Source organism: Ruegeria atlantica (assembly GCF_013032455.1).
Taxonomy (GTDB): domain Bacteria; phylum Pseudomonadota; class Alphaproteobacteria; order Rhodobacterales; family Rhodobacteraceae; genus Ruegeria; species Ruegeria atlantica_B.
In genome coordinates this window covers 57,672-173,014 of sequence record NZ_WQCF01000002.1, presented here as the reverse complement: position 1 = coordinate 173,014, position 115,343 = coordinate 57,672, and the positions used below count along the sequence as shown (strand labels likewise).

Below are 115,343 nucleotides of genomic sequence, written 5' to 3'. Positions count from 1 at the left end.
ACGCGGTGATCATCATGATGCAAAACTGGATTTCGTTCATGCCGATATTGTCGGCCAGCGGTTTCAGGATCGGCGCAAGGATCACGATGTTCGGCGTCGTTTCCATGACGCAGCCCGCAGCGATCAGAATTCCGATCATCAGCAATATCAGTAGGTACGGATCATCTGTCAGCGAGGTCACCGAGGTAACAAAGCCCTGCGGCACGCCCATGATCGCCAGCGCCTCGGCCAGAGGGGCCGAGAAAGCAATGATCGGAAGGATCACACCATTCACCTTGGCCGAGCTAACCAGCATCGAGGGGAAGTCAGCCAGTGTCAGCGTGCGCAGGATAAAGCCCATGATGATGGTGACAACCACGGCTGTTGCACCGGCCTCGGTCGGCGTCAGGCGGCCCGAGAAGATGCCGTAGAAGATGATGCCGGGTACGATGAAGGCATACCAGCCAGATTTCAGTGCCTTGCCCAGATTGGCCAGCCATTCGCCCATGGTCATCATGCCGCCGCCCTCATAGGCGTAGATGCGGTTCATGATGATGTTTGTGATCAGGATCGAGATCAGAATGGCCAGACCAGGGATCAGCGCCGCCAGGAACAGGGTCGAGGCGGATATGCCCAGCACCAAACCGATGATGATATAGGCAATCGAGGGCGGGATCAGGATGCCTGTACAGGCCCCGGCCGCCACCAGCGCGCAGGCATAGGGGCGCGGATAGCCGCTTTCGACCAGTCGGTTGATCGTCATGCGGCCCACCGCTGCGGCTCCTGCCGCGTCCGAGCCCGAAATGGCCGCGAACATACCGCAGACAAGCACCGTGGCTGATCCGAAACCACCTTTGGCGAAACAGGTCAAAGCCTCGGCCACATCCAGAAACTTGCGCGACAGACCGGTGCGCACCAACACGTCTCCGGTCAGGATAAACAGTGGGACGGCAGTCAGGGCAAAGGCGTCGATGCCAGTGAACAGGCTCTCACCTACAAGGCTCAGTGGCAGGTCACCGGACATGATCAACATAACAATCGCAGCAGAACCGATGGCGGCCCATACCGGAACGGCCACAGCGATCAGAGCAACGAACAGAATGACCGGGATATAGAAATCCCAACCCAGTTCAACGGTTTGATTGAGGGTATTCCAAAGCATCCGGTCTCTCCTCAGTCAAACAGCTTGTCGCCTTCGAAGACGGGCGTGCCGTCGCGAAGGGATTTCAAATCACGCAGGAAAGACTGGAGCAGCCGCCATATCATCAGCGCAAACCCAGTGGGTACAGCCATCAGGAACCAGACTTTGGAAACCCGAAGACCATCCGTCACCGACCCAAACTTGGCCGAGACGTGAACCGCCTCGAACGACCAGTACAACGCGATGATCGCTACGGCGAACATCACCAGATCGCCAAAGATATACAGCAGCGCCTTGGGACGTTGCGGTAAATAATGCATGATCACGTCGATGCGGATATGGGCACGTTCCTTGACTGCCGCCGCCGCCCCGATCCACGCGAGATAGATAAAGGAATAACGGACGATCTCTTCGCCCCAGATCGAGGAAAACGCGAAAATCTCACGCCGCAAAACCTCGATGGCCATGGTTATGACCAGCATCACGTAAAAAACCAGCAGCAGCCAGCGTTCGGCGTTGCGATCTATGTTTTGAAGAACGGTCATCCGTATCCCTCGGCGATGGAACAGCCAGGCGCAGGCCTTCTGTCTCGGGCCATTCAGGCCTGACTGTCAGTGGTAAAACCGGGCACCCTGCATGGGTGCCCAAAATGGCATCACGCGTCGTGGACGTAGTATTTGCCCTGCGTTCCGGCGGCCTCGACCAGTTTCTCGAAGTTGTCCATCGAGCCAGCCAGTTCGGTCTTGAACGGATCCCATTCGGACCGTTGATAACCGCCAGCGTCTTGCCATTCGGCCAACTGATCACCGGTCAGCGACTGGAATTGTACGCCTGCCTTATTCAGCTCGGCCATGGCATAAGCACGCGCCGAGGGCACTTTGGACAGGTTCTGGTGGCTGGTCATTTCCGAACCCCACATGATGCCTTCCTGCACATCGGCGGGCATCGAGTTGAACCACTCAAGATTACAGGAATAGACCTGACTGTCCGGCACCGCCTGCGTAAAGGTCACGTGGCTTAGGATATCCTTGAAGCCAAAGACATACAGCGCGCCAACGGACGGATCGAGCGCATCGGCCACGCCCTGTTTGATCGCCGAAGGTGTCTCGCCCCATGCCACTGGCGTCGGGTTCGCACCGACCATACGGTAATATTGCTGCAGCATTTTTGATCCCGGCACGCGGAACTTGATACCGCTCATATCACCCGGTGTGACGACCGGATTACCACCTTGACGCACCGCAACAACGCGCGGGTCGATCACCACGTAGAACAGCGCCTTGAACCCCGCGGCCTCGACCTTGGGATGAACTTCATTCTTCCAGGTGTCGGAGTGCACAAGGTTGGTGAAGCGCTGGTTCGAACCACAAAGATATGGCATGTTGATCAGGTCAACTGTCGATGCAAACGGGGCGAAGTTCGACAGCGAATGCTGTGCCGCCTGAATGGTGCCGCCCTGCACCTTTTGAACCAGCGAACCACCCGCGCCCAGTTGCCCGCCCGGAGCAAGCTTTACGTAGACCTTACCATTCGTGGCGTTCTGGATGTTTTCTTTCAGGTCCAACTGCATGATCGGATAGCTGCGTGATGCGCCCAGCACATAGGCTGTGGCGATGGTCATCACATGCTCAGCGGCCTTCTCGCGCTCACTCTCTTCTTTGGCGGTTTGCGCAGCGGCCTCGGACGACCAAAGCACGCCAGCGGCGCCAGCGACCATTGCAGCGGTAAAGGCGCCAGTTGCGCTGAGTTTCAGGAAATTGCGGCGCTCTTCCGATGCCAGTTCGTTCTTGTCGTTGTTCATCAATTGCCCTCCCAAGCAAAAAAGTCAGCTGTCGCTTTCAGCGTCACGATCAGCTTCCTTTTTCAAAATTGCGACAACGAACAGGATCGACGCCGCGAACAGGACCAACATTTCTCCTACGTCCCCAAGAAACGCACTGCCCGCAAAAGCCCCCATTGCGACGTTCGCAAAGTAGATGACGAACACGATGACGGATGCGATCAGAAACATTCTCCGGACTCCCTATAGATTCGGCCCGACGCTATTTGTAAGCGCTTACATGAAAAATGCAAGCGCTTACACAATCGCTTTTCTTGCACCATTCTTAAGTTTAGAGTTATTGGCAAAAGCAAATTACGGGTTTGAAAATGTCGAAACTTGGATCAGCGCCAACATTGGATGATGTCGCCAAACTGGCCGGGGTGTCGACGGCCACCGTTTCGCGCTGTCTGAACAACCCGGATCGCGTGGTCGAGGCAACGCGCCAGCGGGTGCTGTCCGCAGTGGATACGTTGGGCTATATGCCGAACTTTGCCGCGCGGGTGATGGCAGCCAAGCGGAGTTCGACGATCGGCGCGATCATTCCCACCATGGAAAATGCTATCTTTGCCCGCGGCCTACAGGCGTTTCAGGAAGAGTTGCACAAACACGGCTATACCCTGCTGGTCTCAAGCTCGGCCTATGAACCCGATATCGAAGAAGAGCAGATCCGCACTCTGGTCGCGCGTGGCGCAGATGGGTTGCTGCTAATCGGGCACGATCGCAATCCGCGAATTTACAATGACCTTGAGCGCAGGAACATCCCCGCCCTGGTAGCCTGGTCCTATCTGCCCCACGCGCAGGTTACCTCAATCGGATTTGACAACCGAATGGCGATGGCCGAGCTGGCAACCCGTGTAATCGAACTGGGACACAGAAAGATCGGCGTGATTTCCGGCATCAGCGCGGGCAATGATCGCGCACGGCTGAGGATCGAAGGCGTCAAAAACGCATTAAAGCAGCATGATATGCCTTCATCTGATCTGGCCATCATCGAAACACCATATGAGATTGAAAATGGTGCCGAGGCATTTTCCCAGATGATGTCCCGGCCCAACCCGCCCACCGCAATTTTGTGCGGCAACGACGTTCTGGCCGTGGGTGCCTTGCACAGGGCAAGAGAAATGGGGCTGCAGGTGCCCAGGGACGTTTCAATCACTGGATTTGACGATATCGAGCTGGCTCGGATCGCCACGCCGGCCCTGACAACCGTGCATGTGCCCCATCGGGAAATGGGCCGCCGCGCAGCGCTGGAGTTGGTCGGGATGCTTGAAAATCGCAGGGCTGGCACAGGCGTACGGCTGTCCACTCGCATAGTAGAACGTCAATCACTTGGGCCACCAGCTTAGGCGGCCTCAGCCTCCATCGTTCGGAAATCGTCCTTCAACCAGCTATGATTTTCGCACATCGGTTCGGTGAAATGCTGCCGGATCAGATTGGCCATCGCCTTCTGAATCAGTTTCGAGGTCGTTTCCGGGTATACCTCGGTTGTAAACAAAGACACCGTGCGAACGAAATTTCGACCGGGAAACGGAATGGCTCGGACACTGTCATGAAACCTCTGACCGCGGTGGAAACAGGCGGCGGTCGTTATCGCCCAGCCGCTGCCCTCGGCCACCAGACCAATGATTGAATGGTTGCATTCCATCTCAAACCGATTGGGCAGGTTGTACTTGCTCCGGGTCAACTGAATCTCGATCTGCTTGCCGATCATAAGATCCCGAGAATAGCGCAGCAGCGGCAAATCCGCGTCTGGCTTCAACAAATCTTCAGGCGCGCCCTGATAGGCATTTGGCAGGATAACGATAAACGGATCGCGCATTAGCGGATATTCAATCAACCCCTCAGTCCGCTCAGACGGCCGGGTGGCCACCCCTGCATCCAGCTTGTGTTCCTGCAGATTGGCAATGATTTCATGACTAGGGCGCGTGTAGTGGCGGAAACTGCATCGTGGCAGGGCCTGAGCGAGAAAGCGGAACAAATCCGGCGCGATCTGATTGTCAAAATCGTCGATCAAAGCTAGCCGCAGGTCAGTCGCGTGCCGCCAGTTTCCGGAACGGATTTCGGCCTCGCCCCGTTTCAGCACCGTCAGCCCATCACGGACATAGCGCGCAAACACCTCTCCGGCAGGTGTCAGGCCCATTGGACGTCGCCCGTGATCAACCAGATCTACACCCAGTGCTCCCTCAAGGCTGCGCAGGTGGTTCGAAACAGTGCTGATCGACAGCCCCGTCTCGGAGGCGACCTGCTGGATCGACCCCGATCTGGCAACCAAACGGAAGACTTCCAGCCATCGAAGGCTCAGAGTTTTCGACACCGCACACACCCATTGTTTCGATTTCTTCGAAAAGAACCCAAGCAAAGTTTAGCGCCATCGGCAATGGGGAAGTTGTTCAAAGAGCCTCGATCACGCCTTCATTCGCTCAAACCCCGGATCGTACGGCGAAGGCGGTATAACTGTGGCCCGCACGCGTTGACCGCAGGAATCCAGCTCCATATCGGCTCCTACCTCGGACTGTTCTGGATCAACAAACGCATGCGCAAGGTTCAGGCCGGTGCGATGCCCCCAATCGCCAGAGGTAACCGTACCCACAACCTGATCCCCCCGCAGCAGCGACGCGCCCGGATGGGCGGGCCGTTGTGTTTCGTGGATTTGCATCACAACGAGTTTCTTTTGCGGCCCCACCGCTTGGCGCGCCAGCAAGGCGTCACGCCCGATGAAAGCGCCCTTATCCAGCTTTACAAATCGATCCAGCCCGGTTTCGAACGGATCGAATTCTGTGATCAGATCGGCTTTCCAATGCATAAAGCTTTTCTCCATGCGCATGGATTCAACCGCCCGCGCACCGAACAGCTTCAACCCATGCGTCTCGCCAGCCTGCCGCAACGCAAGATAAGCCGCATAAAGCGAGGCGTTGGGAACATGAATTTCATAAGCCAACTCGCCCGAGAAACTGACACCCATGACCGTGGCCGGAGCGATCCCGACAAAACATTCTCGGACGCTGAGCCACGGGAAAGCCGTAGCAGACCAGTCGCCGCGAGCGCAGGCGGACAAGACATCGCGCGCCTTGGGGCCCGCAAGCACCAAGATGGTCTGTTCATTGGTCAAGCTGCGCAGGTGCACGTCTTCGCCAACGCGCATGTGTTGGGTGAGCCAGTCCATGTCATGAAACTCGCTCGCGGCGGCGGACCCATACCACAGGCGGTCTGGCCCTCGATCGCTGGCAGGCAGGTTGGCGACAGTCGCTTCGGCCTTGACCATGCCATGATGGTTCAGCAGATAACCCAGCCCTACCCGACCGTCGCGCCGCGTGACGGTGCCGCAGAACATCCGATCCAGAAAGCTGTGCCGGTCTGTGCCCGTGACTTCAATCCGGTTGAAACCGTTTACCTCGGCCAGCCCAACGCCTGTCTGGACATTGGCCACCTCATCCGCGATCAGGTCGAATGTTTCGTCAAAATCGAAACTGAGTGTTGGGGAGAAATCCGGGGAAGGTTTTATATACTCCACTCTCTCCCATCCATTGATTACCGTGAACGCGGCACCTTCGGCGGCCAGAACAGGTGTCAGAGGCGTTGTTTTCGCCGGTCTGCCTGCGGGGCGGTGTTCATGCGGGAAATGAAAGCGGAACTCGTTCTGATAGTCCTCGATCGCCTTCAATGCCGTCAACTCCACGTTCGCATGGCCTGTGAACCGACGTGGATCCAGGCACCACGTGTCATAACTCGCCTCACCATGGACGATCTGTTGGGCCAGCAACCAACCATGGCCGCCCCCCTCACCCAGCCCAGCGCGCAGCCCGATGATGCAGAACGCATTACGTTTGCCAGGGGTCGGCCCGACCAGTGGCGCGCCGTCGATCGTATAGGTGATTGGTCCATTGACGACCGTGTGCACCCCGACCTCCATCAACGCAGGCATACGGGCAAAGGCACCCTCCAGCACATCGGTCACCCGGTCCAGATCGTCCGGGCACAGAGCGTTGACGAAGTTCGGATCGATCCCGTCCATGCCCCAGGTCTTGCAATCCTGCTCATAGAAACCCAGCAGCAGTCCGTTCTTTTCCTGTCGGCAGTAATAGTCGCCGATCGGACAGCGCAGCAGCGGCATCCGGTGTCCCGCGTCCCGAATGGCCGGGATTTCTTCAGTCAGGAAATATTGATGCTCCATCGACGCGACCGGATGATGTACCCCCATCATCGCGCCAACCTCATTGACCCTGTAGCCGCAGGCATTCACCACGATATCGCACTCGATGTCGCCATGTTCGGTATGCACGGTCCAAGTGTCGTCGCTGTGCTGGGTCAAGGCCGTGACGGGTGTGTTCCGATAAACCTCGGCGCCTGCTTTGCGCGCCCTCCGCGCCAACGCCTGACACAGTTGCGCCGGGTCGATATCGCCGTCCATCGGATCCCACAACCCGCCGATCAGGTTCTCGGTCGAGATCAAGGGATGCCGACGGGCGCATTCCTCGGCATCGATCACCTCGAAATGCACATCCATCCCGCGCGCCATCGAGGTGAAATGACGGTACCCCTGCATCTGCGCCTCGGTATTGGCCAAGCGAATTCCGCCATCGCCATGGTGGTAGTTGATTGGATAGTCCGGATCCTCGGCCAGTTCCTTGTACAGCTGAATTGAGTGCGTTTTCAGGCCCACCATCGTCTGGTTCATGCCGAAATTCGTCACCTGCGCCGCAGAATGCCAAGTGGTGCCCGAGGTCAATTCGTTCCGTTCAACCAGAACCACATCCGTCCACCCCTCTTGCGTCAGGTGATACAGCGTTGAACATCCGGCGATCCCGCCGCCTATCACAACAACCTTGGTGCGCGACTTCATTGGCTCTGCTCCCTCTGGCTTGAGGTAAGTTTTGCGAAACAAAAGGTTCAAACAACAAAGGTGTCGGTTCTATTGAAAAAACGAAACTGCGATTGAGGATTCTGAAATTCGCAGTTCCCCTTTGCAGCGGACGCAGATTGCCGATTACCCTTCGCGAAAGACAATCGGGAAAGGAACTGGATGCCCTCGAAAGGAGCCAAAAGAAGCGGTCGCCGCGCCCGGCATGCGCAGCGTGCGGCAAAACCTGTTGTCGATCCCTGCCCTCCTGGCCAAAGCGGCGGCATGTTCAAACCGTTGACACAACCCGAAATCCAGCAAATCTATGACACCGCTTTACGCTTGTTGGAAACGCTCGGCATGGGCGATGTCCCTGACCGATTGGCCGCCGAACTGAGGGCAGCGGGCGCACAACCCGGAGAGCCGGGCAGGCTGATCTTCCCGCGCAATATGGTGGAACGCGCGATTGCGACCGCCGCCAAGACGTTCACCTTCCATGGCCGGGATCAGGCGCGCTCAATCGAAGTCGGCGGCGACCGCGTGTTCTTTGGAACCGGAGGCGCGGCTGTGCAAACACTAGACATGGAAAGCGGCCTTTACCGCCCCTCGACGCTGGCTGATCTACACGACTTTACGCGGCTACAAGATACATTGGCCAATGTCAGTTGGTTCACTCGCTGTTGCGTCGCGACCGATCTGCCCGACGTCCTCGATCTGGACGTCAACACGGTTTACGCGCTGGTGCGCAACACGACCAAACCGGTGGCAACCTCGTTCACATTGGCCGAACACGTCGCACCCATTGTCGAGATGCTGGACATCGTAGCCGGAGGACCCGGAGAGTTCGCCAAGCGCCCCTTTTTGAAAGCACATATCAGCCCGGTGATCTCTCCGCTGCGATATGGCGAGGATGCGGTGGACGTGGTCTATGAATGTGTGGCCCACAATATCCCCATGTCTTGCATCACCGCCGCGCAGGCGGGTGCGACCGCCCCTGCGACTTTCGCTGGCTTTCTAGCGCAATCTCTGGCGGAAACGCTGGCCAGTCTGGTCATGGTCAACACGATCCAACCTGGCTTTCCAATGGTGTTTTCCAACTGGCCCTTCATCGTGGACTTGCGCACAGGATCCTTCGCCGGAGGCAGTGGTGAAACTGCCATTTTGAACGCCGCATCGGCGCAAATCACTAACTGGATGGGCCTGCCCTCGGGTGTTGCGGCCTCAATGACCGACGCCAAGGCCATTGATGCGCAATATGGGGCCGAGAAAGGAATAACGTCCCTTGCCGCAGCGCTGGCCGGGGGCAACCTGATCTATGAAAGCTCGGGCATGACAGCCTCGCTTTTGGGTGCCAGTTTCGAAGCCTTCGTGTTGGACAACGAGATGCACTCTCATACCTACCGCGCCTTGCGCGGGATCGAAGTGACCGAAGAAAACCTGGGCTTTGATGCGATCTGTCAATCGGTTTTGGGCGACGGGCATTTCCTTGGCAGTGCCCACACTTACGCAGCGATGGAGCGGGACTATTTCTACCCCGCCCTCGCCGACCGGAACGAGCCGCGCACGTGGCAGGAGGAAGGCGCGACCGACGCCTGGTCAGCTGCGCGCGAAAAGGCCAAAGAAGTGTTGGCTACGCATCATCCAGAATATCTGACGCCCGAGCAGGATGCCAAGATTCGCAATCGCTTTCGCATCCTGATCTGAACGCGCATTTCCAAGCCACAATTCTGCGGCTAGGCTCACCTCAAGTAACACAGAAGACGGGGACCTCATGACCAGTTCATTTTTTCAGCCGGTTTCAGCGATGGAGCTAGCCCGGTTCGCCGGCATTCCAACCTTTATGCGCCTGCCCAGCCTGACGCTGGACCACGACCGTATTGCCGAGGTTGAGTTGGGCCTGGTCGGCATCCCGTGGGATGGAGGCACCACCAACCGCCCCGGCGCTCGGCACGGGCCGCGCCAACTGAGGGATTATTCGACAATGATCCGGGCGATGAACCCGGTAACAGGCGTCGCGCCGTTTTCACTGGTCAATTGTGCCGATCTGGGCGACGTCGCGCCAAACCCCGTGGATATCGGAGATACGCTGGATCGGGTGACTGCATTCTACTCGAACCTTCACGACCGGGGCATTGCGCCCCTGACCGCCGGAGGGGACCACCTGACCACCTTGCCCGTTCTGCGTGCGCTGGCGAAATCCGGCCCGCTTGGTCTGATCCAATTCGACAGCCATACCGACCTGTTCGACAGTTATTTCGGCGGCCACAAATTCACCCACGGCACCCCGTTCCGTCGTGCGGTCGAGGAAGGGCTGGTTGACCCGAAACGCTTTGTTCAGGTAGGCATCCGCGGCACCGCCTATAACACGGAAGACATAGAATGGGGTGAAGCGCAGGGCATCCGCATCATCCGCATCGAGGAGCTGTTCGATCGGGGTATCGACGACGTCATGGCCGAGGTGCGCAGCATTGTCGGAACGGCGCCGACCTATTGCACCTATGATATCGACTTTGTCGACCCGACCTATGCGCCCGGCACCGGCACGCCGGAAATAGGCGGGCCGAACAGTTTTCAAGCGCAACAGGTCATTCGCAAGTTGGCTGGCGTCAATCTGGTCGGCGCCGATCTGGTCGAGGTCGCGCCACCCTTCGATCCCGAGGGCGGCACGGCCTGGCTTGGTATTTCGCTGATGTTCGAACTGCTCTGCGTTCTGGCGCAGGCAGTGGACGCGCGGCGGCCTTAAGCCCCGCTTACGTTTTCAGCGATCATCGAGATCATCTCGAACATCACCGCTGCAGCTGTCAGGGCGGTGATGTTGTTGGGGCTGTCCTTGGTGGGCATCATGCAGACGACGTCTCCGCCTACGATATTCAATCCGCGTGCGGCGCGCAGGATGCCGACGGCTTCGTCAATGTCGAACCCCTTTTCACCGGGTTCCAGATTGGATACCGCCGGTGCAACCGTCGGGTCGAGGCAATCCAGATCGAAGGTGATATAGACCGGACGGTCGCCCAGAACCTCGCGCGTCTGTGCCACTACATCCTCAAGCCCGCGCTGCCGGAATTCGCGCATAGTGACGATGTTATATCCATAGTCGTATGAGGGTTGCAGCCAGTCCAGACTGCGGGGATGGCCCCGCAGGCCAATCTGCATGGACCGTGTCGGATCGACCTGTCCCTGATCGGCCAGATACGCCCCCCAATGCGCCGCCGACTTCTTGGCGCCCAGAAAATGATCAACCTTGGTGAACACGTCAGTATGCGCGTCCAGATGCAGAAAGCTGATCGGTTCACCACCTGCCAGCTTGCCCCGGCCCAGCGCCTGTACGATCCCGCCGGTGATCGAATGATCGCCTCCGACAGAAACAGGCCGCGCGCCTGCTGCGTCGATTTCTTTGTAGAATTCAGTGATGCGTTCGATGCAGTCTTCGTTGTCATTGGCCTTGGGGAACGGCACGTCCCCCACATCGGCAATTCGCGCACTGTTCCAGGGGTCGATCCCGAACAGTGAATGCACCCGACGCTGCACGGCCGACACGTGACGCAGAGCACGTGGACCCAGATGCTGATCCCGTTCAGTCGTGCCGTTGCCGGTGGAATGGGGCACGCCTGCAAGCGCGATATCCTGCCCTTCAGGCCCTACATTCGGGCAGCGGAACAAGGTGGGCACTCCCCACCAGTAAAGGTTTTCCATCATGGATTGTTCATAACGGTCGGTCATTGTCTTCCCCGGTAACAGAAAAACGCCCCCGGCGAAAACCGGGGGCGGGTTTGTTTAGATTTTCTCGTCTTCTCGCCGGAACGCCCCTTGCACGATCCGATCCATGACCATGGCCAGGAACAGGATTGCGAAGCCGCCCAGCAGGCCCGGTCCCTTGGCGGCGTATTGCAGCGCCTCAAGGATTTCCTTGCCCAGACCACCACCACCGATCAGCGAGATGATCACCACCATCGACAGGCACATCAGGATGGTCTGATTGACCCCAGTCATGATCGACGGCAAGGCCAGCGGGATTTCGACGTCCTTCAGCAGCTGCCATTTCGAGGCACCAAAGGCAACGGCGGCCTCTTTGATGCTGTCCGGAACCCCGCGCATCCCCAATGCCGTCAGACGAATGACAGGCGGCATGCCAAAGATGATCGTAGCCAGAATACCCGGCGGGTTACCGGTGCCGAAAAAGGCGATAATCGGGATCAGATAGACGAAGGCTGGAAGCGTCTGCATCAGGTCCAGCACCGGCTCGGCCGCGCGATAGGCGCGTTTGGACTTGCCGAACCAGATACCCAACGGAATACCGAAAACGACGCACAGCAACACAGCAGCACCAACCAGTGCCACCGTCTCCATTGCCACATCCCAGTAGCCCAGCAGGGCGATATAGGCCAACGAGGCTGCAGTGAAGATCGCCACCCGCGGCCCCGCCGCACGCCATGCGGTCACGCAGATGACCAGCATCACAACCGGCCACGGAGACCCTATCAACGCAATGGTCAACGCATCAAGAACCGACCTGACACCAGCCACAATCCCGTCAAAGACATCGCCCCCGGCAGCAGCCGCAGCGTCGATCTGCGCCTCCATCCAACTGGCGAGGTTTGAGAACAATGTTCCCTGCCCTTCCCCCAAAATCATGGCCGAGACCTGTTGTTCAGGGAAGGCATCCAGCATCGCCAATGAGGCGTTCACCGTGAACTTGTAGATGATTAGCGGTGCAATTGCAGCCACCAGTACGGCACCCAGTACCGTGTTGCGCGTCGACCGGCCACTTTCCGTACTGGCCGGGTCAATCCGCCATTTCGAGTACTGCTTTTCATAGACACGGTCCGCGTAGAAACCCTGAGCCAGCTTGAAAACCAGCAACATCAGCAGGCCAGTGATCATGATCCCCGTCGCCTCGGACTGTGCGGCCTGCGCCTGCGCAAAGCTGTTATCCGCAGCCTTCTGGATGTTCTCGGCCAGTTTGGTGAACCGGTCTATGTCGGCTTTTTCCGTGGCATCGGCTGCCCTTCCCAGCAACTCGTCTGCGCGGGCTTGCTGGCGTTCGGCCCGTTCGGCCAGATCAGCACCGGGGTTGCCCCATGCACCACGACCAATCTGCACCCACGCAATGATTTCCAGGATCAGGAAGGTCCAGAACATGCCCCAGATTGCGCGCGACGCCGACCAGAAAGGCCCCAGCACTGCCGCCCATTTGTTAAACGTATTGGGCACCGGGCTGGTCGCATCGTGGATTTTGTGGAAGGCGTTGACATAGTAGTCGCCATTTGGTCCGGCAAAGTCGTGAATAGACTGGTCCAGCGCCTCGCGGTCGACCTCGATATCAGAGGCGGCCGTGACTTTCACTTCCATTGCTGCATCAGTCATTTTTACCCCCCTGAATTCCACGCAGCAGGCGCGGCTTGGTTACAACGCCTACATCTGCGCCCGCATCGGTGATGACGACCGGCATTTCAGTATTCACGGCCAGATCAATCAACTGATCCAAATCTGATCCCTCATCCGCGCGTGGCGCACCGTCGAGCGGCCCGGAATAGCTGTCCATCGGCTCCATGATCGAATGCGCCTTGACCAGTTTGAGCTTTGAAATGCCCTGTACGAACTCGCGCACATAATCATCCGCCGGATTCATGACGATGTCTTCCGGCGTGCCGATTTGCACGATCACACCATCTTTCATGATGGCAATCCGGTGGCCGATGCGGATGGCCTCATCCAGATCGTGGGTAATGAACAACGTTGTTTTCTGAAGCTGCGCCACCAGCGCCTTGAACTGATCCTGCAATTGCAGTCGGATCAGCGGGTCAAGGGCCGAGAATGGCTCATCCATCAGCAGGATTTCCGGGTCCGACGCCAGCGCGCGGGCAATCCCCACCCGTTGCTGCATCCCGCCTGACAATTCCTTTGGCAGACGATCTTCGTACCCGGTCAGATCAACCAATCCCAGCGCGTGATCGGAGACCGCCCAGCGCTTGGATTTCGATACCTTCCGGATTTCCAACGGATAGGCCACGTTATCCCGCACCGAGCGGTGCGGCATCAGCGCCATATGCTGGAACACCATCCCAATCTGCTGTGCCCGGATACGGCGCAACTCGGACTCGGAAATTTTGGACACGTCATGGCCCAGAATCTCGATCTTGCCCGAAGTTGGCTCGATCAGGCGGTTCACGTGCCGCACCAGGGTAGATTTGCCCGAGCCCGACAGGCCCATGATGCAGAAAATCTCACCCCGAGGCACTTCGAAGGTGGCGCCTTGCACACCCACGACGCAATTGAATCTCTCAAGAACTTCAGGCTTTCCGATGCCCTCGTTCCGCACGGCGGTCATGGCTTCTTCGGCCCGTGCGCCAAAGATCTTCCAGACATCCGTCAGCTTTACGACTGTTTCGGTCATTTTTGTCCCTTTGATGCAGAACAGGCCACCGAACGAATCCGGCAGCCTGTCTGAGTTTCAGCTTGGATCAGCGTCAATCACTGAGACATCCAGTCCAGAACGGCATCCTCGTTCGTGGCGACCCATTCTTCGGCATAGGCCAACGGCTCTTTGCCTTCGATTACCAGCGCGTAGGTCATGGCGGATACCGCATCGGTGTCCAACTTCATGTTGGCCAGCATCTGGGCGACCTCGGGATACTCCTCTTCAAGAGACTTTGCATAATGCAGGTGCAGATACGCCAGATCCCACGCTACCCCTGCTTCGGATTTCTCAAGCCATTCAGGATCGTCAGTGGGCTGGAGAACATTCCACTTGGAGGCGTCATAAGCTGGTTCTTCCAAAATCTGCATGTCATGCAGCGCAAACACGTAATGAGGCGTGTAGCAGAATCCGACCCACGGCTCGCCTGCCTTGATCGCGTTATCCAGATTCGCGTACGCCACAGTTTCGTCGATCTCGGTCAGCTCCATGACCTGATCATAACCATATGATTTGGCGCGGATTTTCTCGACATTGGTCGAGGCCCAACCCGGCGCGCCGATCCAGACCTCGCCCTGACCGTCGCCATTGCTATCAAATAGCGCGGCAATGTCGGGGTTTGTCAAATCGTCGATTGAGCGGATATCGTTTGCATCCGCTGTTGCCTTGTCGACGCACATGCCTTGGAAGGCTTCAACACCATTGGCGTTGAACGCAACGGTGCCTTTATCGGTGACGTATGTATCGTGTAGGTTTTGCTGGTTCGGCATCCAAACCTCAGGGTGGACATGCATCGCACCGGAATCCATTGCCTCGAAAACGATCGGGTTGGTACCGTTCTGCAATTCAACTTCCAGCCCTAGGTTCTGTTCAATCGCCACCTTCAGGATATGCGCGGTAGCGTTCACCGAAGGCCAGTTCGGCACACCTATTACGATATCCGCTGCCATCGCCGGTCCGGCGACCGCCATTGATACGCCTCCCAGTAGCGTTGCAAATTTTTTCATCTGATATCTCCATGTTGGTAGTCTGTCGTTTTTTGTCTCGGTCCGGACGGGGCGCGCCTTTTAGACAATTGTCGGCAGGCAAAGCCTCCGGATCATTTTGGCCAACGGCATGATTGCACCGTTTTGACCGGAAAAGTGAAACATGCCAGCATGCTACCCATCAAGAGGCAGACGTGACAAACACACATATGCGATATTATCGTAAATTAGTTTTTGTTTTTTGCAAATCATGACATGGACTGTAAAACCAGCCCGCCTTATCTGTCGGCAGTATGGGGACACCCAGAATGCGGCGACTAGGGCAATAACATCCAGATCGCTCAGCCTATGCAGAACTCTCGCGCACTGTTCGCGTCCCTCTGTCTCCATTGTCTAGGGCTGGCGAGCGGGTATCCCAGCTAACTCGTAGTCGAGTAAGTTTTTTGCATGGAACGTATTGTTCTTTTGAAAAAAAATGCAGTCAGGAAGTCAAAGTAAGCTCGTTTGGCCCGCCTCAATCCGCAGGTACAAACAGTCAGTCTCAAAAAAACTTGTTTTGTTCCCTTATTTCCTTTGAACTGCAAACGGGATGGGAAACCAAGGAAGAATGCTTCGCCGACATACTGGTTTCGCCCGTGGGAGAGCATTTTCATGAACCGATCCGGTGATCATCCAGAGCCTGAACTCAATAAAAAATCGCAAATACTTGCGGAAATAGAAACTCTGATCGCGGATAGCCTGGAACAAGATGGTGTACTTTTTGAGATCACACGTCGGTTGAGGGGCGCTTTTGATTTCGATGAATGCACGTTGGCAGTGCTAAGTGCAGATGGAAATACGTATCAAGAAGGGTCGCTGCTGGATACCCAGAACCCGCGACCCGTATTGTCACAAACGCATATCCCTGTATCACAGGGCCACGCTGGCAAGGTGATAAAGAGCGGGCAAATGCAGCTGCTTCGTGGCCAGGCACGAGAACAGAATACGGATGGAATTGCCAGTAAAACTGCCGCCCCTACAGAACCGATCATGACGATGGTGCTGCCGATGAAAGCCTTTGGCAAGGTTGTCGGAGCCATCACATTCAGCACCAATCTTGCCTCGGGCTACTCTCGAGAAGATATTGAAATCGCCCAAAGTGTCATGACCCAATGCGCTCTGATCGTGGATTCCGGCCATCTGGGGCAATCATCGCCAAGACAGGCCCTGAACAGAATTATTGATGCAATTGACGTGATACCCGAGGGCTTTGCGCTTTACGATGCGGATGATCGCTTGGTTTTAGCGAACGAGATGTATCGTAAGATGCTGTATCCGGGGCAGGAAAACCTGGTCAAACCGGGGATGAAATTTGAACAAGTTGTTCGAAAAGCGCTGTCGCTCAATGTGATCGCAGATGCAGTCGGGCGCGAAGAGGAATGGCTGACGCAACGGCTGGAAAGACACAAAAATCCCCAAGGTTCCCAAATGCAAGGTCGGGCATCTGGGGAGTGGATCAAGATAAGCGAACGTAAAACTGCCGATAATGGCATCGCCGCGATCTACAGCGATGTCACCGAGCTGAAAAAGGTCGTGGCGCGGAATGCCGAACTGGCACAAATCCCGGAAGAAAACCCCAACCCGGTGATGTGCATCAGCAACGATGGAAAACTGATCTTTGCGAATAGAGCCTGCGCACAGTTGCTGGATGCGCTGAACCTCAAGGTCGGGGCCGAAGTCTGCGAGGACTGGCTGGTACGCGTTGAGAAAGGGTTGCGCGAAAACGAACGCCAGGACTTTGAATGTCACGCCGGGGGTATGGTTTATACATTTCTGCTCTGGCCAGTTCCGGATGCCAAGCATGTCAACCTGTATGGGCGGGATGTCACGCAGTTAAAGCAGGCCGAAAACAGGATGCGCGAGCTGGCGCGCATCCCAGAGGAGAACCCAAACCCGGTCTTGCGGATCACCAGTCAGGGCAAACTGATCTACGCCAACCGGGCAAGCGCCCCACTTATCACTGCCTTACAGTTAAAGGTCGGTGACCGGGTGGGAACAGGGTGGCGCAAGCGTGTCGCTAAAGGGTTGCTTGAGGATCAGCGGCAGGATTTCGAATACGAAGCAGGAGGTCTGATTTATGCCCTGTTGCTGTGGCCGGTTCCCGAAGGCGGATATGCAAATATCTATGGCCGCGACATCACCACCCAGAAACAGGTGGAAAGCGAATTGCGCGTGGCAAGGGATATCGCCGAAGCCGCCAACAAAACCAAAAGCACATTCCTTGCGAATATGAGTCACGAACTTCGCACGCCGCTGAATGCGATTATCGGATACAGCGAGTTGATGCTGGAAGAAGCCACTGACCAGAATGACCAGGCGAATCTAAGCGATCTTCGTAAAATCCAATCGGCCGGGAAACACTTGCTGGCACTGATCAATGATATTTTGGATTTATCCAAAATCGAAGCCGGCAAGATGGAGTTTAATCTGGAATCCTTTGACGTATTCCAGATGGTTAAAGACGTCAGAACCACGGTGCAACCGTTGGCCGATAAGAACAACAACACCTTAGAGATAATATGCCCTGTTGATGTCGGGCAGATGGTCTGCGACCTGACCAAGGTACGTCAGGCATTGCTAAACCTGCTTTCGAATGCCTGCAAATTCACTGAAAATGCGACGATCACGCTGACGGTTGCAAGGTCGTCGACACCGGATGAGTTGGAGTTTTCTGTTGCTGACCAGGGCATCGGCATGTCCCCAGAACAAGTCGACAAGGTATTTGACGCATTCACTCAGGCGGATTCATCCACGACACGTCACTATGGTGGTACCGGTCTGGGACTGTCCATCACCAAAGTCTTCTGCGAACAATTGGGGGGTAGTATTCAGTGTACCAGCACCCTTGGTGAAGGATCCAACTTCATCATCCGCTTACCGGCCGTCTGCCAAGATCCTTCGGTCGGTTGGCTGAAGAAAGCAGATTATTCAGAGAACGATCTGCACAGCGATCCTAACGCGCCGCTGGTTCTATTGGTGGATGATGACCCCACGGTACATGATCTTTTGGGACGGCGATTGCGCAAGGAGGGATACCGTATTCTTGCTTCGACCAAGGGTGAAGATGCGCTGGCGCTGGCCCGTGCAACCAAACCAGACGCAATAACGCTGGATGTGTTCATGCCCGAGATAGACGGCTGGGCCGTTTTGTCGAAGCTGAAAGAAGATCCTGAGCTGTCGGAAATTCCGGTTATCATGCTGACCTTTGCAGAAGACCGAACCAAAGGGCTGTCACTGGGGGCCAGCGAATACCTCGGCAAACCCATTGACACTGTTGAACTGCTAAATGCCTTGAAACAGCACTGCCCTGTTGTCCCGGCACCTCGGGTTCTGGTCGTGGAGGACGAAACCGCAACACGGGAGCTCATCTGCAGAGTTCTGAGCAAAGACGGCTGGCAAATAGAGGAAGCGGTAAACGGCATGGATGCACTCAGATGTCTTTCAGAATCCGTGCCGGATGTGATTTTACTGGATCTTCTGATGCCCGAGATGAACGGTTTCGAGTTTCTGGCAAACATGAGAAAAAACACTGACTGGAAAGAAATACCGGTTATCGTCGTGACGGCGAAAACAGTATCGAACGAAGATCGGGCTCGGTTGAATGGCTCGATCAAGACGTTGATTGAAAAAGATGGGGATCAAATCGAAACGATCCTCAGGCAATTGAACGAAATCCTGCCCGGTTCTAGCCCCGCTGCTGATAGGGACAGTGATCGTGAATGACGATCAGGAAAACGCAACACGGTATGCAGGGAAGGCGTGGCTGGCGAATTTGCGCCAAAACCTGATCTCGCCTGTCAGTGCGATCGTCGGCATTTGCGATCTTCTACGAACTGATGCGGCCCGTCTGGCACTGCAGGATGTTGCCTCTGATCTCGACAAGATTTCAAATGCCGCAGCAGAGTTAAATGCTTTGGTGGACGAGCTTTTACATCGAGACGTGGCGCTCAATCTTACGAACAACGGCGATGAGGGCCTGAAAAGGTTGCGCCACGACCTGCGTACGCCCATGAATGCGATCAAAGGTTACAGCGAGATGTTGCTGGAGGACCTGGAGGATTTGCAGGCCGGTCATCTTGAACCGGATTTGCTTGGACTTCTCGAACATACAGATGCCCTGCTCCGTCACGTAGACTCGGCTGCAACCCTGCCTGAAACCCCTCCAAGCGACGACTTTGAAGGGGCCGGCACGCCGCCAACAACAGCCGCAATGTTTGCCAATCTGGTCAAAAGTATGCAGCCAGTTGACCGGTCCAAGCTCACTCAGCCTGAAAAAGGCAAGATTCTGGTAGTGGATGATGTCGAGGCCAACCGAAGCCTTCTTGCCCGCCGTCTGGAACGCGATGGCCACCAGGTCTGGACTGCTGCGGGTGGGCACGCCGCGTTGGAAATGGTGTCTCAACAGCAGTTCGATCTGGTGCTTCTTGATCTTATGATGCCCGACATTAACGGCTTTGACGTATTGGCAAAATTGAAGGAAGACGACGCCCATCGCAATTTGCCTGTCATAATGATTTCAGCCCTGGACGAGATCGAAAATGTAGCGCGATGCATCGAGGCGGGCGCCGAAGATTATTTACCCAAACCATTTGACCCCATCCTGTTGCAGGCCCGGATCAATGCGGCACTGGAGAAAAAACGCTGGCACGAACGAGAGCGTCACTATCTGAAGCAGATGAACGCTGAGAAGCAGAAATACGAAACCCTTTTACATAGTATTTTACCGCAGCCAATCGTTACTCGGTTGCACGATGGGGAAACCACAATTGCTGACCGCTACGAAGATGTGACTGTCCTGTTTTCCGATATCGTAGGTTTCACCGAGATGTCGGCAAGCTTGCCCCCAGCGCAGGTGGTTCGCGATCTGAACCGGGTGTTCTCGGGGTTCGACCGGGCAGCGATGGAGCTTGGCGTAGAAAAAATCAAGACAATCGGTGACGCGTATATGGTCGCCGCTGGCGTTCCTGATGGCCGCTCTGATCATGCCGAGGTTATAGTGGAGATGGCTCTTCGCATGCTCGAGCAAGTCGAGGCACTAAACCTGCAAATCAATACCCCGATGCACATCAGAATAGGTGTCCATAGCGGGCCTGTCGTTGCGGGAATAGTTGGCTCACACCGTTTTCTGTACGATGTCTGGGGCGATACCGTGAATTTTGCCAGCCGACTGGAAACAACCGGTGCGCCGGGTCGGATACAGATTTCCGAGGCAACCGCAAACCGTGTTAAACATCGTTTTGACCTAACCAATCCGGTTTGGACCCGAATAAAAGGCAAGGGGCAGGTCAGAACTCATTATGTCACTGCGCGTAAATCTGTGTCTGGTTAGCCTTTTGCCTGTCAAAGCGCAGGCAACAGTCTTTCCATTTTTTCCAGCAGGCGACTAAGTTCGACAGGCTTGGTATCGAAATCATCGCAACCCGCAGCTAGTGCTTTCTCCCGATCACTGGCCATTGCGTGCGCTGTCAGCGCAATCACCGGAATCGAGGCTGTTTCGGGCGCGCGTTTTATTCGTCGCGTAGCTTCCCATCCATCAATCTCAGGCAAGCTCATGTCCATCAGAATAATATCCGGAGCTTCGCTTCCAGCCATGGAAACACCGTCCAGCCCATCCTTCGCAACAACGACGAGATAACCTTTGCGTGTCAACCGACGCGACAGCATATCTCGATTCATTTCGTTGTCTTCAACTAATAGAACTTTGGCCAACTCACCCCCTGCAAACCGCACCAATAACTTCGAACGGTCGAGACCGGATGAAGTACTGGCCAAACATGACCCAATGATCAGGACGCACATCCTGCTTCAGGTTACATTCTCTCAATAATGGGGTTTCATGCAACGGATTACTGGTTAGCCACGCCAATCAAATTCATCCTGGCACGAAATCGATCTATAGCCTTCGCTCAACTTATGTCTGTCACCAACACCTGTGATGTTAATCAGATAAGCCGGAAAAAGGTGGGCCTCCTCAAGTGCAACGGCCACCGTTCGTCAGCCAAAGCACAAGCTTACCAGTGTATTTGAAAACACCTTGGCTCCTGCGGCATTAAGATGGTCAGAATCGCGAAAATAGTGCTGATTGGGAACAATTGTTCGTGCGTCAACATAGCGAACACCTGTTCTTTGAGCTTCATTTTTGAAGAATCGAATATGGTCCCGAGACGAGCTCCCCACGGCCGCCATATAGGCTTGGGAAACTGGATAGCTAACCAAGCAAACCTCTGCCCCCTTCTCCACAAGTGCATCTAGCATCTGCGCGTATTCGACTTGTGCACGCTTCACCAACACGCTCGCACCTGTTTGGTGAATTATTGCCCGCTTTCTGGCTTGCAACATCTGTGCTCGAGGATCCAGCGCGGCAAAATCTCCGGGAGATAGCAGGGCACCGTCCCCAGTCTGCATAATTTTACTGTTCAGAATGAACCCGTTTTCAATAAATCGCACCCAATAGCCAGGCAACCGTACCCGGTGACGAGGCTCTGCCATATGAAAAGCTTTGGGTGATGCAAATTCAGCAGATAACTCGGGATAGGGCTCGAACCTTCGGTTCAAGCGATATGGGGCAAAAAAGTGTGGATCAGCCTGGAGTATCACACGTCCGGGTTGCAGCTCGGCGAAATGAGTTTCTGCTTTCCAGGCCATATGAGATATGCCCTCGGACGGAAAAGCAAGATTGACAAATCCGTCGCCTGCCACAAAGCCACGAGCAGTGCGACTATCCCCAAACGCAACGTCAGGACGATCAGTAGCCATTAAGATCGACACATGATTTGCGTAGTTGTCCTGTGGAAGGACCTGTAATCTTACAAGAGCTTCACTGGCCAGAATCGCAATCGCCAGTGTAGCCGCGAAGAACGACACTATGCGCAACAGCGCCTTGTTTGCCATATCAGAACTGGAAGTAGATGAACGCATGGCTTCCGCTTGAATAAATATGAGTGAGGGACAGCGCAGCTATGCACCCTGCAATGGCATACCAAAGTGGAGAAAATATTCCGATGGGCCGCTTCTCCAATCTCTTTGAGATCTCGATTGAATTCGGGGCAAAAAACGCAAGAAGCATAGCCAGCAAGAGCGTGACCAAGATCGAGTTCAATTCTACAAAGATGGCCGAGGACAGATAGTTCACAGCCGTAAAACCAAACATTGCCTGCAGAACTGCATAAGCTTGGCCAAATGTCTCTGCTCGGAAAAACACCCAGGCTATTACGACAGCGGCAAAGGTCAATGCAAACCCGATAGTCGGCGAGAGCCTGGGCATATTATTTGCCCGCCAGAAATGGGCTGTGGTCAAATATGCCCCATGTAACCCGCCCCAGACAACAAACTGCCATCCAGCACCGTGCCACAGGCCACCAAGAAGCATGACAAGCCAAAGATTGGCATATCGTCGAAAAGGCCCGTGACGATTACCGCCAAGAGGGATGTAGAGATAGTCCCGCAGGAACTTGGACAGCGTGATATGCCACCGGCGCCAGAACTCGATAATGTCAGTAGCTTTATACGGAGAGTTGAAGTTGACTGGCAATTTCAGGCCAAACAGCAGCCCCAGACCCAATGCCATGTCTGCATAGCCCGAAAAATCGAAGTATATCTGGAACGTGTAACACAGCATACCTAACCATGCTTCGGTTGCACTCAGTTCTATTCCCAATGCCTGCGCTTCGAACATGGCATCAGCACCGGGCGCCAACCCGTCAGCAATAAGAACTTTCTTTGCAAGACCTATGCAAAAAAGAACTAACCCTGACGCAATGTCCTCTGCCTTGAACATGGCAAAACGAGGTTGCGACAACTGGGGGATCATTTCGCTATGGTGAACAATTGGTCCGGCGATAAGTTGCGGAAAAAAGGCAACAAAAAACAGGTATTCCAAAGCATCGCCCGGTTTTGCTTTGCCTTGGTAGATATCCACCAAATAAGCGATCTGCTGGAAGGTGAAGAATGAAATGCCCAAAGGCAACAGAACATCAGGGATGCCGAACCCGTTTCCGGATAAAGCACGCGCGATATCGTCAAAAAAGCCTGCGTATTTGTACCAGCCAAGAAGCGCTAGATTGAACGCCACGCCCATTCCTGTGAGCAGCCTGGACAGGCTCGCCGAAATCTTCTGAGCGAGAACATAGTTAACAGCCACAGAACCCAGCAGCAGCAGCAGGAACGGCGGATGGTACCAACCATAGAAAACAAGAGAACCAATCACCAATGTTGCCAAAGCTCCGCGCAGCCCAAACCAACGTCGCATGGCGAAGGTCGTGATCAGTACCGCCGGTAGGAATCCAACCAGAAATGGGATTGATGCGAAGAGCACGGCTTCAAAGTCCTTTGCCGGTTATTCAGGTGCGATCTGGCTTCGGTCCTCTTTTTTTCGCAGATACCGCCAGATTTTTACCAAAGGCGTAATGTACACCCCCGAAAGCGAACGGAACTGATCCATGTCGCCTTCATCAATACCAAATTCCACACGCTCGTCGCTCTTGGGCAGGTAAAGCGTCCCGAACAGCGCGTCCCAGAACGAAAAGATGTGACCGAAATTTGTGTCGAAATGCTCCGGAGAGTTACTGTGATGAACCTGATGCTGAGCTGGAGAAATAAAAATCCGGTTCCAGAAATCGCCATAGCTGATCCAGACATGCGTGTGCCTCAGATTGTAACCTGCCATACGCCACACCCAAATACCTGCGAGCGTACCAAAAATCGTGAATGGCATCGGACTTTGACCGAATGCGAATACCCAAACGGCAACACCTGTCCCGAGGACTAAAGCACTCACCATTGAGCCGAAAACGGCCTCGATCGGGTGGCGGCGCATTGCGGTTACCGGGGTCATCACTTCGGCTGAATGATGAACCTTGTGCAGTTCCCAGAGAATTGGAACTCTGTGCTTGAGATAGTGAGCCCAAGATGCGCCAAAATCCCAGAGCAGAACCAGCATCACCGAATACAAGATCCGTCCGGCAAGGCCAGTTTCGACGTTTCCGCCCTCAAAGCCAACCCAATTCGCCAAGCCTAGAAACAACTCTGATACCAGCGCAGGGCTGAAAACAACGGTAGCCGTCATCCAAAAAAGAAAACCTTGGTTGATCAGGAAAACCCAATAGTCGATCCTGGCAGATCCGTGAAAAAAAACTTTTCGCGGAAACAACATCGACAAAACCCGCCGTAATGCTGGTAGATCGCCAGTCCGTTTGCGAATTCGTACCGCGATAACAACAAAGGCAAGCAAAAACGCGATCAGAAGCGGAGCAATGCTCAGAAAGTGACCTGCATTGAACAGAACGCCGCCGGTGTTCTGCCACATGGTCGTGATCATGCTTTCTATGAATTCCATGCCTGTTTCTTTCTGATCTGAGAATATAGTGGCACAACCTTCTCCAATATTTGCGGCATCAATGAGGCAATTTTGACTCCATTGCCTGCCGATTTGGAAACTATCGTCAATTCGCGGGAGGCATCCCTCTTCAAAATACATGCGCGACAACTAAGACTTTGTAACCCGCGCGAATGGAGCTGTCATCGGCGAATGACATTCACGACCGTTCAAGGTGTTTCTTTGGCCCGAAAGGCAGGGCTACGTGAACCTACGCCCAATACAATCATGTATTACCGGCAATATAGACTTTATTCTCTATTGTTTGATCCTGGGTTTTATGAGGCGATCTATTTGATGGGATGGCAGGGGTACCCTATGGCCTGCGCAACATGTGATGAATGCGCGGTCACTATGTCGACCGAAATCTCATCTGAATCACCTTGCGCACGTAGCGTCGAGCGACTACACGGTCAGTCGGTATCGCCGCATTAGCTCAGCTGGTAGAGCAATCGCTTCGTAAGTAGCGGGTCCATCCGCAATTGACGTTCGAGGCCAGTGGGTTAGAGATGGCGCGCAGTAACTAGTAGGGCCATAGTAGGGCCGCGGAAAAGAAGGATGCCGCTGTAGCTCAGCTGGTAGAGCACGTCATTCGTAATGATGGGGTCGTAGGTTCGAGTCCTATCAGCGGCACCACCCTTCTTCGACAGCACACCGATTTTAGCACTGGAATCAACATCTTCGGCAAACCCGCAAGGTGACGTTTGCGCTTTCGATTTTAAGACATCCGGGCTAGGCTGCGTTCAGGACTGGCAGTTAGAGCCAGTCTCGGGGCGTAGTAACCCCTCTACGGCAAAGTTTCCCGGTCGATATGGGCGAGGCACTGGGCATATTGGCAACTGCGTTTATAGGATCATTGGGAACTTCGACGCCCAGAATGGGTTTGGGGCAATGTTGCGAGGCAGTTTCACTGGCACGATAGAACACTATCCAGAAAGTAGAAGTTGGCGGACGTTGACCCTGGATGTGCAAGGATAAGCCTATGGCAAAAAAATGGGCCGCCACGCGTCCTATTACGTCCGTTGGCTAGTGGTAAATGGCTGGGTTAGGGGCACACCTTCTGGTTCCCTATTTCGCCCAGTAGAAGGGCTAAAAACACAGCCTCAGCACACTTCCCTTGGATGTTACTTGTAACTGTAACTTTGGTCGAACAGCAAAAAAGGGGGGGGGTGCCCCCCCCTGCTTACGCTGCGCTAATGTTTGTGGTTTAGGTGCAGGTAACAAGTAACGTCGCCTGCACCATTCGCATCAAAAAGGTATATCCGGTGGCCCCTTCCGATATTCAACCACAACCGCTCCGCCCTGATTCTGGGTCACGTATATCTCTTGGGAACGCTCATCTGGTGTGCCACGTGCGAACCCCTTTCTGGGCCGATGGTTCTTGCCAGCGAGATCGTGCAGGCGATGGGTGCCAAATTCCCAACCGAGACGTTCCATAGCCGCGTTAATCCGGCGGGCATTGTCAGGCGACATCCGAGAAGTGTCGAGATTCAGCAAAAGCTTGATGCTGTCCATCGAAACCTTGCCAGTACGGCCGTCAAAGTTGTCGATCAAAACCTCGGCAAATTCATCTTCCACCATGCGGAAGCCTTGGACACGCCTAGCCTCTTCCCACAGGTGTTTGGATAGAACGATAGAACCACCTTGGCGTTCCCTAACAACCGCCTCTGCCCAAAGTTGGTCTACGTCCGCAAAAAAGCCTTTCATGTCGATCTCGCCAGCTGCGACAGGCCAAATCCGACGATTACCTGTCAGGTCGCGCAGGTATCTGAAATCGTTTGTGGTACCCAGGATTATGCAATGGCGGCGAAACTCCGTGGCGTTGCGCGCATAGGCTGCGCGGAATAGATCGATCGCGGTGCTGAGAAACTTCTTAAGGCTCTGGCTGGTGGTCTTGTTCAGACCGTCCAGTTCCTGACATTCCACAATCCAGGCGCGAGACAACAACTCGGCCTTTGTTTTGTCATCGCTCTTGAGATCCAGACTGCCACAGAACCATTCATCCCGGATGGCTAACTTCACTGCCAACTGGGACTTACCCGCACCTTGCGCACCTTCAAGCACGAGCATCGTATCGAACTTAACACCCGGCTGTTTGATCCGACGGACGCCTGCGATCAGGAACTTGCTGCCAAACTCGGCGTTCAGTTCGTTATCGTTCGCCCCACAATAGGTGGCCAACCAACGGTCAATGCGCGGTACGCCATCCCATACCAGATCATCAAGATATTCAATTACAGGATGGAACCGGTTTTCGTGGGCGACAGAAATCAGTTCGCGCTTGATAGCTGCAGGGCTGGCGACGAAGTTGAGATCACGGCTAAATGCGCTGCACAAAATCTCACCGATATCATTGAGATCGCGCCCGCCGAGTTGAAAACCAGAAACTTCATCCGTTTGGGTAAACAAGTTCCGTTGTGCATGAATCCCCAATTGCGCGAAAGCGTAACGAATATTCTTCGGATTGTGAGCATAAGGGAAACCGTCCTTATTGACGGCAGGCCAGCCACCAATCTTGGTTTCCAGAACAGTCAGCGCGCGCTGAACCTGACGTATCCCGTATTTCAGCGGATTCGGGTTGTCGAGAACGTGGGCACTGATGCCGAAATCGGGGTCGGTAATGATGGAGACCACGTGGCCCGGTTTCATTCCCTTGCCGAGCATCCAAAGTGTCGCCGCGAATACCAACTCGGAGCGAGATCCATAAGGCTTATTCGGAGGGTTCTTCCCAGTCATGATCACTTTCGCCCATTTCTCGTCTGGGGGAACAATCTCGCTCAAGTCATCCGGCAGAGGCTCGGCACGGATTTCAAGCTGAGCGCCCGAATTGGCTGCGGGAACCAACGGAAGCTTCGGTTCGCGTTCGGCACGAGGCAGATCGAAATCATTCACCGAATAAGAAACGGGCGGTTCGTCAAAATGCGCCGGGTGCAAATGAACAGCCACCTTCGGAGCGCGTCCGGACGCGCGTTTCTTGTCGTTCAGCCAGTTCATAGTCCAAGGCAGACGCAGCAAGCGCCCCGCGTCGTGAGTACCTGCCCCGCCCTGCAGCGCGAACAAAAGGGCGCGGTTCAGTTCTTCGGCCTCCGCAATCGAAATCGGTTCAGCCAAACGCCACACGGCTTGGTATCCACCTCCCGTAAACCAAATGGCAGTGGGATGCGGAATGCCCTTCGGACGATGTTCTACTTCGAACAGGAGGTTCAAAATCCGTTCGTCTTGTTCCTTCTCTCCTCCTGGATAGTCCTTGTGATCCAGGTCGACATGCAAAAAGCGAACTGCGGTCAGGTTTTCCTTCTTACGAGGTCCGGCAAGAAACTCGGCGTCCGCGACGAAGTACAGATTGCGCTGCCATTGATCGTTGTTATTGCTCGCCACGAACTGGATTGCGGCTGTATCGTCTCCTTGCAGATAAGTCTTACCCTTGGGGCGGGATGCCCCTTGGCTGTTCATGTTTTCCAGATAGAGCTTTGCTCCAATGGTCAGCCACCGCAAGAATGCGATGGCCTTGTTGGGATCGGGGCGAAGGTTACTGGACATCCGCGCCTCCCTGCGGCTCACAGGTCAGATCAGACAGCCAGTTTTCAACGTCTACCCGGCGGTAGAGAATTTTACCCGAGCGGCCCCCGGAATTGACCCGAATGAAACGGGGGCCGTAGCCGAGACCGCGGCCTTTCTCGAAGTAGCTCGCGCTGAGGCCGGTGATTTCCGGCAACTGCTTGGTTGTCAGAAGTTCAGATTGTTTGGACATTTTGTCCTCCTTTGTCATCGTATGATGACGAGGACATTGCCAACCACCTGACGATCGGTGTTGCGAAACAATTCCCATTTAATTCGCAACACGAGTGTTTTGACTAGCGACTCGTTTTTACCCCATTTTCCCGCAGTTCTTTGCAAATTAAATCAAGACTTTGTGCTTCCAATGTTTCCGCGACGTAGTCGTGCTCAACGGCCTGATAAACAAAATACTCGCGGAAATTGATCCCTTCACCTTTACCCCGCTTCCGATAATAGCTGCCGCTGAACTTCTCACGAAGACGGTCGTAGATCGCTTTCCTCGCCTGTTCGTTAGGTGGATTGAAGAATTTGTCGGTTGCCTCCTTAGCGAGAGCCAAATCTTTGCGAATTTTGGGTGGCTTGGGCGGGTTCTTCTCTCTGCGGTGCTTCATGACCCAAAGGAATTTATTTCCTTTGTCGACATGATGTTCATGACCCATAAACAACAGCGCAGGCAAATCTCCGTCCTGAGCAACAACTCTTGCCTTTGAATTCTCTCCCGTAAGGGCGCGCATTGCATTTCTGAGACGGGATTCTGGTGTATCTTCTCCAATTGGATGGGCTTTAATGATTGCCAAGAGCAGCTTTTCCAGAAACGAGCGGCCAAATAATGTGCCGACTGAATAACTTTCATAGTCTTCTTCGGTCTGGTTGAAATCTTCGTCGGACATCCCAAGTCTCCCCATCATTTAGAATGGTTGTGCATCGGCTTGATACATCGCGCGCGCACGCGCGAGGGTGCAACCGAATGATCACCCGTAAAACACATGCTTTTCGCAAATTGTGTGGTCAAGGACGCTCACGGATTCCGTCGGAGCGGGACACGCCGTCCCGCTGGGTATCCTGACAGCCGTCGATGGGGCGGGGTCACCGCACGATCAGTCGCGCGGCTCTTTCAGCTCCAAGATGCGCTGCGCCACCAGTTCGACCGGTTCCCGCAGACGCTCAACGTTCACCACGATATAGCCTCCGGTCACATCGCCATTGGTCCGGTGATTAAGCAAGCGCTTGAGCGCATAGTAGGGCACGTCAAGGCTCTCAGCGATGGTGATGAAGGTGCGTCGCAGGTCGTGCAGGGTGAAACTGACACCAGACCCTGCGGTGACTCGCTGGAGGAACTTCTTCGTTTCGACAAGATGACCGGTCTTACCCGGTCCGGGGAATACCCAAGGGGAGCCTTTGTTCAATTCACGCCGTTGGGCCAATAGGTCCACCAGAAACTCTGACAAAGGCAGGGTCAAGGGGTCGCCGTTCTTGGTCGTCGGCAGGTGAAGCGTCTTTGCAGACAGGTCCACGTTGTCCCAGCGCAGTTTCAACACCTCGCTGCGGCGCATTCCTGTGAACAGGGTTGTAAGCAGGAAGTCCCGGGAGTAGTCCGGCTCCGCCATCACGGCTTTCCACCAAGCAGGCAAATCAGCCGAAGTCACGACAGTCTGACGGCGCTGATCCTTAAACCATGCCCGCGCTTGGGTCAGGATTTGCACCGGATTAGGCGGATAATCATCCTGAGTTGCAGACGTGAAATTGTAGAGAGAGCGAAAGTGCCGCATCACGTTGTTGGCGGTGGTTTTCCCATGTTTCTTGCCGATATCCTGATGCTTCTTAAGCACCATCTGACGGGTAATTTCCTTCATCTCCAGTTTGCGCCACGCTTTGAGATACAGTTGTACGGTCCGCCTGTAGTGTTCCACTGTACTGGGTGACAAAGTGTTGCGCGTCTCGAAGAACCGATCCTTGGCCAATTCCAAGGTGACCCGCTCCTGTTTTTCCTTACGTTTTTCGGCGTTAGGATCACGCCCTTCGGCCATTTCACCGAGAATGACCAACGCCTTCTTGCGGGCGATCTCGGGTGCGAATACATCCGCCCGGCCTATTGTGACGCGGCGTGTGCGTCGGTTCACCTGCCCCTCGGCAAAGAACACCTTGGAATTGGCGCCGACCCGTAGGCCAAAACCTGAAAGCATAGTGTCGCGGTAGAAAACCTGACCGCTGTGCGGAAATGGGATATCATCAACGGCACGACGTGTAAGACGTAGATTTGGCATTGTGACCCTCCTTATGGCCACATGTCATTATAAGCATACTCAGATAAAAAGCTCGACTTTTCATCGAGTTATGAAATCTGGTGCAGTGCGCTCAGTAACAATGAAAGCGACTGCTACGAAAGCGGGTCAAATTTTATCTATGACGTCAAATCAGATTGACACTATTCGAAGGAGTTCCACATGTCTTCAAAATGAATGGAGTACTCACCAGAAGTCATATTGTAGGGGATAGGTGTCAGGATAGGTGATGAACGGGTTTCACTTCGGATGCGCTTGAATAATTCTGCTACTGTGTTCTGTACGTGCCCCATTTCCAAGCGCAATCGGACAAATTGATTCATTGTGGCCGGTGCAGTATTTGAATTTCTTTGAGGGAAGCCAAATGACGAAAAGCGCGCCGCCTGTTGACCGATGGCAAACAAGTAGACATTGTTGGGGGTCGTATTAACAACCGGAAACTGTAGACTCTTCAGTAGACGCTCGGTTCCCTCTAATACTATCCATTCCTGAACCTTACTTGACCAAGTATCAACCTGATCCACGAAGTTTCGGGACCTACTAATTTGCTGCCTATTATTGGCTCCGTTAAATTCTTGCCACTTTAGTTGAAAGAGGCCAATTTCACCCGTCATAACATCTAAAACAGCTGCATCAATATCCGTTATAGTCTTTCCGTTTCGTTTCAAGCGGGCACGACTTTGTAACCGACGATATCTGTTCCCTTCAAACAGGTTGTGAATTTCTTCAGCCATCTGGGCTTCTCGATGAATGCGAACTGAATTCTTTGTAGGAGCGTCGTTGTTCAACTTCTTGAAGGTATCAAGTGGATTAGAAAATAAAAATGACATGGGTTCCAAAAGGTATTCTTTGGAGATCTTAATGAACGGGGGACAGACTGGTGTTACATCGGATGACAGATCGACGTTTGGAGCAACACCATATGTCGACCGATCAACAATTGTTGAAACAATAAATGGATCAAGATTTGCGAAGTTGGCCAATGAAGATACAATCTCTGACTTTGGCTTCCATACAGTATTAGCTAGCCAGTAGTTGACTTCATCAAATTTCTTTTTCCCAACCGCTACAAGTTGACTGTGGCTCAGACGAGAGCTCATGCATAGACCAAGAATAGAGGCGATATCTGCCCCCTTTAGCCCTCGGATACGAGCCTGGGGAAAGAGGCCACTTTGACGTTGCCATTCTGAAACTTGGGGTAATACCAAACTTGCGAAATGCTCATCGATCTCTGGTGTCGTGGCGTACCCTACGATAGTACCATGAGGCATTTTAAATGGATGAACTACTTGTGACATCTCCTCCTGAATGTCCTCTTGTTGCCATACAGTGAGGAGCTTTCTCTCAATCTCTAGCTTCTTCTTTCGTTGTTCTAGATCGCGCCATTTAAAGTCATCAATCCTATCTGAAAACAGATCGTTTTCTGTGGAGAGCAACATTCTAACGCGTATCTCTTGGCCAGAATGCTCAGCAGAAAAGTTGCCGTGCCTAACGAGCTCAGCTGTTTTCTTTAGGATTACGCTGCGCCCAAGTTGGTGGAGAAGCGTTGTGCTGGCCTGGAATTGTTTCGAGCCCACTGATGATACTGGGACACCAGTTTGCTTGCCCACTCGTCCTTGCAAGAGTTTTAGCAGCGGATTCCAACCTCGGGATACAAGGCTCATATCAGGCACAGAAAGCGAAGACTTGGCGTCCTCAAGAAAGTTGTCGACCAACAACCAGTAGTCGAGTGCTTGGCATGCCCCAATCAGGATAGAGGTGGCGGAAATGTTGGAAGTACGGGAAAGCTCATGCTCTACTGAAGAATACTCTTGAAGGGCAAGCCTTTCTAATGTTTCAGCTACGTTGCTTGAGTTCATTGCTTTGTAGTTTCAGCTGGATCTGCATGTATAAAACTTCTAAATCTAGCGGTGTCGCCGAATGTTTGCGGCCTATTTTACTCTTGCGATCAAATGGGTAATCCCTCTCCAAAAACTTGTTCGAAAAACACTCCGACACACCGGTAACGTTCAAAAGTGATCAACGTCTATATTTGGTTGGCCTGTTCTACTCATAAATGCACCAAATCTCTGTACCAAGTTGCTTAGAAAGGCAGGGGCGAGCGAAGCCTTGCGATTAGCAAGCAGATTGCTGAGTTCTTCGTATGAGGTTGTTTTGAGCTTTTGAAAGTCCACTAAGCAAGCTTCGTTTTCGCCAGGAATAGGTGGAAGAAAGTGGCGTGACTGAGGGATGTTCTGATTCACTAAATCACGAAAATATTTTGAATGCTTTTCTTTTTGCGCATGGTTTTGGGCATCACGCACGCGGGCTTTTTTTTCACCCCAATTGTCAACCCCGACTTTGCATGAGGCCAAGAGGACATTCGTCGCCTTACCGTTAGCCATATCGCATTGTGGCGTTAAAATAATCCATCGGCCGTCCTCGAAGTCAAAGATGTCTCCTGTGTGGGCGCGTTTCGACAAATATGAGGGAACAATATAGCTTTCATAAGGATGCCAAGTTGAATCGTCATCGGCGCCTAAGAACTCCGCTGTGTGGCTGGCATATTGCCGAGAGACCGCAGTAACCAAAGCGTCTGTTTCACCTTGGAACGCATCCTTCATTGTCTCCCAGTTCGGCCATATCCGCCTAGCAAACACTTCGCTTGTAGATTGTTCCAGCTTCTCACGGACAGCCTTCAGAGTATCCATGAGGTCCCAATGGTTTGTTATCCAAGAAATGGCTTCGTCGTAGGCATGTTGTGCTTTTGTGAACGTCCGAATGATACCGGTTTGACGGAGTTCTGGCTCCACTTCCGCTGAATAACCGGAAACGATAGCTACTGGTATCCCGCATTTAAACAGCAGATCACTTGTTAATTGGTTTCCGCGGTCGGCAGAGGTGCCGGGTGTATCTGGATCTTCTGGCAATCGAAGATCGACAAGTGCACAGTCTATCTTTCGCTGCCGAATAATGTTGTAAGCAGATGCTAGGTCATTAGCGATTAAAGGCTCGAGAACTATGTTCTGATCGTGGTTTGCTTCATTCCAATCAGCAACCGCATCTTCAAGTAATTCAACCATGCGTGCTTCGTCTTCAACTGCAAGCAATGTCTTTTTATTCAATTTTCGATCTCCGCTGGAAAGACAATCTCAAAGAGCGTGCCGGAACGATGTTCCGAATGGAATTTTAGGCTTGCACCTGATCGTGCCAAAGCCTCGCGTGCTATGTTCAAACCAAGTCCGGTGCCACCGTCTTTTAATGTGAAACGAACCTCAAATATTCGCTCTGCAAATTCCTGCGGGACACCGTGGCCATTGTCTTCGAAAAATATATGCCCACCCTCTTCTGTACGCGTCACAATCACGCTAATTTTGGGATCCGCGATCTTCTTGTCTTCCAGCCAGTGAATAGAATTTCCAGTGAGATTCACAATTGCGGTTGTCAAGTCTTCTGGATGGCCGAACAATTTTAGACCAGGAGCTTCAGTTTCAAACGATGTTTCAATGTGATGTCCATCAAAAAGCTCAACTGCATCACGAATGACTTCCATCGGATAGAAATGCGAAGGTTGTTGCCGCCGTCCCCCAGCTAGAGGGCTCAATCGGTTAAAAAGCATAGCGAGCTTGTCACCAGAAGCCTTCAAGTTTGGAATTTTTTTCTGATAAAACCTATGGGCATCATCTTTGGCGGTACCAGAAGCAGACAACAGCGCTTTCAATCGCAGTTGTAGTTTCTCCGAAGTGTTTTGAACGTAAGCTGCTTCGGGGCGCCCTTCATGCAATACCTCAGCAAGAATAGCCCCTAACGAGGATTTTGCTTCAAGCACTCGCTGCCGCTCACGCATTCCTTCGATGCGCGCGGAAAGTCTCTCACTTTCAGCATCTATGATACGCTCGGCTTTTTCTTGTTCGTTGGGGTCAAGTAACTTTAAAAATTTTCGCACGCGTTTAAGTTCGGAAAGCTCTTTCAGCTCATCAAATGTGCCGTTGCGCGATCGAGCAATCCCCGCTTTATCTCGAAAGTCGAAGCGGCGCGGCTCCAACTCCGCTGCAAGAAGTCTCTTGACGGAATTTGTCAAATTCATGAAGGCTTCGTTGTCTTCAAACCCTTCGCGGCTACTGCGCTCAAAGAGATTAGATTCTTCTTCGCTGCCAACCTTGAGATAGCCTGCAATTTGGTTGTGCCCAATTCGCAGAGATGGGTTTTGAACGCGCCGCGTATCCAGTGCGAGCCAGTCGTTCGCTTCGTCACCGTAAGGTCTGATTCTGAAACCTTGTCTATAGATGCTGACCCCGGAAATGCGGTTCAGAACCTGTTTGGCTTCGTTGGCTGACATGTCCCCAAGGCCTGCGTTTCTCATGTTACTTTTTACGGCGTCTGACTCACGATCAAACACATAAAGCTGAACCCCTACCTGTCCTGGAGAACTTTTCTGCGCAATTCCGGTTCCAGGCAGCACAATTTCTTGTGCCCCCTGTCCAGCACGATGATTAATAAACTCACCTTTGAATGACCCGTCGGCTTCCAGTGTGCCGGTCAGCTGATAGTCGCAAGCCGTCAGTAGCGCAAAGGGGTGAATTCTCTTTCCGGGCCCAGTATATACAACACCCTCGCTTCCGGGTTCGGCATCGCCAAGGATTTCGTTACCGTCGAAGCCACATGTTTTAGGCGTACACTCGGACAAGTCCATGTATACTTTAAAGTCTTCTTGGTCTTCACTTCGGACCAAAAAGGGAGACAATAAACGCCGTAGTTCTTGGTGGAGTTTGGCTAGCCTTTCTTTGGTCCAATCCTCGTGCAACCGGTTAATTTCTATGGTTGTTCCAGTAGGACCATCGGTCGATTGCTCTAGATAGTCGATCTCAATATCAGACAGGTATACATCGTCATTAAATATGTTCCAATCTAGCTCAGGAATCAGTATCGAAACGCCTTGATCGTTCAATGACGTAGTTGAAACAAGCGACATCGTTTGGCCAAGCTTCGCCGCGGCAAATCTGCCGATACCCTTCGACCCCATCATTATTCTTTTCTTCTTAGGTGAATGCCTAGACTTAAGTTTGGACGATGTTGCCGGTTCCATCCACTTTGTCTGAATGTCAGAAAGCGCCATACCGTGACCATCATCTGAAATCGAGATCCTACCATCACCCTTCTCCAGCGGTGGAGCAAACTTGATCGCAACATAGGTGGCATCCGCATCATATGCGTTTTTCACCAACTCAATGACCGCAGCTTCCGGTCCGCTGATGAGTTGATCACCAATTGTCCGGATAATCCTTGCCTTGGGGTGAAAGCGTAGAACGTTCTTTTCAGTTTCTTCCAAGTTTGCCTCCGCAACTTCCAAATTTTTGCCCAAAGACCTTCATCCCTTGCCGTTTCGTCAAAACCAATTCGAAGTATAGTGCATAAGAAAAATTGACACTTGTTCTTGAATAGTAGGTAGTGGTCGAAGTGTTTTTCGGGGTCGGCGGCAAATTAGTGATCACATTTTAGTTGAATTTTTATCCGATCGATCGTTCGGTCAAGATCATCATTAATACTGCATTCCCATATCGTTATGGTTTTCCAACCCAGGCTCTCTAGGAGTTGAACCTGTTTTTTGTCCCGCGCGATAGTGTCGCGAAACTTCAGTTCCCAAAACTCTGTATTAGTTTTTGGTGTCGTAGCGAAGCGGCAATCTCGATGCCGATGCCAGAAACACCCATGCACAAATATGACAGTCTTGTATTTGGGTAGAACGATGTCGGGCGTTCCCGGTAAGCCCTTCACATTCTTGCGGAAGCGAAACCCCTCTTTGTGCAACCGAGAGCGTAGAGCCGTTTCCGGTTTGGTGTCTTGCCCCCTTATTCGGGACATATTGAACGCACGCTGCTTACGTGAATGCACATCAACCATCTGCATTCTCTGGATCAAATAGCTCAGAAACTATGCTGGCAAGTTGCAGGGCTAGAAATGGTGGCACTGCATTGCCGACTTGCTGATACTGTTGTGTGCGGTTGCCAACAAAATAGTAGTTATCTGGAAACGTTTGAAGGCGCGCTGCTTCCCGAACAGTAAGGCTTCGACATTGCTCAGGGTCAGGATGGATATAGTAGTGCCCGTCCTTGGAAATATGGGACGTTATCGTCGTTGATGGTAGCTGCATCGCTTGCACGCGAAACCGATCACCGAACCCCCTTACTTTGACTTTGTTTGTTTTGGCGTCCCTTATATTGCGGTGGGAAGGGAGAAATCCTTCGGGCCAATGTTGCAGTTTCGGTGTACTACCGAGTTTCTCAGTTGCCAACGCCGCAAAAAGATAGCGTCTCAGATCGGAGGCCATGTGAGTTCGAGTTTCATGCTGAATAATGCCCTCCAGTCGTTCGTCTGCCAGCCATCGCGTTAGCTCTGAACTGGCTTTTGCTTTCGTCACATGGGGCAAAAAGGCATCACCACGTTCTAAGTCCGTTTTGGTTCGCTGCGAGATGCTTTCATACTTCTCGAGGATGCCCAGCGCGTTTAGTGTGTCCCTGTCGCATTGATCCAGCTCAAATCTTAATGCACCCAGCCAATTTTGAGCGTTGTCAGAAACTCGAGAGACACCACTTCGCAAACGAGGCAATCCGCCCAAAACACTCCGAAGGTCAACAGAGTTGAGTGGGGTTAGACTCGCAGGTGTGCCCTCAATGTCCTCTCTGAGGCCTAGGATAATCACACGGTGGCGGGCTTGCGGGATACCAAAGTTTTCGCACCGTATTAGAAAATCTCTATCACGAAGTTCAACGTCGTCTTCACGAGGAAGAACAAAGGAAAAAAGCTTGTATCGGTACCTCTTTCCCTGACGAAACCCATCCAACTCGTCAAAAAGCTCGTCGTTTTCGAGCGCAGTCCACGGGTTCGAAAGGTCTTCTCTCATCTGTTTGAACACGGGAATGAATTCGTCAGCGCGCTCTGGGTCTGGTATCCGAGAAGATAACAACCCCTTCACATTCTCCATCACGAAAACAGATGGCTGGTGGACTGCAACTATTCTGAGGTATTCTCGATACAGCCTATGCCTGTGATCGTTATAGAACTTATTCAGACGATCAGTTTCGATCCGCTTGATACTATCTTCGTCTAGGTCGTCGTGAGAAAGGACTGCACCCAATCCAGTCATACGGGACCGACCTACAAGGGAATAGGCTTGGCAAGGAGGACCGCCAAGCAATACCCATTGCTTGGCGCCACTCAGAGCCTCTCTGATACGCAGATGAAGAGAAGCTTCCGCTACCCTGCCGAGTTCTGCATTCCATACGCGGCCTTGCGCCGCTTCCCACTGGTCATACTTACGCAGCTCATACAATTCGGCCTGACCACGAATGACCCTGTAGTATTCTTCGGGGAGATCAGAGCCCTCAAATTGATGCACAAATGCACGAAGAGATAACGTTTTCGAGGCGACTGCGTCTTTCTCGATTGATAAACGCGATTGAAAGTGAACGTCCCTGCCACGGAAGGATCCAAATCGCGAAAACCCTTCTCCTAAGCCGCCAGGGCCAGCAAAGATGTCAATAAATGGTATGTGCATGTATCGGGTGCAGTCTTTTTGCGCAGTAGATCATGTAATGAGCTGTTCTGCCAGGTCAGAAACGCGGGGCATGTAAATTTTTGAGAACCGGTCAATAGATTGGGGGCGGGATACCGCCATCACAGAAATGCTCCGGTTTGCTGTTTGCGGTCAACACAGCCGATTTTCTTCGATTTCGAGCCAGACGTTTGATGCAAAACTGTCAAATAAAACCGTTCGCGCTTCCACCAAGTGGACTTAGGTTCAATGCGCTGCCCCATTTGGGCGTGCACAACTAAGCTTCGAACCTTGCGCGGGTTCTCTCGATGAACGATCCGATCTGATCCAGCGGATCATCTCCTCTTTCGGCTTTAAGAGCCAACTCCTTTAATAGCTCCCTACCCACTCTAACGGTGGGATTTCCCTTTCGTACCAATTCGGGATCGAACTCGACCGAATGAGACCACATGCAGTTTCTCAGAACCCATTTCTGGATGCCACTTGGTGCACCTCCCTTTCGATTGCAGAAATCTACAGTCATGCCAGCTAGTAGGTCTGCCAACTGGATAGTCGGATGTTCTTCTGAAGATCCAAACTCGATTGGAGCAACGAGGTTCCCCCGGAGTTCGATAGACGTTCGACCATTAGTTACCGGAACCGATTGATCTTGACCGACCCAAGCATTGAAATGGTCCGCCATCTGAGTAAGCGGTTTTGAGTCGTCGCACAGGACCTGAAGTCTTGGATGGCGATGCCCCCACCACTGAAACAGCAAACTGAATAGAGACGTCGAAGTTAGGTCCAGCGCCCATTTCCCCGTTTCATCATTCCCCGGGCGTAGATGTTCCGTTTCAGCAGCAATTCGATCCGCATATCCCACGCAAAAACTCTGAATCCTTTCCATCACGATATGATGTTGGCCGTTTGCGCCGAACAAATCTGGTGCGTCAGCCGGCCTAAATGAGCGCATAAATGCCTGCATTTGGGTGCTTAGCCCAGAATAGTCTGTGCCACTGTCTCGCATCAGGAAGAGGATTGCATTCATCATGTAGCGGTGAAAATCGATACGATAGAAAGCAAGGTTGTTCTCGGACAATACAGGTTCGAAGAAGTACTCAAAGAACTTTCCAGCCAACGCCGCGCGCTTTTCGAAAAAAATTACTCTCGATCTTCGATCTGTAATCTCGCAAATCCGATCTGATAGCTCGTCCCAGTCGCGGCGTCTCTTGAGGCGAGTGGCTTTTAGTTCACCGCCCTGAAGGCGGAAATCTGTTTTTAACGACTCTAAGAACTCACTTGCTTCCGGTGGCGAGAGATCGTGTGAAGCGTAGACAAAGTAAGGCTGATCTTCGTTAAGTAGATCGGGGCCTGTGAAGCCAGACTCGTCAAACGAAATCAACGTCCCGGATTCTTCATCAACCGGCATGTGCAGTACCTCATTAATGGCACGGGCTCTGCCAGAAACTCAGTAGCGGCCGCGGGCAAGAATTGGAACTCACACTACCGAAAGAGGTAGCTCTGGGCTAGTAACAAGGAACTAACTGGATGGAATTTTTGAAATGACTACGATGGTTTGCTGGAAATCTGTCGATCAAAATAAGCGACAGACTCTAAATCTTTGTTCTGACAGTCGGTTCGGGGATGATGCGGGAAATGTCTGGGACTGCGGAAAGAAGTTGTTCTTCTCTAAAGTTTTTCCGGATGTGTTCGGATTTGTCGGAGAGGCGCTGCCGCCGCAAACGGCGCTTGCGCAGCTAATAGATGCAATAGACACCAAATCGTTAGGTGCGCGCTCACCAGATCCGGCTCTGCGTGTGTCAAAATACAAGTCATACCTTGATGCTACCATTGGGAGCTTTCCTAAAACTCGATCCGTCGAGATAGTTTACGCGACGCGCGACGACCGACAGAATTCTCTACCACTTCAAATCTTTTCCATTTTCTTCGCGCCTGGAAAGGGGGCGGGAAAGACTACAGCGATTCAAACGGGCGGTGCGCAGTCAATGCTCATCCGAGCTTTTGGTACTGACGAGAATGACTTCATGAAGATGTACGCTGCTGTGCATGCCAAACAGCAAGGATACATGAGCCGAGCTGTTTATTGGGCATTTATTGACCATTTGGCCTCCGGCGCAGATAAGTTTACCGGCGGTTCACCCCAAATAGTCCGGCTAGGAAGTGCCGGACCGGCATCTGCTGTCGGGATTTCACACAATGGAAATCGATACTTGCTTGGTTTCGAACTTGATGCTTCTCAACTCGGAGAGACCGAAGTTAAGGATTGGCACGACGAACTGTATCAATATGTCGACCCTGTATCGGCACAACCTCGGTCAAAAGCACAGCGAATAGCCAGACCCCGATGACCTGTCGGATATTCCAATCCGCTCAACAAAATGGACATTAAGTGACTGTCTGCTTTCCTCGCTATGTTAGCCGCGTTGTGGGCCTCAGCAGCCATCTATATCGGCGATTTGAGTGCACCACATCTTCCTGATGGGTCTCTTTGCGAGTTCGCTTATGTCGATCAAATTTCGTACTTCATCTACCACGTGGTACTTGACTGGATGGCCGACACATGCCACCTACCACGAAGTAGGTGAAGGAGGCTGATTATGAATTTGATTTCTGATGCTCAACAAGCGCTGGACAATATTGACCGGTTGCAAACCGAGTTGGCTCAATCCCCAGAGTTGGTTGAGAGGCTTGGCCTTGTTCACGCTTGGTATGTCGATACGCGTGACAAAGACCATCCTCGCTTCGGCTTTTCAAAGTTCGTCGGTTACAAGAAACTAGATTCTAAGATTTATCTTGATAATTACAAAGACTTAGATGGTCGCAATACTGAGTGGATCCTTAAGGATTTTTTTGATGAACTCCAGCCGGGGACCACGGACTATCAGCATTATCATGAAGAACTAACGGACTGGCTTGGCGGCATGGGGCGTTCGCCTAGGAAGAAAGTTCGAATAATGGTGTTGAAGCCCCAGTTTTTTGATCAAGAAATGGACGAAGACCGTCGGCTACTGGAACTCCTAAAGGCGGTTGTGGCGATGTTACCGCTCCAGCAGAGGCTTGAGCTTCGCGGCTATCTCTAGTGATCTATCGCTGCTCCTTACCGCCCAGTGCAACCCTTCGAGGACTGGGCGGTTTCTGTCCACCAATCACATAGCCGCTTTGTTGTTTAGATTGCTTTATCGATTGCTCCCAATTGATCAGCAAAAACGACCCTAACACATCAATGTATGATGTTGGCAAACCGATGCTGAGTGTCCCACGCGGTGATTTGTGAAGTGAGATATGCGAGAGCGTTCGTTGTTGAGGTGCCTACAGACTCGTCGAATGGGTAGGGTCAATTAGTAGGGTCCTACAAATTGGGTTAGTAGGGCATTAGTAGGGCGTGGTCGTCAAAAGCTCTGAAACGCTGTGCGATGATGTCCAAGGGCGAATCCTAAATTAGTCAAGCAATTGTAGAGCCTTATGAGACTTCCTGTGGCGCTGTCTACCACCGTGCAATAACTCGACGTTAAAATTCGTAAGCGATGGGTCGGGGGTTCAAGTCCCTCATGCGGCACCACTCTTACTTTTGACACCCATAAAATTTAGAAATGGAACCAAAACTTTCGATAAGTTCGCAAGGTGAAGTTTGCACTTTGTTGAAGTATAACGTCGGATTGATGCCGCCAGTTTGACTTTGTAGGGCTCCAAGCTTGTTTTTGACGAAGGTACTGATCTGCGAGACACATTACTATGCGTCAGCCCCCCTGCCCAAGAATCCAGCCGAAAAATCGAAGTATGAAACTTTTGTAAAAGTTCGCAATGTTGATTGACGCCACAAATCTATTTCCATATTTCATGAAATATGATAGAAGAGACTGCAAGCCAACTAGCCATCCTCGGCCATCCGCAACGCATTTCGGTGTTTCGCATGTTAATGCGACGTTTTCCTGACACTGTTTCCGCAGGCGAGCTGGCGACAGAACTGGACATCAAGCCCAGCACCCTGTCGAATTACCTGAACGCCCTGCAGCGCTCAGGTCTGGTGACGCAAGAGCGGTCGGGAACCTCTCTGCTCTATTCAGTTGAAATGAAAAATGTGCAGCACATGCTCGGCTTTTTGCTGAATGATTGCTGCCGTGGTCGCCCTGATATCTGCATGCCCTTGGAGCAAGGAAACAGCAAAATGACGGATCGGAAATTTAATGTATTATTCATATGTGTCGGCAACTCGGCGCGCTCCATTTTTGCCGAGTCACTACTGCGAGATATTGCCGGCGATCGGTTCAATGTCTTTTCTGCTGGAACCAAACCTAGTTCCGAACTGAACCCATTCGCGATGCAAGTTCTGAAAGACAAGGGGCACAACACCGATATTCTGCGGGCAAAGAACATATCCGAATTTTCAGGCCCGAATGCGCCAAAATTGGATTTTGTGTTCACCGTATGCAACAAGGCCGCAATCGAAGAATGCCCCGCCTGGGAAGGCCAGCCGATCAGTGGCCATTGGGGCATGACTGACCCGGTCAACACCGAAGGCACCGACGCCGAGAAAAGCCTGGCCTTCCAAAACGCCTACGGTGCTCTCAAGCGCCGGATTCAGGCCTTTAGCTCTTTGCCCGTCGAGAGCCTCGACCGGATCGCATTGCAATCTGCGGTCGATGACATCGGCAGAACATCTGTTGAGGAAGAATAATGACGACCTACGCACTGAACGGCCTGGGCCGGATGGGAAAGCTGGCCCTGAAACCGTTGTTGGAAAAGGGCGCCCGGATCGCATGGATCAACGATGCGGTTGGCGGCCCCGAAATGCACGCTCACCTGCTGGAATTTGACACGGTGCATGGCCGCTGGGACGCGACGTTTGAACATGACACCGACAGCATCACCATCAATGGCACCCACCTGCCTTTTATCGGCACCAAAGATTTAACCGCTCTGCCGCTGGACGGTGTAGACGTGGTGATTGATTGTACCGGCATCTTCAAAACCGAGGCCAAGCTGACCCCGTATTTCGAGGCTGGTGTGAAGAAGGTTGTAGTTTCCGCCCCGGTCAAAGATGGTCCGACCGCCAATATCGTCGTTGGCGTCAATGACGAGACCTACGACCCGGCAATCCATCAGATCGTGACAGCCGCATCCTGCACCACCAATTGTCTGGCTCCGGTTGTCAAAGTGATCCACGAGAATCTAAGCATTCGCCACGGCTCAATGACCACAATCCATGACGTGACTAATACGCAGACTATCGTGGACCGCCCCGCCAAGGACCTGCGCCGCGCGCGGTCGGCGCTGAACTCGCTGATCCCGACAACCACCGGTTCGGCCACGGCGATCACGCTGATCTATCCGGAACTCAAGGGGCGTTTGAACGGTCACGCCGTGCGGGTGCCGCTGCTGAACGCCTCACTGACCGACTGCGTGTTCGAGGTGGAACGCGAAACCACCGCTGAGGAGGTCAACGCCATCGTCAAAGCCGCAGCCGAGGGCGAGTTGAAGGGCATTTTGGGTTACGAGACCCGCCCACTGGTCTCGACCGATTACACCAATGACGAACGGTCTTCGATCGTCGATGCGCCCTCGACCATGGTAGTGAACGGGACGCAGGTGAAGATCTATGCGTGGTACGACAACGAGATGGGCTATGCCCACCGTCTGGTCGACGTGGCACTGATGGTTGGAGCTTCGCTGTGACACAGCGGCCCAAAGGTTTGTCGGCCTATATCGCGGTTACGGCGGCCTATTGGGCCTTTATGCTGACCGACGGAGCCCTACGAATGCTGGTGCTTCTGCACTTTCATACGATGGGATTCTCTCCGGTACAGCTGGCTTATCTGTTTGTCCTGTATGAGATTGCGGGCATCGTCACCAACTTGACTGCAGGCTGGATTGCCGCCCGGTTCGGGCTGACCTCCACCCTCTATGCCGGGCTGGGACTGCAGGTTTTGGCGCTGCTGGCGATGACACAGATTGATCCGAACTGGACCATCGGGGCTTCGGTGGCATTCGTAATGATGGTGCAGGGAGCCAGCGGTGTAGCCAAAGATCTTGCGAAAATGTCCTCGAAATCTTCTGTGAAGTTGCTCGCCCCCACCGAAGGCGGAGGGCTGTTTCGCTGGGTTGCGATTCTAACCGGATCAAAAAACGCCGTAAAAGGGCTGGGCTTCCTGCTGGGCGCTGCAATGCTTGCGACGCTGGGATTTATGATGGCGATCCTCGTTATGGCGGCTGTTCTGGCAATCATCCTGATTGCGATAATTGTCTTTATGCCACCAGGGCTGCCCAAAGGGCGCAAGGGTACAAAGTTCTCCGAGGTCTTTTCGAAATCGGCCAACGTAAACTGGTTATCGGCTGCGCGTGTCTTTCTGTTCGGCGCGCGGGACGTGTGGTTCGTGGTCGGCATTCCGATCTATTTCTACGCCGTGCTGTCCGATGGCACAGAAGAAGGCAACCGCGCCGCGTTCTTTATGATCGGTACCTTCATGGCGGTCTGGGTCATCCTCTACGGAGCCGTTCAGGCCAGCGCACCCAAAATTCTGCGCGCGAGTGAACGTACAGAAGGCGACCTGATCCGCGCCGCCCGCAGCTGGGCCGCGACGCTGTTTTGCGTACCCGCCGCGCTCACCCTCGCCGCCCTGCTGTCCTCGGGGCCGCAGGCTTGGCTGACCGTTGCACTGGTTCTGGGCCTGTTGGTGTTCGGAGTCATATTCGCGGTGAATTCTGCGCTGCATTCTTATCTGATCCTAGCATTCACCAAGTCTGAACGGGTGACGATGGATGTGGGCTTTTACTACATGGCCAACGCAACGGGCCGCCTTGTGGGCACCGTCCTATCCGGCTTCACCTATCAGGTCGCAGGGTTGCCCCTGGTCTTGGGCACTGCCGCTTTGATGGTCGCGCTGGCAGCGCTGACCTCGGGCAAGCTCACCGATCAAACAACTGAGGCGTACACATGAGCATCTTTGAGCGTTATCTGACCGTCTGGGTTGCCCTTGCAATGGTTGGTGGAGTTCTGATCGGCCTGGCCGCACCAAATCTTGTCGCTCTTGTGGCTTCTGCCGAAGTCGCCAGTGTCAATCTGGTGGTAGCTGTTCTGATCTGGGCTATGGTTTACCCCATGATGGTCGGTGTCGATTTCGGCGCAGTCGTTGGTGTCGCGCGCCAACCAAGAGGGCTGATCGTGACGCTGGTGGTCAATTGGCTGATCAAACCATTTACCATGGCTCTGCTAGCGGTACTTTTCTTTGACTATTTCTTCGCCCCCTGGGTTCAGCCTGAAGATGCAGCACAATACACTGCGGGCCTGATCCTGTTGGGCGCGGCCCCCTGCACCGCGATGGTGTTTGTTTGGTCCCAACTGACCAAGGGCGACGCGACCTATACGTTGGTTCAGGTGTCTGTGAACGACTTGATAATGGTTGTGGCCTTTGCCCCTATCGTGGCGTTCCTGTTGGGGGTCACCGACATCTCGGTCCCGTGGCAAACACTGGTATTGGCCACAGTGCTCTATGTAGTTCTACCCCTGATCGCTGGCCTAATCACACGCAGAAAGCTGGGCTCTCAAGCGGCCATCGACGCTTTCTCAACTAAGGTGAAGCCTTGGTCGATCATGGGCCTGATCGTCACAGTCGTCATCCTGTTCGGCCTGCAAAGTCAAACCATTCTGGCAAAACCTTTCGTTATCGTTCTGATCGCGGTGCCTATTCTGATCCAAAGCTATGGAATCTTTGCGTTGGCCTACGGTGCAGCTTACGCGCTGAAGGTTCCTCACCGCATAGCTGCCCCCTGCGCCATGATCGGCACGTCGAACTTTTTCGAGCTGGCCGTTGCCGTCGCCATCAGCCTATTCGGCCTGAACTCTGGTGCAGCCCTGGCAACAGTTGTGGGCGTTCTGGTCGAAGTGCCGGTGATGCTTTCTCTGGTGGCATTTGCCAACCGCACCCGTGCCCGATTCCCGGATCCACTGGATACGCTCGGAGGCAAAGAGCTTCAGTCTTAAGGTCGGACAAATTCACTGAGCATGATGAGGGTAGCCAATTTTATTGGGCGTTACAGTACTTTAAGAATAAGATGATATTGGCTCTGATCGGCTAATTGGATGAGTCTTCTGCTCAGGCTTTGCCTACTTACCGCAAGTTCTAAACGATCTCTTGTGTAGGTGCCGTGATGTTTCGACAAAAACGCACAGAGTCATCACCACAACCGTCGCTAGAAAGCTCGTCACTATCCTGCATAGCTTACCTAACTGGCCCCGAACCAGAGAAAGCACCATTAGATAGGGCAAGAACGGCCCTAACACGCCATTCACAGCGTCGGCTCGACGCTGCGACGCGGCCCGTTTGACTGGGTGCGCGCAGCAATTTCTATCCACAAATCCAAGCCAATTTGCGCATCGCGGACATAAAGATCAAAGCGACATGAGCCATTTCTTGAAAATTCTTACCGTAACCCGTTCCTGGTCGCCGCGTCGGCACACAAAGTAGAGCCCGCGATCCAGTGGAATACGGCTTTCATCGAGACGGATCAGTCGTCCAAGCTCCAAGTCCCTGGCCGCCAGAAGACGTCTGGCCAATGCCACACCCTGTCCGTCAATTGCAGCCTCCAGCAGAACAGCGCTATCTACGTATTTGATGCTCTGCGAATTGATCCGATCAGCGCTCAGCCCAACTTGCGCTGCCCAGCTTTCCCATCCGACGTTGAAGGCATCGTGCAATAACGGCAGGTCAGCCACGTCCTCGGCGCGCATCGGTAGGCGAGTTTTGCCAACAAGGGACGGCGCGGCCACGACTACCAGTTCCTCTTGTCTTATCTGCTCATGATACAACCCGTCCCAGCTAGGTTGCCCAAACCGCAGGGCAACATCCACCTCGGACGTATCGAATTCCGCAAAGGCATCATTTGTGTCCAGCAACAATGCGATACCCGGATGTTCTTGCTGAAACGAACTCAGTAGCGGCACAAGCCATTTGAGCGCCAACGACGTCGACAAAGACACCGTAATAGACTGGCGGTGATGTAATCGCTTCACCTCCGAAACACCGAGTTGCAAGGCCGAAAACGCCCCCCGCGTTGACTGATACAGGCGTTCCCCGGCTTGGGTCAGTTCCACGCCATTTGGGCGGCGGTGAAAAAGCGTCACGCCAAGATGCAGTTCCAGCAACTTGATTTGCCGGCTGATCGCCCCGTGGGTGACGTTCAGAACATCCGCTGCCTTGGTCAGGCTGGAATGGGTTGCGGTTTCGTCAAATGCCTGAAGGGCACGAAGGTGTCTGAGGTTTTCCGCCATATGAGAAAATCTAACAGCAATGTTCAAAAAACTCGATAGGAACTGCCGGTTTACTAGGGCTACCCTGAATTCAACCCAGAAAACCTCACATCATCTGCCCAAAGAAAGGACATACCATGCCCGATACCAAAGTCGCGCTGATGACAGGGACCGGACAAGGCATTGGCCGGGGCTGCGCCATTGAAATGGCAAAGGCAGGCTACAAGGTCTCACTGATGTCCCCATCCAATCGCTCGGTTGAATTGGCAGAGGAGCTTGGGGGCATTGGCCGCCGAGGCTCGGTGCTGGATGTCGATGATTTGCAAGCGATGATCGACGACACCATGAGCAAGTACGGACGTATTGATGCAATCGTCAGCAATATGGGGCATGGGGGTACAGTACCGGAAGCCATTAAAACTGTCGGTTTCGATCCTGACTTTGATGGCCCGCTTTTGGAACTCAGCGATGAGTTGTGGCACGAAAGTCTGGACATGTATGTGCTTAACGTTGTGAAGATTGCACGCATCGTCACGCCTATTCTGATCGAACAAGGCGGCGGTGCGTTCGTAAATATCTCGTCCATGAATACAATCGAACCGCGAGCACCCTATCCCATGAGCATGTTGCGCGGTGCTCTGCACAGTTTCTCAAAACTTTATGGTGATCGCTATGCACGGCATAACATTCGCATGAACAACCTGCTGCCCGGATTCTGTGAGAACGTTAACCTGTCAGAACAGGCCCGCCGGGAAATCCCCGCTCAGCGACCCGCAACCTTCGAAGAAATTGGGCAAGCCTGCGTGTTCCTCGCCAGCGATGGAGCCAGGTATATCAATGGTCAGAGTATACTGTCCGACGGCGGGATGAACCGCGCGGTAAGGTAGCAAAGAGCCAAAGAAAGATGATCGTGACGACGTTCAAAGATAATCTTGATATAGATGGGAACGTTTCCGGGCCTGGCTGGAACAGCAGAAGATTATTGCTGGCGTCTGGCCGCCACCGTTAGGATCAATTTGCCCAGGGTAAGTCCTATTGGAAACACCACTGATAAAGGCAAAGCGGGCGTTCGCACAAAATGCCGTGAATGGCGGCTTCCTGGCCACCCATTCAGTCATACGAAATAGCTTCCGCGCCCCCGCTGTCGTAGTGCGGCCCTAACAGTCCGAAATCACAAGCTCCTGGCATTGGACGATTGGAATGCCGCCACTCAAGCAGCTTCAGATACGAGTATCAGCATTTCTTGAAGCGCCGGAAGATAACGTAAAGACACTTACCCTCAAATCCGACTTCTTCGCAGACCCGGTCGCTGAGGTCGTCGGCGCCAAGCGACAAAATTCAGTGGGGAGATTGTACGTTCATCAAGCATATGTCACGAGCTGATTTCACCCGTATTAGGCAGAAACCAACAAAATGCTGCAGTAAATTGCGAAACTAAAATCTTTAAGATGAATCACCTTCATGCCTCTTCGAATTTTTAGAATGTTGAAAAACAATCGCTCCCTGTCAGTTTAGCGTGCGCAATCAGGCCTTTCTCAGGATGGAAAAGAGAACCCCAATGGCACAAGATCTCCTCGCTCAATTGGATGACAAACTGCGCGCCAAGCGTGAATCCTTTGACAGACTACCGGTGATCGACATCGCGCCGCTGCTAGACGGCAGCGACAAACAGCAAGTGGCGAAGGAAATCCGCTGGGCGCTGTCGAATGCTGGCTTCATGTATGTAAAAAACCACGGCATCACGCAGAGCTTCGTTGATCAAGTTTTTGACGTGACCCGCCGCTTCTTTGATCTGCCGATGGAAGACAAGATGAAGCTGCATGTGAGCAACTCGGACGTGGCTTTGCGCGGCTATATCGAGCCCTTTGGAGAGAACACCGACCCGACTAAAACCAAGGACCTGAAAGAGTGCTTTGACATCGGCACCGAGCGCAACGCAATAGAAGGGCCGTTTTTCGGCCCGAACCAGTGGCCCTCTGTGTTGCCGGAGTTCAAAGAGTTGGTCTACGGCTATCATCAGAAGATGGTCACACTATCCAAACAGCTGCTTGGCGGCATCGCACTGAGCCTGAACCTGCCGGAACACCATTTCCAAAGTCTGATGCAGAACCCGATCAGCATCCAACGCCTGCTGCACTATCCGTCACAAAAAGGAGTGGTGGACGAAAAGATCATCGGCATCGGCGCGCACACTGATTACGGCAACCTGACCATTCTGGCTCAGGATGATGTCGGTGGCCTTCAGGTCATGAATCGCGAAGGTGACTGGGTAGAAGGGTCGCCAATCCCAGGAACGTTCGTAATCAATATCGGGGATCTGATCCAGCGTCTGACGAATGACGTTTACCTGGCCAACATGCACCGTGTCATCAACACGTCGGGTCGTGAGCGCTACTCGATTCCGTTTTTCATTGATGCCGACTATGATGCCGTTTTCGAGCCTCTTTCTTCGTGCATCTCAGAGGACAACCCGCGCCGCTATGGCAGTGTCACATGTGGCGCTCACAAGTTTGGTCGCTTCGCAGCCAGCTACGCCCATCTGAAAGAAGCAGTGTAAAGGATAGGTTGCGCATAATGCCGATCGAACACATGGCCGGGGTCCAACTAACGGGCCACGGCGGGATTGAGAAACTGGAATACCGCACCGACATTCCGGTACCGATCCCCGGCGAGGGCGAGGTTCTCATCCGCGTGACCGTCGCCGCGATCAAAAACACCGATATCAACACTCGGATCGGTTGGTACTCCAAAGCGGTCACTGCCGATCCTGAAGCCGGCGGGGCCGATGGGTTCGAAATGGTAGACAATGACGATGCCAGTTGGTCAGGTATCCCGCTGACCTTCCCGCGCATTCAGGGTGCCGATGCCTGTGGCTACATCGAGGCCGTTGGCAAAGGCCTCGACCCTACCCGCATCGGTGAGCGGGTGCTGGTTCAGACCATCCAGCCCCACCGCGAGGCCGAGCCGTTCTCGTGCATCACATTCGGGTCGGAATACGACGGTAGTTTCGCGCAATACACTGTGGCCAAGTCCGAGTTCACCCATGCGATCAATTGCGACTGGACAGATGCGGAGCTTGCATCTGTCCCCTGCCGCCTATTTGACGGCGGAAAACATGCTGCATCGCGCGTCTGTTAGGGCCGAGCGCGTGCTGGTGACCGGTGCCTAGGGCGGCGTCGGTTCAGCCGCGGTTTATTTTGTAAGCGGCGCGGGGCCTATGTGATCGCTATATCGTCAGCCTCAAAGGCTGATGAAGTGCGCGCCCTTGGCGCGGACGAGGTGATCGACCGCAATGCCGATCTGGTTGCGACGCTGGGCAAGATGTCGGTGGACGTGGTGATCGACCTGGTGACAGGCCCGCAGTGGCCCAGCATGCTGGAATTTTACGCATTGAAACCGATACGGGCATCGAGGGTTAGGGGAAAGCACTCCATTTGGCTCGACTTACATCGCCTCCCACTCTCGCGGTGTACGTGCGGGGATTGAAGAGATCGTGCCATATTTGATTGGCCGCAACCCGCGTCAGGTGGACTGGATCAATGACGCGGTGGACGAAGCTCTGGTTGGGCACAATCACGCCAAAACCGCGCTCGATATCGCTTGTTGGGACATCTTCGGCAAATCGGTGAACTTGCCGGTTTGCGAATTGCTCGGTGGTGCAACCGGCAATCGCCTTCCAACCATATCGTCCATCTATGCCAAAGACCCCGAGGACATGCGCCGCCGCGTGGCGGAGCACCGTGCGATGGGTTGCTGGGGACATTCAGTCAAAGTCAGCGTGCTGGATTCCGAAGGCGGACCCGCGCTGGACGCAGAACGGATCGCGGCCTCGTTGGCAGATCGCCAGCCGGTCTGGACTTTGTGCTAGAGGCCCCCTGCTCTTCCTGGCGCGAAACACTGTCATTGCGGCAACGTTGCGATGTCCCAATAATCATCGACGAACTGGCCCAGCAGGATCAGGATATCACGCAAATTGTATCTCAGGACATTGCGGATGGGATCGGTCTGAAAATCTCGATGGCAAGCGGTCTAACTCGGGGGCGCCGTCACCGGGACATTTGCCGCTCGGCAGGTCTGACGATCAGCGTGCAGGATACGGTCGGCTCGGCCATCGCTTTTGCCTGGACAGTCCATCTGGGGGCGACAGTTCCCGAACGCTACCTTCGCTGCATTCTGGATTGCCGGGATATGGTAACGCTGAAAACAGCAGAGTTAGATGCCCCCGTGGAACACGGTGGCGTCCTGCCGCCAAAAGCTCCAGGGCTTGGTATTACCGTCGACGGGTCGGTTCTAGGAGAGCCAACCGTATCGTGGCAAATTTGAACTCCACTCCAAAGAAACTTTGCTATTCGGAGGCTTGGTAGCACTCAAGGTTGCAACGACAATTTCTGCACCATGATTTTTAGTACGCGTGCCTTATCCAGATTTGGACCACCGCCTTAACGCAGACGTCAAGTTCAGGTAATGTATGCGCGCATCTGTCATTTGCTGATTTAAGCCGTGCAGCTAATTTCTAAGATACGCGTTTGAGGCACGAAACGAAATCCTCAACTCGAAAAGCGGTCTGGACTGAAAGCCTGAGTGTCGGTCTGGAGAGGCCGACCCACAATTTCATCCGCCACCAGCCGGGCCGTTGTTGCGCCCAACGTCAAGCCCAATTGCCCATGGCCGGTTGCAAAGCTGACGTTTGCCAGCCTTCCGCTGCGGCCAATGATCGGTCGGGTATCAGGTGTCAGAGGCCGCCGGCCGAACCGGCGTTCGGCCTTGCCCGTCTGCAACCCTGGCAGAACCCGCCGTGCCTTTTCCACCAATATGTCCGCGCGGCTCCAGTTTGGACGCGCCTCGACCCCGGCAAACTCAATTGTCCCCGCGACAGCAAGCGCGCCGTCGTATGGTGTAATGCCGAACCCGCCTTTCGCGTAGAACACGGTGTGGGACAAATCGACTCCGCTGTTCTTTAGAGCCGTGGAATAGCCGATGACGCCTTCAATCTTCAGCGGAACGCCCAGCTCTGCCGCCAGATCACGGGACCGCGTCCCCGCAGCCAAGACAAACTCGTCAGCGACAAAGGACCGACCATCTTGCAGCTTCACGGCCGTTACCTGACGGCCGTCCCGTTCAAAGCCCGCTGCACTGCCAGAGACGACCACGCCCCCACGATTTAAGAAAGTTTCGTGCAGCGCTTCGACCAGTCGCTTGGGCTCGGTCACAAAGCTCCAGTCCCGCAACAGGGCGGCGAATTTGAAATCCGGCGCAATGGCCGGGTCGATGTCATGCGCATCCCCGCCGCTGACTTCTTCGATCGAGCACCCCAGCTCGCGCGCCAGATCAAAGGCCGCAGCCATGCCGGCGCGATCATCATCACCATCAAACAGCTTGATGACAGGACGTTCTACCAACAGCTCAGGTCGCCCGACATCGGCCAGTTGAGCCTTGAAATCCTCAGTTGCCATAAAGGTCAGCCGCGCCAGATCCGCTGCAATGGCCCGCATTTTCGAAGGGCGCGCATTGGCGACAAATCGGGTGAACCACGGCGTCAGTCGCAGGGCCGAGCTTGGGCGCAACGTCAAAGGTGCCTTGGGGTGCATCAATAACCCGGGAACTTTCAGCAGCATTCCGGGCTGAGACAGCGGTACGATCTCACCCACGGCGATACACCCGCACGAGGCCCAGCTGGCCCCCTCACCCACCGGACCCGGCTCGATGACGGTGACACGGAACCCCTCGGCCTGCAAAGCCAGCGCGCAGGAGATACCCACGACGCCGCCGCCGATCACCACCAGGTTAGGCATGTTGTGTGACCTTTCCTACAACGCCTGCAATTGCGCCAGCAGGTCCGGCGCAACCGAAACTCCGTTCACTTGGGTCGCCGCGCGGTTTTTCAGCCGCCCATCACCGGGCACGCGCGCGGCTCCGTTGCCCTCGATCTCGGCACAGATGCGGGCGATGTAATCGTTGAATGCAGGGTTGCCGAACCGGCTTGGGTCAATAGCGATAAGGGTTGTCCCGCCTTTGATGTTGAGGGCTTCAAAGGACTCGCGTTCCTGATTGTCGACCGACAAGGTGCCGCCTGCCAGCGCCGCACCCAGCACCTCGATCAGGAAGGCAATGGCGGCACCTTTGTGTTCGCCAAAGGGCAGCAGGCTGCGGGTTTCCAGAATGGCGTTCGGATCGGTGCTGGGTTGGCCATCGGTATCCAGCCCCCCGGCGCGCGGCAGGTCATGGCCCTCGGCCGCGGCCATCTTGATATCCATCAGAGCCACCATCGAGGATGCCTGATCCCAGACAATCGGCTCGCTCCCCGGACGCGGGCACGCAAAGGACATCGGGTTTGTGCCAAAGACCGGGCGCACCCCACCCTGCGGCACGACCATGGACAAAGAGTTCACGACCCCCAACGCCACAAGCCCCGCCTCAGCCAGCGGCCCGGTGTCAAAGCGCAGCGCGCCCAGATGGTGACAATTGGCGCATGTAAAGGCCGCAATCCCGTTCTCGCGCGCCATCTCAATCAGCTCTGCCCGTGCCGCCAATGCAGCTACCTGATAGAACCCGTTGTCGCCATCGCCACGTAACACACCGGGCGCTATTCGCCGGATTGACGGCGCCGCCTTCGGGTTGGCGTAACCCGATGACAGATATTGCGCATATACCGGCAGCAAGCGCAGCCCATGGCTGCGGGGGCCATCACGTTCGGACATTCGCACAAGATCAGCTATGACTTCACTGCTGTGTGCATCAAGGCCCGCGGACACAAGGACGGATTTGGCCAATGCCTTCACCTCTTCGAGTGAGAGCGTTTTCGTCGGGGCGTCAGTCATATTCCTCATCCTGTCCTTGTGTCTGGCTGGCGGGCGCTTGCACGCCCGTGTTTTCAGTTACGAGTTTTGATATTCCAGCTTCTTCTTGGCAACAAATTCGTCAAGTGCCCCGCGCTGATCATCCGGCATCGGCGGCTTGACGTAATTGTCCAACATGCGTTGCGCCTCTTCGTTGCCGACGGTTTCGGCGGTCTTCGACCCCTCTGCTTCCCACTGTTCGAAACTGTCATTGTTCTGCAGCGGGTTCATGTGCAGTGGGTTTTCCCGGGTATGGTCCGTCCCCAAGAAGTGACCACCGGGACCGATCTCGGCAATATCATCCAGGATTGCGTCCAGGTTTTCCTCCTCAAGACCGCTGAAGAACCGGTGGAAGCTCTCAAGCTGCCGGGTGTCCTGTACCCATTTCGAGTAGCTGACCCCAAGCGCGCCTTCCAGAAATCCGGCCGAATGCACGATGTAGTTGGCACCGCCCAACAGCACCGGCCACATGGTGTTGGCCGTATCGAACGCCGCTTGCATGTCCGGAGTTTTTGAACCCGTCCACATTGTGCAAGTCCGCCACGGGACACCATAGAAACGGGCCATCTGACCCACCAGAAGGTTCATCAATCCCGGCTCGGGCGAGCCCATCATCGGCGCACCGGTCTTCATCGACACACCCATGATCGCCACGCCCAGAACCATCGGAGCTCCTCGCCGGATGATCTGGCTATAGGCCATCCCGGCCAGAGACTCGGCGATAAGCAACGCCACGCCGCCTTGCGGGCTAGCCGGTGTCGAAGCACCCGCCAGAACGAAGGGTGACAACAGGCAAGGCTGATTGGCGCTGGCGTAGACACGCAAGCTTTGCAGCATGGTCTCGTCCCAGACCAAAGGCGTGTTGCAGTTCAGCAGCGCCGCCATCACCACATTGTTGTCCACGAATTCTTCGCCGAACACGATGCGGGTCATCTCAACCGAGTCGCGCGCGGCCTGTTCCGAAAGCACCGACCCCTTGATCGGCTTGTCCGTCAGCGTCAACGCGGCATGAACAAGCTCGAGGTGGCGTTGTGGTACGGGCACGTCCTGCGGTTCGACCGGCAGAACACCCGGCACCATCATCGACTGGCTCATCTGGCTGAGCTTAAAAAAGTTGTGCGCGTCTTCCAACATCGACGGGCGCCGCACACCATCCAACCCATAGACAAACGGGGCGCCATAGGCATTGGCGAATACCGAGTTCCGGTTCCCAACGCGGAGCGAACGATCGGGGTTCCGCGCCGCATAAGCCCATTCCGACGGAACTGCCGAGATCAGGTCCATCAACATCTCTCGGCCAATGCGGACCCGCTCACCCTGAACATCAGCACCGAACTTCTTCCAGTCGGCCAAGGCCACCGGGTCACGGAATTCGATACCGGTGGTTTCCAGGATCGTCATGGCGGCATTGTGAATCTTCTCGACCCCTTCGGGTCCAAGCAGATCAATCGGTCCGATTTTGCGGTTCAACGTCGGCAGGTAAACCGGCGGCGGATTGGTGCGGGCCTGCACCCGCGCCGCGCGGCCACCCCGGCCCGAACGTGCTCTTGCTTGTGTCATTGCAACCCCTCCAGATCAGGCGCGTGCGCGGGCACTTGTTGGGTCTACGGCGCAGGTGTCGATCACCTCGGCGTCACGCATTTCATTGTGCACCAGTACCTGCATCTTTGTGCCCGGTGCGGTCATGTCCTGCGGCACCAGCGCCATGGCGATGTCATGGTTGCAGTAATACGAGAACCCGCCCGAGGTGACGCGACCAACCAGTTTGCCGTCCGCATAAACGCCTTCGTCAAACATCACGGATGTATCGCAGAACGGCAGCTTTAAGGTGACCAGAGTGTTGTAGCCCCCAGCTTCCAGCTGTTCCTGTAGCACCGCTTTGCCGATGAAGTCGCGCTCAACAACCTGGCCGCCAACCTTCTCGGTCATGGCAACGAAGCGGCCCAGATCAGCCTCGTATGGAGTTAGGTCCTTGCAAATCTCGCGGTTGATCGCGCGATAGGATTTCTCAAGACGCATCGACTCCAAGGCTTCGAGGCCGAAGGGTTTTACACCCGCTTTCAGCAACAGATCGACGAGGTGTCGATTGTAGCCGACCGGATGGTGCAACTCCCATCCCAGCTCACCAGTGTAAGAGACACGCAGAAGGTGGACGCCTTTGGCATAGCCAACCTCACCCATCTGGGCTGACAGCCAAGGGAAGGCTTCATTGGACAGGTCATTGTCTGTCAGTGGTTGCAGGATGTCGCGCGCCTTCGGCCCTGCCAAAGCAATGACACCCATTTGTTCCGAAATGTCTTCCAGCACGACCGACCCATCCTTGGGCAACAGACGTTGCAACTGGTCCCAGTTATAGGCACGCCAATTCGGGGTCGAGATCAGATAGAAGTCATCCTCGGCATAGCGCACGATGGTGTATTCCGCATCCATGCCGCCATTGTCGTTCAACATCAGCGACAGGGTCATACGGCCCACCTTGGGCAGTTTGTTCGCCATCAGGCCGTCCAGCCATTTGACCGCGCCCGGTCCGCGCACCGTGAACTTGGTCATCGGCGACATTTCGATGAAGCCAGCCTCTTCGCGGGTGCGGCGCACCTCTTCCTGCACCTGTTCCATGTGGTCGGTGCGGCGGAAAGAGTGCTCGGGAATGGCCTCTTCCGGTGACTTGGCAAACCAGCGGGGAAATTCGTAGCCGTTGAAGCTGGTCCAGACCGCGCCTTGGGCTGTCAGCAGATCGTAAGAGCCCATTGTTTTCATCGGGCGCGCATCGGGGAAGTCTTCACCCGGAACATGCGCGTTCATATGGGTGCCCCAGGTCTCGCGCACCTTGTCCATGGTCCAGCGCTTGGATGCGTAGTCCGAGAACCGGCGCGGGTCGAGTTCCGACATATCCATGCCCGGATCTCCATTCACGATCCATTTCGCCAGTCGATGGCCCACGGTGCCACCCCAGAGGATGCCGCCCGGCATCCCTTCGGCCAGCCACAGGTTGTCATGCCCCGGTGCGGGACCAGCCAGAGGCAGCTCGTCCGGTGTCATCTGGAACGGGCCGCGGGTGTTGGCCTTGATACCGACCTCACCCAGAGTCGGGACGCGTTCGATGGCGCGCTCCCACTGAGTTTCCACGGCATCGAAATCTTCGGGCAGCAGGTCCGCCCCGAAATCCGGTGGCACGCGGTCTTCGGCAAACAGCTTGAGGTCTTTGGTGAACTCATAGGGGCCGAACTGGATGCCGCCCACGTCCTCGCGCAGATAGGCGCCGTAATCCTCGTCACGCAGGATCGGGAATTCCTGCAGGCCTTGCGCGCGGCGCTCTTTCAGCAGAGGCACGGTTTCGGTGGTCCAGTATTGGTGAACGATCGGGATACAGGGCAAATCCAGACCCACCCGGCGCGCGTTTTCGCGGGCATAGTTGCCGGTGGCAAAAATCAGGTGTTCACAGGTGATTTCGCCCTGGTTGGTGGTCACCTTCCAATGACCATTGTCCAGCTTTTCGTAAGATTGCGCTTCAGTGTTCTGATAGACTTTCGCGCCCGCATCCCGCGCCAGCTTGGCGAGGGCCATGGTGATATCGGCCGGGTTCACATAGCCGTCTTCGGTGTGCAGGATACCGCCACGAATGTCGGGGCTCTGGTTTAGCAGCGGATGAATCTCAGCGATCTCTTCCGGCGTCACCAGCTTGCAAGGCACGCCTGCGGCTTCGGCGATCGAGATATAGGACTGGAACTCATCCCAGCGCTTTTCGGTATTGGCGACACGCAGCTGACCCACTTTACGCAGCCCGACCGAGGTGCCCATCTTTTCTTCGACCTCGGTATAGATGCGGATGGTTTCCATCGTCATCTTCGACACATTGTGCGACCGCACAAAAGTCACCAACAGACCTGCAGCGTGCCAGGTCGATCCCGAGGTCAGCGTCGTACGCTCCAGCATGACCGCGTCTGAACACCCATGTTCGGTCAGGCCATATAGGATCGATGCCCCAACGCATCCGCCACCTACAACCACCACTTTTGCGTGCGACTTCATTCTATCGACTCCCTAATTTGCGCCGAAAATCGGCCAAAAACCCGGACATTCTGGCAAATCGTTGATGCCGGGATTTTCCGAGAATGTAGGCAAGTACGTCACCATGATCACTGCCATGCTGCCCGAGACAGGCACACCCCCGAATGCTGGTAACCAACATCGCGGGCAGCGGCCCACCGGGCAATTGCAAAAAAATTCACATTGCATTAGTTGAAGTAACTCAAAATTGGCTTTTTGTGCTTAAAAGTCGGAAACTCAAGGATCAAAGGTCAAACCATCTTGCCCAAAGGCCCCTATGAACTCCCTCCGGTCAGTTCGTTGATCAGCTTCGAGGCCGCTGCGCGCCATGTCAGCTTCAAAAACGCCGCGACAGAGCTGAACGTTACCCCGGCGGCCATCAGCCACCAGGTCAAGTCCCTGGAAAACGAAGTCAATTGCGCGCTGTTTCGCCGACACCATCGCGGAGTCGAGTTGACGGAAAGTGGGGCTTACCTGCTGGTCGCATTACAACGTGGGCTCGAAGGAATCAGCGAGGCGGTGCAACAGTTGCGTCTGCAATATGACCGGTCCGGTGTTACGATCCGGTCCAGCACGGCCGTAAGTTCGCTGTGGTTAACGCCCCGTCTTGCACAATTCTGGAAAAGCTACGGACATATTTCGGTGACACAGGTAGTCACGGACCTGGGGTTCGATTCATCGAAATGCGATATCAGCATTCGCTACGGTGACGCCTCCGAGGAAAAGGCCCGCTGCCATATCCTGTTTCGCGACCGCATCATGGCGCTCGGCAGCCCGCGATTCTTGGAGCAGAATGAGATCGAGCGCATCGAAGACCTCGCCCGCATTCCCCTGATTCATCTTGACGCGCCAGGAACAGGGTGGACCGGTTGGCGCGAATGGGCAAGCCAACTGGGTTACGACGGACCTTTAAATTCTGCACATCGCGTCAACAACTATACCATTGCGCTGCAGGCAGCTCGGGACGACATGGGGGCTGTATTGGGTTGGGAGGGTCTGACCTCGGAACTCGTATCGTCCGGAAAGCTGGTCAGTCTTCTGCCGCAAACACTGTCCTCTCCACTTGATTTTTACGTGGTACTGCACAACAGCGCATCTGATAGTGCCGAACTAATATATCGCTGGTTGGCAGAAAACTCTTGAGCTTACTAATGGCCTATTGGTTTTGAAGGTGAGGATGTCCCTACTTACCTCGATTTGCCATTGTGACGAAAACCTCTGCGGATTCTGTCATTCTGGCAATCCTGCGCAAAGACCTGTTCCGATATCCGACAACGCCCTCGCAGCCTTCGTCATTTACTGGCTATGTGTCCTGACCCTGGCACCGGCCTCAGCAAGCCCGGCTTCACTGCCCCCTCAATCGGGAGCCCCACACAAAACCAATGGGTCAAAGCGCGGGAAAGGGAATTACACCAAAGACATTAGATCTTTAGCCAAGGACTCTGTCGCATTGCGATAGGTGTTGACCACAGAATTTATTTTAGCGACCTTGCCATCAAGGTCCCCTTGCAGGCTGGCCAAAATCTCTTCCGCCGAGTGCACCTTGATTGCGGCGCCGGCAGCATCCAGCCTTTCGAAGTCTGCGTCAAAATTCCCAGTGCAAGGGCCATGCAAAATTGCATTGCCAAGGTTCGCGGCTTCCCAAGGGGAATGGCCTTCCGTTTCATCGTTGGTACCGCCTATCAAGGCAGCCTGCGCGAGGCGATAAAGTAGGCCCAAATCTCCGAACGTATCTGACAAGTACACTTGATGGGATAGAGTTGGGATTTCACCCCTGGAACGGACTGCATGTGGAAGTGAAATATTGAATGCCCGCTTTGGGTAGCGTGGCGCGATGATCAGGAGGGCATCTGGGTACTCAGCAAGTAGCCGTCGGTGGGCGGAAAGCGCCAATTCTTCGTCTGCCTGGTGCGAGGGCGCCGTGATCCATACAAACCGCCGCCCGAGAATAGCCCGCAATTTTTCAAGTTCCGCGGAGTCACAGCTAAGTGGAGGTGCTGTGGGCTTGATCGGCCCCGTGACTGGCGCATCCGTGATCCCGAAGGTTCGCAGACGATCCTGAGTCAACTTATCATTGGCTGTTACAAGTGCCATTTGGTTGTATATATAGCTATAGGCCGCCACAAACCGAGATTTCTTACGCCAGCTTTCCCTGTGCATTCGGCAGACGACATGCGCTTGCGGGATTTTGCGCCGGGTGAGTTCCAACACGAAACCCGGCCAGACGTCTTGCTCAGCCCAGATGCACAGATCTGGCCGCCAATGGTCAAGAAAGGCGTTTCGATAGCGAGGCGCGTCAATCGGTAAAAATTGGTGGCGAGTGCGTGGCGGCAAATTATGCAACAACGCCTGACCCGCCGCCTTGGTACCCGACGTGACGAGGAAATGCGCATCCGACAGGTCTGCCATGATATGCACCAAACCCCGAATAGAAAGAACCTCACCCAGCCCCAATCCATGAAACCAGATTAACATCCCGTCGGGTCGGGTGGCTGAGGGGTAGCCAAGGCGCTCGCGCCAGCGTTTGGGGTCTTCTTTGTCGATTTTGATCCGTTTTTGCAGATGACGCCTTGCAACCATCGGGCGCAAGTGGGTCGCCCAATCATAGGCGCGTAACATGAGGGGTACGTTTGACATGATCACGAAGGCGCTTTTCAATTCACTCTGCCATATGGTCTCAGGCTGGAGGACTGACACTAAGCGACTTGTGGAAGCCCCCGCCGAGCCAAAACCATCATCGAGAACATAGCGCTACATCTAAATATGTCTATAAAACTCACCAAATAACTGTCCTGTCAGGTTGTGTCGCGTCAGCGAAAGCCCTCTTGTGTTTGTCTGTATTGCGCCCTTCAGCCAGAGCGACTGAAAGCGTGCACCAAAATTCAAACATCGAGTGCACGGTCCCGCGTTTGAGTGCTGCATAGGTTCGCAATCACTCGAAAGGCGGTAACCCATTCTTCTCCCCTGGCTTTCCCCAAAAGGGATTCCTACGACAAAATTATTGAAATGTTGGGAAACGCGGCAGTTTTGCCTCGCAAAGTCGACCGCAGCTCCCATCCTCAGAAGATGCTTGCCCGGTAAGTCAACGTCTTGGATGCGTAGGTGATACCAATGTTCATCCAGTTGCTGAGCAGTTCGTTGCGCTCGGGAATTTGCGACCACTGCCGTTCACGTCCGCAGCGAGAAGATATTTTTCTGGTGGTATAGTGGTGATCGAGGTCCTTCGGGACCCGTCGTGTGAAGTAGAAGACCCCTGCTTTCACAAATGAGAAGGGAACGGTTTTGTTCTCCAGCATGTACTACGCCCTTGGTCAGCTCCAGTTAAAACTGAAGGGAAACAGTAGCTTACCTGCTGAGAATGGTGCCCGGGGGCGGAGTACAAAAACCGCCAAAACTCCGATACTTAGTGAAAAGTGGGACACTCCAACCTCCCACGTAATCATTATGTTTTTCAGGATTTTTGTCCCACCAATTTCGGAAATTTCGCGCTCGGGAATCCAACCCGTGCAGGTTGAATAACTAGCGCCGCCCCTCAGCGACAAGGGACGGAGCCAAACGGGCTTCGCCCGGCGCAAAGAGAAGGAACCTCTATGCAGGAGAAACATATTAGGATTGAGAATGCAAAGCAATCGCATAATCGACGTGTTGCCCTTGACGTGGCAGCCACCGGTAATCGCGTGTTCCCAGTGCGAGTGCGGCGCATGAGCGACGGCAAGAAACACGCTCGACCTTTGATCCAGTGGGGGACCGGCGCAACAACCGACCCGGACGAGATCCACGCTCTTTGGGATAAGTATCCAGACGCCGTGCCGGGTATGGCGACGGGCAATATCTTTGTTGTCGATCTGGACGACCGCGACGGGAAAGATGGCCTGTCCGCATACAAAGGTATGAACCTCGATCCCGATGACGCCCTGTTCGTCGTTCGCACACCGTCCGGGGGCCTCCACTTGTATTTTCGCGGCGTTGACGACCTGACTATCTCACAAAGCGATATAGCCCCGGGCATCGACACGCGAGGCCACGGCGGCTTCGTGTTCGCCCCCGGCGCGCGAACCGTGTTCGGCGAATACAAGATTGAACGCGGCGACCTGTGGGACCTCGATGAATTGCTTTTAGGCAAGCTGCCTGAGCGAATTCGAACGGCACTCATCCGCAAGAACGAAGTCTCAGAGGAGGATCAAAGCGAACCCGGGGAATACGCCGCTGCCGAACTCATGAGGCCTCTGTCGTTCATCCCCAGCGACCTACCCTACGGCAAATGGGTAGACATTCTAATGGCAATCCACCACGCCACCGGAGGCTCTGAAGCCGGGCTGGCTTCGGCGCAGACGTGGAGTTCGGATTACCCCGGCTATAACCCGAAAGAAGTGCGCGACAAGTGGCGTAGCTTTGTCAAAAGGTCCGGTTCCAAGATCACCGCCGACACGCTTTTCGCCGAGGCCCGCAAACATGGTTGGCACTCTGTCGCTGCCGCCAATTTCGAAGATGTAGACGACCCGGAAGACGACTTTTCGGACCTGTTGGGACCCGAGCCCTTGCCCACCAAAGTAGGAGGGCTGACCTTTCAGACTCCCGGCCAACTGCGCGACCTGCCGCCCCGGCACTATGTGATTAAGAACTTCATAGCGCCCCACCAGATCGGCTGCATTTTCGGGGAACCGGGCGCGGGTAAATCCGTTCTAGCCCCCTATCTGGCCTACATGGTCGCAACGGGGGCTGGGTTTTTCGGCCTAAAAACTCGCCAAGGTGGCGCCTTCTATGTCGCCGCAGAAGACGAAACCGGAATGGCTTCGCGGGTCGCTGCCCTTGCAGACGAACTCGGGGCACCAGATCAGTTCAAATTGGTTTTGGGTTGTAGTGACCTTTTTTCCGGGCAAGTCGAAGGCAAGGGCAGCCCGGATTTCCAAGCCCTGCTGGAAGCAATCACACTATCTCGCCCCAGACTCGTGGTCATAGACACTCTGGCGATGGCGATGCCCGGACTGGAAGAGAACACCCCCGAAGGTATGGGGTGTGTCGTCGCAATCGGGAAGGCCCTCGCCCGGCATGGCGCGGCAGTGATTTTTGTTCACCACGGTACAAAGGCAGATGGCAACACACCGAGGGGCAGTAGCGTCTTCAACGGGGCGTTGGACGTTTCAATACTGGTGAAGAAAGCCGATCCAAAATCGGGGATCATCAAAAACCACCTCAAGAAAAACAGAAACGGGCCGACTGACCTCGATATAGCATTCAGGATCGGAACGCGGAACGTCGGCGTTGACATTGACGGCGACACAGTTTCCGCACCGATCTGCGAACCATGCTCTGCGGAACCCGACAATGAATACAAACTCAAAAATCCGCCGCGCGCGGTGTTGAACCATTTGCGGACGCTCTTCGAAACCGATGGTTCACCCGTGACCGAAGACACCTGGCGCAAGGAATGCGTCGCCGACGACCAGGTCTCAAAAGCCAAGGCGGACGGTCGACGAAGGGCATTCCGCAGGGCGCGTGATGAACTGCTCGAACTGGGCTTGGTGGTATTCGAGGATGGCCTTTACCGCCCAGTCGGCAAAGTGGAGGGCGCATTCGATGAGTGCGATTAAGGGTTTTCACTATTCTTGTGAAGGGAATTGTCTTGTTTTGTCTCGCTTGTCTTGTTTCTTGTCTTGTCGGCAAATCGGCGGCGCGACACACGACAGAACAAGACACACCCCTTTAGGGGTGTCTTGTATGTCTTGTCGCCCGATGCCCGGGATTTGTCGATTAGAGAAATCGGTGGAGAACCCACCACGCGACAAACGCAGTGATGATGCCACCCCACGAGAACGTGGCAAGTCCACCGACTGCGCAGAACACCGCGAACAGGAGGCGCGCGTTCATTGTTTGTCAACTTCGGCTGCCATGCCCTCAATATGGATATGCAAACAGTCGGTTTTCAACTTCGTTGAGAATTCCTCGGAATACCTGCGCCGCGAGCGGCTTGACCGTGTACACCTCCTTTCCCTTCCCAAATACTCAAAATTGGAGAAGTAGAGTGTGCAGGTGTAACACGCTCCATGAAAGCAGTTATTAGATCGAAAATGCGGTTAACCTCTTCGGCGGCAGAGTGAACCGCTGACCGTGGCTGTCTCGACCCGAAAAGACCACCCAAATTTTTCGGGAACCACAAATTCAGACACCCAGCAATTCACATTCACCTTAAAAAGAAGCTGATCAGCTCATTTCCCGTGGCTGCGCCATGGGTACTTTCCAGAATCGTCGAGAACCGCGCTCCGCGCGCCTCGCGGCGGAGCAATTCACCCAGGAAGGTCCCAAAGCGGTTTCCATCTCCCAAAAGAAATCGGGAAAACACGATTTCTAAATAGCTTGGAAAACAGGAGACCATCTTTTCCATTGCCTGAATGATCCGGCAACTTTTCCTTTAGGATGTGGTATTCCACTTAAAAGTCCCTGAGGGGTGCAATACGGCCCACAGCGGCCGTTTGCGTCAGCCGCATCGAAGGCCTGGTTCGAGCCCAGTATGACCGACGCTGAACGATACCCCAAAGAACGCGGAGCGCAGTTAAGCAGACTTTGAATGACTTTCTGCAACTGCCTATTCTTGCATTTTATGATAGCTTCACACTCTCCAAGGCGCAGCCTCCTAAACCAACCATTCGAACTCGGTTTGGCATTGTTGCTTTGAGTAAAACGTCGATCCTAAAAACTTGAAATCGTGCGTAAGAAATCAAGGAAACTCGTTTCCTTAGTATCTCGTCAGTGTATCAAGTATCGCTTTCTGCGTTTTGCCGTCGCTGTGAAAAATCCTGTTGGCAAGATACTCAGACGGGAAATCGGGCCATGTCCTGCGCATTTCAGTAACGAGTAGTTGTGCTTCTTCTGAATTCCCCAACTGATCGTGCGCAACGGCTTGGAATAAGAGCGAAGGAGCACTGACAGGCGCTCCGGCAGCTGGTGCGCCCTGAAAGGCTTCAACAACGTTTTCGTAGTTCCCGAGCATAAGTTGCGAAACACCCCAGATGTTTCTTGCACCAAACCTACCAGATCCTGACCTGGCTCTCTCCGGATCACTAACCTCGGCTGCAAGTTCCGGGGCGTTAGCCATGATTGCAGTGATACCTGCAAGGTCGAGAATATGGCCATCCTTCGGTGCCAGTTCGACGGACATTCTTGCATATTTCAATGCCTCGTTTGGCTGGTTTTTGACAGCCAGCACCCAACCATTTGCGCCGTTTGCCCATGCATCAGCAGGGGACAATTCAAGCGCTGTTCCAGACATTTCTGAGGCTCGACTGAAGAGATCGTTCCTTTGCGCTTCGTCCGGGGACAGCAATGCCAGAGTCGCCAAAACCTGCGCTGTTCCGGCAAAGCCGTCAGACAGAGCCGGGTCGAGTTCCACAGCGTGCTGGAACATTCCCAGTGCTATTTGCTGACGTTTGACATCAAAAACGGGAAAAAACATGCCTCGGGCTTGATCCGCAAGGTTGGCCGCCTGAAGTCTTGTCAAAGATTGCTCACCGAGTGCTGCACGTTCAGCTTGTTCGATGGATTGAGTCGTTGGCAAAACCTTCCTGTTTTTCTGGCTCATCCAGATGCCAAGCACAGCGGCCACTGCAAGGATCCCTAGTCCAGCTGCCAGCAGTTGCAGCGAAGGCCGATGCTCATCAGGCTCCTCGCTCTTCCATGCACTTGATGTGCGGTCTTCAATTGCGGGTTCGTATGAAAACCGCGGCTTGTATCCGCCGGGATCAACAAAAATGCGAACTCCCTCACCGTCCCATTGATCTTCGTAAAACTCGCGTAGCAGTCGACGCAGCCGCCTTGCTTCGACGCGAACGAGGTTTTGACCGCCAGAGCCATCAATGCGTCGCCCATAGACCTCCACAGCGATCGCCTTGCCTCGAATCTGGGGACCGCGACCCGCGATAGCTTCCTCGACTACGTATGTAAGAAACTGCTGGAGACGGGGCGAAGCTTGAAACTCGTCGCTCGATACAACGCGCTCGAGTGCTTCCCGGACAAGATCCGGCGACGGTTGCCCAACATGTTGATCTATCGGCAAATCATTGGCTTTGTTCACGGCAAACTCACCCCCAACTCACGGTGACTCACTTGGCTGGCGCGGTCAACCACACTCATTTCGATGTGAGAATAGATAGTGGGAGCCAGGATTTATCCAGTGACGGTGGACCTGATTGAAGAGATTCCAGAACTTTCCGATGCGCTGTCAGGGCGTATCGAAACGGATGCGTTACTCAAAGAAGTTATCGAAGACCTGAAGAAAGTTTCCGAGCTGTTGGATGACGTATCAATCACAGCCTCAGAGCGCGCGGAATGGGCCCACATCAGATCTGAACTCGTGAACGAGCTTCGCCGGATGGTGAAGCGCAATCCTCGCAGCATTTCCAATTGAGGGCATAGCCATGACAAAAGAAGACAACGGCAAAGATCTTAAGAACGAACCGAACCAGCAATCTGACGAAATCGAAAACCCTTCCCGGCGCCACGTTATGCAAGGACTTGCAGCGGGCGCGGTCGCAACGGGTGCCGTTAGTTACGGCACAGGCGCAGCGCAAGCGCACCAGAGCGATGGACCACTGGGCGAAAGCCTAAAGAACCCTTACGGCGGCAGGCCCGCGGGCGGTATCACGCTACCGGAGTATTTCCGGCCCACAAAATACATGACAGGTTCGAATGCGAACTACTTCCCCCTGTCCGAGGACCTCGGGCCCGACGAAATGCGGATTTCATTCTGTGGTTCAACCCCATTTCCACCCCGTGAAGATCAGGCTGGCACCTGTATTATGGTCGAACTGGGTAACGGAAAGAGGTTTTTCTTCGACTTCGGATCGGGCTGCGTCCGCAATATCATCGGGATGCAGGTTCCGGGTCAGTTAATCAACGACATCTTCATCACGCACCTACATGTCGATCACTACGCCGACATCCCTTACATCTATCCATTCCGGGCTTGGTCAGGAGGGTACACTCCGCTGCGCATTCACGGCCCCTCTGGTCGGACCCCCGAGCTTGGCACAGCTGGAATGGTCAAAGGGATGCAACAGATGCTCAAATGGCATTTAGAGGCCTTTGATGTGTTCCCGATTGGGGACGGCTACGAGATCGAAGTCAATGAATTCGATTTCCGTCAGGAAGGCGGCATTGTTTATGATGAAGATGGCGTCACAGTGCGCTCCTGGCCACGCAGTCATGCCAAGGACGGTGCCGTCGGATATCGGCTGGATTGGAATGGACTGAGCTTTGTGTGGACCGGTGACGGTCGTCCCGATGAGCTGAGCCTTGAATACGGCAAAGGCGTCGACGTGTTTGTGACCGAAATGTCCGGACAGGATATCGGTCAGTTGATGACCTACAAATACGGTCTGCCGCAAGAGCTGTTCAACTACACAATCGATACGCACCATACATCGCACTATGCGGTAGGGAAGATGATGGCTGAGGCGCGCCCACGGCTTGCAATGGTGACCCACTATACGCAAGACGAAGATATCGATGCCGAAATGCTTGCAGGCATTCGAGCCCACTATGATGGGCTGTTCGCCTGGGGCTTAGACGTCGCCGTCGTCAACGTTACCAAGGATGCAATCTGGTATCGAAAGGCTACGCTTCCAGGCAAATCCGGCTCGGTCGCACCTTTCCGCGAATTGGGCAAGATGGAAGCAGAAGGCAAGATCACGTTGCCGGATGAAATCAAGCCGCCAGCACCACGGTCATCACGTGCCGAACAGCAAGACCAGAAATACCGGGACATGGAGATCGATCCGAAAGAATACTACCCAGCTGATGTATTCCGGGCTCCCGATCCAGAATGGCCCAGCGATTTCGTTATCAAGGTCGATGACGTCATCCCGAACCGAAAAAAGAAAGCGGAGTAACGACATGATCGAATTTGGTTCGACATCCGCAATCCCTGTCACGATCCTTACCGGTTTTCTCGGAGCCGGTAAGACAACACTTTTGAACCGCATCCTGACAGGCAATCACGGGTTGCGGGTTGCGGTTCTGGTGAATGACTTTGGATCAATAAACGTTGACGCCGACTTGGTAGTCGGTCTCGAAGATGATGTGATGAGTTTGGCAAATGGCTGCGTCTGCTGCTCGATCCGAGATGACCTGATCGAAACGGTAGAAGCCGTTCTCGCCCGGCCTGAGAAACCGGAATACATCGTCCTTGAAGCAAGCGGAGTGTCGGACCCGTCATCAATTGCAATGACATTCACCGATCAGAAGTTTCGGGACATGATCCGCTTGGACAGCCTAATGTGCCTGGTCGATGCGGAACAGCTATTTTCTGCGCCGGAACAAATGGAGCTGAAGCTCCGTCAAATCGCGTTCTCGGACATGGTTATTTTGAACAAGGTCGATCTCGTCGACAGGGCGGCTGTTCAAAGGGTGCACGATTGGCTCGGGTCTCGCTTCCGTCGATATCGCCTGGTCGAAGCTGTCAACGCAGACGTCCCACTGGATATACTTCTTTCAGTTGGTCGCTTTGCCGCCGAACAGCTCGAAACAGAAATACCCGATCATCACGAACATGGACCGGATTGTGGTTGCCACCACTCTGATCACTCGGACAGCTTTTCTACAACTATGATGAAAGCTGAACGCCCGATAAGCTTGTCTTCTCTTCGGAGTGCAATTCGAAAGCTTCCAGGCGACGTTTATCGCCTCAAGGGCTTTGTTTTTAGCGAGGAGGATCCGGATCATCGCATTCTTGTACAGGTAGTCGGAAAACGCATGGACATCGCAAGGGATGGCGCATGGGGTCACCGAAAGCCCGAAACAAGGCTTGTTGCAATAGGTGCACCAGGGGCCCTTTCGGAATACGAGCTTTCCGATGCATTGTTGGCGACCGCGTAGCGGCGAGTTCGACAAAATTTGTTTGCGTGTGTTTGTGAAACTCCAACACGTAACAGCTCGAAAGCCCGCAGCGCTGAGGACCAAATGTGGAAAAATACCCTATTGCTGAAGCAGTTTAGGAAATGGAGCCAAGCGATCAGATTGCTCGCACCTGCCACTGCGTTTGTCTTGTCGGGAACGGCTTTATGCGCGCAGGACGTTTCAAGTCGAGAACTTGAAGATACAACCCCAAACCTCGGATTGCCGAGTTCAGCTGGAAAACAAGATGCCGAGTTGCTTTCTGCTTTCCACGGGCTCGAGGCGTTGCCCCGAGTAGCAAATCTCATTTGCAGAGGTTCCAGGGGCAAACACGGGATGCCTGTCATTTTTTCTACCGAGGTAGATCTGGAAACTTTGCAGGCTGGTGACTTCAGAGTCGTAACAAAGTCAGGCCAGTTCGGAACAATGCACTGCGCGTCAGTGTTGCCTGCTACCGATCCCGGGGAATTACGCACGGTGCTTCTCATCGGAGACTTTGGGAATGCTTCCGAGGATCCACCGGTTGAAGTCGAGGTTATTGGGCACCTGCATTCCATCGAAGGGACGCTTGACTACCGAGGCGCCGCTGTAGCCGTAACTCCGTTGGAAGACGGGCCGTCATTGATCTTTGCCGAGGTTGTTGAAGATTGGACTTTGGTCGGAAACTTGGGGCCACGCCGAACCAGAGGAAGCCTTTGTCCAAGTGACAACATCGTACAGGCCATTCGGGTAACTTGGGCGGGTGGCGTTACGCTGGCTAACGGCAAGGAACCTGGCGATGCGGAACGTGATCTGTACAGTATTACTGTAGTGGCCGAAGATGGATCTCAACGCACTGTTACTCCTGCGGCGCTTGCCGATCTGGGTGACGGGGACAATAACCACATGCTCTGCCTTGATACTAAGGATCAACCTATCTCGGTTTCTTTCCCGGCTGGTATTCTGACGGATCCGAATGACGATCTGAACCCTGCAACCAGCATATTTCTCACAAAACCCACTTAAGAAACTGAACAATAATTTGTTCGAATGAACTCGTAACCGAAAAGGTTCGGACGGGCCGGTTACGGGCTGCGAATATCAGCCTTTGGCCATCGCAAGGACAGCTCAAACCGGACATACATTGCGCCCATGCGAGCACCCCAGCATACTCAGGATCGCCTTACCGAAGAAGGCTTGCGGGGATTGGGGGCAGGTATCACCAAGGGGGTAAACCCATCGGCATGAGAGCGCTCGCCTGCGTAGCTCAGATATCCCTACTGTTATCGAAGGCTTGATCAATCGCAACCTGCGTTTCCTTAGAGAACTCGAGCGGGCACGGATATTGCGACCCGGTCGTCGCCGAATCCCCGAATGCCTCGACCTGTAATTTATACTGATCAATGATCGGGAAACGCCTACGCGAGACATCTCGACCATCTTTGTGCAACTCGACACTGGCTTCGCCATAGATCCTTGGGTTGAAGGGCGCCGTTACACGGATCAATCCTCCTTCACCGTGGAAAGTCATTTCCTGAAACAGGTTGAGACGTGTGGTCACGTAGGCCGAATAGGTGAAGCCAGGGAAGCTCGCCTGGATGTCGGTGAAGGCGTCCACGTCATTTTCCCATCGGATGCGGGACGAGATATCCTGCGGTTCTTCACCCGTTACAAAGCGGGTCGATCCCAGCACATAAACGCCAATATCGCGCAGCGCTCCTCCGCCGGTTTCAGGGCGATGCCGGATGTTCTCGACATCTTCTCGACTGTCGAAGGCAAAGATGCCGCTGACATGTACCAGCCGCCCAATCTCTCCGGATTGGATCAACTCGCGTACATAATGCCATTGCGGATGGTGCACGATCATAAAGGCCTCGGCAGCAAGCAAACCAGTTTGGTCGCGGGCGTCTATCAGAGTATCAAACTCGCCCGCCTGCAACGTCATCGGTTTCTCACAGAGGACATGTTTTCCGGCCTCCAGAGCCTTCAAAGACCACTCGACATGTAGGTGATTTGGCAACGGGATATAGACTGCGTCGATGTCCGGATCAGCCAACAATGCGTCATAGCTGTCATGGATCTTCAGATCAGGACACAAGGCTTGAAATGGCGCGTCCTTGTGCTTGGAGCCTGTGGCCAAGGCCACCAGTTTGGCATTGTTTGCCGCGTGAATTGCTGGGCCCATATGATTCAGCGCAAAGTTCGCGGCACCGAGAATGCCCCAATTGACCGTGTTCGACATGTTATCCCCATTAGTAGTTTGCCTCATCACCTCATAAGTGACGGCATTGTTCGTTTGTGTGGATCCTATCGGATCAGGTTTTCCAGAAGTGATTTTAGTTCTGTAGCCATTTGGAAGCTGTTGCTCTGATGTTGCTTTCGGCAGAACAACTCCGGGCTCCACCAACCCACATATCCCGTCGACTTCACAGCGTCGCACCATTCGCGCAGATCAAGAGCACCACTGCCGGTGGGCAAATCTCGCAGGACCCTTTCATCCGGAATCCCCCCCAGGAATGGCAGTGAATCGCACACATGCACGCCATAGATACGATCTTTGTCAATCCGAGCCACAGTTTCGGGCGTGTCACCCGACACATAGCAGTGCCAGAAATCCACCACCATTTTCAGGTTGTCCCGATCCGCCCTGTCGAGCAGTTCACATTGGTCTGCGATCGTGTTGACCGGTGCCCAACCCAGCGCCTCCAGATAAAGCACAAGCCCCCGTCCGGCAGCCATATCCGCGAGAACCTTCAGGTTCTTGGCTGACAGCTTGATCTGCTCAGCGCGTGGATAGGAAAGCAATCCGGCATAGCCTTGGATTGGTAGGTGGCTCGCGTGATTGCGAACTGACTGGATATCCACCGGCCCCGTCAGGATCTGAACACCCTTGGCCCCAACAGCAGCCGCGAGATCGAATAACTCTTCTGCCTCTTTCAAAAGGCGCTCTGCATCGTCACCTTGACGCTCGATATCCAGAAGAAATCCAATGCCCGGGATCCAGATGTCTCCAATCTGAGACTTCAGTTCATCGCGACAGAACCCTGCCGCAAGAAAGGCGCGCATCTTGGCTACTGACAGCTCGATACCGTCAAACCCCAAAGACGATGCGATCTCCAGATCCATCATCATCGTCGCATGCTTCGAAACAAGCGAATGATAGACGATTTTCTGGCGCGTATGCTCGGCGTCACTCACGCCCACCCCTCCTGCTGGTCTTGTTGACCAAGCATTGCAGGGAGATGCGCACCTAACAATTTCGCAAACCCACTCCTACATGCGCAGTCTGACGCAATTTCAGCGTCATCCTGCGTCGAAAAATGCGTGTTGCGAAATTGCGTGCTCGTCGTCGCACCGGGAAGATCCTTGTGCGTGATGAAGGAGGCAGAAGCGTGGATACTGCAGATATAGTAATTGTTGGTGGCGGCTCCACCGGGTGCGTTCTGGCCTCTCGTTTGTCAGAGGATCCGGAGTGCAACGTAGTCTTGCTGGAAGAAGGCCCGCGTGACTGGAGCCCCTATATCCACATTCCGGGCGCCTACTATAAAACAGCGCAAGGTCGGTTGCTCAAACGTATCCCGTGGGTTGCGACACAAGAGCGTAACGACGCCCAGCCAACCATGGTACAACCCAGTGTGCTGGGCGGTGGAAGCTCGGTCAATGCGATGATCTATATTCGCGGCAATCCAGACGATTATGAACGGTGGGAAGCGGAGGGCGCGACCGGATGGGGGTATCAAGATGTGCTGCCCTATTTCAAAAAGGCCGAGGACAACAACCGGTTCTGTAATGACGCACATGGCATCGGCGGTCCGCTTGGCGTTTCAGACGTTGACCACATTCATCCCCTGACGCGAGCATGGCTGCAGGCATGTCAGCAATCTGGGATGCCGTATAACCCGGACTTCAATTCTGGCGATCCGGCAGGATGTGGGCTGTATCAGATCACCGCACGAAACAAACGTCGCAGCAGCGCGGCAACCGCGTATCTGAATCCGGCACGCAAGCGAAAGAACCTCTCGATCGTGACCCGCGCACAGGTCACGCGGATTATCGTAGAAAATGGGCGGGCCGTGGGCGTTGAGTACACCCTACGAGGCAAGTCCAAAAAAATCAGAGCATCGCAAGACGTGATCTCGTCGGCAGGGGCGATCAACTCGCCAAAGCTTCTGATGCTGTCGGGGATTGGGCCGGCTGATGAACTACGCAGGCATGGCATTGAGGTACAACAAGACCTTCCGGGCGTCGGGCAGAATCTTCAGGATCACATCGAGATCTCTCTCGTCTATCAACTCAACGGACCGCACAGTTACGACAAGTACAAGAAGCCCTTCTGGAAGCTGATGGCGGGGTTGGAGTACGCGCTTTTCAAAGGAGGGCCCGCGTCCTCGAACTTGATCGAGGGCGGAGGGTTCTGGTGGGCCGATAGGTCCGAAAGGATGCCGGACCTACAGTACTTCATGGTTGTCGGAGCGGGCGTCGAAGAAGGTGTCGAAACCGTGCCAGGCGGCAATGGTTGTACGATCAATTTGGGACAAATCCGCCCCCGATCGCGCGGGGATATACGGCTTGCAAGCTCGGATCCGAGTGATTTTCCGAAAGTGAGGCCCAACTACTTCTCGGACCCCTATGATCTGGAGATAATCGCGCAGGGGACAAAACACGCGATGGAGATCATGCAGCAATCAGCCATCAGCAAATATGTTGAACAACGCCACGAACCAGCTCCTGGTCGCATGAGCATGGATGAGATTAAGGCATTCTGCGCCGCGCACGCCCATGCCGCCCTGCATCCCTCCGGAACCTGTCGCACGGGGACCGATCCAATGTCAGTGGTAGATCCGAAGCTGCGCGTGCACGGAGTGGATGGTTTGCGTGTGGCAGATGCCTCGATCATGCCCAGCCTGATTTCGGGCAACCCAAATGCAGTGTGCATTATGATCGGAGAAAAGCTCTCAGCCATGATGCGGAGCGCCTGACGAGATCAGGAGGTTACGTGGCGACCGGGACACTTACCTCGGCCACGGACAAATTCCGCGCAACCTGATACACCAACTGAACAGACCTCAACAGGCGAGGTCGGTTCGAGCCGATCGCCACTAACGACCAGTGGCGTCCTGCCCCATCAAGCAGAGTGATGCGCCAGCAGGGATCTTGCGTGGTGGCAGTTTCGTCCAGATGCACGACAAGCCGCGCGCCTTCCGACAGCAGTATCCGCGCCTTCTTTACGTTGCAGACCGGCAGCTCATTAAGCCAGGCTTCACCTGCCTTTGCCTGCCGCATTGATGCCTCATCCCTCATGTCGGCTGGCCCCGGCGCGATTGAAAATAATCAGCACTAAGCCCGCGCCAATAATGAAAGCCGCACCCACCAGTGTTCGCGGGGTCGGGACATTCGAGAAGAGGAAATACCCGATCAAACTCGCCCATGCGATTTGCATGTAGTTCACGGGCTGCAACAACGACGCGCGCGCAAATGAAAGCGCCATGACGATGCTGTATTGACCCACGATGTTGAATACACAGAGCAAGACAATGGGCCAAAGATGGTCGGGGTTTATTGCTTTGAACTGATCAAAGAAAAACAGAACGGGCACGATCGTTCCAACGGTGCAAACATAGAAAAGCGACGTCTGGGGGCCATCGTTGGTAGCAGTTAGCCGCGTAAGCACGATGTAGCTGGCATAGCAAACAGCAGCCCCCAAAGCGAAAACCACTCCCGTTGTATCGAGCTGATTGCTGGGCGCCACCGCGACAAGCAAGCCGATAAACCCGAGAACCAAAGCGATGATCGTAGAGCGAGACACTCTTTCCTTAAGCAGAACGACCGCCAACACGACACCGATCAGCGGGAAGAGGTGGAATATGGTCATGGACTCGGCCAAGCCCAGATATCTGTAAGACAAGCCGATCAGAACGATCTCACCGATCAGGATTCCACCGCGAGTCACGTTTAGCCAAACCCGCGACGTCCGCGCCATCGCGCCCAGCCCGCTTGTGAAGTGGGACACCGTCGAGACAACGACCAGCAACACGCTGAAGCGAATGAAAACCAGTTGCCAGATGGAATAGTGCTGGATCAGCTTTTTAGTCATCGCATCATGGAAGGAGAAAGCAATGGTTGCAGCGATCATCAGAAAAATGCCGCGAACAGCATTTCGATCCGATGATTGATGCCGGCTGGCCCGGTGTTCCTCTGCATGGACCAATAGCTTCGCCATCACGCTTGCTTTGACTTCACAAGGTGATCACCGACGCGCAATGCTTGGGCAGCAATGGTCAAAGACGGATTCACGGCCGCCGAACTGGGAAGAAAGCTCGCGTCTACCACCCAGAGATTGTCGTGATCGTAGGCCTTACAGAACGGATCAAGGGGGGCGGTTTTCGGGTCTGAACCCATACGAACCGTGCCACATTGATGTGACGGGGATTTGCTGCCGAACGGTTTGGTCAGGATAAGCTGATAGCCCGCCTTCCGGAACACCTGACGCATGCGTTGCACCAGCAGCTTATGGCCCTTCACGTTTGATGGCCGCCAGTCGAGAACAATCTTGTCTCCCTCAGGATAGACTCTGCTGTCAGGAGATGGAAAATCCTCGCTCATCACGTACCAATCGACCGCCCTATCGCAGAACCACTGAAGCAGGCGTTTGGGCATCCAGACCGGGATATTCGCCGCAAGGACCGGCGCAGAGATCTTGCCCAGTTGCTGCACATTTCCAAGCGGCAGACCTGTTTCTTCGTCATTGAGATAGAAGTCGTTCAATCCGAATACTTTGGAATGAATGGTCTTCCACGCCTTGCGGAGGTCATACGTGATCATCGCCGTAGTGTTGTGGTTCATGAAGTAACGACCAACCGCACCGGAAGAATTTGCAAGCCCTCCTGAACGCGTTGGGTGTTCTGATCTTTGAAGCAGGATTGCGGAGTTGACCGCACCTGCGGCGAGCACAACGCGATCTGCCACCATAGACTTTGCCTCACCGTCTTGCACGTAATGCACAGCCTCAATTCGACGGCCTGTTGGGTCTGCTTCAAGACGCGTGACTTGGCATCCTGTGATCAGGCTGACATTCGGGTAGGCAAGCGTTTGGTCAAGGGGACCAGTTTCCGCATCGATCTTTCCAGTATGTGTGTCCGGCACACCATCCCAAGGGCACTTTGAACGGCTTAACCATTTCTCGACATCGACAGACAGGGGCAAGGGCGACGGGTGCAGGCCCAGTGCCTCCAATCTTGCGGCCGCATCCCGGAGTTGCGGCTCATACGGAACTGCAGGGCGAGGTAGCGGGGCCGAGCTGGGAGGATCGGTCGGATCGACACCATGCGTCCCTCGCACCTGAAACAGTTGCTCTGCCTTAACGTACCATGGCTCCAGCTCGTCATAGCCGAAGGGCCATGCCACTGTTTCTCCTTCCGGCAATGCGCGGGCAGTGAAGTCGCTTTCGCGATATCGATACATCACGCAACCAAAGAACTTCGAATTGCCCCCGACATTGTAGAAGTTGCCCGGAGAGAAGGACTGACCTTGTGCGTCAAACCACCTTTCATCCGAACGGAAGAATCCCTTCTTGAAGATCGCCGTCAGATCGCGCGCCTCTGGGCAATCTTTCAGGTGCTCACCTCGTTCAAGGATCACAATGTTCGCCCCAGAGGGCGCAAGGGCATAGGCAAGGGTCGCCCCACCTATGCCGGAACCGACAATGATATAGTCGAACGAGCTCATCTTGGATTCTCCAGCAAGCCAGGCTTAGCAGTCCAGCCTTGCACCGCTCTCGGGATCAAACACGCAAGCGGCGCCAACCTCAAAATGTAGTTCTACCTGATCGCCTGTATCAGCTCTTGACCCAGGCTTGAGTTTACAGATCGCCTCGAGCCCGCTCAGATCAATCGCGCCAAACGTATCCGCACCAGTTGGTTCAGTCAGGTCAAGCGTGCAGGTCGTCGTGTAATAGGCGTCCTCCGCGGCATCACGCGGGTACTCTTCGACAATCTGCTCAGGCCGCATGCCCAACGTCACGACCCTGTTGTCATAGCTGTCGGGCAAATTGCGGGGATACGGCAGAGTGATGGATTCCAACCCATGGCTGATCGTCAGCCCCCACCCCTCAGCACTTTTGCGCGCCCGTGCCTTCATAAGGTTCATGGGAGGGGATCCCATGAAGCCCGCGACAAACGCATTTGCCGGATTGTTATAGATCTCGTCTGGGGTGCCCTGCTGCTGGATGTCGCCGCCTTCCAAGACACAGATACGCGTCGCCATGGTCATGGCTTCGATCTGGTCGTGGGTCACGTAAACGATTGTCTTGCCGGTCTTCTTGTGCAGCTTTTTGATTTCGGTCCTCATCTCGACCCGCAGCTTGGCGTCGAGGTTGGATAACGGTTCGTCAAAGAGGAACAGTTTCGGATCACGAACCAGCGCTCGACCCATCGCAACCCGCTGGCGCTGACCGCCGGAAAGTTGGCTTGGCTTGCGGTCCAGAAGGTGGCCGATCTGCAGAAGATCAGCGACTTTGGCAACGGCAGCGTCCCGCTCGGCTTTGGGAACACGACGAATTTCCAAGCCGAAGCTGATGTTTCCCGCGACGGTCATCGTCGGGTAAAGCGCGTAGGACTGGAACACCATCGCGATGTCACGCTCGGACGGTTCAAGATCGTTGACCACATTACCTGCGATCGAAATCTCACCTTCTGAGATTTCCTCGAGCCCCGCGATCATGTTCAGCAGGGTGGATTTACCGCAGCCTGAGGGGCCGACAAGGACAAGGAACTCGCCCTCGTCAATGTCGATATTGATATCTTGAAGGACGCGGACACTTCCATAAAGCTTGCCCGCCTTTTTGATAGAAAGACCAGTCATGATTTATCCTTTCACGGAGCCGCCCATAAGTCCGCGAACAAAGTAGCGGCCGGCGAAGATGTAGATGAGAAGTGTCGGAACAGCGGCGATGAATGCCCCTGCGAAGTGAACGTTGTATTCCTTCACCCCGGTCGACGAGTTTACGAGGTTGTTCAGCGCAACGGTCATCGGGAAGCTGTCATAGTCAGCGAAAGACACACCGAACAGGAAGTCATTCCAGATGTTGGTGAACTGCCAGATGACGGTCACGATAATGATCGGCGTCGACGCTGGCAGCATGATCCAGAAGAAGATCCGGAAAAGACCCGCGCCATCCACTTTTGCGGCCTTCATCAGATCCGACGGAAAGGCGACATAGTAGTTGCGGAAGAACAGCGTGGTGAAGCCGATGCCATAAAGCGTATGGACGACAACCAGCCCCGGAATGGTTCCAGCAAGCCCGAAGAAGCCAAGCATGCGCGCCATCGGGATCAAGATGATCTGGTGCGGGATGAACACAGCGCCAAGCATCATCAGGAAGATGATCTTGTGCCCGCGAAAGACCCATTGGGTCAGCACATAGCCATTCACAGCGCCCAGCAGGGTGGACACGGTCACCGCAGGCACAACCATCAGGATCGAGTTCCAGAAGTAGGGCCGAAGACCCGTCGGCTCGACGCCGATCTGTGCTGTCGACCATGCTTTGAACCAAGGTTCAAAGGTCCATGTTTGCGGCAGGAACATCATTCCGCCTGATTGGATCTCTTCCAGCGGTTTGACCGAGTTCACCAGCATGACGTACATCGGCATGAGGAACAGGAAGGCGAACAGAAGCAGGCTTGTATACAGGACAATCTTGGGAAGCGCTGCCGAGAAGGTTTTCTTTTTCCGGGTCATTTCTGTTTCCCCTGACTTTTGAGCTCCCACCAGAAATACGGGATCACGAAGACTGCAATCAGGGCGAGCATCATGATCGCGCTTGCCGCACCGATCCCCATCTGGTTTCGGGTGAACGTGTATTGGTACATGAAGACAGACGGCAGCCAGGTCGCACGGCCAGGACCGCCGTTAGTCATGACGACAATCAGGTCGTAGGTCCGGATCGCGTTGAACACGAGGATGACCATCACGCTGACAAAGGTGTAACCAAGCTGCGGGATGATGATGCGCCAATATACCTGAAACGTGTTTGCACCATCTACTCGAGCCGCCTTCAACATCTCGCTATCGATGCCGCGCAGACCTGCAAGGAACAGGGCCATAGCGAAACCAACGGTCTGCCAAACGGCGGCGATCACGATGGTATAGAGCGCGAACTCGCGATCTTTGATCCACGAGAACTGGAAGCTTTCCCAGCCGAACTGGTGCATAACGCTTTCCAGCCCAATGCCCGGATCCAGAAACCACTTCCACGCCGTTCCTGTAACAATGAAACTCAGCGCCATCGGATACAAATAGATCGAGCGGAACGCCGATTCTGCGCGGATTTTCTGGTCGATCAGGATCGCCAGAAGCAGGCCAAGCGCGCAGCAGATGACGATGTAAAGAAGCGAATAGATGATCAGGTTCGAAACCGCGATGTCCCAAGCTTTCAGCTTGAACAGGTTCTCGTAGTTGCGCAGCCCGACGAAGTTGTAGCTGGGCAGGATTTTGCTGTCCGTGAACGAGATTGCCGCTGTGAAGGCAATGAAGCCATATACGCCAGCAAGGACCAAAAGGGTTCCAGGGGTTATTACGATCTGCGGTAAATAGCGTTTCAACATTTCGCAGCCTTCCCGTTGGTTTAGTTATTCTTCATGGGCCAAGCCAATTGCGCTTGGAGAGACGCAATTGGCTGGCCGGCTTTATGCCCCGCCTGGGAGGTCGCGGGGCATAGTTTGGTCTGCTTACTGCTGCGCGATGGCAACGGTATCGGCCATTTCCTCAGCTGCTTCTTCGGCGGTCAGTTCACCGTTGAAGAAGGCCGTGATGGCGTCAGAGAAGGCCGTCTTGACCGCCGGGCGGTTGGCGTGGCCCTGAGCTTGTGAACCAACCAGCGTACCGCCAGCGTTTGCAGCTTTCAGGTCGGCCATACCTTTCTTACCGCAGGCATCAAACTCGGCGTCAGACACGTCGATACGCGCTGGGGCAGAGCCTTTCACGATGTTGAAGGCCACCTGGAATTCAGGCGACATCACTGACGATGCCATTTCAGCCTGAGCGTTCTTGCGATCGTCACCGACGTTGAACATGGCAAACTGGTCAGCGTTGAATGTTACGACGCCCTCGGTGCCTGGCACGCGCCAGCACTGGAAGTCTTCGCCAGCAACTTCACCAGCGTTCACGAACTCGCCTTTGGCCCAGTCACCCATGATCTGGAATGCAGCCTGGTCATTGATGACCATCGCCGTCGCCAGGTTCCAGTCACGACCCGAGAAGTTGTCATCGACCAGAGCGCGGTATTCACCAAGGTTGTTCAGCGCCTCGATCATGGTCGGAGAGTTGATCGCGTCTTGGTCCAGCTCGACGAAGACTTTCTTGTACCAGTCCAGACCACCGGTTGCGATGGCTACCGAGTCGAACACGGTGGCTTCCTGCCACGGCTGACCGCCATGGGCGATACCAATATAACCAGCATCCTGAGCGCGTTTAGCGATGTCCAGCAGGCCCGCAAAGTCAGCAGGCGCTTCGGTAACGCCCAGCTCTTCCATGATCTTGCCCGAGGTCCAGACCCAGTTGGTCGAGTGCACGTTCACCGGAGCCGATACCCAGTGTCCGTCGCTTTTGGCGAAGAACTGCAGAGCTTGCGGAACAACGTCGTCCCAGCCCTCGGCTTTGGCGGTAGCATCAAGGTTGCTCAGCGCGCCTTGGTCGGCCCATTCCAGAATATCATAGCCCAGCATTTGGACCGAGGTCGGTGGGTTGCCGGCCGTTACGCGCGAACGCACAACGGTCATGGCAGCTTCGCCGCTGCCGCCAGCAACTGGCATGTCATTCCAGGTTACGCCTTTGGCTTGCAGCGCATCTTTCAGAACTGAAACTGCGGCAGCTTCGCCACCCGAAGTCCACCAGTGCAGAACTTCAACCGAGTCCTCAGCCTTGGCCGGCGCAGTCAGTGCAGTCGCTGAAAGAAGTGCCAGTGTCATAAGCTTTTTCATTCATCTCTCTCCCTTTTTGGAATTGGCATCCCGAGGCCCGTTTGGGGTCAGGAATTTATTTGACGGGCTAATGTTGAGCCCAGTTGTCGCAGGCGACAATTTCGCAACGGAGAATTCAGTTGCGCAATCTGACGCACTTAGTGCATAATGATGCGACATCTGATGGGGAGGGAAACGCCGTGGATGACCAAAGCAGAGAGACTATCGCCATCAACATTGGTCGGCTCGTCAAAGCGCGCGGAAATATCTCCGCCGTGTGCCGTCGTCTTGGCATCAACAGACAGCAGTTCAACAAGTACCTGACCGGGCAACACATGCCGTCACAGGTGAACCTGAACGCAATCTGTGATTATTTCGGCGTCACTTTCTCGGACCTCATCACGCCAGATATGGAGATCCCTGAACGCAAGCACCCATCCGAGTTGCTTGCCGGGTATCAGGCGTTTACCAAGTCAAACTTGCTGCAAACCGTAATAAGAACTTCGGAAACGGATCGGCTGAAGCAGTTTTGTGGAACCTACTACAAGTACCATTACTCTTCGATTTACCGTGGGGACATCGTTCGCGCTGTGACGTCAATCTATCCCCTTGATGAGGACGTGTTTGGGTATACCAACCTTGAGCGGTTCCCGAACAAGAATAACCCCGAGAAACATGACTATGTTTTCAAGTATCACGGGTTTGTCTTCATGCTTGATGGACGCATGTTCATGGCTGATCTGGAGTCACTTCAGCAAAATGAAATCACATTCTCGATCTATACGCCGATCGCGCGCAATCCCGTTAAGTTCTTCTTTGGGGTCACGTCAGGTGTCGCGTCCAACCTGTACCGCGAACCCTATACATCAAAGAGTGTGCTGGACTTTCGAGCTCCGACCAAACCAGCGAAGTCAGATTGGAAGGCGGCAACAGTGCTTCCACCGGATGACGAACGCCTGCCGGTGGAAGCAATGGAATACCTGGATAATTAACCTCGAACTGGTGCAGCGCCCGCGTAGGGGACATTCACTCCACCATATCGCCTGACGCGAATGTTGGCCTGCTCTCCATGTCCGACAAAACCTTCAAGCATGCATAGGCGAGATCCGTAGCTTCCGATCTCTGCCGACGCTTCATCGGTGGTGACGCGCTGATAGGTACATGTTTTCAGAAACTTCCCGACCCACAGCCCGCCAGTATAGCGTGCGGCGCCGTTCGTAGGCAGCGTGTGGTTCGTGCCGATTACCTTGTCGCCATAGGCTACGTTGGTGCGCGGTCCGATGAACAACGCGCCGTAGTTCTTCATGTTGTCGACGAAGTAGTCATCATCGTCCGTCATGATCTGCACGTGCTCGGATGCGATCCGATCAGCTTCGGCGAGCATCTCTTCGCGACTTTCGCAGACGATGATCTCGCCATAGTCTTCCCAAGACGCCGACGCGATCTCGGCAGTGGGCAAGATCTTCAACAGCCGCTCAATCTCGGCAAGCGTGTCTCGTCCCAACGCTTCTGAATCCGTGATCATAACGCATGGTGAGTTATACCCGTGTTCAGCCTGCCCAAGCAGGTCGGTCGCGCACATTTCACCATCGACGGTTTCGTCGGCAATCACGAGCGTTTCGGTAGGTCCGGCAAACAGGTCAATCCCAACCCGCCCGAAAAGCTGTCGTTTGGCTTCCGCCACAAACGCATTCCCCGGCCCCACGAGCATATCGACGGGATCAATAGTTTCCGTCCCGACCGCCATAGCCGCAATGCCCTGAACGCCACCCATGACATAGATTTCATCTGCGCCGTCAATGGCCTGCGCCGCGACGATGTATTGCGCCGGCACACCTTGGAACGGCGGGGCGCAGGTGATCACGCGGTCGCAACCAGCAACCTTCGCGGTCAAGACCGACATGTGGGCCGACGCAAGAAGGGGATACTTGCCACCGGGGACGTAACACCCGACATTCCCAATCGGCAAATGCTTGTGGCCAAGCACCACACCCGGGCGTGTCTCGACTTCAAGCGGCAACATGGTTGCCAGCTGGTGCTCGGCAAAAACGCGCACCTGTTCGCTTGCGAACTCGATGTCGTGCCGTTCTTGCGCACTCAGCCCATCAAGGCAGGATTGGATTTCTGCCTTATCCAGGCGGTAGCTTTTGCGATCAAGCCCGTCAAACTTGATAGAATAGTCGCGCAACGCCGCATCACCACGTTTCTCCACATCGAGGATGATGTCAGAGACGGTTTTCTGAAGCGTTTCACTGGCAGCTTCGATCGCTGCCGACTTTCGGGCGGATTTGAGTTTCCAGGGCATTCGTTGAGCCTTCGAAAAAAGAAGCCGCACGCATTCTTAGACATGTGCGGCTCCTTAGTTGGGGATTACATGTGCTGTTCTTTGGCACGCATCTCGGCGTAGGCTTCCTGCTCTTTCTCGTAATAAGCAGGCGACGGGAAGTCCCACCAACCGGGTGTGAACGGGCCTGCAGCGTCACGCGATGTGATGACCTCGACCAGAGCGGGTTTGCCGAGGTTTAGCGCTTCTTCAAGCGCCGCACGCAGGTCTTCGCTCTTTTCGACTTTCACTGCGTGCATGCCAAAGCTCTTGGCCATGTCGGTGATGTCGGCCGAATAGGGTTCGCCATTGCCCGCATAGTTGTTGAACTCGGAAGCTACATGGCGACCTTGGAACTTACGCTGACCACCGCGGATCGACATGTAGCCGCTATTGTTCTGAACCAGAGCAACGACAGGGATGTTGTGCATCATGGCGACACCCATTTCCGGGGCGCACATCATGAAGTCACCGTCACCCATGATCGCAACAACTTGCTTGTCAGGACATGCAAGCTTCGCACCAAGCGCAGCAGGATACGCCCACCCCATCGGCGAGAACGAGCCCGAGGTCAGGTGTGTGCGCGGTTCATACACGGGGAAGGACTGCTTCACTGCACCTTGCGTGTTGCCGGACCCTACGGTCACGATGCCATCACGGTCCAAGACCTCGCGCAGGATCTTCAGCGGGTGCTGCGACGTGAAAGGCGTCTCAGTGGAATCCCGACGCGGCGCAATCTGGGCTTCCCAGCGGTCCTTGGCATCCTGAACATCCTTCAGGAAGGCTTCGCGTTTGGTCAGCGCTTTCGAGGATTGCAGATCGGTAATCTGATCCAGCATGGCTTCCAACGTCACGCGCGCATCTGCGACGATACCAACCTCGGTCGGGTAGTTCTTACCAATCTCATGCGGGTCCAGATCGATGTGGATCAGCTTGGCCGGTGGGAACGAGAAGGTCACGCCTTTGGCATAGGAAGAGGCCGACCAGTCGGTGAAACGGCATCCGACCGAGATCACAACGTCTGCACCGGCGGTGATTTCGTTGCCCGAGCTTGTACCCGTCTGCCCGATCGCGCCAACGCACATTTCGTGATCTTCCGAGATGGCGCCCTTGCCGTTCCAGGTAAAGGACACAGCGGCACCGACACGTTCGGCAAGCTTGGTCAAAACTTTCGAGGCATTTGCAGTAATAGCACCACCACCGGCGACGATCACGGGGCGCTCGGCGCTCAGCAGCAGCTCGACGGCACGTTTGATCGATTCCGGATCCGGGTGAGCCACACCAACCGGCATGCGTTTGTCCAGATCGTGGATCTCGACCTCTGCCGTTTCACACTGAAGATCCATCGGCAGTTCCACATGCACCGGACCCGGACGGCCCGTCAGCATGGTGTTGAAGGCGCGGTGCATCAGGAAGGGCACTTCCTCGACACGAATAGCCGAATACGAGCGCTTGGTGACTTCTTCCATGATCCGCGGAAACGCGTTGTCTTGCTGGCGCTCGATTTCCTGCATGACGCCGTGGCCCTTCATATGGGTCGAAGGCGAACCGTTGATATAGAAGACCGAGGTGGAGTCCGCATAGCAGGTCGCAAGGCCAATTACGGTGTTCGTCGCACCCGGGCCAACCGACGTGGTGGCCGCCATTGGCTTTCCGGAAGCACGGAAATAGCCATCGGCCATGTGAATTGCGCTTTGCTCGTGCATGACTTGGATAACTTTGACGTTGCAGTCGTCCTGCAAGAACGCATCCGTCAGGCTCCAGTTCCCGTGACCCGGAATTCCGGCAATGTACTCAATGCCGTATTTCGTCAGGGCCTGCGCTACAATTTCGCCGCCAGTTAGTTTCATTCTTTCCTCCTGTCAGAAGCACACAGATGTGCATCAGTTCATTTATCCGGAGTGTCAGGTGACAAAGCAGGATAAGTCTGACTTCACGATCAGCGCTGGGGGCGAATGAATCAATTTCGCAGTCGCGGGAACGGCGTCGCGAATTTACGCTCTTATCGCGTCACAGTGCGTCAACGTAAAAGAGCAGTGCGAAATTGTGGTGAGGTTTGTTTTCACAGAAACTCGAACTTGAAAACACATGGAGTGAGACATGACCGAGGCCACAAACACTCAGCGCGACCTTTGCTTTGCCGACGCATACATGTCCGCAATTCTTGTCGAGAACGTCGACAACTACATCGCAGACGGGATCGTCGTGAACTTGTCCACCGACATCATCTATGTCGAAGGCGAAGTTGATACACCGATCCAACCGTGGCGCTCGGCCACCTTGCGCGGCAATGCTGTTCGCAAAGCAGATCGTATTGCGGTTTTGAAGATCGAAAACCTTGAACAGCTTGGCGGCGTCATGCTGCGTGGATGGGATTGGTTTGGTGACATCTATAATGGGTTCCCCCGCGAGACACCGTTGTTCATGTCTTCGATCGACTCCGTTGGCTTTGTCACCGAAGACCCGTTCGTTTTCACACGCGAGCGAACCGATGTTCGGAAACCGCAGCAGTTCGAGATCAAGCTGAAATGCTGGTGGTCGCCCAACGAAACGGATTGCTTCATCCACAATGAGCACCCGTTCCTTGAGGTTCACACCCAGATCCACGGATATGGCCGCATGCAGAAGTTCCGCGAGCGGGATGCTGCAACCGTCTATGAAGACGTGATCATGGCACCGGGCTTCACCCACGAGCCGTTCTGCATCGTGACCGGTGAGAACGAGTGGACCTATCCATGGCACCGTTATTACACGGATCTGGAAAGCATCTGGCTGGCCATCGAGCTGCACCCGGTCGACTGATCGGGCCCTCCGCGTCCCCCTTCGAAGGCTCCGCGCATGACCAACGTCAGAACTGAAACCGATTCAATAGGGGCGCTCGATATCTCTGCGAGCGCCCTGTTTGGGGTTCACACGCAACGGGCCGTGAACAACTTCCCAATCACCGGAACGATGCTGTCTGCCTACCCCGAGCTGGTGCGCGGTATCGTGCAGGTTAAGAAGGCCGCCGCCATCACCAACATGCGGCTTGGTAGTCTTTCGGAGGAGATCGGCTCGGCAATCGTGGACGCCTGCGACGCGGTCCTATCCGGGCAGCATCTCGACAGCTTTGTCGTTGATATGGTGCAGGGCGGGGCGGGAACCTCGACCAACATGAACGCGAACGAGGTCATCGCCAACCTTGCCAATCTGAAGCTCGGACACATGGCTGGCGACACGCATGTCGTCCACCCGATCGATCACGTAAACCTTTCTCAGTCGACCAATGACACCTATCCAACGGCCATTCGTCTGGCGATCCTCGAACAGTGTGGTTCTCTGATCTCGGCGCAGAACCTATTGATCGAGTCCTTCCGCAGCAAGGCCGATGCGTTTGCCTTAATCCCCAAAGTCGGGCGAACTCAGCTACAAGACGCCGTTCCCATGACACTTGGCGCCGAGTTCAAAGCCTTTGCCACCACGATCAGCGAAGATGTGGGACGGATAAACGAGATCTCGCAATTACTGGTCGAGGTGAACATCGGCGGCACGGCAATTGGAACAGGCGTCAACACGCCCGACGGGTATCAAGAAACCGTTGCATCCGAGCTTGCCAAAATCTCCGGGTATCCTCTGGTCACCGCAGCGGACTTGATCGAAGCCTCTTCTGACACCGGTGCCTTGATGACGTTTTCGGGCATTCTGAAACGCGCCTCGGTCAAGCTTTCTAAGATCTGCAACGACCTGCGCTTGCTCAGCAGCGGTCCACGCGCCGGTATAGGAGAGATCAATCTGCCCGCCGTTCAGGCCGGTTCATCCATCATGCCCGGCAAAGTGAACCCGGTCATTCCCGAAGTCGTCAATCAGGTTGCCTATCTGGTGATCGGCAACGATTTGACGGTCACAATGGCCGCTGAATCTGGTCAGTTTCAGTTAAATGCAATGGAGCCGATCTTGGCCTTCAAGGTCTTGGAATCCATACGCGCTTTGACAAATGCGATGAATGTCCTTCGGACGCGCTGCATTGATGGCATCACAGCGAACGAAGACCGCTGTCGTGAACTTTTGTCAGATAGCCTTTGCCTGTCTGCTTCACTGGTTCCGCTCGTCGGGTACGAAAGGGCCGCGAAGATCGCCAAACAAGCAACGGCGGAAAATCGTCAGTTACGCGATGTCGCCAAAGAAATGAGCGGGCTTACCGACGAACAGCTCGCAACGATCTTCGCCTATTAAACACACCCAAAGAGGAAATCACATGTCCTACACGCTTCAGGAAGACGCAAACGCCATCATCTTCCCGGCCTTCGCCTCAACCGAGTTAAGCGACGCCTGCAAACGCTTCCTTGATGAAGGCGGCATTTCGATCCTCGTCGGGGAAAGCCGCGAAGAATATGTTGCACGGAAGATGACCGATGAGCGCCGTGCCAAAGAAACACCCGAGACATTCACATCACTGGTGGGCAGCGCGAAAGCGCTGACCAGCGATCTGCTGGTCGCGGTGGATCAAGAGCTGGGCGGGATTTGCCGAATGCACGATCTCGTTCCGCAGTTCCCCTCGAACAGTGCCCTCATTGAAATGAGCAGCGACGAGGTGGAAGAGAACGCATATGAAGTTGCAAAAGCCAGCCAAGAGCTTGGCGTGAACGTCTTTCTGGCACCGATCGTTGACCTGCTGACGGGCGTGAACCCCTGGCTCGAAGGCCGCACTTACTCGACCGATCCAGAAATTGTTGGCCGTGTATCCGCCGCGTACGTGCGCGGCGTGCAGAGAGCAGGTGTCGCCGCGACGGCAAAGCACTTCCCCGGCTTCCACAACATCACCGGCGATCCAGCCATTGATCCCGAGGCGATTGTCGTAGACGACGCGAACAGCTATCTGCCGGGCTTTGGTCCGTTCAACGACGTGATCGCTTCGGATGTGGAAATGATCATGGTTGGGCCCGCCATCAACAAAGCGCTCGATCCATCGCGCTCGGCTCTGCGGTCGAAGTCAGTGGTGGATATCCTCAAACTTGACCTTCGCTACAAAGGGATCGTGATGGCGGACGATCTGGATTCCAAGGCCACGATGCGCGGCGACAGCATTGAAGAGGTGGCCCTGGACGCCGTGAAGGCGGGCTGCGATTTCCTGCTTCTCGCAGACATCGACACGCAGCTAAGCGATGTGTCCAAAGCCTTGGTAAGCGCCGCAGAAACCGGTGAGATCTCGCGTGAGATGCTGGCAAGCTCTGCGCAGAAGATGCGTGATCTGGCGAACCGATACGCGACTGATTGATCTCGCTCTGGTGCCGCATTCAATAACTCATTGAGGAGCCTCGAGCCAATGGTAAAGCGCATTTCGTTCGATGATACATCCGTGGATTTCAGCTCGTTCGATGCCGCCATTTTCGATCTGGATGGAACGCTGGTGCATTCCGAACATGTGTGGGAACGCGCCAAGCGAGAGGTTCTTGCATCTTACGATATCCAGGTCGATCCATCCCTATTTCATGCGCATATTGGCCGGGGCTTAAAGGGGTTTCTTGATGACGCATTTGGTCGGTCATTGAATGCTCAGGAGCACGAGGAAATCGGCAACAAAATTGGTGCCCGGGCAGATCTGCTTCTGCCTGGGCATCGCACGCCCGTTGAAGGTGCCGCAGATTTCCTACGATCCCTACACGACAGCGGCGTGCGTATTGCGATCTGTTCCTCATCACCGATGCGCCATATTCATAGCGCGATCGAGTTTCTATCCATTCAGCAGCAAGTGGAGCTTTGCGTGTCGGGTGCAGACCTGCCACGAGGCAAACCTGATCCCCTCCCCTACAATGAGACACTTCGAAGGCTTGACGTCGTAGCCCAACGTGCATGCGCCTTCGAAGATTCTGTTTCCGGTATTCGATCTGCCTTGTCAGCGGAATTGGCGGTGTTCGAAGTGGTTGGGCCGTCAACGATACAGTAAAAATCTGAGTGAATCATACCTCGCCATGCGCTTACTACTATTCAGGTACCTTCTATGTCATTGGCACTAAGCGCAGCGAATGTCTGCTTTCCGCCCACATTTCAGGTGTATTGAAAGTTAAGTGGTTAATTGCATTTGCTTTGTGTCAAGCAGTGCAACAATCGTATCGCTCAAAAATTTGTCAACGGCGGTGAGAAAGTCTGCCATTGGGCGGAGCAAAAGTCGTCCACTGTTTGGGTGACCGGCGCCTTGGCAAACGCGCTCCCAAATAGCTGGCGGTTGCCAAGGCGTCTTGGTCCGTCAGGACCAATCTCTTCTGTGCCTTAGGAGTTCTGCCGGGCCCTGCTCTGTGCCAGGCGATAGCTTTCTCCGTTCATCTCCAGAATGCTGACGTGGTGGGTCAGCCGGTCGAGCAAGGCACCAGTGAGGCGCTCCGATCCGAATGTTTCGGTCCATTCATCGAAGGGCAGGTTCGAGGTGATCAGGATCGAGCCGCGCTCGTATCGCTGAGAGATCAGTTCGAACAACAGTTCGGCGCCGGTTTTGCTGAGGGGCACGAAGCCCAACTCGTCGATGATCAGGAGCTTCTGCTTCACCAGCTGTTTCTGAAGGCGCAGGAGCTGGCGCTCGTCGCGGGCTTCCATCAACTCGTGCACGATGGCCGCGGCAGTAGTAAAGCGAACCGCCAGGCCTTTCTGGCAGGCGGCCAGACCGAGGCCGAGCGCCACGTGGGTCTTACCGGTGCCGCTGGGGCCGAGAGCGATGACGTTCTCTCCGCGGTCGATCCATTCACCACGCGCCAACTCCAGGACCTGCATCTTGTTCAAAGAAGGGATCGCGGCAAAATCGAAGCTATCAAGGCTCTTGGTCGCCGGGAATTTCGCGGCCTTGATCCGGCGTTCGATCATCCGCCGCTCCCGGTCGATGAGTTCGAGCTCGATCAGACGGGCCAGGAACTGGACGTGATCTCTCCCTTCGGCAGCGCAGAGCCGAGCCTGTTTGTCGTATTCCCGCAGGATGGTCGGCAGCTTCAGCTTCTTGAGTTGGTGGTTCAGCAGGATCTGTGGTGTCTCCGTCATGTCGAGGCACCTGTTGTCAGGCACATGTAGCTGGCCGGTGATGTCGTCGCCACCTTGGCCCGTGGCAGGAACGGGTAGACATCCAGATCGAGCCTCGGCGGCCGCCGCTCCACCCGACACAGCACCAGATGCTTCACGGCATCAAAACTGATCGCACCCATCTGGAGAGCCGTCTTCACGGCAGCATGAACCTCCTCCATCTCGAAGCTTTCGAGCAGCCGTAGGACCTGCACGTATTCGCGCCGTCCGGCTTTCAGCATGCGTGCCTCCATTAGCTTCTGAAGAGTATCAAACGCCTTGGGAAGCTCCCATCCGGCCAGCGGAGCTGCCTGTTCGAAAGCGTTTATCTTCTTCTCAATCAGCGGCAGGTAATGAACCGGATCGAAGACCATGTCCTCGCGGTTGTAGCTGCGAACATGCCGCGCGATGACCTCGCCGCCACATCCGATCACCAGTCGGTCGACATAGGCGCGGATCCAGACATCGCGTTGTCCAAAGGCAACCGGTACGGAATAATCATTGGTCTTGTAACGTACCAACGCGAGCGAACTGACCCGACCCGTTGCCTGGTCACAGGCTTCGAAAGACCGGGCGGGAAGCGGCGCCATGATCTCCAGATCGCGTTGAAGTCGCTCTCCAATCGTCTCATTGTGCCCGCGCAGCTTGTCGTTTTGGCGCTTACGGCACTGCTCTTCGAGCCAGTTGTTGAAGGCATCCCAAGTCGGAAAACTCGGGACCGGCACCATGAAGTTGCGCCGGGAATAGCCAACCAGCCCTTCGACGGACCCCTTGTCGTTGCCCTTGCCGGGACGCCCGTAGCGGTCCCGGATCACGTAGTGGGACAGCATCTCGCTGAACAGCCGCGCGCGTCTGCGAGTTCCGTCGGGCTCGATCTTCGCCACAAGGCACCGGTCGTTGTCGTACAGGATCGACTGCGGAACCGCCCCGAAAAACCCAAAGGCATGGACGTGGCCATCCATCCAGGCCTCTGCGGTCGCCGCCGGATAGGCCCGGACGTAGCAGGCGTCGCTGTGCGGCAGATCCAAGGCAAAGAAGTGGGCCTTCTGTTCAATGCCACCGATCACAACAATCGCTTCGCCGAAGTCGGCCTGAGCATGGCCGGGTGCATGGTTAAGCGGCACGAACATCTCGCGATGCCGTCGACCGTGTTCCCGAACATAATCCTTGATGATGGTGTAACCACCCTCGAAGCCATGCTCATCGCGCAGGCGTTCGAAGATCCGCTTGGCCGTATGCCGCTGTTTGCGCGGTCGCTGCCGATCTTCTGACAGCCATTGATCGATGATCCCGGTGAACCCATCCAGCTTGGGCCGCCGGATCGGTGCTGACCGCCGGTAGCCGGGCGGGACCGAAAACGCCAAGATCTTGCGAACGCTGTCACGAGATATCCCGAAATGCCGGGCCGCTTCTCGCTGGCTCATGCCCTCGGCACAGGCCAGACGAACTTTACGATACAAATCCACGGAAAAGATCCTCCCGCCCCCCCTCCGTTACGAAAAGAAGGGCAAAGATGGACGACTTTTACGCCGCCCGCAGCAGGGTCATCCCGCCGCTACCGTGGTCGACTTTCTCACCGCCGTTCTCAATCGGCACTTAAACGACTGAAATAGTGAGGGAATAATTTTGAGTGGTGCCCGGGGGCGGAATCGAACCACCGACACGAGGATTTTCAATCCACTGCTCTACCCCTGAGCTACCCGGGCACGGGAACGATGTTTATCGTTGGGTGGAGGCCTTCTATGACTTGCTACAGGCAGTGTCCAGAGGCTTTTTCAGATTTTTTCAATGCGGGCGCTGTTGTTCGGTTTCACCTTCGGAAACATCCGCTTCCAAGTCCTCTTCCCGCTGCGACGGGACAGCGTATGACCCGTTCAACCATTTGGCCAGATCGATGTCTGCGCAGCGTTTTGAGCAGAAGGGGCGGAACTTGGTCACTGTGTCCTCGCCACAGATCGGGCAGTTCATCTCAGCACCTCCGCCAACGGAATGCGCCCGCGTTTGCGTTGCAATTCGTAATGACCCAACGGGGTCCAACCAGCCAGAGTGGTCTCGATCCCATCCGCCTTGAACGCAGCACGCAGCGCAGATTCAAACCCGCGACGGTCTTTCTTAGGCATCGGGGCCAGATCCAATGTGATTTGCCCACCCAATCCGCGCACACGCAGCGCACGGGCCAGCGCCTTGGCGCAGGCGAAATTCGCTTTGGTTCCGGCTGCCAGAGACGTGTCGGACCCGGTGTTCACATCCACCGCGACCAAGGCGCGTGTGGACTGAATAAACAGATGACCACCACCCGGAAGCGGTTCGGATATACCACGCGCCACGTCCAAAGCATCCAGCACGCCCTGCGTTTCAAACCCTCCGTCCTGCGTCACCACCTCGGCCGGGTCGGTCCAGTCACGCCAGGCCAGGACATGAGGGCCATCGCCCTCCAGCAATAATTCGGGTTCGGTCCCCGTATCATTCAAAACCTGATCGGCATGGACCAGCATGGCGCTGATGTCTTCTGCAATTTCACCCGCGTCCTCACCCAGACAGCAAGAACGCAGAATCAGGCCATAGGCGCTGTCGTCCATGCAATCATGTGCAATCTCAAGAAGGCGATCACGCTCGTCCTCGTCGCGGATGGATCGCGAGACATTCAGACCCGGCGCGTCAGGTGTGACAATCGCATAGCGGCTTTTGAACAAGACCCGGTCCGTGACTGGCAATGCCTTGCCCGGCTCAGCGTATCCGGTGACCTGCACCAACAGCATGGACCCGGGGGCCAACCCCTTGATCTGGCGCAGAAAGGCCGGGCCGTCTGGCGTTGTCAGGAACATACCGCCCTGCCCCTTCACTGGACGGTCAGCGCGAGCGCGATAGATTGTACCTGGTGCGGGAGCATCACCTGCGATCAGAAAATCATCCAACTTACCATCCACCATCAGGGCAGCGGCTTCGCGGTTGTCGATATGGTCCAGAACGATGGTGCAACCCTTCATGACGCCTCACAATACAGGGGATAGCCGATGCCCTGCAAAAGGGCGGCTGTTTCAGACAAAGGCAGACCTACGATGCCGGTAAACGATCCTGAAATCCATGGGATGAACGCACCAGCCGGGCCTTGAATGGCATATGCACCTGCTTTGCCCTGCCAGTCTCCGGTCGCTAGATATGCGTTGATCTCAACATCTGACAGTCGTTTAATTTTGACCTGAGACACCACGTCCCGTTGCAGCACGCGATCCCCACGCCGGACCGCGACGGAGGTAATCACACGGTGCCGCCGACCTGACAGGGCATGCAGGAATTCCGCTGCCTGCCCTATATCCTCCGGCTTGCCCAGAATGCGGCGGCCCAACGCAACCGTAGTATCGGCACAAAGGGTTACATCGTCGCTACCCGCCTGAATCGCTTGCACTTTTAAGCGCGTGATACGGCTGCAATAGGGTACCGGCAGCTCGCCTTTCAAAGGCGTCTCATCAACGTCGGGCGCGCGGATTGCATCGGGCTGCACGCCAAGCTGGGCCAGCAGGTCCAGCCGCCTTGGGCTGCCCGATCCTAAGATAAACGCCATTGCGGCAGGCGTTACTTGAAGCGGTAGTTGATCCGACCCTTGGTCAGATCATAAGGGGTCATCTCGACCTGAACCTTGTCGCCGGCCAGAACACGGATGCGGTTCTTGCGCATCTTGCCTGCCGTATGTGCGATGATCTCATGGCCGTTTTCCAGCTCGACCCGAAACGTCGCATTAGGCAGGAGTTCCTTCACGACACCGGGAAATTCGAGCGTATCTTCCTTGGCCATGTTGTCTCCACATTTAAGTTGCACCCGCAGAATCTACGGGGATGTGCGCTTAAATGAGCCCATTTTGGGCTTATTTCAAGGCCAGAATCACCTAAAGAGTGGATAATGTGACTGAATCGACTCTGGGGGATTGCTCCGCCCAGTGGGTGCGGTTCAACACGTGCCCATCTGCGCGGACCTCGGCAATCGCCGAAAGGTCGACATCCGCATAAGTCCATCCGGGCTTATTCAAGGTGCCTTCGGCCAGCACACCGGTCGGTGGGAAGCCCTTGTCGGGCGGGCCGAATATCCCACCTGTTCCAGTGTTCATGTCCACCGCCTCGGACCAGTCATTATTCCCGACCAAAGACGCCATGACCGTAACACACTGATTTTCTAACGCCCGCGACATCGCCCCGATGCGCACTCGCCAATAACCTGCCAGTGCCTCGGTGCAGGACGGAACAAGGATCAGGTCGGCCTCGCTGAGGGCACGACCCAGCAGGGGAAACTCGCTGTCATAGCAGATCAGAACACTGATCTTGCCCAGCGCGGTATCAAACAGTTTCAGCGGTCCTCCGGGGGCAATATCCCACTCATCGCGTTCGAACCGGGTCATGATCTGCTTGTCCTGATGGTCCTGCCGCCCATCCGGCGCATAAAACGCGGCCCGGTTCACCGGGCGGCCCGGGCCTTCGACGACCGGGGCCGATGCGCCCAGAATGTATGTGTTATATTCCCGCGCAAGACGTTGAAGCAGGGCTTGAGCATCTTCCATACGATCCGAGACAGCTCGGATCGAGCGCTCCAGATCGCCCGCCACTTCTGGACCGTCCAGCGTCGACAACTCCATTGCGCCGTATTCGGGAAAAACCAGAAGTTCGGCCCCTTGTCCGGCAGCGCCTGAAACCCAGCGATCGAGCTTGTCCTCATACTGCGCCCAGCTGTCGAGCCAGTCGAGGTTATAGGCGGCGGTGGCGACTTTCATCATTACTTCCTTGGAAACATGTCTTGTACAAACTTAAAGACTGAAGAGCACCATCGAATCCCTCAATTAGGTTTAAAATTTAGCCCAAGCCGGTGTCACCGCTTCCGATATCGGATCGAACCTTTTGCACGCGTTGCATACGTTCGCATAGTCTTAGCACGAAATTATTAGCATTGCAGAAAAGCCAATGCGCCCTGTAGTTTTAGAGAAACAATAGTTCGCCAAATATTCCGCCAACACCTTTAGTTCAAAAATAGTGAAGAGATGCCAGTAAAACTATTTATTTTCTGTTTGATAGCCCTAATCTCTGCTTGGTCGCCAATTTCATCCAATGCCGAGACCTTACAGGTTCTTCGCGGCAACCCCTCTGCCGCCATAGTCATCGCGCCAGACAGCACAATTACTCTCGAAAGTGCCGAGCGGTTCGTTGAAACGTCCATCGCCAATGCCAGAATCGCCGACATAGCCAATTTGTCATCCCAAAAAATTGCGTTGTCGGGTTTGCGCCCTGGTCGCACAACCCTCTCAGTTTTTTATGGCGATTTCAGCATGAACAATGTTGATATTGTTGTGCTTCAAAACGCCGTCGCATCTGACACCCAATCTTCATTGCCCCTACCAAACACGCCTATCCTTGAAGAAGTTTCCCTTCGAAATGGCAGGACCATAGATTCAGTGCCCCTGCCAGCCAGCGGCGCAATTATTGTAGGAAGCGACGTTCCGTTTCAGGATTGGTCCGTCAAAGACAGCAGTATTCTCGATGCCGTCATACTATTTGAAAACTGGATCTACGTTCTGGGCAGAGAACCCGGAACCACGACACTGACCCTATGGCGTCACTCCGACGCCGAGACGCATGTGACTATTGAAGTCCAACCGAACATGTACGACGTCGAGTAACCCTCTCAGAGGTTCGATCTGAGAACAGGATATCAAGGGCTAACAAGCATCCGGATTTAGGATCTGAAAACAGTGTGCTCACAGATCCCTGACCCAGAATTGCAACGGCTTCAGTGTCTCGCCCTCTTCGCCGATGTCCTTCCACGAAAACTGCGCGATGGCACCGAGTAAAGGCTCGTATCCCCGCGCGCGCCAGAAGGCGTCCAGCGGGCGATAGTTTTCCGGTCGCATTGGGTGATCCGCCGGACGCTGAACACCGCAAAAGGCGCATTTTGTGAAGCCCAGCGCACGGGCGTGCGCCTCGCGCAGATCGAAAAACTTGTGGCCAACGCCCTGCCCCCGATAATCCGACAACAGAACAGATTCGGCACAGTAGAAAATCTCGGACAGATCCAGCCCAGTGCCCTCGAACGCCGCGGCGAAATCATCAGCGTGGTCGGTCAAGGGAGCGCCGGTCGAGGCCCCGATCAGGCGGTCTCCGTAGAAGGCACCCACCACGATGGCCTTTTCGCTGTCCCGGTAGGATTGCAGATACTTCCGCTCATACTCGAGATCACCGTCGTATAGGTACGGCCACGCCCGAAAGACCTCGATCCGCAGGCGTGCAACATCGTCCAATGCGCTCTCCAATGCCGCTCCGGTCAGGGGGCGGACGGCGGAGACCTCAGCCATTCGAGACCTGCTTGGTCCAGTCAGCGAGATTGTAGAAGGTGGTCACGCGGGTGATCTTGCCATCCTTCAGGTCAAAGAACGACCCGGCAGGCAGCCGATAGGTTTGGCCGCGCGCTTGCGGAAGGCCATCATCCGTTTCCAGATAGGTACCATTTACAATGAACTCAGCCGCTGCGCGCGTACCCTCTTCGGCTTCGAACACCACGATATCCGTCAGGTTTTCCCGGTAGCAGCGATTCATGTGGCCGCAAAAGGCAGCAAATTTTTCTTTGCCGACGCGGATTTGGCCTTCGTTCACGTGATGGGCCACGTCATCGGACAGGCAGGCCATCATGCCATCAACGTCACCGGCGTTGAAAGCCTCGAAATAGGTTTTGACGGTCTGGTTCATGATCACTCCGTTGGTTCGCCCCAGCGGTCTTTCAGATGCTTGATGATCTGATCGCGGGTCTGTCGGTAGTGATTTAACTTCTGTTCGCGCGTCTCGCCCAGCCCAGTAGGGTCCATTATTGGCCAATAATCGACATCGAGGTGAAAAATCCGGGTCAGCTCCAGCGCGCGACGTTGGCTAGCGGGTGACAAGGCAACCACCAGGTCAAAAGAACTGAGGTCATCGCCCCATTCCTCCATCTCATCAAACGAGCGCGTCCTGTGGCGAGAAAGTTCAACGCCAATCTCTTGGCAGACTGAAATGCAAAAGCCGTCGATCTCAAGATCATTGTGCACACCTGCGGACTGTACATAAGTGCCAGTACCATAGAATTTCTTCATGATACCTTCGGCCATGGGAGACCTAACCGAATTGTGGTCGCAACAGAACAGGATTGACTGCGGCAGAGACGTCACCCGTCAGCCCCCGAAGTGCAGCACGCAGATAAGCGTGAACAGGCGACGAGCAGTATCGTTGTCGATCTCGGCTTTTCCTTCCAATCTCTCCTGCAGTACACGGCTGCCTTCGTTGTGAATCCCGCGCCGGGCCATGTCGATGGTTTCAATCTGGCTGGGCGGCAGTGATTTCACCGCGTCGAAATAGCTTTCGCAGATCTGGAAGTAATCTTTGACCACTTGTCGGAACGGCCCCAACGACAAGTGAAACTCGGCCGCTTTTTCTTCGGCTTCGGTGGCGATGTCAAAGACCAGACGTTTGTCGCGGATCGATAGCTGCATATGATACGGCCCGTCCGGCACAACACGATCTTCCCGCTGGGGTAGGGTAAAGCTGTTATCTTCCAGCAAATCATAGATGGCTACCTTACGCTCCTGCTCGATCTCAGGGGTCGGCGGAGGCAAGTTTCGATCATCAAGTTCGATATGCGAAATGCGGTTCATTGGCGTCAGGCTCGTTTAGGTCGCAACAGACTTATCTCAACCGAAATAATTGAACAACGTGGGAATGAGTCAGATCGGATTTTCCGAGGGATCAATTCTGTGCTTTCTCAGCAATTGATCTAACAGCGAACCTGAATTGAAGCTTTGCACTCCAGCAAACATTCGTCGGAACCATGAACCGTAAAAGTGAATCGACATCTTGTCCTGCCACTCCAGAAATTCGAGTTTCGAGATATCAGGATCATTCCACAAACTGCGGAAACGCGGTGGGATCGAGTAAAGCTCGTTGCGAGGCACTGCTTTTTTGAACTCATCAGTCTGATAGATGAAGTGGAATAGCATAGGTGGGCCCAGGCTGAATAATGGCAGGCTCCAAAATGTGGATTTTCCGAAAACCTGAAGATATGCTTTCCTTTGATCTTCCGGCCACCACGGCGGCACAAGATCACTTTCAAATGCAAAGCGATACATCTCTTCAAGCGCCGGGCTTTCAGTAGGAAAAGCCAAAACCCCATTCGCCATACGCTTTGCCTTTCGATTTCCTCCGGGGAAAAGTTAGCCTTCCTGGGTTTCGAACGGTCTGAGCGCGTAAGCATCAGCGTCCACCCAGATGTAATCAGTGTGCTTCAGCAATTTCAGACGAAACAGGTCCGCGTGGACAGCGACAGATCGAGTGATCGGATCTCGGTAGAACTCAGGCGTATCGAATATCTCTCGTGCATCTCTAGCTTCGACATAACCCGGAATATCCCGAAGCTCTCCGTAATGGTAAACGATCGGCTTTTGATCGACATCGGCAAAGGATTTCAGGCACAAACGTTCCAGAAAACTCAATCTCGTCCCGATCCAGAGGGTTGCCACGCGCTCCAAACTCAACTCCTTCTTCCTGCATGCCGCTGCGACTACGTCTCAGATCGGCAATTGGGTTCAAGTCTGTTCGGCTTTCCGAACATCAAATTAAAGTGGTTGTGTGACCGGCTAGCTATATGAACTTCAATCGTTCAAACGATTAAGTCGTGCTGTTACTGACAGCCCATGTGCCTCAAGGCTTTCCGATTGTGCCAGCTGTTCCGCCGCAGGGCCGATGGCACGTAGCGCTTCGGGTGTCATCTGGCTAAGAGTGGTGCGCTTGAGAAAGTCCATGACACTAAGGCCGGATGAGAACCGCGCTGAACGCGCGGTAGGCAGTACGTGGTTGGGGCCGCCGACATAATCGCCAATGGCCTCGGGCGTGTATTGACCGAGGAAAATGGCACCTGCGTGTATCGTCTTTTCACTGAGGGCAACCGGGTCGGCGACACATAGCTCCAGATGTTCCGGCGCAATGCGATTGGACAGGGTGGCTGCCTCGTCCAGATCGCGCACGGTGATCACGGCACCAAAGTCGCGCCAGCTAGCCCCGGCAATGACACGCCGCTGCAGGGTTTTCAGGCGTTTTTCGACCGCCTGCGCCACGGCCTGACCAAACGCGGCATCATCGGTGATCAACAGCGACTGCGCGCTTTCGTCATGTTCGGCTTGGCTGAGCAGGTCCAACGCGATCCAGTCCGGATCGTTGTCCTTGTCGGCGATTACCAGAATCTCGGACGGGCCAGCGATCATATCGATGCCAACTTTGCCGAACACCCGGCGCTTGGCTGCAGCAACAAAGGCGTTACCCGGACCTGTGATCTTATCGACTGGCGCGATCGTACCAGTGCCATAAGCCAGCGCGGCCACGGCCTGCGCGCCGCCAATCCGGTAAATTTCGTCGACCCCAGAAAGCCGCGCCGCAAGCAGGACCAGCGGGTTTACTTCCCCGTTCGGCGTAGGCACTGCGATTGCCAACCGCTCAACACCGGCTACTTTGGCCGGGATCGCATTCATCAGCACCGAAGAGGGGTAAGACGCCAATCCACCCGGCACATAAAGACCGGCCGCCGAAACTGCAGACCAGCGCCACCCCAAAGTGGCCCCGGCTGCATCGGTCCACTGCAGATCCTCCGGCATCTGTTTTTCGTGATAGGACCGGATGCGTTCTGCCGCCAGTTCAAGTGCTGCACGCTCCGCATCCGAAACCAGGGAAACCGCCGCGTCGATTTCTTCAACAGAGAATGCCAACGTTTCAGGCGTCAACTCAAGTCGGTCGAACTTAGCCGTCAGCTCGATAACAGCGGCATCTCCCCGACTGCGTACATCTTCGATGATCTGCGCGACAATCGCGTCTACATCCGGGCTGTCCTCACGCTTGGCTGACAACAGTGCCTGAAAGGCGGATTCGAACTCGGGCGACGTGGTGTCGAGGAAAACGGGCATGTCAGGCACTCCAGAGCGTTTCACCGGGACATATCGCCGGCAGTGGGCGGCCTCAACCCTTAGTCCGTGGGCTGCAGCGATTTGCGCATTCCAAAACAGGAAACATCGCCGCGTGCACCGCACCGGCCTGTCAACTGCCAACCATACCGTTCGTAAAACGCCTGCGCGGTCCGTGTCGCTTCAAGACGGGCCTCGGAGTGACCCGATGCGATCACTTCCTGTTCCAGTCGGTTCAGCAAAGCCGCCCCGATGCCGTGGCCTCCATGATCCGGGTCGATATATAGAAGGGTGATCTCAGCCCCGCGAAGACCACCCACGGCAGCAGTCTGCCCGGCATGTTCGGCCAGCCATATGCCTGCACCATCAATGATCCAGCCTCGGATCGTGGCCGGATCTTTGTCTGCGACCCACTGCTCAATGGCCTGAGGATCGTTTTGGTGATCCGCAACACAGAGCTGCGTGATAGAGCGGATCAGCACCCGGCTCAGGTCGAACACATCGAAAACTGTAGCGCGGCGCAGGGTCACTCCCATCGGGGCTTCTGTGAATGCCTGAGAAATGCCGCGCTTGTTTTGCATCTATTCGGGGTGGTGTGGTGCTTGACCCGAAGGTGCCAGATAAGGCCGGGTGACGTCCTTGAGCGTGGCATCCACAGCTTCAACCTTCAGAAGGATAGCGCCGTCCCCTGCAAGCGTCAGCAACATCTGACCGCTTCCATCCTCACCCGCTTCGAAATCGACCGACAACAAAGACAGAATCATATCTTTGTCACTGCGGTCGATGCCTTGGCTGGCCACCGACAGAACCGAGTCGAATACCAGCACTGACTGCACGCGTTCAAACGGACGGTCGCGACGGGCGGCCGCATCCTTGTCCTCCCAGCGGAACCGGTTCAGCAGCAGACCAAAGCGGCGCTTCGATGGCTGCCAGGTCATTTCGGTCACCGGGAACACGGCGTCCTGCGTCAAGGTCGAAATCACCTTAAGGTCATCTGTGTCCTCGGCCCCCAGGTTCAGCGGGGCCTCGCGCCCATCGTGAAAACTTGCGTCTGTCATTGGCCCTTGATCCGTTCAATTTTGGCACCCACGCCTTCCAGCTTGCGCACCACATGCTCATATCCGCGGTCCAGATGATAGACCCGGCTGACCGTTGTTTCACCCTCGGCCGCCAGACCAGCCAGAATCAACGAGACCGACGCCCGCAAATCCGTCGCCATCACAGGCGCGCCCTTCAAACGTTCTACACCAGTAACCGTGGCCGTGCCTCCATGCACCTCGATATTCGCTCCCATACGCACCAGCTCCGGGGCATGCATAAAACGATTCTCGAAAATGCGCTCTTCCAGAACTGCGGTTCCTTCAGCTGTACACATCAACGCCATCATCTGCGCTTGCAGGTCGGTTGGAAAGCCCGGGAAAGGCTCTGTCACTACGTCCACCGAAGTCACACGCCCATTCTTTCGCGCCACTTTCAAGCCGTTTTCGGTTTCCGTGACGCTGACGCCCGCCGCATCCAGCTTGGCCGCAAATGATTCAACCAGCGACATGCGCCCGCCCAGCAATTCAACCTCGCCGCCGCAAATGGCCGGGGCCAGCATATAAGTGCCAAGTTCAATCCGATCGGTCACAACTTGATGGGTTGCACCATGCAGCCGGTCGACGCCTTGAATTTCGATGGTAGATGTCCCCTCGCCCGAGATCTGCGCCCCCATCTTACGCAGGCATTCCACCAAATCGACAATCTCGGGTTCGCGCGCTGCGTTCATCAGAACTGTGGTGCCCTTAGCCAGCGTGGCTGCCATAACGATGTTCTCGGTGGCACCGACTGAAGCAAAACGCATCTCATGCACCGCGCCTTTCAACCCGCCCGGCGCTTTGGCGTGCAGATAGCCGTCTTTCAACTCAATCTCAGCGCCCAGCGCCTCAAGCCCGTCAACGTGCAAATCCATCGGTCGCGCGCCAATTGCGCAACCGCCGGGTAGCGAGACAACGGCTTCTCCGAACCGGGCCAGCAACGGACCAAGTACCAGATTCGATGCGCGCATCTTGCGAACGATCTCATAGTCCGCCGTCTGACTAGTCAGGTCATGACTGGACATCGCAATAACCTGCCCATCCTGCAACGAAGACACTTCGGCCCCCAGCGATTGTAGCAAGGCCGTCATGGTTTTGATGTCGCTGAGCCGTGGCGCATTGGTCAATGTCAGCGGCTCTTCGCTCAGAAGTGTCGCGGGCATCAGCGTCAGACACGCATTCTTGGCCCCCGCAATCGGTATCTGACCATTCAGCGGGCCGTTACCCGTCACCAGAATCGAGTCCATCTGCTCTTATCCCTCGTCCTTACTGGCATTGTCCTCGGAAGCCGCCCGCGCCTTGGCCTGAGCCTTGCGCCGCGCCATGTTCGCCTTCAGCGCTGCTTTCAGCCGCTCCTCGCGTGCGTCCCCGGATTTGCCCTGTTTTTTGGGTGAATTTTTATCTGTCATGATCTTTCTCTACAGGAGGTGAAAAAAACCGTCCAGACACCCTTGCGCCGCGTTTCGTTTGAGTCTAATCACCCGCCCACAGCGCTGCTGTAGCTCAGAGGTAGAGCACTCCCTTGGTAAGGGAGAGGTCGAGAGTTCAATTCTCTCCAGCAGCACCATGATTTCCTTATTTGCATCAGAAACTTACGACAAAACAGCGGCTTGCGCTTGCAGTCTCCTACACAGGAGTTCTACACAGTGACGCTTATCATGCCTGCACCAGTCAAAGACAAAAACAGCGGAATATATTACATCAGGGTGCGAGTTCCGGCGGACCTTAAGGGAATCGTCGACCGTGCCGAGGTGTCAAAGTCACTCCGCACCAGAGACCCGGCAGAGGCCAAAGAGAGATTTGCGGCTGAATACGCCAAAATCCAAAAGCGGTGGGCGTCCCTGCGGGCAAAGCCTGAACCCCTCCCTTTGAAAAAGATCGTTGCTCTTTCTGGTCGCGTGTATTTCCGTCTGATGGAAATGCTAGATAGTGAACCGGGTGAACCTGAGATATGGAACCGTGTACTTCACCTGAGCCAACAAGCGGAAGCTACCGAAGGCGGCATTGAAAAATGGTACGGAGATGTCGCTAACGAGATACTGGCGGAAGAAGGTATTGCTGTAGACGAACAGACGCGTGCGCGATTGCTACGTGAAGTCCACAGGTCTTGGATGCAGGCAGCTAGCCAGCAGTTGAAGAGAGCGGAAGGCGATTTCAGCCCGGACCCTCAGGCCATGCGTTTCCCTGAATGGGAACCCATAGACGCGCTGAAAGCGACAACGGGAGGCCCCACACTTACAAGTCTGTTTGATCGATGGAAGAAAGACCACCTAAGCAACGAAAAAGCTCCTGCAACGGTCGGTGACTTCGCTCAAAAGAAGGACGCTCTAGTCGATTATTTAGGTCATGAGGATGTCACTCAGATAAAGCCCAAAGACATTGCTGACTGGTGCGACTACTTGCGTGACGAGAAAGGACTGAAACCCAAGACCATTAGCCGGAAGTACCTAGCCGCCATAAGGGCCATTCTCCGTTTGGCGCGGTCAAAGTTCTTGATTGAATTTGACCCCTCGGCAGACGTATCCGTCAAAGTCCCCAATCCTGTTGCGGAGCGCTCCAAGGGCTTTACGGATGATGAAGCAAAGCGAATACTACAGCACGCCAGCAAAGCCCTGAAAGATGACACAAGGGCAACCCGCAAGAACAAACTAGCCTGCCGTTGGATACCATGGATATGCGCTTATACCGGTGCACGGGCGGGCGAAGTCGCACAGCTCCGCAAACAAGATTTGCGCAACGATGGAGACATCCACTGGCTCTTAATCACGCCGGACGCGGGCAGCGTCAAAGCCCGCCGCTACAGAACTGTTCCGATACACCCGCACCTATTTGAGATAGGCCTTGTCGACTTCATCAATAGCGCAGGTGAGGGCTATCTGTTCCACGATGGAGGCACCACCCCTAAGGAGGCTTTTCGCTTGTCCCAAAACGCGCGCGATAAGGTTGGTGATTGGGTCAGGAACAAAGTCGGCATAACAGACACAAGGATACAGCCGAGCCACGCATGGCGACATCGTTTCAAAACACAGGCGCGAAACGCTGACGTCGATGTTGTCTATCAGGACGCGATCTGTGGTCACGCAGGACGCACCGCTGGCGAGGAATATGGGGACTATCCGATTACGACGCTATTCCGTGAAATCTGTAAAATACCACACATTCAGATTGACTAGGGATATTGGGAGTTCAGCCAAACAAAAGATGAAACAGGCTTTCAGTCTTTCCAACTGAAACTATTCGTTTTAGTCGAAAAAATGCCAGGAATTTCTACTAGAAGAAAGTAGAGCGTTTCAGCGTAACATGCGACGCTGAACGGAAAATTAACGGAGTTAGTCTTGACAAAGAATTATATTATTGGGGGGCTGGTATGTCTTGTATTGGCTATGGTTGTTGGCGTTAAGCCAGTTCAGAGAGCAATAAACGAGGCGTTCAACCTAGGCACTTTGAGAGGTGTTGAAACTTGCATGTCATATTCCGACAGCGAGCTTCTTTCCAACGACGCTATTAAGGCAACCTGCGTGACAACCTTTCAAAAGCACCTGTTTCACAATGATCATGCCACAGGTCGCGCAGGGCCACGTTTGGACGAGCGAATTGTGAGTTGGGGCGGAGTTCTTCAAAACAAGACACCAGACCACGTGACTACTTGGATACAAATCTCTGTCAGCATCTATGACAAGGAAGGCAAAGAACAGGAGGTTTCCGCTGAAACAGCCATTTGGATAGACCCGCTAAACGAAGCCGATTTTCGGGTGGAACTGCCTGACTTAGAAAGCGAACAACTAGAAAACTTGGGTTTTTGTGAACACGAAGACACAAAGCCCGCCGAATGTATGGCGTGGGGTGTCACAGATGTAATGGGGTTGGCATTGTAGCCATGCCGGATAGAGCGAGAGGCGTCGGATAGCGGGAGTTCGCTGTGCCTGTAGCTTAGGGTCCCCATCTAAGATTGCGGCTGTTCAACATTGGCGAAACAGGAAGCGCGATCTGATGCAAGTGAGCGTCCTTAATTCCTATGGAAACTCGAATGAAACTCCGACATATTGATGCCATTGGATTGTAATGCCCTTAATATAGTAGGTGTAACTAAATGACCTCCGAGGTATGTCTTATGAATAGCATTTCGGTGGTTTTGGCCGCCGATAGTGCGACAACCGTCGAGTACTACGGCCAAAACGGAGCCGAGAAGCGCTACTTCAAAGGTGCTAACAAGATTTTCCAACTCTCCGAAGCCCATTCGGTTGGATTGATGATTTACAACTCGGCCAGCCTCTTGAATGTGCCTTGGGAAGTTACGATCAAGGAGTTCAGGAAGGAACTTGCCGATAAGTCCTTCAACACTGTTGAGGGATTTGCTGATGAGTTCATCGAATGGGTGAACGCTTCGCAACGGCTGTTCCCAGACGAAATTCGGCGGTCAGGCTTTGTTCAGCAAGTTGGAACCGCAGTGATACCTATGGTTTTTGGCTTCAATAAGCAGCGCCAAGAAGACGACACGCTAGATTTTTCAACTTTTGTGGACACCTATATTGCAACCGAAGGAGCTGTCGTTGAGAACTCAGAGCTTAGCGATGACGAGATTGGCGAGCTCACTGCGTCCACCAAAAACGAAGTGATAAATGAGTTCGATAAGTGGCTGGGGTTTGCCCAAATCACTGACGTAGACGAAGACACCCGCGACAAGGCCATTGAGGAAGCCACAAAACAAGCACTCAATATGTTGGCCCGCGAAAACAACTACTCTGGCCTGATATTTGCCGGTTTTGGAGATCACTCAGTTTTTCCGGAATTGGTATCCTATTCGCATTGCAAGCTTTGGGGCACTAAATTTGTCGCGTCCGGGAAGAAGGTTGAAAAAGTCACTCATGACATTCCAGCTGTTCTGTCGGCCTTTGCTCAAAGTTCTATGACAGACACGTTTGAGATTGGCCTAAGCTTTGATGTCTTTGCCAAGATGCAGGAAACGTTTGCTGGGGAACTAAAAACAATCTCCGACAGCTTGAACGAACTGTCTGGCGGCACCATTCCAGAAGGGAAGATTAATGAGCTAATTGGTGAGCGCCTTACGAGTTCAAAAGACAAAATCTTCGACTATGCAAGGACTGAACACTCGCTTCCACTGCGTCGGGTTCTGGGTGTATTGCCTGTCGATGAGATGGCAGAGCTTGCGGAAACCCTGATAAATCTGCAATCTTTGAAGGAAAAAGTAACCAAACCTTCGGAGACTGTAGGCGGTCCTGTTGATGTGGCGGCCATCACACGAAGTGAAGGGCTGGTCTGGATAAAGCGCAAACACTTCTTTGATCCGAGCTTGAACAGCCGCTTCTTTGAACGTAGGCGATAAGGGAGGAACTAATGGTGGACAGGACATTGCAGAAAGATCGCGAGAAGCAACTCACGCGCGAAGAACTGGATAGTCTGCTTGAAGAACTCGGTGTGTCAGCCGATACTGCCAAAGACGAGTATCGAAGCAGAGTTGAGAGTTTCAACAAGCTTACTTCCCGGCAAGACCAACGTAACAGCCAAATTGCGCATCTAAGCACGTCTTAGGAGTGTCATTTTGTGCTAGCAGCAAGTTTTTTCAAAGCGGGCTGAGCCATTGGCAATTGCCCCACCTAGGTGGGGACATCTTGAAGTGGATTGGGAGCTAACGGCCCGTAGGACACGCTGCTTTGTTGGCTGCAGCTACTGCCAGACCATCGACTTCTTCATTCCGTGGGTCGCCTGCGTGGCCACGAACCCACGCCCAGCGCACGTCCAGTCCGTCAGTGGCCGTCAGCAGTTCCTCCCAAAGGTCGAGGTTCTCTACTGGCTTCCCACTCGCTTTACGCCAGCCGTTAGTCTGCCATTTATGGTGCCATTCAGTCATACCTTGGATGAGCAATCTGCTATCAGAGTAGACGGTGATTTCGGCTTTCTCGTTTTTCTTGATCTTTTTGAGCCCCTGTATGGCGGCTGTCATTTCCATCCTGTTGTTGGTGGTGTGTTTGGTAGCGCCATGGATGGACCGCTTCTTGATCTCTTTGCCGCCTTCATATCGTCGGAGAGTTGCCGCCCATCCGCCTCGACCGGGATTGCCAAGGCAAGAGCCGTCAGTGTGAATGGTGATTTCAGTATTTGTCATTATGGGTTCTTCTTCGTTTGTTAGTGGGTTCTTGGGGTTCGTTTGGGGCGTTGTTAGCACGTAGTCTTGCCTCAGCAGGTCAAAGTCAGAACGCCAAGTTCAACTAAATGGGAAAGCGCCTCGCTTTGAGAGACCTCATGACCCATTTGCTCAACCATGCGTGCCCGCACAGTGTTGACTGCTGCCACCACCTCAGGGCGCACTCTCATGCTGGCCCAGTGGCTTGGTTTGTCGGCCCAAGGGGCAAGCTGGTCATCGATCTTGTCACGACCCAGACGGGCACGTGTGGTCGACCTCAGGCGTTTCGTGAACGCTCGTCGCTTGTCGTAGCCGATGCGGCGCAACCGTTTGTCGGCTACGCGGTTCTGTTCATTCAGTTTCATTGTCTTTCTCCAAAAATGAATAAAGACGCCCGTTGTGGACGTCCTGATCGCTGCTTGGTTCTCTGGTTTGGCAACCCTAATGTTGTTGCTGGTGGTGGCCGAATGGTCCCATTGGGGTCACGTTGAAATAGTCAGCTCGGGCACCTTCACGGGACACCTTGGCCCAGACCTTTGGCCATACTGTAGCTGGTTCAAAGTCGTCATAGACGTCAACGACGTCATCGCCCTTGTGGACGTATGGCTTTAGCTCCATGAGACGACAACGGCATGTTTTTTTCTGACAGAGGCAAAACTGCACCTCGTCACCACCTAAAGGACGATTATCATTCGTCCATCTGTATAGACCGATGGGTGCCAAGGGGTCGCGTTCAGTGGTGTCTTGGGGTGGCTGAGGTAGTTTGGTTTTGCGGAATACCGGTTCAAGGCTGCGTGGTTTTTGGGGAGACCAATGCTCCGCTGATTGTCCCTCCAGCACATGCTCATTCATCCATTCTACAAAGCCAAGTGTTGCGATAGGGTTTCGCCCTCTGCTGGTCTTGTGCAACAATTCTGTGATGGCACATGGTGAGATGAGCGACCCCCTATCCTTTCGCTTGTCATCGAATGAAAACGGGGTTTCTGCGATCTTCACTTTATCCATGTTATGAATACGGCCAATGGTCTTACTGTACCCGCCTGACTTTGCCTCAGGCACACCAGCAGCAGACAGGGCGTCGGGTGCATATAACCACTTTCTACCGCCTGACGTGATGACGTTGATTGAATGATTGTCGATCAGAAGATCGTTGAAGATGAGAGTGACGTGATTGAACGAATTTTCGTCGAACAATGGTCTGCCGATAGCATCGGTTCGCATGTTGATCTCCGTAGATGTTGGGGATGGGTGGTAAGTATAACTATAAGGGCAAGGGTGGGTTTTTCTGGGGTGGATATTCTCCGGCAGGCCACCAGAGGACCCCTCCGTTTGCTCCATTGTGTGCAAGGTGGGTTTTCAATCGATAACGCCCTGATGCACAGGCACGCCGAAATGATCTGACGGGACCTAAGCCCCGCCACAGATGGTCTGCTATCAGTCTTCCTGTCGGTCGCTTATAACGCCATGCTGACATCGCCTCGCAGTTCCATGAAACGAGGCAATTCGAACATTCTGTGTACTGCTATAGTGGGGGTGAATTGACCCAAGCTGGCCGTTAGGTAGGGCTATTATGAGCGATGACTTCGAGCCACCGGGGAGCGTTCTATTCGGGCTTGTATGAGGGTTGACTACCGCCGCACGACGAGCGTTCTGTACGGCATGTATGGGGGTTAATTGGTTTCTGCTTGTATGAGCGATGACAGTTGCTAAGTGACCGCTTTCTTTCTGCATGTATGTGGGTGAATTGAGTTTCGTCCTCAAGCCGTCTCTTTGGCCAGCCTGTAAACCGTGGCTCTGCTGACATTGAAGTCCCTTGCAATCTGGGTCGGCTTCTTGCCTTTCTGGAACGCTTCACGAATGGCGGTTGCCTTCTTCTCATCCATGGCGGGGCGTCCTTTGAATTTCCCCTCGGCCTTGGCCTTTGCAATCCCTTCACGCTGCCTTTCAAGCATCACCTCACGTTCAAACTGAGCAACAGCCCCGAGGATGGTCTCAAGCATCTGTGCAGTGGCACTGTCGTTCATCATGGGCATGTTCATGATGTGCAGTTGAACGCCTTTGCTTGAAAGCCGCTTGCGTATATCGACGAGGTCAGGGACCGAGCGCGCTAGACGGTCCAGCTTCGTGACGACCAAAGTGTCCCCGTCACGGGCAAAGTCTATGGCGGCCTCAAGCTGGTCCCTCTGCTTCACACTGCTGACCTGCTCAGCAAACACCTTCTCACAACCATGGTCTTTCAACTCACGCTGCTGGGCCTCAAAGCCTGCGATCTGGTCTGCTGTAGACGTCCGCGCGTATCCGATGAGCATGTGCCGGTCTCCGAAAGTGTATCGTTTAACTTTTAAGGTTAACTAAGAAAGTGTACTTTAATTGTCAACCCTACTTAAACGAGACAGAAAAGCGGGGTTGGCACATGTCTTGTTACACTCCGGTCAAATGAGACCCATGCGCTCAGGACGCCTTAGGGCATCTTCTGTGGTTCGTGAACGTCAGGGCGTAACGTCCAACATCAAGGAACACCTCACCGGGTCCCTCACGGGTCACCTTAAAGGGGACTGAACGGGTCTCACGCTCGATGAGCAAGTCAAAGGGGCCGACGCAAAAGTCAAAGACGATCATTCTACTATTCCTATTCTTGGTAGTGCTGCACCAACACGATGCAACGTGTAGATGATTCATGCCGAGGCACTCGTCAACCCATTGTTTTTATTGCGCTAAAGGGGACTTCCCGCAGTTGGAGAGAGTTGGTCCTGAGGTGGCCCCACCGGGGGGCCTGCGCGGCACTATTTATAATCTCGGGCAGTCAGATTTTTTTGCCAAAATATTTAGGCACTTGCTCATGTTGAAAATACCACAGTCGAATATCGGGCCTTTTCCAATAGACGGCAGAAATTTTTTTTGCGTAAAGTGAGGATGTTACTAGGATTTTTCTTGGGGAATTGTGATGAGGCTCTTTTTAGGAACCGCTTTAGTCTTGAGCGTTTTTCAAGCGTCTGAATTGTACGCTCAAAAGCTAAATGCGGATACGTTTGATGGCGTGATCAACCCTATGACTGACGACGGTCTTACTGGCGTTGAAGGTGATACTCTGATTACTGAAATGATGGCGGACAGTTTAGACACCGTCACCGAGTTCACTTACGACAATAGGTCGTGGCTAAAGGCGGGTGGCGGCTTAACTCCCAAAGTTCTCACCGACGAAATGGTGGCGCAGGGCTGGACCAACGAAGATGTGGCTCAGACGTTGCCAGCAACGCCGGACGTCTCATGGTCCGTGTATAGATCAATGGCAGGACCCGGTAAGGTGGATTTCATGGCTGTTCCGGATGTCGCTGGGGTTCCCGGGTATGTTTTTCAATCTGGTGGAAACATCGAACCCGTTCCAGCAGCATTTTCCTTAGGGTCGAAGGTTTCGGACATTCAAGAGAAGCTAATGGAAGCGATGATGATGGCCTTGAAGGGCGCTTGCAATTTACCAGTACGGCCAAATGAAATTAAGGCCTCGGCAAGTGCAGCCGGTATCGTTGCAGTTGAAGCGACTTGGAACACTACAGACGTATGTGATCGGCTGCCAAGTCCATAAAGCCCCTTCAGTCGCCGCTGGGTTGTCCGTGAGGGCACGCAGACGTTCGACCTCGCGGAGATCGTCAAGGGTCGCCGCTCGGATGTCAGGCTTGGGGGCTGCCTTGGTCTTCCCGATGGCGAGGACTTCGCGGATTGATGAGCAGGCATCAAATGTGCGGCGCTCCGCACTTTTTGCGCGGGCCACCTGCATGTAGTCAGTGGCACAACGGTACGCGAACGAGCAATTCTCAGTGACCCACGGCTTGAACGCCCCATGTTTCAACTCAGCCTTCACCGCGATCAGTTCCTCTCCGATGTCCACAGCGATTTCCTCAGCAGTGCGACCTAGCGCCACCACTTAACGGTTGGCAAATGCGTGTCTAACTCGTCACAGCTTGATCGCCCCCGGTAGGCAATATCGGTATCCTATCTGAAATACTTGTCTCAGCGGAATCCCTAAACCCCCTGTTACTGCAAATCCCGAGGGTGAAACGAGCAGCATTTCGGTGGGCGAACCACATTTCAACCGACTGGTTATTTCTTTGATTGTATTCGTCGATTTCTAGCATGATTTGATCAATTTCTGGGTCGCTTGTCCTACGGCCAACAATTATGGCCCTTAATTTTGTTGGGTCAAAAGAAACCGCAGGACCAACCGCCGAGGTCCAAAACCGGACCTCTTCCTCATATGCCCATTCCATTGGTTTTGTCAGAATGACGTCTGAGGCGATGGTTGGGAGCATGTTGACACGGGTGTGTTCTTGAAAAACAGTCACGGTCGGAAGCTCACTGGAATAGATAACGCCCCCCCAACCCACCTGCGTTCCGCTGAAAATACCCTCTGGTCGCTGAGCTTCGAAACAATAGCAAACTCCCTTATGGTCATCAGCATAGTGTGACCACATGAGCGAAATGTTTGCTCGCCGAGAGAAACACGAAACGCGATACTTGGATAACTGATCATCAATCGTGTCGCGTGCCTTTTTCATGGCATTGTCGGGGACCGGATCAATCAATTTCCTTGCGTCTTCCTCACTTTTGAAAAAATGGACAAAGCGATATTCGCTTTCATAAATGTCGTTGAAGTCCTTAAGATGACTAAAACCGAGAGTGCAATTTTGTAGTGTTCGAGCGACATTTTTTACTGGCCCATACTTAAACAAGCTGGAAGACAAGTTTGGAAAAATGTCATTCATGCGATTGTTCCAGTTCAGTTTTTTTGCGTCTTGTAACACCTACCATCAAACCTCAGCAGCGCCAATTGGAACTGAGAAGGCACCCCTCACGCCCACCAGAAGGGTACCTTAAGTCTCTCCTTCATTTACCCGAGGTTGCCCGAAGCAGCCGAACGCCCTGCCTGAAATGTCTTGTGGCTCGTGAAGGTCAGGCTGAACTGCCCCAACATCAACAAAGGTCTATCCCGGTCTCTCACGGGTCACCTTAGGAGGCTGGCCGAATAAACCCCTCCACACTACACCTACACAGGACTTGCACTGTCAGATTTTTTGTTTAATAAAATCAACATACTACAATACCACCACCTGAGTTCAATTCTCTCCAGCAGCACCATCCAATTCCAGAAAATGATAGTAGATTAATTTCCAGGGATGCGCCTGTCGTATTGCACCGCCATTTTGAGCGCCCAACACCAGTACCCCCGACCTAGGTTCTGCCACTATCTGCACAGTGTGGATATAAAGCGAAGCTATCTATGACTTGGTGGTCGCAAGCACGGTGTGAAGTTGAACCCAGCAATCCGTGAAGCCGCAATTATCAGGATGACAAGCGATCGGGGCTGTCACACCTCGCCCGCAAAGCGCACTGTTCCGCGGCTTTTCTAGTCATACGGGATTCTGCGATTCTGGTGATGCAATGCTGCTACAGTGCAAGCTTGGAGTGCCGCCGCCAATGCCCCCTCGCGTCATCCAAACTTTTATCTTGGGCAAATTTGCGCCACCCCCTCAGCAGGTTTCCGCAGCGTAAACTTGTGGCCTCTTTGCGGCTTGGCGAATTTGCCCTAAGCCCAACCAAACGTTTTGATGGGGGTCAAAATGAAACTTAGCGTACTGGAAGTTTTCTGCATACTACTGGCGAGCTCAGTGGCTGTTGCGGGGTTTGTCGGAGCCGCAAACGCACTGATATCTGCCTTTTGAGAGCCACGAAAAGCCCGCTTCGAAATGTTTCCCGGTTTTGCCTCGCGCCCTCTGAGTCCAGCCCGTTGCGGTGCCAAACCTGATATTACTGGTAGCATACCGTTTCGCCCGCACCTTCTTGCAGCGGCGCGAATTCAGCAACACTGGTCCGACCGTCAGACAAGATGCCTGTCGCTTTTATTGGATGCAGATGCGCCCCTTTTTCAATTCGTTCCGAACGATACGAACCGGTTGTCATATCTGAGCATTCGAACTGACCAGCGATAACTCGAGACGCCCTGGCCGAGAATGTGCCAGAACAAACGGCTTCTGTGGTTTGCAGGCAAAACTTACCCCTGTAGGCCCCCGACACCCACCAAGCCACACCTTCAAACTTACTGCCGTCAGAAAGCTTGCCACTTATGGCATTAAAATTGCCCGAATACTGCGCTTTCGTGACCGATTTCACTTCGCTTGAGCCATCATCACAGGCTGCAACGAATAAAAGGGCCATCAACATCAAAATAGCGGTGGAAAAAAGTCTTTTCACTAAAATCTCATTTCTAGAAAAAGGATAATTCATGCACAGGGTTTCTACCTTTGCATGCAATTGGGCGCAAGAACCTAGGTATGCCCCACGAAGATCATCCTACTAAGTGTCTACTAGCTGGGATTTCGGAAATAGCTGCAACGCCTAAGCGATCACTTCTCTGAGGGATCGCTTTCGGCGTAGTCCCGCAGACGTTCAATATCGGCAATCACCGCGTGGTTGCGATTGATCTTTACGCCGACCGTCTTCAGACGTGAGAATGCCCGACTGAGGCTTTCAGGCTTCATCCCAAGGCGGCCTGCGATCAGCATCTTGTCATAGGGCAGTTCGACATCGCAGCCATCGATCTCTGCATCACACAGATTGAGCAGAAACTCGGCCACACGCTGCGCACCCGTCTGGGCCTTGAGCTGCTCCAATTGTGCCACCAGCGCATGGAGATGAGTGAAGGTCGCAGCCAGAATCGACACGCCGATCTCGGGGTCTTCCTTCATCAAAGACAGCAGTACCGGGCTGGGTATGTGCATCACCTCGCAGGCGGAAACCGCCTCGGCGGAAACCGGGTATGGGACGTTCCGCAGTGCGACTGCCTCACCAAAGCTTTCGCCACGGGTAAAGACACTCACCACTGCTTCGGCCCCGGTGGGGGACATACGAAACAGTTTGACCCACCCCGCCAGCACCACATGAACGGCTTTTGCCTTTTCTTCCTGCAGGAATATCGTCTCGCCGCGATCATAGCTGCGCCAAATTGCGTGACTTAACAGCGTATCGATATGCTGCTCCGGCAAGCTCTTGAGCAAGAGAGACTGCCGCGCAATCGCCTTTTGTGCTTCGTGCGCCAAGAAGGTTCCCCTTTTTTCCCTAGTCGATCGTCTGACCGGTACATCCTTCGAGCACAGGCTATGCCAAAGCTGTGATCAACGCACCAGTCTTTTCCGCCGTCAACTTGACAATTGTCATGTAGCCTCGGTGGTCATGCGCCTAGTTTCGCTCCATAGCCAGTAAGCCGGGGAGCCAGAAAGATGGACTACGAGCGATTTTTCACCCAAAGCCTGGACGACCTGCGGGACGAAGGAAACTATCGTGTTTTTATCGACCTGCAACGCCGCTGCGGTTCCTTTCCGAACGCCCGCCAAACCGACGGGCAGGTGCAGCGAGATGTACGGATCTGGTGTTCGAACGACTATTTGGGAATGGGCCAGCACCCTTCGGTAATCGGGGCCATGCATGACGCGCTGGACCGTTGCGGCGCGGGCGCCGGGGGCACCCGGAACATATCAGGCACCACTCACGATCACGTGCTGCTTGAGGCCGAACTGGCCGATCTGCACGAAAAAGAGGCCGCGCTTCTTTTCACTTCTGGATATGTTTCAAACTGGGCAGCTCTCGGCACTCTCGCTGCAAAAATCCCCGGCCTGATCGTGTTTTCAGACGCGCTGAACCATGCCTCGATGATCGAAGGCATCCGCCATTCCCGCGCGCAAAAAGTGATCTGGAAGCATAACGATCTGGAAGATCTAGAGGCGAAACTGGCCGCTGCCGATCCCGAAGCACCGAAGATGATCGCCTTTGAATCGGTTTATTCGATGGACGGGGATATCGCGCCGATCAAGGAGATCTGCGACCTCGCCGATAAATACGGTGCGATGACCTATCTGGATGAGGTCCACG

At 54.4% G+C, this 115,343-nt stretch carries 105 protein-coding genes and 3 tRNA genes (2 of these 108 cut by a window edge); 37 read left to right on the top strand and 71 right to left on the bottom strand.

Annotated features, from left to right (window positions below):
• The 4 genes from GOW93_RS04830 to GOW93_RS04815 all read right to left on the bottom strand — a co-directional run.
• Window positions 1-1,141: the 5' portion of a TRAP transporter large permease gene (locus GOW93_RS04830; protein ID WP_170381989.1), read on the bottom strand. 188 nt of this gene lie to the left of the window's left edge; 1,141 of the gene's 1,329 nt are visible here — the first part of the coding sequence; its start codon is at window positions 1,139-1,141; its stop codon lies beyond the left edge, outside the window.
• An 11-nt stretch (window positions 1,142-1,152) separates the two neighbouring features.
• Window positions 1,153-1,665 carry a TRAP transporter small permease gene (locus GOW93_RS04825; RefSeq protein ID WP_170381988.1) on the bottom strand — a complete coding sequence of 171 codons (513 nt, stop codon included), beginning with the start codon at window positions 1,663-1,665 and terminating at the stop codon, window positions 1,153-1,155.
• A gap of 110 nt (window positions 1,666-1,775) precedes the next feature.
• The gene (locus GOW93_RS04820; RefSeq protein ID WP_170381987.1) at window positions 1,776-2,921 is read right to left on the bottom strand and encodes a TRAP transporter substrate-binding protein; all 1,146 of its coding nucleotides are present in this window, start codon (window positions 2,919-2,921) and stop codon (window positions 1,776-1,778) included.
• Window positions 2,922-2,945: 24 nt separating this feature from the next.
• Window positions 2,946-3,131: a hypothetical protein gene (locus GOW93_RS04815; protein WP_170381986.1), complete on the bottom strand. Its 186-nt coding sequence runs from the start codon at window positions 3,129-3,131 to the stop codon at window positions 2,946-2,948.
• 137 nt (window positions 3,132-3,268) lie between these two features.
• Between GOW93_RS04815 and GOW93_RS04810 the strand changes: the two genes are divergently transcribed.
• Window positions 3,269-4,288: a LacI family DNA-binding transcriptional regulator gene (locus GOW93_RS04810; protein WP_170381985.1), complete on the top strand. Its 1,020-nt coding sequence runs from the start codon at window positions 3,269-3,271 to the stop codon at window positions 4,286-4,288.
• Here GOW93_RS04810 and GOW93_RS04805 read toward each other — a convergent pair.
• On the bottom strand, window positions 4,285-5,256 hold the full coding sequence (locus GOW93_RS04805) for a LysR family transcriptional regulator (protein ID WP_170381984.1): 972 nt from the start codon (window positions 5,254-5,256) through the stop codon (window positions 4,285-4,287). The two genes, GOW93_RS04810 and GOW93_RS04805, sit on opposite strands and share 4 nt — an antisense overlap.
• 90 nt (window positions 5,257-5,346) lie before the next feature.
• Window positions 5,347-7,782 carry a GcvT family protein gene (locus GOW93_RS04800; protein WP_170381983.1) on the bottom strand — a complete coding sequence of 812 codons (2,436 nt, stop codon included), beginning with the start codon at window positions 7,780-7,782 and terminating at the stop codon, window positions 5,347-5,349.
• A 180-nt stretch (window positions 7,783-7,962) separates the two neighbouring features.
• Between GOW93_RS04800 and GOW93_RS04795 the strand changes: the two genes are divergently transcribed.
• Both GOW93_RS04795 and GOW93_RS04790 read left to right on the top strand, forming a co-directional pair.
• On the top strand, window positions 7,963-9,483 hold the full coding sequence (locus tag GOW93_RS04795; RefSeq protein ID WP_170381982.1) for a trimethylamine methyltransferase family protein: 1,521 nt from the start codon (window positions 7,963-7,965) through the stop codon (window positions 9,481-9,483).
• A gap of 67 nt (window positions 9,484-9,550) precedes the next feature.
• Window positions 9,551-10,522 (top strand): agmatinase, encoded by a 972-nt coding sequence (locus GOW93_RS04790; RefSeq protein WP_170381981.1) that lies wholly within the window; start codon window positions 9,551-9,553, stop codon window positions 10,520-10,522.
• Here the strand turns inward: GOW93_RS04790 and GOW93_RS04785 are convergent.
• The 4 genes from GOW93_RS04785 to GOW93_RS04770 all read right to left on the bottom strand — a co-directional run bounded on the left by GOW93_RS04785 (window position 10,519) and on the right by GOW93_RS04770 (window position 15,201).
• On the bottom strand, window positions 10,519-11,499 hold the full coding sequence (locus GOW93_RS04785) for an arginase family protein (RefSeq protein ID WP_170381980.1): 981 nt from the start codon (window positions 11,497-11,499) through the stop codon (window positions 10,519-10,521). The genes GOW93_RS04790 and GOW93_RS04785 overlap by 4 nt on opposite strands.
• 54 nt (window positions 11,500-11,553) lie before the next feature.
• Complete coding sequence (locus tag GOW93_RS04780; RefSeq protein ID WP_170381979.1) at window positions 11,554-13,143, bottom strand: ABC transporter permease; 1,590 nt, start codon at window positions 13,141-13,143, stop codon at window positions 11,554-11,556.
• Window positions 13,136-14,173, bottom strand: coding sequence for a quaternary amine ABC transporter ATP-binding protein (locus GOW93_RS04775; RefSeq protein ID WP_170381978.1), 1,038 nt, complete (start codon window positions 14,171-14,173; stop codon window positions 13,136-13,138). The genes GOW93_RS04780 and GOW93_RS04775 overlap by 8 nt, the downstream gene beginning before the upstream one ends.
• 77 nt (window positions 14,174-14,250) lie before the next feature.
• Window positions 14,251-15,201: an ABC transporter substrate-binding protein gene (locus GOW93_RS04770; protein WP_170381977.1), complete on the bottom strand. Its 951-nt coding sequence runs from the start codon at window positions 15,199-15,201 to the stop codon at window positions 14,251-14,253.
• Window positions 15,202-15,831: 630 nt separating this feature from the next.
• On the opposite strand from GOW93_RS04770, the gene GOW93_RS04765 reads away from it, so the two are divergent.
• The gene (locus GOW93_RS04765) at window positions 15,832-18,942 is read left to right on the top strand and encodes a response regulator (protein ID WP_170381976.1); all 3,111 of its coding nucleotides are present in this window, start codon (window positions 15,832-15,834) and stop codon (window positions 18,940-18,942) included.
• Window positions 18,935-20,548, top strand: a complete 1,614-nt coding sequence (locus GOW93_RS04760) for an adenylate/guanylate cyclase domain-containing protein (protein WP_217354778.1) — start codon at window positions 18,935-18,937, stop codon at window positions 20,546-20,548. Before GOW93_RS04765 ends, GOW93_RS04760 begins: the two co-directional genes overlap by 8 nt.
• An 11-nt stretch (window positions 20,549-20,559) precedes the next feature.
• Here the strand turns inward: GOW93_RS04760 and GOW93_RS04755 are convergent, their stop codons facing one another.
• The 4 genes from GOW93_RS04755 to GOW93_RS04740 all read right to left on the bottom strand — a co-directional run bounded on the left by GOW93_RS04755 (window position 20,560) and on the right by GOW93_RS04740 (window position 24,694).
• Window positions 20,560-21,018, bottom strand: a complete 459-nt coding sequence (locus tag GOW93_RS04755; protein ID WP_217354777.1) for a response regulator — start codon at window positions 21,016-21,018, stop codon at window positions 20,560-20,562.
• A gap of 195 nt (window positions 21,019-21,213) precedes the next feature.
• On the bottom strand, window positions 21,214-22,137 hold the full coding sequence (locus GOW93_RS04750) for a hypothetical protein (RefSeq protein WP_170381974.1): 924 nt from the start codon (window positions 22,135-22,137) through the stop codon (window positions 21,214-21,216).
• Window positions 22,112-23,437: an MBOAT family O-acyltransferase gene (locus GOW93_RS04745; RefSeq protein WP_217354776.1), complete on the bottom strand. Its 1,326-nt coding sequence runs from the start codon at window positions 23,435-23,437 to the stop codon at window positions 22,112-22,114. Before GOW93_RS04745 ends, GOW93_RS04750 begins: the two co-directional genes overlap by 26 nt.
• A gap of 117 nt (window positions 23,438-23,554) precedes the next feature.
• On the bottom strand, window positions 23,555-24,694 hold the full coding sequence (locus tag GOW93_RS04740; RefSeq protein ID WP_170381972.1) for a sterol desaturase family protein: 1,140 nt from the start codon (window positions 24,692-24,694) through the stop codon (window positions 23,555-23,557).
• 458 nt (window positions 24,695-25,152) lie between these two features.
• Here GOW93_RS04740 and GOW93_RS04735 point away from each other — a divergent pair.
• A tRNA-Thr gene (locus GOW93_RS04735) sits at window positions 25,153-25,228 on the top strand.
• A gap of 612 nt (window positions 25,229-25,840) precedes the next feature.
• Here the strand turns inward: GOW93_RS04735 and GOW93_RS04730 are convergent.
• The 10 genes from GOW93_RS04730 to GOW93_RS04685 all read right to left on the bottom strand — a co-directional run bounded on the left by GOW93_RS04730 (window position 25,841) and on the right by GOW93_RS04685 (window position 39,371).
• Window positions 25,841-28,132 (bottom strand): VapE domain-containing protein, encoded by a 2,292-nt coding sequence (locus tag GOW93_RS04730; protein WP_170381971.1) that lies wholly within the window; start codon window positions 28,130-28,132, stop codon window positions 25,841-25,843.
• Window positions 28,122-28,343 (bottom strand): helix-turn-helix transcriptional regulator, encoded by a 222-nt coding sequence (locus GOW93_RS04725; protein ID WP_170381970.1) that lies wholly within the window; start codon window positions 28,341-28,343, stop codon window positions 28,122-28,124. Before GOW93_RS04725 ends, GOW93_RS04730 begins: the two co-directional genes overlap by 11 nt.
• A gap of 103 nt (window positions 28,344-28,446) precedes the next feature.
• Window positions 28,447-29,040 carry a hypothetical protein gene (locus GOW93_RS04720; RefSeq protein WP_170381969.1) on the bottom strand — a complete coding sequence of 198 codons (594 nt, stop codon included), beginning with the start codon at window positions 29,038-29,040 and terminating at the stop codon, window positions 28,447-28,449.
• 207 nt (window positions 29,041-29,247) lie between these two features.
• On the bottom strand, window positions 29,248-30,414 hold the full coding sequence (locus GOW93_RS04715; RefSeq protein WP_170381968.1) for a tyrosine-type recombinase/integrase: 1,167 nt from the start codon (window positions 30,412-30,414) through the stop codon (window positions 29,248-29,250).
• A 161-nt stretch (window positions 30,415-30,575) separates the two neighbouring features.
• On the bottom strand, window positions 30,576-32,291 hold the full coding sequence (locus tag GOW93_RS04710) for a hypothetical protein (protein ID WP_170381967.1): 1,716 nt from the start codon (window positions 32,289-32,291) through the stop codon (window positions 30,576-30,578).
• Between the two features lie 150 nt (window positions 32,292-32,441).
• Complete coding sequence (locus tag GOW93_RS04705; RefSeq protein ID WP_170381966.1) at window positions 32,442-33,536, bottom strand: response regulator; 1,095 nt, start codon at window positions 33,534-33,536, stop codon at window positions 32,442-32,444.
• The gene (locus tag GOW93_RS04700; RefSeq protein ID WP_170381965.1) at window positions 33,533-35,740 is read right to left on the bottom strand and encodes a sensor histidine kinase; all 2,208 of its coding nucleotides are present in this window, start codon (window positions 35,738-35,740) and stop codon (window positions 33,533-33,535) included. The genes GOW93_RS04705 and GOW93_RS04700 overlap by 4 nt, the downstream gene beginning before the upstream one ends.
• Window positions 35,741-35,892: 152 nt before the next feature.
• Window positions 35,893-36,312 carry a very short patch repair endonuclease gene (locus GOW93_RS04695; RefSeq protein WP_170381964.1) on the bottom strand — a complete coding sequence of 140 codons (420 nt, stop codon included), beginning with the start codon at window positions 36,310-36,312 and terminating at the stop codon, window positions 35,893-35,895.
• Window positions 36,305-37,966, bottom strand: coding sequence for a DNA cytosine methyltransferase (locus tag GOW93_RS04690; RefSeq protein ID WP_170381963.1), 1,662 nt, complete (start codon window positions 37,964-37,966; stop codon window positions 36,305-36,307). The genes GOW93_RS04695 and GOW93_RS04690 overlap by 8 nt, the downstream gene beginning before the upstream one ends.
• A gap of 274 nt (window positions 37,967-38,240) precedes the next feature.
• Entirely contained in the window at window positions 38,241-39,371 is a 1,131-nt protein-coding gene (locus tag GOW93_RS04685; RefSeq protein WP_170381962.1) for a DUF3800 domain-containing protein, read from the bottom strand.
• Window positions 39,372-39,504: 133 nt separating this feature from the next.
• On the opposite strand from GOW93_RS04685, the gene GOW93_RS04680 reads away from it, so the two are divergent.
• From GOW93_RS04680 to arsB, 6 genes are all read left to right on the top strand, one after another.
• Window positions 39,505-40,311, top strand: a complete 807-nt coding sequence (locus GOW93_RS04680; protein WP_170381961.1) for a hypothetical protein — start codon at window positions 39,505-39,507, stop codon at window positions 40,309-40,311.
• Window positions 40,312-40,560: 249 nt separating this feature from the next.
• A complete protein-coding gene (locus tag GOW93_RS04675) occupies window positions 40,561-41,043 on the top strand; it encodes a hypothetical protein (protein WP_170381960.1) in 483 nt (160 codons plus the stop codon).
• A gap of 764 nt (window positions 41,044-41,807) precedes the next feature.
• Window positions 41,808-42,638, top strand: coding sequence for a helix-turn-helix domain-containing protein (locus GOW93_RS04670; protein WP_170381959.1), 831 nt, complete (start codon window positions 41,808-41,810; stop codon window positions 42,636-42,638).
• A complete protein-coding gene (locus tag GOW93_RS04665) occupies window positions 42,638-43,636 on the top strand; it encodes an ArsJ-associated glyceraldehyde-3-phosphate dehydrogenase (protein ID WP_170381958.1) in 999 nt (332 codons plus the stop codon). Before GOW93_RS04670 ends, GOW93_RS04665 begins: the two co-directional genes overlap by 1 nt.
• Window positions 43,633-44,898 (top strand): organoarsenical effux MFS transporter ArsJ, encoded by a 1,266-nt coding sequence (arsJ, locus tag GOW93_RS04660; RefSeq protein WP_170381957.1) that lies wholly within the window; start codon window positions 43,633-43,635, stop codon window positions 44,896-44,898. Before GOW93_RS04665 ends, arsJ begins: the two co-directional genes overlap by 4 nt.
• Complete coding sequence (gene arsB, locus GOW93_RS04655; protein WP_170381956.1) at window positions 44,895-45,941, top strand: ACR3 family arsenite efflux transporter; 1,047 nt, start codon at window positions 44,895-44,897, stop codon at window positions 45,939-45,941. Before arsJ ends, arsB begins: the two co-directional genes overlap by 4 nt.
• A gap of 408 nt (window positions 45,942-46,349) precedes the next feature.
• Here arsB and GOW93_RS04650 read toward each other — a convergent pair whose 3' ends face one another.
• Window positions 46,350-47,228 (bottom strand): LysR substrate-binding domain-containing protein, encoded by an 879-nt coding sequence (locus tag GOW93_RS04650; RefSeq protein WP_170381955.1) that lies wholly within the window; start codon window positions 47,226-47,228, stop codon window positions 46,350-46,352.
• A gap of 116 nt (window positions 47,229-47,344) precedes the next feature.
• On the opposite strand from GOW93_RS04650, the gene GOW93_RS04645 reads away from it, so the two are divergent.
• The 6 genes from GOW93_RS04645 to GOW93_RS20655 all read left to right on the top strand — a co-directional run bounded on the left by GOW93_RS04645 (window position 47,345) and on the right by GOW93_RS20655 (window position 51,530).
• Window positions 47,345-48,094, top strand: coding sequence for an SDR family oxidoreductase (locus tag GOW93_RS04645; RefSeq protein WP_170381954.1), 750 nt, complete (start codon window positions 47,345-47,347; stop codon window positions 48,092-48,094).
• A gap of 671 nt (window positions 48,095-48,765) precedes the next feature.
• Window positions 48,766-49,764 (top strand): isopenicillin N synthase family dioxygenase, encoded by a 999-nt coding sequence (locus GOW93_RS04640; RefSeq protein ID WP_170381953.1) that lies wholly within the window; start codon window positions 48,766-48,768, stop codon window positions 49,762-49,764.
• Window positions 49,765-49,781: 17 nt separating this feature from the next.
• Complete coding sequence (locus GOW93_RS20750; protein ID WP_254443468.1) at window positions 49,782-50,345, top strand: alcohol dehydrogenase catalytic domain-containing protein; 564 nt, start codon at window positions 49,782-49,784, stop codon at window positions 50,343-50,345.
• 81 nt (window positions 50,346-50,426) lie between these two features.
• Window positions 50,427-50,693 (top strand): hypothetical protein, encoded by a 267-nt coding sequence (locus tag GOW93_RS20745; protein WP_368039640.1) that lies wholly within the window; start codon window positions 50,427-50,429, stop codon window positions 50,691-50,693.
• On the top strand, window positions 50,656-51,075 hold the full coding sequence (locus tag GOW93_RS20740; RefSeq protein ID WP_368039643.1) for a hypothetical protein: 420 nt from the start codon (window positions 50,656-50,658) through the stop codon (window positions 51,073-51,075). The genes GOW93_RS20745 and GOW93_RS20740 overlap by 38 nt, the downstream gene beginning before the upstream one ends.
• A 35-nt stretch (window positions 51,076-51,110) precedes the next feature.
• Entirely contained in the window at window positions 51,111-51,530 is a 420-nt protein-coding gene (locus tag GOW93_RS20655) for an enolase C-terminal domain-like protein (protein WP_254443467.1), read from the top strand.
• Window positions 51,531-51,754: 224 nt separating this feature from the next.
• Here GOW93_RS20655 and GOW93_RS04625 read toward each other — a convergent pair whose 3' ends face one another.
• From GOW93_RS04625 to GOW93_RS04610, 4 genes are read right to left on the bottom strand one after another with little or no spacing between them, the layout of a single operon-like run.
• Window positions 51,755-52,999 carry an NAD(P)/FAD-dependent oxidoreductase gene (locus GOW93_RS04625; protein ID WP_170381952.1) on the bottom strand — a complete coding sequence of 415 codons (1,245 nt, stop codon included), beginning with the start codon at window positions 52,997-52,999 and terminating at the stop codon, window positions 51,755-51,757.
• Window positions 53,000-53,014: 15 nt separating this feature from the next.
• Complete coding sequence (locus tag GOW93_RS04620) at window positions 53,015-54,025, bottom strand: Ldh family oxidoreductase (RefSeq protein WP_170381951.1); 1,011 nt, start codon at window positions 54,023-54,025, stop codon at window positions 53,015-53,017.
• A gap of 57 nt (window positions 54,026-54,082) precedes the next feature.
• The gene (locus GOW93_RS04615) at window positions 54,083-55,603 is read right to left on the bottom strand and encodes a trimethylamine methyltransferase family protein (protein WP_170381950.1); all 1,521 of its coding nucleotides are present in this window, start codon (window positions 55,601-55,603) and stop codon (window positions 54,083-54,085) included.
• Window positions 55,604-55,618: 15 nt separating this feature from the next.
• On the bottom strand, window positions 55,619-58,072 hold the full coding sequence (locus tag GOW93_RS04610) for a GcvT family protein (protein ID WP_170381949.1): 2,454 nt from the start codon (window positions 58,070-58,072) through the stop codon (window positions 55,619-55,621).
• Between the two features lie 279 nt (window positions 58,073-58,351).
• Here GOW93_RS04610 and GOW93_RS04605 point away from each other — a divergent pair, with 279 nt between their 5' ends.
• Window positions 58,352-59,233: a LysR substrate-binding domain-containing protein gene (locus GOW93_RS04605; protein WP_170381948.1), complete on the top strand. Its 882-nt coding sequence runs from the start codon at window positions 58,352-58,354 to the stop codon at window positions 59,231-59,233.
• A 264-nt stretch (window positions 59,234-59,497) separates the two neighbouring features.
• On the opposite strand, the gene GOW93_RS04600 is transcribed toward GOW93_RS04605, so the two are convergent.
• Window positions 59,498-60,727, bottom strand: a complete 1,230-nt coding sequence (locus GOW93_RS04600; protein WP_170381947.1) for a 3-deoxy-D-manno-octulosonic acid transferase — start codon at window positions 60,725-60,727, stop codon at window positions 59,498-59,500.
• Window positions 60,728-61,149: 422 nt separating this feature from the next.
• Entirely contained in the window at window positions 61,150-61,386 is a 237-nt protein-coding gene (locus GOW93_RS04595; protein ID WP_174819009.1) for a hypothetical protein, read from the bottom strand.
• 294 nt (window positions 61,387-61,680) lie between these two features.
• Here GOW93_RS04595 and GOW93_RS04590 point away from each other — a divergent pair, with 294 nt between their 5' ends.
• Window positions 61,681-63,681, top strand: coding sequence for an AAA family ATPase (locus GOW93_RS04590; protein ID WP_170381946.1), 2,001 nt, complete (start codon window positions 61,681-61,683; stop codon window positions 63,679-63,681).
• A 590-nt stretch (window positions 63,682-64,271) separates the two neighbouring features.
• Here GOW93_RS04590 and GOW93_RS04585 read toward each other — a convergent pair.
• The gene (locus GOW93_RS04585) at window positions 64,272-64,472 is read right to left on the bottom strand and encodes a hypothetical protein (protein WP_170381945.1); all 201 of its coding nucleotides are present in this window, start codon (window positions 64,470-64,472) and stop codon (window positions 64,272-64,274) included.
• 351 nt (window positions 64,473-64,823) lie between these two features.
• The gene (locus GOW93_RS04580) at window positions 64,824-66,158 is read right to left on the bottom strand and encodes a tetratricopeptide repeat protein (RefSeq protein WP_170381944.1); all 1,335 of its coding nucleotides are present in this window, start codon (window positions 66,156-66,158) and stop codon (window positions 64,824-64,826) included.
• Between the two features lie 99 nt (window positions 66,159-66,257).
• Here GOW93_RS04580 and GOW93_RS04575 point away from each other — a divergent pair, with 99 nt between their 5' ends.
• From GOW93_RS04575 to GOW93_RS04560, 4 genes are all read left to right on the top strand, one after another.
• Entirely contained in the window at window positions 66,258-66,491 is a 234-nt protein-coding gene (locus tag GOW93_RS04575) for a hypothetical protein (protein WP_170381943.1), read from the top strand.
• Window positions 66,492-66,501: 10 nt separating this feature from the next.
• Entirely contained in the window at window positions 66,502-67,974 is a 1,473-nt protein-coding gene (gene gntH / locus GOW93_RS04570; protein WP_170381942.1) for a guanitoxin biosynthesis MBL fold metallo-hydrolase GntH, read from the top strand.
• Between the two features lie 4 nt (window positions 67,975-67,978).
• The gene (locus tag GOW93_RS04565) at window positions 67,979-68,959 is read left to right on the top strand and encodes a CobW family GTP-binding protein (protein WP_170381941.1); all 981 of its coding nucleotides are present in this window, start codon (window positions 67,979-67,981) and stop codon (window positions 68,957-68,959) included.
• Between the two features lie 354 nt (window positions 68,960-69,313).
• Window positions 69,314-69,982, top strand: coding sequence for a hypothetical protein (locus GOW93_RS04560; protein WP_170381940.1), 669 nt, complete (start codon window positions 69,314-69,316; stop codon window positions 69,980-69,982).
• Between the two features lie 241 nt (window positions 69,983-70,223).
• Here the strand turns inward: GOW93_RS04560 and GOW93_RS04555 are convergent, their stop codons facing one another.
• Both GOW93_RS04555 and GOW93_RS04550 read right to left on the bottom strand, forming a co-directional pair.
• Window positions 70,224-71,198, bottom strand: coding sequence for a Gfo/Idh/MocA family protein (locus GOW93_RS04555; RefSeq protein ID WP_170381939.1), 975 nt, complete (start codon window positions 71,196-71,198; stop codon window positions 70,224-70,226).
• Between the two features lie 65 nt (window positions 71,199-71,263).
• Window positions 71,264-72,154 carry a sugar phosphate isomerase/epimerase family protein gene (locus GOW93_RS04550; RefSeq protein WP_368039638.1) on the bottom strand — a complete coding sequence of 297 codons (891 nt, stop codon included), beginning with the start codon at window positions 72,152-72,154 and terminating at the stop codon, window positions 71,264-71,266.
• A gap of 194 nt (window positions 72,155-72,348) precedes the next feature.
• Here GOW93_RS04550 and GOW93_RS04545 point away from each other — a divergent pair, with 194 nt between their 5' ends.
• Complete coding sequence (locus GOW93_RS04545; RefSeq protein WP_368039636.1) at window positions 72,349-73,935, top strand: GMC family oxidoreductase; 1,587 nt, start codon at window positions 72,349-72,351, stop codon at window positions 73,933-73,935.
• Between the two features lie 13 nt (window positions 73,936-73,948).
• Here GOW93_RS04545 and GOW93_RS04540 read toward each other — a convergent pair whose 3' ends face one another.
• The 7 genes from GOW93_RS04540 to GOW93_RS04510 form a co-directional block, all read right to left on the bottom strand.
• Window positions 73,949-74,239 (bottom strand): hypothetical protein, encoded by a 291-nt coding sequence (locus GOW93_RS04540; protein ID WP_170381937.1) that lies wholly within the window; start codon window positions 74,237-74,239, stop codon window positions 73,949-73,951.
• 7 nt (window positions 74,240-74,246) lie between these two features.
• On the bottom strand, window positions 74,247-75,176 hold the full coding sequence (locus GOW93_RS04535; protein WP_170381936.1) for a DMT family transporter: 930 nt from the start codon (window positions 75,174-75,176) through the stop codon (window positions 74,247-74,249).
• A complete protein-coding gene (locus GOW93_RS04530; protein WP_170381935.1) occupies window positions 75,176-76,681 on the bottom strand; it encodes a GMC oxidoreductase in 1,506 nt (501 codons plus the stop codon). Before GOW93_RS04530 ends, GOW93_RS04535 begins: the two co-directional genes overlap by 1 nt.
• Before the next feature lie 24 nt (window positions 76,682-76,705).
• Window positions 76,706-77,815, bottom strand: a complete 1,110-nt coding sequence (locus tag GOW93_RS04525) for an ABC transporter ATP-binding protein (protein ID WP_170381934.1) — start codon at window positions 77,813-77,815, stop codon at window positions 76,706-76,708.
• 3 nt (window positions 77,816-77,818) lie between these two features.
• Complete coding sequence (locus tag GOW93_RS04520) at window positions 77,819-78,691, bottom strand: carbohydrate ABC transporter permease (RefSeq protein ID WP_170381933.1); 873 nt, start codon at window positions 78,689-78,691, stop codon at window positions 77,819-77,821.
• A complete protein-coding gene (locus GOW93_RS04515; RefSeq protein WP_170381932.1) occupies window positions 78,688-79,557 on the bottom strand; it encodes a carbohydrate ABC transporter permease in 870 nt (289 codons plus the stop codon). The genes GOW93_RS04520 and GOW93_RS04515 overlap by 4 nt, the downstream gene beginning before the upstream one ends.
• Before the next feature lie 123 nt (window positions 79,558-79,680).
• Window positions 79,681-80,931, bottom strand: a complete 1,251-nt coding sequence (locus GOW93_RS04510; protein ID WP_170381931.1) for an ABC transporter substrate-binding protein — start codon at window positions 80,929-80,931, stop codon at window positions 79,681-79,683.
• 179 nt (window positions 80,932-81,110) lie between these two features.
• On the opposite strand from GOW93_RS04510, the gene GOW93_RS04505 reads away from it, so the two are divergent.
• Window positions 81,111-81,902, top strand: a complete 792-nt coding sequence (locus GOW93_RS04505) for a helix-turn-helix domain-containing protein (RefSeq protein ID WP_170381930.1) — start codon at window positions 81,111-81,113, stop codon at window positions 81,900-81,902.
• Here the strand turns inward: GOW93_RS04505 and hisD (GOW93_RS04500) are convergent.
• Both hisD (GOW93_RS04500) and GOW93_RS04495 read right to left on the bottom strand, forming a co-directional pair.
• Window positions 81,899-83,215, bottom strand: coding sequence for a histidinol dehydrogenase (gene hisD, locus GOW93_RS04500; protein WP_170381929.1), 1,317 nt, complete (start codon window positions 83,213-83,215; stop codon window positions 81,899-81,901). The two genes, GOW93_RS04505 and hisD (GOW93_RS04500), sit on opposite strands and share 4 nt — an antisense overlap.
• A 65-nt stretch (window positions 83,216-83,280) precedes the next feature.
• A complete protein-coding gene (locus tag GOW93_RS04495; protein WP_170381928.1) occupies window positions 83,281-85,083 on the bottom strand; it encodes a thiamine pyrophosphate-binding protein in 1,803 nt (600 codons plus the stop codon).
• Between the two features lie 250 nt (window positions 85,084-85,333).
• Here GOW93_RS04495 and GOW93_RS04490 point away from each other — a divergent pair, with 250 nt between their 5' ends.
• Genes GOW93_RS04490 through GOW93_RS04475 form a run of 4 tightly spaced genes read left to right on the top strand, consistent with a single transcriptional unit; the run spans window position 85,334 to window position 89,156 of the window.
• Window positions 85,334-86,035, top strand: a complete 702-nt coding sequence (locus GOW93_RS04490; protein WP_170381927.1) for a hypothetical protein — start codon at window positions 85,334-85,336, stop codon at window positions 86,033-86,035.
• A 36-nt stretch (window positions 86,036-86,071) separates the two neighbouring features.
• A complete protein-coding gene (locus GOW93_RS04485; protein WP_170381926.1) occupies window positions 86,072-87,445 on the top strand; it encodes an aspartate ammonia-lyase in 1,374 nt (457 codons plus the stop codon).
• Between the two features lie 22 nt (window positions 87,446-87,467).
• Window positions 87,468-88,487: a glycoside hydrolase family 3 protein gene (locus GOW93_RS04480; protein WP_170381925.1), complete on the top strand. Its 1,020-nt coding sequence runs from the start codon at window positions 87,468-87,470 to the stop codon at window positions 88,485-88,487.
• Window positions 88,488-88,535: 48 nt separating this feature from the next.
• The gene (locus GOW93_RS04475; protein WP_170381924.1) at window positions 88,536-89,156 is read left to right on the top strand and encodes an HAD family hydrolase; all 621 of its coding nucleotides are present in this window, start codon (window positions 88,536-88,538) and stop codon (window positions 89,154-89,156) included.
• A gap of 323 nt (window positions 89,157-89,479) precedes the next feature.
• Here the strand turns inward: GOW93_RS04475 and istB are convergent, their stop codons facing one another.
• The 8 genes from istB to GOW93_RS04435 form a co-directional block, all read right to left on the bottom strand.
• Window positions 89,480-90,235: an IS21-like element helper ATPase IstB gene (istB, locus tag GOW93_RS04470; RefSeq protein ID WP_170381923.1), complete on the bottom strand. Its 756-nt coding sequence runs from the start codon at window positions 90,233-90,235 to the stop codon at window positions 89,480-89,482.
• A complete protein-coding gene (gene istA / locus GOW93_RS04465) occupies window positions 90,232-91,719 on the bottom strand; it encodes an IS21 family transposase (protein ID WP_170381922.1) in 1,488 nt (495 codons plus the stop codon). Before istA ends, istB begins: the two co-directional genes overlap by 4 nt.
• Window positions 91,720-91,884: 165 nt before the next feature.
• A tRNA-Phe gene (locus GOW93_RS04460) sits at window positions 91,885-91,959 on the bottom strand.
• A 79-nt stretch (window positions 91,960-92,038) separates the two neighbouring features.
• Window positions 92,039-92,221, bottom strand: coding sequence for a DNA gyrase inhibitor YacG (locus GOW93_RS04455; protein WP_170381921.1), 183 nt, complete (start codon window positions 92,219-92,221; stop codon window positions 92,039-92,041).
• A complete protein-coding gene (locus tag GOW93_RS04450; RefSeq protein WP_170381920.1) occupies window positions 92,218-93,240 on the bottom strand; it encodes a ribonuclease E/G in 1,023 nt (340 codons plus the stop codon). The genes GOW93_RS04455 and GOW93_RS04450 overlap by 4 nt, the downstream gene beginning before the upstream one ends.
• Window positions 93,237-93,815 carry a Maf family protein gene (locus tag GOW93_RS04445; RefSeq protein ID WP_170381919.1) on the bottom strand — a complete coding sequence of 193 codons (579 nt, stop codon included), beginning with the start codon at window positions 93,813-93,815 and terminating at the stop codon, window positions 93,237-93,239. Before GOW93_RS04445 ends, GOW93_RS04450 begins: the two co-directional genes overlap by 4 nt.
• 11 nt (window positions 93,816-93,826) lie before the next feature.
• Window positions 93,827-94,045: a translation initiation factor IF-1 gene (gene infA / locus GOW93_RS04440; RefSeq protein ID WP_005978431.1), complete on the bottom strand. Its 219-nt coding sequence runs from the start codon at window positions 94,043-94,045 to the stop codon at window positions 93,827-93,829.
• 91 nt (window positions 94,046-94,136) lie between these two features.
• Complete coding sequence (locus tag GOW93_RS04435; RefSeq protein ID WP_170381918.1) at window positions 94,137-95,012, bottom strand: carbon-nitrogen hydrolase family protein; 876 nt, start codon at window positions 95,010-95,012, stop codon at window positions 94,137-94,139.
• Between the two features lie 264 nt (window positions 95,013-95,276).
• On the opposite strand from GOW93_RS04435, the gene GOW93_RS04430 reads away from it, so the two are divergent.
• Complete coding sequence (locus tag GOW93_RS04430) at window positions 95,277-95,912, top strand: pilus assembly protein N-terminal domain-containing protein (RefSeq protein ID WP_170381917.1); 636 nt, start codon at window positions 95,277-95,279, stop codon at window positions 95,910-95,912.
• Window positions 95,913-95,990: 78 nt separating this feature from the next.
• Here the strand turns inward: GOW93_RS04430 and GOW93_RS04425 are convergent, their stop codons facing one another.
• The 11 genes from GOW93_RS04425 to GOW93_RS04375 form a co-directional block, all read right to left on the bottom strand.
• The gene (locus GOW93_RS04425; RefSeq protein WP_170381916.1) at window positions 95,991-96,584 is read right to left on the bottom strand and encodes a GNAT family N-acetyltransferase; all 594 of its coding nucleotides are present in this window, start codon (window positions 96,582-96,584) and stop codon (window positions 95,991-95,993) included.
• Window positions 96,577-96,975, bottom strand: a complete 399-nt coding sequence (locus tag GOW93_RS04420) for a ketosteroid isomerase-related protein (RefSeq protein WP_170381915.1) — start codon at window positions 96,973-96,975, stop codon at window positions 96,577-96,579. The genes GOW93_RS04425 and GOW93_RS04420 overlap by 8 nt, the downstream gene beginning before the upstream one ends.
• Window positions 96,976-96,977: 2 nt before the next feature.
• Window positions 96,978-97,430: a low molecular weight phosphatase family protein gene (locus GOW93_RS04415; protein ID WP_170381914.1), complete on the bottom strand. Its 453-nt coding sequence runs from the start codon at window positions 97,428-97,430 to the stop codon at window positions 96,978-96,980.
• Between the two features lie 3 nt (window positions 97,431-97,433).
• Entirely contained in the window at window positions 97,434-97,913 is a 480-nt protein-coding gene (locus tag GOW93_RS04410) for a UPF0262 family protein (RefSeq protein ID WP_170381913.1), read from the bottom strand.
• A 69-nt stretch (window positions 97,914-97,982) separates the two neighbouring features.
• A complete protein-coding gene (locus GOW93_RS04405; protein WP_170381912.1) occupies window positions 97,983-98,435 on the bottom strand; it encodes a hypothetical protein in 453 nt (150 codons plus the stop codon).
• Window positions 98,436-98,468: 33 nt separating this feature from the next.
• Window positions 98,469-98,789, bottom strand: a complete 321-nt coding sequence (locus tag GOW93_RS04400; RefSeq protein ID WP_170381911.1) for a hypothetical protein — start codon at window positions 98,787-98,789, stop codon at window positions 98,469-98,471.
• 117 nt (window positions 98,790-98,906) lie between these two features.
• The gene (gene hisD / locus GOW93_RS04395; protein ID WP_170381910.1) at window positions 98,907-100,208 is read right to left on the bottom strand and encodes a histidinol dehydrogenase; all 1,302 of its coding nucleotides are present in this window, start codon (window positions 100,206-100,208) and stop codon (window positions 98,907-98,909) included.
• 59 nt (window positions 100,209-100,267) lie between these two features.
• Window positions 100,268-100,741: a GNAT family N-acetyltransferase gene (locus GOW93_RS04390; protein WP_170381909.1), complete on the bottom strand. Its 474-nt coding sequence runs from the start codon at window positions 100,739-100,741 to the stop codon at window positions 100,268-100,270.
• Window positions 100,742-100,786: 45 nt separating this feature from the next.
• Entirely contained in the window at window positions 100,787-101,263 is a 477-nt protein-coding gene (locus tag GOW93_RS04385) for a DUF2948 family protein (protein ID WP_170381908.1), read from the bottom strand.
• Complete coding sequence (gene murA, locus GOW93_RS04380) at window positions 101,260-102,528, bottom strand: UDP-N-acetylglucosamine 1-carboxyvinyltransferase (RefSeq protein ID WP_170381907.1); 1,269 nt, start codon at window positions 102,526-102,528, stop codon at window positions 101,260-101,262. The genes GOW93_RS04385 and murA overlap by 4 nt, the downstream gene beginning before the upstream one ends.
• Window positions 102,529-102,534: 6 nt before the next feature.
• Entirely contained in the window at window positions 102,535-102,690 is a 156-nt protein-coding gene (locus GOW93_RS04375; RefSeq protein WP_170381906.1) for a hypothetical protein, read from the bottom strand.
• 83 nt (window positions 102,691-102,773) lie between these two features.
• Here GOW93_RS04375 and GOW93_RS04370 point away from each other — a divergent pair.
• From GOW93_RS04370 to GOW93_RS04355, 4 genes are all read left to right on the top strand, one after another.
• Window positions 102,774-102,848: transfer RNA gene (locus GOW93_RS04370), tRNA-Thr, on the top strand.
• Window positions 102,849-102,927: 79 nt separating this feature from the next.
• Window positions 102,928-104,454 (top strand): DUF6538 domain-containing protein, encoded by a 1,527-nt coding sequence (locus tag GOW93_RS04365; protein WP_170381905.1) that lies wholly within the window; start codon window positions 102,928-102,930, stop codon window positions 104,452-104,454.
• A 162-nt stretch (window positions 104,455-104,616) separates the two neighbouring features.
• Window positions 104,617-105,156 carry a hypothetical protein gene (locus GOW93_RS04360; RefSeq protein ID WP_170381904.1) on the top strand — a complete coding sequence of 180 codons (540 nt, stop codon included), beginning with the start codon at window positions 104,617-104,619 and terminating at the stop codon, window positions 105,154-105,156.
• Between the two features lie 236 nt (window positions 105,157-105,392).
• A complete protein-coding gene (locus GOW93_RS04355) occupies window positions 105,393-106,625 on the top strand; it encodes a hypothetical protein (RefSeq protein WP_170381903.1) in 1,233 nt (410 codons plus the stop codon).
• 303 nt (window positions 106,626-106,928) lie between these two features.
• On the opposite strand, the gene rnhA is transcribed toward GOW93_RS04355, so the two are convergent.
• From rnhA to GOW93_RS04335, 4 genes are all read right to left on the bottom strand, one after another.
• On the bottom strand, window positions 106,929-107,405 hold the full coding sequence (gene rnhA, locus GOW93_RS04350) for a ribonuclease HI (protein WP_170381902.1): 477 nt from the start codon (window positions 107,403-107,405) through the stop codon (window positions 106,929-106,931).
• A 71-nt stretch (window positions 107,406-107,476) separates the two neighbouring features.
• The gene (locus tag GOW93_RS04345; protein WP_170381901.1) at window positions 107,477-107,788 is read right to left on the bottom strand and encodes a hypothetical protein; all 312 of its coding nucleotides are present in this window, start codon (window positions 107,786-107,788) and stop codon (window positions 107,477-107,479) included.
• Window positions 107,789-107,864: 76 nt separating this feature from the next.
• Window positions 107,865-108,644: a hypothetical protein gene (locus GOW93_RS04340; protein WP_170381900.1), complete on the bottom strand. Its 780-nt coding sequence runs from the start codon at window positions 108,642-108,644 to the stop codon at window positions 107,865-107,867.
• Between the two features lie 536 nt (window positions 108,645-109,180).
• A complete protein-coding gene (locus GOW93_RS04335; protein ID WP_170381899.1) occupies window positions 109,181-109,732 on the bottom strand; it encodes a recombinase family protein in 552 nt (183 codons plus the stop codon).
• A gap of 635 nt (window positions 109,733-110,367) precedes the next feature.
• Here GOW93_RS04335 and GOW93_RS04330 point away from each other — a divergent pair.
• Complete coding sequence (locus GOW93_RS04330) at window positions 110,368-111,006, top strand: hypothetical protein (protein ID WP_170381825.1); 639 nt, start codon at window positions 110,368-110,370, stop codon at window positions 111,004-111,006.
• Here GOW93_RS04330 and GOW93_RS20890 read toward each other — a convergent pair.
• The 4 genes from GOW93_RS20890 to GOW93_RS04310 form a co-directional block, all read right to left on the bottom strand.
• On the bottom strand, window positions 110,896-111,309 hold the full coding sequence (locus GOW93_RS20890; RefSeq protein ID WP_170381898.1) for a DUF3102 domain-containing protein: 414 nt from the start codon (window positions 111,307-111,309) through the stop codon (window positions 110,896-110,898). The genes GOW93_RS04330 and GOW93_RS20890 overlap by 111 nt on opposite strands.
• Window positions 111,310-111,367: 58 nt before the next feature.
• Window positions 111,368-112,183 (bottom strand): DUF2971 domain-containing protein, encoded by an 816-nt coding sequence (locus GOW93_RS04320; RefSeq protein WP_170381897.1) that lies wholly within the window; start codon window positions 112,181-112,183, stop codon window positions 111,368-111,370.
• A gap of 1,042 nt (window positions 112,184-113,225) precedes the next feature.
• Entirely contained in the window at window positions 113,226-113,702 is a 477-nt protein-coding gene (locus GOW93_RS04315; protein WP_170381896.1) for a hypothetical protein, read from the bottom strand.
• A 119-nt stretch (window positions 113,703-113,821) separates the two neighbouring features.
• Complete coding sequence (locus GOW93_RS04310; protein WP_170381895.1) at window positions 113,822-114,514, bottom strand: Crp/Fnr family transcriptional regulator; 693 nt, start codon at window positions 114,512-114,514, stop codon at window positions 113,822-113,824.
• A 180-nt stretch (window positions 114,515-114,694) separates the two neighbouring features.
• Between GOW93_RS04310 and hemA the strand changes: the two genes are divergently transcribed.
• On the top strand, window positions 114,695-115,343 hold the 5' portion of the coding sequence (gene hemA / locus GOW93_RS04305) for a 5-aminolevulinate synthase (protein WP_170381894.1). The gene runs 575 nt beyond the window's last position; the window shows 649 of its 1,224 coding nt (coding positions 1-649); the start codon lies at window positions 114,695-114,697; its stop codon lies beyond the right edge, outside the window.

Bases quoted from the DNA above. Each gene is read 5' to 3' on its own strand.
- GOW93_RS04825 (WP_170381988.1), bottom strand. From the start codon at position 1,665: ATGACCGTTCTTCAAAACATAGATCGCAACGCCGAACGCTGGCTGCTG.
- GOW93_RS04820 (WP_170381987.1), bottom strand. From the start codon at position 2,921: ATGAACAACGACAAGAACGAACTGGCATCGGAAGAGCGCCGCAATTTC.
- GOW93_RS04815 (WP_170381986.1), bottom strand. From the start codon at position 3,131: ATGTTTCTGATCGCATCCGTCATCGTGTTCGTCATCTACTTTGCGAAC.
- GOW93_RS04810 (WP_170381985.1), top strand. From the start codon at position 3,269: ATGTCGAAACTTGGATCAGCGCCAACATTGGATGATGTCGCCAAACTG.
- GOW93_RS04800 (WP_170381983.1), bottom strand. From the start codon at position 7,782: ATGAAGTCGCGCACCAAGGTTGTTGTGATAGGCGGCGGGATCGCCGGA.
- GOW93_RS04795 (WP_170381982.1), top strand. From the start codon at position 7,963: ATGCCCTCGAAAGGAGCCAAAAGAAGCGGTCGCCGCGCCCGGCATGCG.
- GOW93_RS04790 (WP_170381981.1), top strand. From the start codon at position 9,551: ATGACCAGTTCATTTTTTCAGCCGGTTTCAGCGATGGAGCTAGCCCGG.
- GOW93_RS04785 (WP_170381980.1), bottom strand. From the start codon at position 11,499: ATGACCGACCGTTATGAACAATCCATGATGGAAAACCTTTACTGGTGG.
- GOW93_RS04780 (WP_170381979.1), bottom strand. From the start codon at position 13,143: ATGACTGATGCAGCAATGGAAGTGAAAGTCACGGCCGCCTCTGATATC.
- GOW93_RS04775 (WP_170381978.1), bottom strand. From the start codon at position 14,173: ATGACCGAAACAGTCGTAAAGCTGACGGATGTCTGGAAGATCTTTGGC.
- GOW93_RS04770 (WP_170381977.1), bottom strand. From the start codon at position 15,201: ATGAAAAAATTTGCAACGCTACTGGGAGGCGTATCAATGGCGGTCGCC.
- GOW93_RS04765 (WP_170381976.1), top strand. From the start codon at position 15,832: ATGAACCGATCCGGTGATCATCCAGAGCCTGAACTCAATAAAAAATCG.
- GOW93_RS04755 (WP_217354777.1), bottom strand. From the start codon at position 21,018: ATGTGCGTCCTGATCATTGGGTCATGTTTGGCCAGTACTTCATCCGGT.
- GOW93_RS04750 (WP_170381974.1), bottom strand. From the start codon at position 22,137: ATGCGTTCATCTACTTCCAGTTCTGATATGGCAAACAAGGCGCTGTTG.
- GOW93_RS04740 (WP_170381972.1), bottom strand. From the start codon at position 24,694: ATGTATTTTGAAGAGGGATGCCTCCCGCGAATTGACGATAGTTTCCAA.
- GOW93_RS04730 (WP_170381971.1), bottom strand. From the start codon at position 28,132: ATGTCCAGTAACCTTCGCCCCGATCCCAACAAGGCCATCGCATTCTTG.
- GOW93_RS04725 (WP_170381970.1), bottom strand. From the start codon at position 28,343: ATGTCCAAACAATCTGAACTTCTGACAACCAAGCAGTTGCCGGAAATC.
- GOW93_RS04720 (WP_170381969.1), bottom strand. From the start codon at position 29,040: ATGTCCGACGAAGATTTCAACCAGACCGAAGAAGACTATGAAAGTTAT.
- GOW93_RS04715 (WP_170381968.1), bottom strand. From the start codon at position 30,414: ATGCCAAATCTACGTCTTACACGTCGTGCCGTTGATGATATCCCATTT.
- GOW93_RS04710 (WP_170381967.1), bottom strand. From the start codon at position 32,291: ATGAACTCAAGCAACGTAGCTGAAACATTAGAAAGGCTTGCCCTTCAA.
- GOW93_RS04695 (WP_170381964.1), bottom strand. From the start codon at position 36,312: ATGGTTGATGTGCATTCACGTAAGCAGCGTGCGTTCAATATGTCCCGA.
- GOW93_RS04690 (WP_170381963.1), bottom strand. From the start codon at position 37,966: ATGCACATACCATTTATTGACATCTTTGCTGGCCCTGGCGGCTTAGGA.
- GOW93_RS04685 (WP_170381962.1), bottom strand. From the start codon at position 39,371: ATGCCGGTTGATGAAGAATCCGGGACGTTGATTTCGTTTGACGAGTCT.
- GOW93_RS04680 (WP_170381961.1), top strand. From the start codon at position 39,505: ATGACTACGATGGTTTGCTGGAAATCTGTCGATCAAAATAAGCGACAG.
- GOW93_RS04675 (WP_170381960.1), top strand. From the start codon at position 40,561: ATGAATTTGATTTCTGATGCTCAACAAGCGCTGGACAATATTGACCGG.
- GOW93_RS04670 (WP_170381959.1), top strand. From the start codon at position 41,808: ATGATAGAAGAGACTGCAAGCCAACTAGCCATCCTCGGCCATCCGCAA.
- GOW93_RS04665 (WP_170381958.1), top strand. From the start codon at position 42,638: ATGACGACCTACGCACTGAACGGCCTGGGCCGGATGGGAAAGCTGGCC.
- arsB (WP_170381956.1), top strand. From the start codon at position 44,895: ATGAGCATCTTTGAGCGTTATCTGACCGTCTGGGTTGCCCTTGCAATG.
- GOW93_RS04650 (WP_170381955.1), bottom strand. From the start codon at position 47,228: ATGGCGGAAAACCTCAGACACCTTCGTGCCCTTCAGGCATTTGACGAA.
- GOW93_RS04645 (WP_170381954.1), top strand. From the start codon at position 47,345: ATGCCCGATACCAAAGTCGCGCTGATGACAGGGACCGGACAAGGCATT.
- GOW93_RS04640 (WP_170381953.1), top strand. From the start codon at position 48,766: ATGGCACAAGATCTCCTCGCTCAATTGGATGACAAACTGCGCGCCAAG.
- GOW93_RS20750 (WP_254443468.1), top strand. From the start codon at position 49,782: ATGCCGATCGAACACATGGCCGGGGTCCAACTAACGGGCCACGGCGGG.
- GOW93_RS04625 (WP_170381952.1), bottom strand. From the start codon at position 52,999: ATGCCTAACCTGGTGGTGATCGGCGGCGGCGTCGTGGGTATCTCCTGC.
- GOW93_RS04620 (WP_170381951.1), bottom strand. From the start codon at position 54,025: ATGACTGACGCCCCGACGAAAACGCTCTCACTCGAAGAGGTGAAGGCA.
- GOW93_RS04615 (WP_170381950.1), bottom strand. From the start codon at position 55,603: ATGACACAAGCAAGAGCACGTTCGGGCCGGGGTGGCCGCGCGGCGCGG.
- GOW93_RS04610 (WP_170381949.1), bottom strand. From the start codon at position 58,072: ATGAAGTCGCACGCAAAAGTGGTGGTTGTAGGTGGCGGATGCGTTGGG.
- GOW93_RS04600 (WP_170381947.1), bottom strand. From the start codon at position 60,727: ATGTCAAACGTACCCCTCATGTTACGCGCCTATGATTGGGCGACCCAC.
- GOW93_RS04595 (WP_174819009.1), bottom strand. From the start codon at position 61,386: ATGCTGGAGAACAAAACCGTTCCCTTCTCATTTGTGAAAGCAGGGGTC.
- GOW93_RS04590 (WP_170381946.1), top strand. From the start codon at position 61,681: ATGCAGGAGAAACATATTAGGATTGAGAATGCAAAGCAATCGCATAAT.
- GOW93_RS04585 (WP_170381945.1), bottom strand. From the start codon at position 64,472: ATGGAAAAGATGGTCTCCTGTTTTCCAAGCTATTTAGAAATCGTGTTT.
- gntH (WP_170381942.1), top strand. From the start codon at position 66,502: ATGACAAAAGAAGACAACGGCAAAGATCTTAAGAACGAACCGAACCAG.
- GOW93_RS04565 (WP_170381941.1), top strand. From the start codon at position 67,979: ATGATCGAATTTGGTTCGACATCCGCAATCCCTGTCACGATCCTTACC.
- GOW93_RS04560 (WP_170381940.1), top strand. From the start codon at position 69,314: ATGCCTGTCATTTTTTCTACCGAGGTAGATCTGGAAACTTTGCAGGCT.
- GOW93_RS04555 (WP_170381939.1), bottom strand. From the start codon at position 71,198: ATGTCGAACACGGTCAATTGGGGCATTCTCGGTGCCGCGAACTTTGCG.
- GOW93_RS04540 (WP_170381937.1), bottom strand. From the start codon at position 74,239: ATGCGGCAGGCAAAGGCAGGTGAAGCCTGGCTTAATGAGCTGCCGGTC.
- GOW93_RS04535 (WP_170381936.1), bottom strand. From the start codon at position 75,176: ATGGCGAAGCTATTGGTCCATGCAGAGGAACACCGGGCCAGCCGGCAT.
- GOW93_RS04530 (WP_170381935.1), bottom strand. From the start codon at position 76,681: ATGAGCTCGTTCGACTATATCATTGTCGGTTCCGGCATAGGTGGGGCG.
- GOW93_RS04525 (WP_170381934.1), bottom strand. From the start codon at position 77,815: ATGACTGGTCTTTCTATCAAAAAGGCGGGCAAGCTTTATGGAAGTGTC.
- GOW93_RS04520 (WP_170381933.1), bottom strand. From the start codon at position 78,691: ATGACCCGGAAAAAGAAAACCTTCTCGGCAGCGCTTCCCAAGATTGTC.
- GOW93_RS04515 (WP_170381932.1), bottom strand. From the start codon at position 79,557: ATGTTGAAACGCTATTTACCGCAGATCGTAATAACCCCTGGAACCCTT.
- GOW93_RS04510 (WP_170381931.1), bottom strand. From the start codon at position 80,931: ATGAAAAAGCTTATGACACTGGCACTTCTTTCAGCGACTGCACTGACT.
- hisD (WP_170381929.1), bottom strand. From the start codon at position 83,215: ATGCCCTGGAAACTCAAATCCGCCCGAAAGTCGGCAGCGATCGAAGCT.
- GOW93_RS04495 (WP_170381928.1), bottom strand. From the start codon at position 85,083: ATGAAACTAACTGGCGGCGAAATTGTAGCGCAGGCCCTGACGAAATAC.
- GOW93_RS04490 (WP_170381927.1), top strand. From the start codon at position 85,334: ATGACCGAGGCCACAAACACTCAGCGCGACCTTTGCTTTGCCGACGCA.
- GOW93_RS04485 (WP_170381926.1), top strand. From the start codon at position 86,072: ATGACCAACGTCAGAACTGAAACCGATTCAATAGGGGCGCTCGATATC.
- GOW93_RS04480 (WP_170381925.1), top strand. From the start codon at position 87,468: ATGTCCTACACGCTTCAGGAAGACGCAAACGCCATCATCTTCCCGGCC.
- GOW93_RS04475 (WP_170381924.1), top strand. From the start codon at position 88,536: ATGGTAAAGCGCATTTCGTTCGATGATACATCCGTGGATTTCAGCTCG.
- istB (WP_170381923.1), bottom strand. From the start codon at position 90,235: ATGACGGAGACACCACAGATCCTGCTGAACCACCAACTCAAGAAGCTG.
- GOW93_RS04455 (WP_170381921.1), bottom strand. From the start codon at position 92,221: ATGAACTGCCCGATCTGTGGCGAGGACACAGTGACCAAGTTCCGCCCC.
- GOW93_RS04450 (WP_170381920.1), bottom strand. From the start codon at position 93,240: ATGAAGGGTTGCACCATCGTTCTGGACCATATCGACAACCGCGAAGCC.
- GOW93_RS04445 (WP_170381919.1), bottom strand. From the start codon at position 93,815: ATGGCGTTTATCTTAGGATCGGGCAGCCCAAGGCGGCTGGACCTGCTG.
- infA (WP_005978431.1), bottom strand. From the start codon at position 94,045: ATGGCCAAGGAAGATACGCTCGAATTTCCCGGTGTCGTGAAGGAACTC.
- GOW93_RS04435 (WP_170381918.1), bottom strand. From the start codon at position 95,012: ATGAAAGTCGCCACCGCCGCCTATAACCTCGACTGGCTCGACAGCTGG.
- GOW93_RS04430 (WP_170381917.1), top strand. From the start codon at position 95,277: ATGCCAGTAAAACTATTTATTTTCTGTTTGATAGCCCTAATCTCTGCT.
- GOW93_RS04425 (WP_170381916.1), bottom strand. From the start codon at position 96,584: ATGGCTGAGGTCTCCGCCGTCCGCCCCCTGACCGGAGCGGCATTGGAG.
- GOW93_RS04420 (WP_170381915.1), bottom strand. From the start codon at position 96,975: ATGAACCAGACCGTCAAAACCTATTTCGAGGCTTTCAACGCCGGTGAC.
- GOW93_RS04410 (WP_170381913.1), bottom strand. From the start codon at position 97,913: ATGAACCGCATTTCGCATATCGAACTTGATGATCGAAACTTGCCTCCG.
- GOW93_RS04405 (WP_170381912.1), bottom strand. From the start codon at position 98,435: ATGGCGAATGGGGTTTTGGCTTTTCCTACTGAAAGCCCGGCGCTTGAA.
- hisD (WP_170381910.1), bottom strand. From the start codon at position 100,208: ATGCCCGTTTTCCTCGACACCACGTCGCCCGAGTTCGAATCCGCCTTT.
- GOW93_RS04390 (WP_170381909.1), bottom strand. From the start codon at position 100,741: ATGGGAGTGACCCTGCGCCGCGCTACAGTTTTCGATGTGTTCGACCTG.
- GOW93_RS04385 (WP_170381908.1), bottom strand. From the start codon at position 101,263: ATGACAGACGCAAGTTTTCACGATGGGCGCGAGGCCCCGCTGAACCTG.
- murA (WP_170381907.1), bottom strand. From the start codon at position 102,528: ATGGACTCGATTCTGGTGACGGGTAACGGCCCGCTGAATGGTCAGATA.
- GOW93_RS04375 (WP_170381906.1), bottom strand. From the start codon at position 102,690: ATGACAGATAAAAATTCACCCAAAAAACAGGGCAAATCCGGGGACGCA.
- GOW93_RS04355 (WP_170381903.1), top strand. From the start codon at position 105,393: ATGAATAGCATTTCGGTGGTTTTGGCCGCCGATAGTGCGACAACCGTC.
- rnhA (WP_170381902.1), bottom strand. From the start codon at position 107,405: ATGACAAATACTGAAATCACCATTCACACTGACGGCTCTTGCCTTGGC.
- GOW93_RS04345 (WP_170381901.1), bottom strand. From the start codon at position 107,788: ATGAAACTGAATGAACAGAACCGCGTAGCCGACAAACGGTTGCGCCGC.
- GOW93_RS04340 (WP_170381900.1), bottom strand. From the start codon at position 108,644: ATGCGAACCGATGCTATCGGCAGACCATTGTTCGACGAAAATTCGTTC.
- GOW93_RS04335 (WP_170381899.1), bottom strand. From the start codon at position 109,732: ATGCTCATCGGATACGCGCGGACGTCTACAGCAGACCAGATCGCAGGC.
- GOW93_RS04330 (WP_170381825.1), top strand. From the start codon at position 110,368: ATGAGGCTCTTTTTAGGAACCGCTTTAGTCTTGAGCGTTTTTCAAGCG.
- GOW93_RS04320 (WP_170381897.1), bottom strand. From the start codon at position 112,183: ATGAATGACATTTTTCCAAACTTGTCTTCCAGCTTGTTTAAGTATGGG.
- GOW93_RS04315 (WP_170381896.1), bottom strand. From the start codon at position 113,702: ATGAATTATCCTTTTTCTAGAAATGAGATTTTAGTGAAAAGACTTTTT.